Genomic DNA, 110353 nt, shown 5'->3' with positions numbered 1-110353 from the left:
TCGCCGAGAAGTTCACCAACATGCTCTGTCAGCCGTACACCGGGCGCATCTCCGATTCGTACGGCCGGGCGCGGTTCGTCTTCGTCGGCGGCGGCCTCTACGGCCTCATCGCGCTCGCCGTCCCCTTCTCGCCCGCGGTCGGCGAGGCGCTCGCGCTCCCTGCCGCCGTCCCCTTCCTCGGTCCGCTTTCGCCCGCGTTCCTCCCGCTCGTCGGCCTCGCCGGCCTCCTCGGCGTCGCAGACAGCCTCCGCGAACCGGCCAGCATGGCGCTGTTCGCCGACGAGGGCTCCGGCGGCGCGGGGGTCGCCAGTAGCTTCGGCATCCGCGAACTCCTCTGGCGGCCCGGCAGCGTCGTCGCGCCCCTCCTCGGCGGCTACCTCATGGCCGAAGTCGGCATGGAGTGGGTGTTCTTCGTCGGCGGCGCGTCGGCCATCACCGGCGTCCTCGCCTTCCTCGCCGCCCTGACGTGGTCCCACGGGACCGACGCGCTCACGACGTGGTAGGGCTCCGCGTTTAATCTCTCGCGTCCCTTCTTTCTCTCATGTCCGACGACGCGCCGCCCGCGACGACCCGCGACCGCCCGATGACCGAACCGAGTTACGGCATCCCCGAATCGGAAGAGGGGCTCTTGGAGTGGCACCTCGTCGAGACCGCGTTCGCCGACGGCGAGGTGTTCTGGGCCACGACGACCCGCCCCGACGGCCGCCCGCACGCCCGCCCGGTCTGGGGCGTCTGGGTCGACGGCGCGTTCCACTGCGGCGGCGGCGAGCGGACTAGATGGGTCAGAAACCTCGCGCACGACCCGCGCCTCTCGGTTCACACCGAAAGCGGAACCGACGTGGTCATCCTCGAAGGCGCCGCCGAGCGACTGGACGCGGAGACCGCCGACGAGACCACGCTCGCCCGCATCGACGACGCCTACGAGGCGAAGTACGGGATTCGCCACGGGACGCCGGTGTTTCGGATTCGACCCGAGCGCGTGCTGGCGTGGTCCGGCTTTCCCGCCGACGCGACGCGGTGGCGGTTCGAGTCGGCCTGAGCGCCGTCGTCTCGTTCCGCTTCGATTCGTCTGTTTTCCCCGCGAATCGGATTTCATATCGCGCTATTTAATTTATTAGTTCGAGAGGCCGGTCCCGGTACCACTCCGCCCGTTCTCACGCTCCGACACGCGGGCCTAGGGTCATTATCGTGTCACTCGTATCACACGGCATGGACCATCTCGAAACCCCGGCGGTACACCGGTTGCTGACCTCGCCCGCCGGCCGACTGCTGACCTCGCGACCGTTCGAGGCGTTCAAAACTCGCTCGCTCCCCCGCGAGTTCGGCGTCGTCCGCGCTCGCGCCGCGGCCGACGTGGCGCTCTCGGACGGGCCGGAAGCGTACCTCCGCGAGGTCGGTTCGCCGCCGGCACCGCACCTCCACGACCGAATCGAACGCGCCCTCGCGCGGTACGCCCGCCTCCGCGGCGCGTACGACGAGACGATGGAGCGCTGGGACAGCGTCTTCTGGGGCGACGACGAGTCGACGCCCGACGAGCGCGTCGCCGTCGAGCGCGAGCGCCGCGAGGTGTCGGAACGGCGGGCCAAGCCGACCGGCATCTTCGGCTTCCTCCCGAAGGAACACCTCGTGCCGCCGGTGAAGTTCGAGACGCCCTCGCCCGAGGACGCGCGAACCCGCTGGCACCACGAACTCGCCGAACCCGAGCGACTGTACGGCTTCGCCGAGTCCAGCGCGGCCGAGGAGTTCCCTCGAGTCGAGCGTTCTGCGACGGTTCGAGGGCCGGGAACCGTCGAGTATCTGCTTCGCTTCCGGTCGCCCTCGCCGCACCTCAGCGACCGGGCGTCTGCGCGGGTGTACGAACCCGTCGACGCCGCCGACGACCTGCCCACGCTCGTCTTCCACTCCGGCTGGGGGATGTTCGACGACCAACTCACCTACTGGCCCGAAGAGGAGTACGTCGCCCGCGCGCTCGCCCCCGAGGGGTACCGGGTCGTCCTCCCCGACGCGCCGTGGCACGGCCGGCGCGAGCTACTCGGTCGATACAGCGGCGAGCCCTACATCGCCCGCGCGCCCGTCGGCCTGTTCACGCTCTACTCGGCGGCTGCGCTGGAGACCGCCGTCCTCACCGACTGGGCGCGGACCGAGGGCGCGCCGGCCGTCGGCGTCGGCGGCGTCAGCCTCGGCGGAACCGTCGCGCTCCACGTCGGGGGCCGGTGCGGCGACTGGCCCGAGTCGATGCGCCCCGACCTGCTGTTCCCCGCGGGGATGCCCGGCGCAATCGACCAGACGCTCCTCGCGGGGGGACTCACGAAACTGCTCGACATCGACGCCGCCCTCGACGCGGCAGGCTGGGCCGGCGAGGCGCTCCACGAGTTCGCGCCGCTGTTGAACCCGCCCAAAGACCCGTGTCTCGCGCCCGAACGTGTCTTCCCGTTCGTCGGGGCTCGCGACGAGATGGCCCCCGCGTCCACGGCTCGCGCGCTCCTCGACGAGTGGGGCGTCCCGAGGCCGAACCGCCGCGAGTGGGACTGCGGACATTTCGGCGTGCTCGCGAACCTCATCAGAGACGAGTCGTTCCGAACGACGGTCCGGCGAGAGTTGGACGCGGCGGCGCGGAACCGCCGGAACAGAGAATCAGTTACTGCCTGAGTCGGTCGCGTTCCTCACTCCGCGTCGGCGAGGAAGTCGGGTTCGGGGCGCTTTTCGTCGTACTCGCTCCGGAGGTGGTCCCGGAACGCCTCGACGCTCACGTCCTTGGCCTCGCGTTCCTTGCGGTCGCGGACGGAGATGGTCCCGTCTTCTTCCTCGTCGCCGCCGACGATGACCATGTACGGGACGCGGTCGGTCTGGGCCTCGCGAATCTTCCGGCCGAGCGTCCACGAGCGGTCCTCGATGTCGACCCGGAAGTCACCGAGTTCGTACTGGAGCTGCTTCGCGTAGCCCATCTGGTCGTCCGAGATGGGCAGGATGCGGACCTGCTCGGGCGCGAGCCAGAACGGGAACTTGCCGTTGAAGTGCTCGATGAGCACCATGAAGAAGCGCTCGTAGCTGCCGTAGAGCGCGCGGTGAATCATCACCGGCTGGTGGTCCTCGTTGTCCTCGCCCGTGTAGGTGAGGTCGAAGCGGTCGGGCATGTTGAAGTCGAGTTGGACCGTCGGGCCGTCCCACTTGCGACCGAGGGCGTCCTTGAACGCGAAGTCGATTTTCGGGCCGTAGAACGCGCCGTCGCCGGCCTCGATGCCGTAGTCGATGCCGCTGTCGTCTAAGACGGCGCGGAGTTGCGTCTCGGCCTGCTCCCAGATTTCGTCGCTTCCGACGGACTTCTCGGGGCGCGTGGCGAGCGCGACCTCGGCGTCCAGTCCGAACGTGTCGAACACCGACAGGATGTTGTCGATGATGAGGTTGATCTCGTCTTCTATCTGGTCGGGGCGGACGAACAGGTGGCCGTCGTCGATGGTGAACGACCAGACGCGAGAGAGCCCCGATAGCTCGCCGCGCTGTTCTTTGCGGTAGACCTTCCCGTCTTCGAAGTAGCGCACCGGCAGGTCGCGGTAGGACCACGACTGCTGGTCGAAGATGGTCGCGTGGCCGGGGCAGTTCATCGGCTTCAGGCCGTACTCCTCGTCGTTCACGTCGAGGAGGAACATGTCGTCGACGTAGTTCTCGTAGTGGCCCGACTTCTTCCACAGCTCCGTCCGGAACAGGTGGGGCGTCTCGACGGGGTCGTAGCCCGCGTCGAGGTTGAGCTGTTTCGCGTAGTCCGCGAGTTCGTCGAGGATGCGCTTGCCGTTCGGCTGGTACAGCGGCAGGCCCGGCCCCGTCGTCTCGTCGATGGCGAACAGGTTGAGTTCCTGTCCGAGCTTCCGGTGGTCGCGCTCCTTGGCCTCCTCGCGCATGTCGAGGAACGCTTCGAGGTCGGACTCGGACTCGAACGCCGTGCCGTAGACCCGCGTCAGCGTGTCGTTTTCCTCGTCGCCGCGCCAGTAGGCCGCGGAGATGTTCAGGAGCTTGACCGCGCCGATTTCGCCCGTCGATTCGACGTGCGGGCCCTTACAGAGGTCCTCGAACTCGCCCTGCTGGTAGAACGACAGTTCGTCGTCGCCGGCGGCCTCCGTTTCGAGGATGTCGCGCTTGTAGGGGTTGTCGGCGTACTTTTCGAGGGCCTCCTCGCGGTCGACGAGGGCGCGCTCGATGTCGAGGTCCTCCTCGATGATGTCGCGCATCTCGTCTTCGATGGCTTCGAGTTCCTCCTGTTCGAGGTCGACGCTCGTCACGTCGTAGTAGAAGCCGTCGTCCGTCCACGGGCCGATGGTCAGTTTGGCCTCGGGGTGGAGCCGCTGGAGGGCCTGCGCGAAGACGTGGGCCGCCGAGTGGCGGAGCACGTCGAGATACTCGTCGGACTGGTCGGTGACGATGACGAGGTCCGCGCCGTCGTGGAGCGGCGTCTTCTTGTCCACGAGTTCGCCATCGACGACGCCGGCGACGGTGTCCTTGCCGAGGCCGGGGCCGATTGCGAACGCGGCGTCTCGCACCGTCGCACCCTCCTCGACGGAGAGTTCCGTTCCGTCGGGGAGGATGACAGCGATATCACTCATACGCGCACGGAACGGACGGGGGAGAATAAGTGTTGTTGAGACGAGCGCGAGCGACGCCCGCTCGCGACCGATTTCGTGCGGGTTGCTAGCACGACAGAGGGTGGGGTCGACGGTCCGACGTGGCCCCGTCGACGCGCTCGCCGCCTCGCCTTCGGTCCCGCCGTTTCGACCCAAAGTACCAATTGGGTCGCACGCGGACCCTGTGGGTATGCGACTTTCTCGACAGAGCGGGGTGTTCATGCACGTCACCTCGGTCCCGGGGCCCCACGGCATCGGCGACCTTGGCGACGGTGCTCGCGCCTTCGTTGACTTCCTCTCCGACGCCGAACAGTCGATGTGGCAGTTCTGCCCCCTCGGGCCGACCGAGCCAGCCATGGCGAACTCGCCGTATCAATCGTCCTCCTCGTTCGCCGGCAATCCGCTTCTCATCGACCTCACGGACCTCGTAGAGCGCGGATGGCTCACCGACGACGACCTCGAACCCGTTCCCGACTTCGACCCTCACGCCGTCGATTACGAACGCGTCGGCGAGTACAAGCGCTCGCGGCTCCGCACCGCCTTCGACCGCTTCGAGGCCGAGGCCGCCGAGGACGACCGCGCCGCCCTCGACGCCTTCCGCGAGCGCGAGGCCGGCTGGCTCGAAGATTACGCGCTGTTCGCCGCCCTGAAAGACGAGTTCCAACGAGCGTGGATAGACTGGCCGACCGAGTTGAAGACCCGCGATCCCGACGCCCTCGCCGACGCCCGCGAGGAGTACGCCGACGAGATTCGCTACCGCGAGTTCGTCCAGTTCTGCTTCGACGAGCAGTGGCGCGCCCTCGCCGACTACGCCGACGAGAAGGGCGTCACCCTCGTCGGCGACCTCCCCATCTACGTCGCCCTCGACAGCGCCGACGTGTGGGCCGCCCCGGAGGCATTCGACCTCACCGAATCGAACGAACCGGCCGTGGTCGCCGGCGTCCCGCCGAACCCGAACGACTCCGGCCAGCGCTGGGGCAACCCGCTGTACGACTGGGAGACGCTCCGCGAGAACGGCTACGGCTGGTGGCTCGACCGCCTCCGCCGCCTGTTCGACCTCGTGGACGTGACCCGCATCGACCACTTCAAGGGGTTCGACGAGTTCTGGGCCATCGACGCCGACTCCGACGACCCCGGCGACGGCGAGTGGCGCGACGCCCCCGGCCACGACTTCTTCGAGACGGTCGAGCGCGAACTGGGCGACCTCCCCTTCATCGTCGAGGACCTCGGCTTCCTCGACGCCTCGCTGGTCGACCTCCGCGACCGGTTCGCCTTCCCCGGCATGCGCGTCCCGCAGTACGCCGACTGGTGCAGCGAGGGCGACATGTACCAGCCGATGCACTACCCGGAGAACTCGGTCGCCTACACCTCGACCCACGACACCGACACGTTCGTCGGCTACTACCGCGACCTCGACGACCGCACCCGCGACTGCCTCCACTACAACATCGGCGCGGACGGCTCGGAGATTCACTGGTCCATCATCGACGCCGTCTGGAACTCCGCGTCCGTCCTCGCGTTCACGACGACGCAGGACCTCCTCGGTCTCGGCTCCGAGACCCGCTTCAACACCCCCGGCACGCAGACCGGCAACTGGGAGTGGCGCGTCACCCGCAAGGGCCTCGACGACGGCGTCGCCGACCGCCTCGCGAACCTCACGGACCTCCACATCCGCAACTGAGGCCGCCGCCCCTCGCCTCGGTTCGACTACACCTTTTTCAGTCGCCCACCCGACGGCAACGGTATGTCTCGCCGCCTCGGCCTCGGCGCGTTCGCCGCCGGGCTCATCGCCGCGGTTCTCTCGGCGCTCGTCCGCGCGACGACCCCCCTTTCGGACTTCGACGTGCCCAACGCCGACTTGCTCCTCTCGAAGGGGCTGTCTGCCGCCGCGGTCGCACTCGTCGCCTACGGCGTCTACCGGTTTCTCGCCGCGTTCTTCGTCGGGCGCATCGCCGACCGCCGCCGGGCCCACGACGTTCGGAACGTCCTCCGACTCACGCTCGGCGGGGTCGCGCTCGTCGGCGTCCTCGGGGCGTTCACGGAGCAGTGGCTCGGCCTGTTGGTCTCGTTCGGCGTCATCGGCTTCGCCGTCACCTTCGCGCTCCAACAGCCGATTCTCTCCTTCATCGGCTGGTTCTACATCCTCGCGAAGCGACCGTACGCGGTCGGCGACCGCGTCAACATCGGCTCGGTCTCCGGCGACGTGGCCGAGGTTGACTTCCTCGTCACGACGCTCTGGGAGACCGGCGGCACCCTCGCGTCGAACCAGCCGTCCGGTCGGACCGTCACCGTCCCGAACTCGCTCGTCCTCTCGTCCGAGGTCGTCAACTACGGCGCGCTGTTCGACCGCGTCTGGACCGAGGTACCCGTGCAGGTGTCCTACGAGACGGACCTCCCGTTCGTCCGCCAACTCCTCTTGGACGTGGCCGACGAGGAACTCGGCGACGACATGGACGCCGCGATGAAACGCTACCGGGCGAGGCTCGCCGAGTCGCCGCTGGACCTCGACGTGGCCGGCGGCCCGACCGTCAACGTCGCACAGGAGGAGTCGTGGGTCGTCTTCCGACTCCGCGTGCTCGTCCCGCCGACTCGCGCCCAGCGCGTCAAAAACCGGCTCTACGAGCGCATTCTCGACCGACTGGGCGACCACCCGGACCGCGTCAGCTTCCCGGTGAGCCGCAACCGCTGAGCGCGACGTGGGTCGCCGCGACCCGCCTCGCCGCCGCCCCGTCTCGATTTGTCGCCGTCTCGACCCGTCGTCCCGTCTCGTCCGCCGGCATCGAAACCCGCAAATCCCCCGCGCCCAACGTCGAAGCGATGGAGACGGGTGTCATCGACCTCGCGAGCCTCGACGGAGCGTTCGACCTCCAATCGACGCTGGAGAGCGGCCAGTCGTACCTCTGGGACCGCCCCGACGGCCGGATGTACGAGCGCGACGCGGCCCACGGCGGCGACGCGTGGTACCAGACGGTCGTCCCGCCGCTCGACGGCGTCTCCGACGAGTCCGCAGTCGTCAGGGTCCGCCAGACCGACGGCGCGCTGGAGTGGGAGTCGAACCTCGACGCCGTCCCGCTTCTCACCCACCTGCTTCGCCTCGACGACGACCTCGACGCCATCGTCTCGGAGATGCCCGACGAACCGCTCGTCCGGCGGGCCTACGAGGCGTACCCGGGCATGCGACTCGTCCGAGACCCGCCGTTCGGCTGTCTCGTCTCGTTCATCTGCTCGGCGCAGATGCGCGTCTCGCGCATCTTCGGGATGCAGTCGCGGCTCAGAGAGTCCTACGGCGAGCGGGTCGAGTTCGACGGCGAGACGTACTTCGCGTACCCGACGCCCGAGCGTCTGGCCGAGGCCACCGAAGACGAACTCCGCGACCTCAGCCTCGGCTATCGCGCGCCCTACGTCCGGCGGACGGCCGAGATGGTCGCCACGGGCGAGGCGACGCCCGCCGAGGCCCGCGGCCGCGACTACGAGGACGCCCGCGACTTCCTGACGACGTTCGTCGGCGTCGGCGACAAGGTCGCGGACTGCGTCCTGCTGTTTTCGCTCGACTACCTCGAAGCCGTCCCGCTCGACACGTGGATTCGGTCGGCCATCGAGGAGCACTACCCCGACTGCGACCGGGGGAACTACGCCGACACCTCGCGGGCCATTCGCGAGCGCCTCGGCGGTCGCTACGCCGGCTACACCCAGACGTACGTCTTCCACTACCTCCGCTCTGGCGGGGAGTGAGCGGGCGGGAGACGGAGTGGCAAGAAGGTTGATACCCTTCGGCACACAACCTCATCGTAACCATGGACTGCAGAGTCGTCGTCGAGGCCGCGGTCCCGGTGTACGACGTGGAAACCGTCGACGAGGCGGTCCGAATCGCCATCTCGAAGACCGGCGAGATGCTCAATCCCGACCTGAAGTACGTCGAGATTAACATGGGCTCTCGGAGCTCGCCCGGCGGCGAGGAACTCCCCCCCGCGTTCATCGCCGCGGACGAGGCGCTCGTCGCCCTCGAACTGGAGATGACCGTCTTCAACGTCGAACAGGAGGAACACGCCTCGCGCATCGCCCGCAAGGAGATCGGCCAACGCCTCGAAAATATCCCGCTGAAGGTGCTGTCGGTCGAACGAGTCGACGACGATTCGGTCGAGACGGACGGCGAGGGGGACACCCGCGCCGAGACCGGCGCTTCGGACGACGACGACGCGCTCGTCGACTTCGACGACCTCGTCGACGACCGCTGAAGCACGGCTTATCGTCGTCGCGGAGGGGACGTCCCAGCGCCATCGAAAGCCCGTGACGACGCCCCACCTCCGTCAAAACGCTATTTCTGCCCGCGAGCGGAACTCATCCATCGGTTCGGCACGGCGGTCGCTCGGGAGCGTTGTCGCGCGAGAGAGCGGCGCGGTCGCTCTCGGATGTAGGGTCGTAGAGGAGAACGCGTTTCTTTTCTCGGTTCAGTCGGCTTGCGGTGCGAGCGGCTCTGGTTCGGCCTCGTGCATCGCTCCGGTGATTCCCTTCGCCAGTTTAAACACGGCTGCTTTGTGGTCCGTCTTGGACTTGTGGATGGATGTCGGTCGTACGCCGAGTTCGTTGTACTCGACGAGACTGATTTCCTCGTCCTCCCAGGCCTCAATCTGGGTGTGGACTTCTGCGAGCAGACCGTGCAGGTGGATGAGTTCCTGCTTCTTCATGAGCAACCACGGCTTGAGACCGGAGGGATATAGTATTATCTTGAGTCACGTTAGCATCCGACTCCCTTAAACCGCCGATTATGGGGGTCTCAGCGGAAATTTCGTGTTCGAACGTTTTCAATTCGTTTGTTGTTTCGCCCCCTCGATAGCGAGCGTCGGCGGAATCTCACGAGTGGTTTATATAGCTATGTAGGGCGCGCGCCGAGCGCCGGTCGCGCGCGCCGGGGGTCGTGAGAATTTTACCCCGGCGTGCGCGTACTGTCGCGCATGGACTACGACGACCAACTGGACCGCGCGCTCTCGGAGTCGCCGGACGTCGCGGAAGGCGGCGACCGCTTCAGCGTTCCGGAGCCGACGGTCCGCCAGGAGGGGAACGTCACGGTCTACGAGAACTTCGCGGCGACCCACGACCGCCTCGCGCGCGAGGCGACGCACGTCCTGAAGTTCTTCCAGACGGAGTTGGGAACGAGCGCCCAAATCGACGACAGAGGTCGCGCGCGGTTCACCGGCGAGTTCCGCCAGCGCCGCATCGCCGACGCGCTCGACGAGTACGTCGAGTCGTTCGTCCTGTGCAGCGAGTGCGGGTCGCCGGACACGAAGTTCGTCACGCAACAAGGTGCCGACGTGCTGAAGTGCGACGCGTGCGGCGCGCTCTCGTCGATTCCCGACATCTAAAAAACGGACGCCAGCCGGGACCGCCCCGGTCGTGAGGCGACCCTCTCTCGCTCCTCGCTACTCGAACTGTTTGAGCGTCTGGAGGTCGCGCTCCGTCCGCATGAACTCGGCCGTGCGCCGCGTCGCGCCGCATCCCTGACACGAGTAGTTGTCGCGGTGAGCGGGGAGATCGGTCGGATTCGTCTCCCAGTCCTTTCCACATTCGGGGCACAAGAGTCGGACGAACGCTTCAACCATACCCCGTATATGCTTCGGGGGTGCGGATAAATGTTGTTACGGTTTAGCACGACCGAGAAAAGTGCGGGCCACCGAGCCCACCGAGCGGTTACGCGAACAGGGTACCGTCTTGGACTTCGAGCAGCTCCTTGTAGCGGTTGCGGATGGTGACTTCGGAGATGTCTGCGACCGTCGAGACCTCGCTTTGGGTCACCTTCTCGTTGGTGAGGAGGGCGGCGGCGTAGACGGCGGCGGCGGCGAGACCGACCGGCGACTTGCCGGAGTGGATACCCGTCTCCTTCGCGTCGCGGAGGAGCTGGCGGGCCTGCCGCTCGGCCTCGTCGGAGAGGCCGAGTTCGCTGGCGAACCGCGGGACGTACTGCTCGGGGTCTGCGGGCTTGATTTCGAGCTTCAGCTCGCGGACGACGTAGCGGTACGTCCGGGTGAGTTCCATCTTATCGACGCGCGAGACCTTCTCCAGTTCGTCGAGCGAGCGGGGAGTGCCCGCCATCCGGGCCGACGCGTACAGCGCCGCGGTGGCGACGCCCTCGATGGAGCGGCCGGGGAGCAGGTCGTCGTTGAGCGCGCGGCGGTAGATGACCGAGGCGGTCTCGCGGACGTTCTCCGGGAGACCGAGGGCCGAGGCCATGCGGTCGATTTCGCCGAGCGCCTGCTTGAGGTTGCGCTCCTTCGAGTCGCGGGTGCGGAACCGCTCGTTCCACGTGCGGAGCCGCTGCATCTGCTCGCGCTGGCGCGGCGAGAGGGACTTGCCGTAGGCGTCCTTGTTCTGCCAGCCGATGTTGGTCGACAGCCCCTTGTCGTGCATCATCTTCGTCGTCGGCGCGCCGACGCGGGACTTGCTGTCGCGCTCGGCGGAGTCGAACGCGCGCCACTCGGGGCCGCGGTCGACCACGGTTTCCTCGACGACGAGGCCGCACTCCTCGCAAATCGTCTCGCCGTGTTCCTCGTCGGTGACGAGGTGGCCGCTACACTCGGGGCAGACCTGCGCTTCGTCCTGCTGTTTTTCGTCTCGCTCCGACTCGCGGGGACGGACGTCCCTGGCCTTTGCGTCGGTACTGTAGGTTCGGGTGGTTGTGGTGTCGCTCATGGTGGGGGGGAAGGCGCGGATACGTCTCGGCCGGGAAGACCACAGAAGACGAAAGAATAATCCGGCTTGGACTGGCCTTACCATCAGTAAGTCCGAAAAGCATATAAACCTTTCGCCGAGGTTATGCGGGTCAATCGCACGATGTGGGGGGATTTGTCGCCATCTCGCCGACGCGAACCGAGCGCCAGACGTGAGCAATCGGGTAGTATATCTCTTTCGTCGCTTAGAGCCAGCTCTCCCGTCGGAAGTAGACGAGCAGGACGGCGGAGACGAGCGCCATGCCGAGCATCGTCGCCGGGTAGCCGTAGGCCCAGCCGAGTTCGGGCATGTTGAACGCCGACGCGCCGGGGTCGAAGTTCATACCGTAGATGCCGACGACGAGCGTGAGCGGGAGGATGATGGTGGCGACGACGGTGAGCGTCTTCATCACCTCGTTCGTCGACTGCGAGAGCGTGTTGAGGTAGATGTCCCGCGCGCCGCGCGCGAGGTCGCGGTACGTCTCCGTGAGGTCGACCAACTCGACGAGGTGGTCGTACACGTCGCGGTAGTACTTCTCCGTCGACTCGCGGACGTAGTCGGGGTCGCCGCGCGCGAGCACGCCGACGGCCTCCCGCGTCGGCCACACGGTTTTCCGGAACGACAGCAGGTCGCGCCGGACCGCGTTCAGCCCCTCGAGCACCTCCGGGTCGGGACCCTCGAGGATGATGTCCTCGATGAGTTCTATCTCCTCGCCGACCTCGTCCAACAGCCCGAAGTACTCGTCGACGATGCGGTCGATGACGCGGTAGGCCACGAAGTCCGGCCCGAACCGGAGCATCCGGGGCTCCTCCCGCTCGATGGCGTTCCATACGTAGTTTATCGGTTCCAGTTCCCGGCGCGTCAGCGTCACGAGCCAGTCGTCGCCGAAGCAGAGCCCCACGGGTCTGGTCTGGACCTCCTCTTCGAACACCTGTTCGCCGGCGCGGAGCGTCGCCACCCGGACGACGACGAACGTGTACTCGTCGTACTCCTCGGCCTTCGGGCGGGCGTCGTTCCGAACGTCCTCGACCGAAAGCGGGTGGACGCCGAACGCCTCGGCGACGCGCTCGAACTCCTCCGCGGCGGTCGTGCGAACCCACGTGGTCCCGTCGGCGTCGCGCGCGGCGTCCAACGCGGTCTCCTCGTAGGCCGACACGCCGTCGTCGCCGTAGACGAGCGCCGAAATCACCGCACGTCACCCCCGATGGCCCAGAGCGTGATGCCGACCATGACGGCCGTCACCGAGAACGCCCGGCCCGGGTAGGCAACGAGCGACCCGACGCCGTAGCCGACGACGCCGAGCGCCGTCACCGCGATACCTGCGGTCCGTACGCGAGTCATGAAACCATCGACCCGCGGCGACGAGAAAAAGGCTCGCCCGAGGCGGCTTACGCTTCAGACGGGTGTTCGACCGACCGAATCAGTTCGAGGACGTTCTCCTCCTCGCCGTCGAGCTGTTGGGGGTACAGCCCGATTGCGATGACGAAGTCCTCGTTGTGCTGGACTTTCGTCACGTGGACGTACACGTCGACTTCCTGCCCGCCGAACCGCGCGGTGGCGCTGTACTTCGTGACGTTAGTCGTCTCGCCGAGCATCTGGACGTTCCGCGAACTGACCTGCTGGACGTCGCTGAGGCCCTGATACCGGTTGTCGACGAGGCGGATGAGGTCGTCGTTCGAGTAGTCGCCGATGGGGTTCCGGGGCTGGCCGGCGACCTCGACCGCGGGCGTCGAGATGACGCTGAACGAGCCGAGTTTGGCCTCGCCGAAGAAGCCGAGGTCCAGCGTCTTCTCGTACGTCGTGATGTGGTTGCTGGCGGCGATTTTACGCTCCTGCCCGCCGAACGAGAGCGTGCGATTCACCGCGAACGTCTCGGTCCCGTTCGTCTCGTAGCCGGCGTTCTCGGCGACGGTCGCGTCCGTCGTGGCCGGTTCGGATTCGAACGTCAGCGTCTCCTCGCCCGTCAGAAAGCCGATACAGCCGCTGGTGAGCACGAGCGCGGCGAGCGCGAGCACCGCGACTACGCGTCTGGAAGTCATTGCCCCGCCATTTCCCCTCGCCGGGCATAAGTTCGGTGGCCGGGCCGCCGCACCCTCGGCTCGGCCTCGCGGAGCAGTCCGCGGGTTTCTGCCTCAGTCATCGAGGTTCCGCGACTTGTTTTCGCGGCGAATCACGCGGCCGCTGTAGAGGTAGTAGGCGGGCGCGACGAACGGGAGCGCGAACGCCGCGCCGAACCAGAGGTGCCGCGACGCGCCCCAGTCGATGCCCTGCCCGCGGAGCGACTTGATGTCGGCGCGGACGAGTCCCGCGTAGAAGACGTGGGTGACGAGGTAGACTGCGAACGCCGGCTCCGGCCCGATGTACAGCGAGACGCCGGTGAACATGACGAACCCGATGGCGTAGATGACCGGCAACACCCCGCGGTAGCGGCCGCGCGCCGGGCGCTGTTTCTGCTGACGCTCGCGCTCGACCGCCGTCCCGCGGCGGTACTCGTCGGTGCTCATGTCGCTACGGTGTGCCCCGCGGGGAAAAAGTGGTTCGCTCAGCCGAGGTACTTGACGTCGACCTCGTGGGGACCGTCGTCCGTCGGGAGCGCGACGGCCTCGCGGAGGTGGTCGCGGACGGCAGAGCGCCACGCTCGGACCGCCTCCGTGTGGCGCTCGTGGTGAGCTTCGACCTCGTACGGCTCCGGCCGCGTCTCGTCGGGTTCGGGGTACGCGGGGGCGTCGTCGCCGACGAAGACCCGCGGGTCGAGGTGTATCGGCTCGGGGTCGGCGTAGTCCGAGGCTTCGCCGCCGGTTCGGTGAATTCGCGCCCGCATCCGCCCGTAGAACGGCGGGGTGACGCGGAGGACGACGGGGTCGTCGCCCCGGCGGTTCGCCTCGAGGGAGGTCACGAGGTCGTCGGTCGTGACTGCGAGCGAGCGGACGGCGCTCGGGTCGGACGACCCGCGCGCGTCGTTCAATCTCCGGCGCGTCGGCGGCTCGTCACGGACCTAGGCCGCAGTTCGCCGCTACACTCCGGACAAGTCGAGCGGTACGACGCGGCGCTCACGGTCGTTTGACACTCACGACAGACGTACGAAGCGCGTTCCATCGAGCATTCGTACGAGACATGGTGTGTTAAAACTTACCACGGCGTACCATGAGCGCCGAACCGCGCCCGCGGGTCCGTGTCCTTTTACCCGAACGGGGCGCAATCCGCCAGTATGACAGACGCATGGTTCGCCGGCGCGGACCCCGACGACCCCGAATCCGGGGCGACGCGAGTCCGAACGGGCCGCGCCTCCGCCCCCGCCGACTGGCCGGCCGAGGCCGTCGACGCCGGGTTCGCCGCCGACGAGACCGACTACTACGCCAAACTCCGCTCGGCGACGCTCGCCGCCGCCAGCGAGGCCGTCGCGGAGCGCGAGCGCGCCGACGACGTGCAACTCGCCCACGCCGTGCGCGCGATGGACGACGCCGAACGGACCGCGAACGAACTCGCCGAGCGGGTCGTCGAGTGGGCCGGCACGCTCTACGAGACCGTCCCGCGCGGCCTCGACGGCGTCCGCGACATCGCCGCCCGCGACCCGAAGACCGCCGCCGAAGAGCGCGTCGTCTCCTACGCAACCCGCGCGGTGGACCTGCTCGACGAGCGCGACGACCTCCGGGCGTTCATCGAAGAGCGCGCGCCCACGACCGCGCCGAACCTCGCCGAGATGGCCGGCCCGGTCCTCGCGGCGCGGCTCATCGCGCTTGCGGGCGGCCTCGAAAGCCTCGCCAAGAAACCGAGCGGAACGGTCCAAGTACTCGGGGCCGAAGACGCCCTCTTCGCGCACCTGAAGGGCCGCGCCACGTCGCCCAAACACGGCGTCATCTTCACTCACGAGTACGTCCGCGGGACGCGCCCGCAGGACCGCGGGTCGGCCGCCCGCGCGCTCGCCGGGAAGCTCTCTATCGCCGCGCGCATCGACCACTACTCGGGCGACTACCGGCCGGACCTGCACGCCGAACTCGCCGACCGGATGGCGACGATTCGCGCCCGCGCCGACGAGGAGGCCGACGAATGAGCGACGATTCCGCCGCCAGTTCCAATGCCGACCTCCCCGAAGGCGTCGAGCGCCGGACGTTCGGCGGCCGCGAGCGCCTCTCGACCCGGGGCGCGCAGGTCTACGGCGAACCCGTGGACGCCGACGGCTGGCGCGCGTGGGACGCCGGGCGCTCGAAGCTCGGCGCGATGCTCGAACTCGGGATGGACACGGGTCTCGTCGGCGACGAGTCGGTCCTCTACCTCGGGGCCGCCTCGGGAACGACCGTCTCGCACGTCGCCGACTTCGCCGGGCCGACCTACGCCGTGGAGTTCGCGCCGCGCCCCGTCCGCGACCTCGTCGGCGTCGCCGAGGACCGCACCAATCTCTTCCCGCTCCTGAAGGACGCGCGCGACCCCGAATCCTACGCGCACGTGGTCGAATCCGGCATCGATTGCCTCGTCATGGACGTGGCGACCCGCGGGCAGGCGACCGTCGCCGTCCGCAACCGACAGTTCCTCGCGGACGACGGTCGGCTCCTGATGGCCGTCAAGGCGCGGAGCGAGGACGTGACCGCCGAGCCGGACGACGTGTTCGACGACGTGGTCGCCGAACTGGGATCCGCTTACGAAATCCTCGACACAGCCCGTCTCGACCGCTTCCACGCCGACCACCTCGGAATCGTCGCCCGGCCGAAGTAGACGGGCGGCGGCGTCACCGTCATCGCTCCGTCTGACGACCGTTCCGAGAGACCTGATTTTCGCCCGTCACTATCGTCCGATTCGCTTGCCCGCGGTCGTGCGACGCGTTCGCCGGCTCCCACGGTGTTTTTAATTCGGCGCAACTTACGCCGTTGCGATGGAACTAGGGTCGGCGGACGCCTTCGACCGAATGGGGACGCTCGGCGTCGAAGAGGAATTCTACATCGTCGATGCCGACGGCCGCCCCACCTCGGGTATCGACGACTTAGTCTACGGACCGGAGCCTCCGGAACCGCTCGCCGGACGACTCGACCACGAGCTGTTCAAGTTCACTATCGAGACGCAGACGCCGCTCATCGAGGCCCCCGACGAGGCCGGCGCGGCCGTCGAGACGGTCCGCGAGGCGCTCGTCGACCACGCCGCTGACCACGGCTACCGCATCGCCGCGGCTGGGCTCCACCCCGCCGCCAAGTGGCGCGAACTCGACCACGCGACGAAGCCCCGGTATCAGGCGCAACTCGACCGGATTCAGTACCCGCAACACCGGAATACGACCGCCGGCCTGCACGTCCACGTCGGCGTCGACGACGCCGACAAGGCCGTCTGGGTCGCCAACGAACTCCGCTGGTACCTCGCACCCCTGCTCGCGCTCTCCGCGAACTCCCCCTTCTGGAACGGCTTCGACACCGGCCTCGCCTCCGCCCGCGCCAAGGTGTTCGAGAACCTCCCGAACACCGGCATGCCGACCGCCTTCGACGACTTCGAGGACTTCCTGCGCTTCGAGCGCCGGATGGTCGAGTACGGCTCGATAGACGACCGAGGCGAACTCTGGTACGACGTGCGCCCCCACACGGGCCACGGGACGGTCGAAATTCGCACCCCCGACGCCCAGACCGACCCCGAGCGCGTCGCCGACTTCGTCGAGTACGTCCACGCGCTCGTCTTGGACCTCGCCGACCGCTACGAGTCCGGCGAATCGGGAACGACGGTCCGCCGGGAACTCCTCGACGAGAACAAGTGGCGCGCGACCCGCTACGGGCGAGACACCGACTTCGTCGCCCCGGATTCCGAGGGCGTCGTGAGCCTCGAATCGTTCGTCGAAAGCGAGACCGACCGCCTCGGCGTCGACGGCCTCCGGTCGCTTCTCGACGCCGAATCCGGCACCGCCGTCCAGCGACGGATTCACGGGGAGTCCGGGCTCGACGCCCTGTGCGAACACTTGACGCTGGACTGAGTCGCACGCCGACGACCGACAGGAAACATTTTTTAGCGCCCCAGTTTTGACCTTTGCCGTAGCACAAATGTCTGCGGACCAGAGCACAGAGGGGAGCGCGGAGTCGACGGACGAAGAACACTCGGGCGGCGCGGCCGACTGCGCCGTCTCCGAGTTCGACGATGGGTTGGTGGACCTGCTCGCGTGGATTCTCGACACGGAGACCCGCGCGCGAATCTACGTCTACCTCCGACAGCACCCCCACTCGACGAGCGAGGAAGTCGCGGAGGGAACCGGCCTCTACCCCAGTACGGTTCGGGAGGCGCTGGCCGAACTCACCGACGACGAGACGGTCGAGCGCCGCAAGCGGAAGAGTTCCGGCGCGGGCAACAACCCCTACGAGTACGTCGCAATCGCGCCGAGCGACCTCGTGAAGGGCGTCTCCGGACAGGTGCAAGAGCAGTTGAACGCCGTGTTCAACCTCGACCGACACCTCGGAACCGACCGCACCGACGAGACCGAACCGGTCACGATTACGGTCCGCGAGGAGTAGCTCCGCGGTCTGCCGGCTGCTGCGGTGCCTCGCCCGATTTCGGGAGCCCTTCGCTCGCCGCGGGTGCTGGTCCGTTAGGCTAACCCGACCCGCTTAAGTCGCGCCGCATCCACCGCGAGAGTATGCACGTCGCGCTGGGCGGGACGTTCGACCCTGTCCACGATGGACACCTCGCGCTGTTCGAGCGAGCGTTCGAATTGGGTGATGTCACGGTCGGACTCACGAGCGACGAACTCGCACCGAAGACGCGACACGTCGACCGCTACGTCCGGCCCTTCGACGACCGCAAGGCCGACCTCGAAGCCGAACTCCGACCGCTCGCCGAGGAGTACGACCGCGAGTTCGAGGTCCGCGAACTCGACAAACCGACCGGCATCGCGACCGAGGAGGGCTTCGACGTCCTCATCGTCTCGCCCGAGACGCGGGGCGGCGGCGAGCGCGTCAACGAGATTCGAGAGGAGAAAGGTCTCAAACCCCTCCGTATCGAGGTCGTCGAGCACGTCCCCGCCGAAGACGGCGAGCGCATCTCCTCGACCCGCATCGTCTCCGGGGAGATAGACCGCCACGGCAACCTCACGCCCGACCGCGAGGGTCGCGGTCGGACGCCCCCGAGCGACGAATAGTTTTCACGCTCACGGTCGTATCGTCGCCCATGCGACACCCGCTTTTCGCCAGCTTCGCCGTCGGCGTCGTCGCCGCGGTCCTCGTCGGCATCGCCGTCACCGAGCTGGCCGCTCGGTGGATTTTCTTCTCGCTCTTCGTCGGTATCCCGGCCGGCCTCGTCGCCGGGATCCTCGCCGTCGCGGTGACCTACGCGGTCTTGACCCGGCGGATGGCACCGACGCGCTCCTCGGAGTGACCGGCTACCAACTCGGAGGTCGGAAGCCGGCCTCCCGCAGGAGGTCCTTCCAGCGCTGTTGGATGCTGAGCCGCGACACATCCATGGCCTCGGCGACGGCGGTCTGCGAGCGCTCCTCGCCGGCGATGAGCGCGCCGGCGTAGAGGCTGGCGGCGGCGACGGCCTTCTTCGAGCGGTCCTCGTCGGGCAACTGCGTGAGAAACATGTCCGAGGCGTACGAGCGGGCCTCGCTACCGAGTTCGAGGCCGTCGGCGGCGGCGTCGATGCGGGCCAGCCACTCCTGATTGTCTCGCTGGTCTCGGGCGCTGTACATGGTCGTCGTTGCGGCCGCGGGAGCATAATCCCCGCGGCGAGCCCTCGTGACGTTTATATATCGGTGCGGGAAATGTGCGGTCGAAGGGCGAGCGTCGTCCGACTGCGCGCGGGTAGCCAAGTGGCCAAAGGCGCAGCGCTTAGGGCGCTGTGGTGTAGACCTTCGCAGGTTCGAACCCTGTCCCGCGCATACCGTCTCGAACACCGTGAGAGACGTGTATGCAAGCAGAAGGGTTCGACCCCTACGAGACGAGCGCGGCGAGTCTCGGTCCGGTTCGAACCCTGTCCCGCGCGCTTTCTGTTGAAACTCGTCGTCGCTGATAGCGTTGAGACCGTGGCGAGTGGGGGGAGTGGGGAGTTCGAAAACAGCAGATAGACCGCCACTCCGGGGCCCGAGCCTTCGTCATCGAATTGTGTGCTCGCGGACCTCGATACTCCCGTTTTCAAGGACGGTGAGTTCGAACGACTCCGTGGTACCGACCGGCCGTTCCCACTGCACCGTTCCGTTCACCGCGACGGAGACCGTCTGGCGGGTCGGCTGCAACTGGTCGGTCAGGTCGAGGCCGCCGTTTCCACCGTCGTCGGAGAGCGTCTCATTGAACACCTCTTCACCGCCGACTGCGACAGCAACGCGCCCTGTAAACCCGGCCTCTGGATAGAGTGACAGTCGGGTCTTGGGTGTCCGGTCGGTGAGCGCCCCCGTCCGCTCGGGCGTCGAGGTCGACTCAGTCGGAGACTGTGTGGTCGCCGCGGACGGAGACGTCGTTTCGGCTGTCGTCGTGTCGCGGGCTCCGATTCCCGAGCACCCCGCGAGAATAATCAGAAGAGCCGTTAGCACGACAGAGGTCGAGTTACGCATCTCTCTAATCACCAACATCACAACAGGCTGTCAAACCTCTTGTGGGGCCACCCAGACGCGGGGGATTCAAACAGAACGCCCTCTCATCCCGCCGCAGTCCCGTACTCCACGCTTAAACACCCCGAATACGTTCGGAGGAAATATTACCACCGAGCCGTCCAACTCCCCGACGAATGCCTACGCAGTCACTCTACGCTCGCCTCGGCGGCCACGAGGCCGTCGAAGCAGTCGTCTCGGACTTCTACGACCGCGTCCTCGCCGACGACTCGGTCGCGCACTACTTCGACGACATCGACATGGTCGAACAGCGCGCCCATCAGGTCAAGTTCATCAGCGCCGTCGCGGGCGGTCCCGTCGAGTACGACGGGGCCGACATGCGGGCGGCCCACGACCACCTCGACCTCTCGGGCGAGGACTTCGACGCCATCGCCGAACACCTCGCGGCCGCGCTCGACGAAAACGGCGTCGCCCCGGAAGACGCCGATGCGATTCTCGACGAAGTCGCCGCGCTCAGAGCCCCGATTCTGGGGCAGTAAGCTCCGTTCGGCTCCATTCGGGGAGAATCAGTCGCCGGTTTCGACCGGCCGAATCGCGCACGCCACGCGTCAGACGCGACACAACCCTTTTTCTCACCCGGTGTGTCTCTCCACCAATGGCGGCGTTATCCGAGTTATTGGGCGACCTCGTGGCGGACGTCGATGGGCTGTTTCTGTTCACGCCGAGTCACTCCCACTACGAGCAGTTCGCTGAGACGGACGTTCCGACGGTGGTCATCGCGCCGGAGAACACGGTCGAAGCCGAGACGTTCGTGGAGCTGCCCCTCCAGTTCCAGAACGTCAAGGACCGCATCCGCTTCGGCGTCGAGGGCGCGATGGAACAGAGTATCGTCGAAGCGGGAGATACCATCGCCTGCAACGTCGGTGTCTTCGGCGGCGACCTCGACTCGCTCGTCCGGGTTCGCGTCGAGGAGAACATGCGGTCGGGAATCTACGACCTCTTTGCGAACTCCCGGGCGGACCCCGGCGTCATCCGCGACGTGTTCGAGGTAGCCATCGAACTGGGTAAGAAGGGGCAGAAGGGCGAACCCGTCGGCGCGTTGTTCATCGTCGGCGACGCGGGGAAGGTGATGAACAAGTCGCGGCCGCTTTCGTACAACCCCTTCGAGAAGTCCCACGTCTACGTCGGCGACCCCATCGTCAACGTGATGCTCAAGGAGTTCTCGCGGCTCGACGGCGCGTTCGTCATCTCCGACTCGGGGAAAATCGTCTCGGCGTACCGCTACCTCGAACCCTCGGCGGAGGGCGTCGACATCCCGAAGGGGCTGGGCGCGCGGCACATGGCCGGCGGCGCCATCACCCGCGACACCAACGCCACCGCCATCGTTCTCTCGGAGTCCGACGGACTCGTCCGGGCGTTCAAAGGCGGCAAGATGATTCTCGAAATCGACCCGGAGGCGTACTGAGATGCCGGGGCCCGTTTCGGCGTCCCTCGTCCACTCGTCGGCCGGTCCCGAGCCAGCGTCCACAGCAGCATCCGCGTCCGCGCCCGTATTCACGTTCGAGTCTGCCGCCCCGCTTCAGACGGTCGGCGGCGCCGTCGACGACATCGTCCGGATAGTCGGGCTCCGGTTTCTCGGCGTGCTCGCTATCCTGTTTCTCGGGTTGGTGCTCGCGTACGTCGCGGGGACGCTCGTCCGTCGACTCCTCATCAGCGTCGGCGTCCCCGAGGCCATCGAGGGAACCGCCTTCGAGCGGACCGCCCGCGACTTCGAGACATCGACGGTCGAAATCCTGTCGTGGCTGACGCGGTATTTCGTCCTCGGCATCAGCGTCTTCGCCGCTCTCTCGTTCGCCGGGGTCAACTACGCAGACCGCTTCTGGGGGCTCGTTATCGCCATCCTGCCGCAACTGTTCATCGCCATCTTGGTCCTCATCATCGGCGTCGTCGTCGGCGACAAGGTCGAACTCCTCGTCGCCGAGCGGTTCCGCGCGGTCAAACTCCCGCAGGTGAACGTCCTCCCGTCGCTCGCCAAATACACCGTCTTCTTTCTCGCCACGCTGGTCGCGCTCTCGCAGGTCGGCGTCGCCACGCTCGCGCTCATCGTCCTCCTCGCGTCGTACATGCTGGGGCTCATCGTGCTCAGTGCCGTCGCGTTCCGCGACCTACTCCGCTCGGGCGCGGCGGGGACGTACCTCCTTTTCACCCAACCGTACAGCATCGGCGATGAAATCGTCGTCGGCGAGGTCAGCGGCGTCGTTCAGGAACTCGATATGTTCGTCACCCACGTCGAATCCGAGGACACTGAGTTCGTCATCCCGAATGCCCGTGTCCTCGACAAGGGCGTCGGCCGTGTTCGATAGGTAAACAATCTCGACGACTGATGTTTTCGGAAATTTTGTCATACCGTTACCATAACAGTTTAGAAGTGGTCCGAAGATTGTCTCATATCGGCTCCCCCTGAAGACGATGACGGAGAACCTCCCCACCCTCGACGTTACTGCCCCCTCAACCCGAGCGTTTGAGGTTGCAGAGACGCTACTTCGAGGGTTTCACTTTCAGGATATGCGGGAGACACATCTTCTCAGCTGCGACTTCGACGCCGCGATGACCGCCGCGGAGCGTGCGGTACATCATATGTCCGAGGCGTTCGTCGCCGAGTTTCCCGACGTTCCCGCCGAGCGCGCCGAGCGCGCCGGCGAACTGTTCATGCGCGCGCTCTTCCTCCAGGACGAAATCGAAAACCGAGACGCCTTCGAGGCCTGCTTCGAACACGACGTCCCACCCGGAGCGTTCGTCTCGTCCGTTCCCGACGACTCCGAGCCGGACGCGATAAACGACGACCCGCGGTGGCGGGACGTTCGAGAACTCCTCGGTACCGTCTGTGACGAACTCGACATAAACCCGGAATACGCGACGCTCCACACCCGATTTTGGCGACTCCACGGACAGGAGGTCGACGGCTGGGAGACCGTCGCTCGGCGGGCCCACCGCATCAAAGTCGCACGGATGGCCCCCTCGGCCGACGGCGAAACCGTCGATAACCTCGCACAGTATTTCGTCGTCGGCGTCACCCGTCACGACGAGTGGGTCCGAGAGAGCCCCGAGCGCGATGTTTCTTCCGCAATCGACATCGTCGCACACTATTACCAACGGCTGTTCGACCTCAGAGACGAGTCATAAAGGGGTCATAAACCAGGCATAAACGAACACCGTTAGTGAAATACAACTGATACATTTTCGGTGGTGAAACGACCGCCGAAAATAAGTATTGGTGGTAGAATTATCTCTGCAGACCGAACATGGAGGATACCGACCCGGAACTGTATCGCGAGGCTTTCCGAAGTGCGGATATCCCCATGTTGATTGCGGATACGAATTTCGCTTTTCGTGACATTAACGACGCCGGATTGGAGTTCCTCGGCTACGACTACGACGACATCGTCGGCGAGTCGGTCGGACTCATCGCCGCCGACGAGGAGATATACTACGAAATCGTCGAGCAGATGATCGCCGGCGAGACGTGGTCCGGGGAGTTCATGGCGCGGCGGAAAGACCAGCAGGTCGTCTACGGACAGGGGTTCGCCAGCCCGATGGTCGTCGACGGCGACGTGGAGGGGTTTCTCGCCTTCTTCGTCGACACGACCAAACAGCGCCGCTACGAGAACGCCTCGGAGGTGCTCAACCGCCTCCTCCGGCACGACCTCCGGAACGAACTCAACGTCGTCTACGGCTACACCCAGCAGGTCGCCAGCCGAATCGACGACGAGCAGGCGCTGGAGGAACTCGACCTCGTCCAGGAGAAGGTCCTCGAAATCGTCCACAAGTCCGAGCGCGCCCGCGACCTCCGCGAGCACCTCGAACGCTCCCACGACGTGTCCAACCACCCGGTCCGCCTCGACGTGGTGTTGAACAACAAAATCGTCGACGCCATGATAGAGTTCCCGGACGCCGAGTTCGAGTTCGGGTCGTTCCCCGAGGTCGAGGTCATCGGCGACGACCTCCTCGGCGAGGCCATCGAGTGTCTGCTCGAAAACGCGGTCATGCACAACGACAAGGAGACGCCGCGGGTCGAAGTCTCGGCCGACCGCGACGGCGGCTTCGTCATCGTCCGCGTCGCCGACAACGGCCCGGGGGTCCCCGAGGAGCACCGGGACCTCATCTTCGGCCGCGAGGAGTACGACCAACTGCACCACGGCACGGGTATCAGCCTCTTTTTCGCCGACAACGTCATCTCGTCGTACAACGGCACCATCTGGGTCGAAGACCGCGAGGACGGCGAGGGCGCGGTCTTCTGCGTCCGTCTGCAGGAACAGTCCACGGTGGACGACTGACCGCGGGCCGCGGGCCGCGACGACGACCGATTACGCTCCGTCAGTCTCGTCGCCGGACATGGGTCTCGCGGGCACGCCGGCGACCGTCTCTCCCGCGGGCACGTCACGCGTGACGAGCGAGTTCGCCGCGACCTGCGCGCCTTCGCCGATGCGGACGCCCGGCAGGATGGTCGCCTTCGCGCCTATCATGGCGCGCTCGCCGACGACGACCTCGCCGGTCCGGTACTCGTCCTGCAGGAACTCGTGACAGAGGATGACCGAGTCGTAGCCGATGATTGCGTCGTCTTCGATGGTGATGAGTTCCGGCCAGAACACGTCGGGGGTCGCTTCGAGGCCCCACGAGACGCCCGCCCCGACGGTGACGCCGATGCGCCGGAGCGCCCAGTTTCTGACCCAGAGCGACGGCGCGATGCGGGCGACGAGGACGAACACGTAGTTGAGCATCACGCGCCAGACGGGCTTGGCGTCGGTCCAGTACTGCAGCGAGTTCCGCGGGCCGGGCGTCGGGTGGTGCTGGATTCGGTCGTGTCGGCGGGCGTCGCTGTCCGCCGGTGCGGCATCGTCGTCGGTCACGTCCGTCGATTGGGCCGCGGAGGTAAAAGCGCCCTCGCCGCGGCGGCGACGAGAGAACTAGAACATCGGTCTCGCCGGGTCGGTTGCCGCTTACTCGCCGCGGAGTTCGGCCATGTGGTCGATGCGGCGCTGGACGAGCGCCGCCGTGCCGATGTCGTGGCGGATGTGGAAGCCCTCGCCGGCGTCGGCGAGCGCATCCTCCGCGAGCTCCTCCGCTTCGGCGATGCTGTCGGCGACGCCGACCACGGCGAACGACCGGGAGGTCGTCGTGTAGAGGCCGTCCTCGCGGTCGTCGACGCTCGCGTAGAACAGCAGCGCGCCGGCGTCCTCGTCCACCTCGACCGTGATTTCCGCGCCGGCTTCGGGGTCCGTCGGGTAGCCCTCGGGGACGGCGTACTTACAGACCGTCGCGGCCTCGGCGAAGTCGAGTTCGGGTAGTGATTCGCCCTCGCGGGCGGCCGTGAGTACGTCGATGAAGGGCGTTTCGAGGACCGGCAGGGTGTTCATCGCCTCGGGGTCGCCGAAGCGGGCGTTGAACTCGATGACCTTCGGGCCCTCGGTCGTGAGCATGAACTGGCCGTAGAGGATACCCTTGTAGTCGGGGAGCGCCTCGACGACGGCCTCGATGACCTCGACGGCGGCCTCGTAGTCGCCGTCGGCCATGAACGGCAGGGACGGCGTCACGTCGGTGTAGCTTCCCATGCCGCCGGTGTTCGGTCCCTCGTCGCCCTCGTAGGCGCGCTTGTGGTCCTGCACGGCGGGGCTGACGCGGAACTCGCCGTTGGCGACGAACGCCTGAATCGTGAACTCCTCGCCGACGAGGCGCTCTTCGAGGACGACGCGCTCGTAGTCCGAGTCGCGGAGGTACGCCTTCGCCTCCTCGGGCGTCACCTGGTCGCCGATGACCTTCACGCCCTTGCCGCCGGTGAGGCCCGCGGGCTTGACCGCGAGGTCGCCGTCGTAGTCGTCGATGTAGTCGCAGGCGGCCTCCATGTCGTCGAAGGTGGCGAAGTCGGGGTTGCCCGGAATCTCCTCGTCGCGCATGAACTGCCGCTGGAACGCCTTGTCCGTCTCGATGCGCGCTTCGGCCGCCTGCGGGCCGAACGTGTAGACGCCGGCGTCGTCGAGGGCGTCGGAGACGCCCGCCGCAAGGCCGGACTCGGGGCCGACGACCGCGAGCGTCGCGCCGACCGACTCGGCGTAGGCGACGATGTCCTCGGCGGCGGTCTCCGAAATCGTCTCGAAGTCCTCGGCGAGGGCGGCGATGCCGGGGTTTCGGTTGCTGGCGCAGGCGTACAGGTCGCAGTCGGGGGCCAGCGCGCGGGCAATCGCGTGCTCGCGGCCGCCGCCGCCGACGAGAAGGACGGTCTCGCTCATGGTCGCATACCCTGCGCACGGGAGTGTAAAGATTGCTCTTTATCGGCGGCGAAATAGGCACGATTGTGGTTATTCACGGTCGCCAACGAGGGAGACCCGCTGTCCCACCCGCACCCCGAGTCGGCCGCGTCGGCCGTCTCCACGCCGCTTTAGTTCCCGGAGCGCCGACTGCGACGCATGTCCGACCCGGTGGGACGCAACCGACTCGACGAGGAGCAGAGCCCGTACCTCCGCCAGCACGCGGACAATCCGGTCAACTGGCAACCGTGGGACGAGACGGCGCTCGACGCCGCCCGCGAGGCGGACAAGCCCATCTTCCTCTCGGTCGGCTACTCGGCGTGCCACTGGTGTCACGTCATGGCCGACGAGAGCTTCTCGGACCCCGACATCGCCGAGGTGCTCAACGAGCACTTCGTCCCGGTGAAAGTCGACCGCGAGGAGCGCCCCGACCTCGACCGCATCTACCAGACCATCTGTCAGCTCGTCACCGGCGGCGGCGGCTGGCCGCTTTCCGTCTGGCTCACGCCCGAGGGCAAGCCCTTCTTCGTCGGCACGTACTTCCCGCCGGAGCCCCGCCGCGGCGCGCCCGGCTTCCGCGACCTCGTCGAGAGTTTCGCCGAGTCGTGGCGGACCGACCGCGACGAGATAGCAAACCGCGCCGAGCAGTGGACGAGCGCCATCACCGACCGACTGGAGGAGACGCCCGACGTACCCGGCGAAGCCCCCGGCTCGGACGTCCTCGACAGCACTGTGCAGGCGGCTCTCCGCGGTGCGGACCGCGACCACGGCGGCTTCGGTGGCGACGGGCCGAAGTTCCCCCAACCCGGACGTATCGACGCTCTACTCCGCGGCTACGCCGTCTCCGGTCGCCGCGAAGCGCTCGACGTGGCGCGGCAGAGCCTCGACGCGATGGCCAACGGCGGCCTCCGCGACCACCTCGGCGGCGGCTTCCACCGCTACTGCGTCGACCGCGAGTGGACTGTCCCGCACTTCGAGAAGATGTTGTACGACCAGGCCGGCCTCGCCTCGCGGTACCTCGACGCCGCCCGACTCACCGGCAACGAGTCCTATGCGACCGTCGCCGCCGAGACGTTCGAGTTCGTCCGCCGCGAACTCACCCACGACGACGGCGGCTTCTTCGCCACCCTCGACGCCCAGTCCGGCGGCGAGGAGGGCACCTTCTACGTCTGGACGCCCGACGACGTGCGCGACCTCCTCCCCGAACTCGACGCCGACCTCTTTTGCGACCGCTACGGCGTCACGCCCGGCGGCAACTTCGAGAACAAGACGACCGTCCTGAACGTCTCGGCGACGACCGCCGAACTCGCCGACGAGTACGACCTCGACGAATCCGAGGTGGAAGACCGCCTCGAAAAGGCCCGGAAAGCCCTGTTCGCCGCCCGGGAGGGGCGCGAGCGCCCCGCCCGCGACGAGAAGGTGCTCGCCGGCTGGAACGGCCTGATGATTTCGGCGTTCGCGCAGGGGTCGGTCGTCCTCGAAGACGACTCGCTCGCTTCCGACGCCCGCCGCGCCCTCGACTTCGTGCGCGAGCGCCTCTGGGACGACGAGACCGAGACGCTCTCGCGGCGCGTGATGAACGGCGAGGTGAAAGGCGACGGCTACCTCGAAGACTACGCCTTCCTCGCGCGCGGCGCGTTCGACCTCTATCAGGCCACCGGCGACCTCGCCCCGCTCTCGTTCGCGCTCGACCTCGCGCGGGCGACCCGCCGCGAGTTCTACGACGCCGACGCGGGCACGCTCTACTTCACCCCCGAGAGCGGCGAGTCGCTCGTCACCCGGCCGCAGGAGCCGACCGACCAGTCCACGCCGTCGAGCCTCGGCGTCGCCACGTCGCTGTTCTTGGACCTCGAACAGTTCGCGCCGGACGCCGACTTCGGCGACGTCGCGGACGCGGTCCTCGGCTCGTTCGCCAACCGCGTCCGCGGCAGTCCGCTCGAACACGTCTCGCTCGCGCTCGCCGCCGAGAAGGCCGCCAGCGGCGTCCCCGAACTCACCATCGCGGCCGACGAGGTCTCCGACGAGTGGCGCGAGACGCTCGCCTCGCGGTACCTCCCCGGCCTCGTCGTCTCCCGTCGCCCCGGCACCGACGAGGAACTCGACGCGTGGCTGGACGAACTCGGACTTGACGAGGCCCCGCCAATCTGGGCCGGCCGCGAGATGGCCGACGGCGAACCCACCGTCTACGCCTGCGAGAACTTCACCTGCTCCGCGCCGACCCACGACCTCGACGAGGCGCTGGCGTGGTTCACGGCGGGCGAACCCGCAGGTGCGGCCGAAGACGACTGAGACGGCGCTTCCGACTCAGAGCCGCGTTCCGTCGTACCGCCGCCGCAACGACCGAACCGTTTTTGCGACTCGCTCGGCGCGCTCGCGGGTCACGCACGGGACGACTTTCTCACCCGTCGGCGTGTCGAAGACGAGCGTCGTTTCGTCGACGATGTCGAGACGCCGCGCCGAGAGCGCGGAACAGTGGGTCCGACTCCGCCGCCCGTCCAGCGTCGATTGCACGATTGCCGTGGTGTCGAAGCGGTAGGCGTGGTCGTCGGTCTCCCAGCGCTCGTGGACCAGCGACGCCACGAGCACACCGACCCGGTCGGCGAGCAGTTCCTGAATCGACGCCACGACCGCCTCGGGGAGCGGCGGCGACTCGCCCCAGAGCATCGACTCGTGGGGAATCGTCGTGAGCAGGTCGTCGCCGCGGTCGTCGAGGAGCGCGAGGCGAAACACGAAGTGCTCTCCGACCATCGTCGTCGCGGCGTCGAGAAGCGCGAACAGCGCGTCCTCGCCATCGCGGTCGAGAGAGAAGATGCGGGTTCCGCCGTCCGGGCGCTCGGGGTCGAGCGCGTCGACTGCCGCGAGCGCACTGGAGCATCGCTCGATGCCGTCTTCTCCGTACTCCCCGTTGAGGCATCTCTCGTCGAGTTCCGCCCGAACCGCGCTTGCGACGGGGACGGCCTCGGCGAACACCGGGACGAGGTCGCGGCGGTAGTCGTCGCTGTCGAGGTGATAGCGCCGTGATTCTTCCCCGTTGTCCGGGCGCTCACCGCGGTCTCCGCTGCGCTTCTCAGACATCTGTTGACTCCCGAGACAGCTGCGCTCGTCGCATCGCATCGCCGTACCCGCGGGTGTCCTATCACGGTTTCGGCGGGATTCGATTGACTCGGGGGATTCGACTGCGTGGGCGAATTGGGTGGGTTCGAGAAAACGAACAATCGGAGCCGGCGCTCAGTTCGAGAGCTGGTCCGCGAGGTAGACCGCAATCGGAACGTCTTCTTCCTCCACGAAGCGGGCGACCTCTTCGCCGTCGAGTTCGACGACGACCGTCGGGATGAGTTCGATGTCGTACTCCTCGACGAGCGGGCCGACTTTCGAGCCGTCGTCGGCCTTTTCGACGGGGTAGTGGTCGATTCGCTCGGCGGGGACGCCGGCGGCGTCGAGGGCCGCCGCGAAGTCGGGAAGCTGTCCGCGGCAGTCGCCGCACCAGTCGCCGCCCCAGACCTTGAACGTGTACTCTTCGGCCGCGAGGGCGTCGACCACGTCGGGGTAAGAGGCCGCGTCCCACGCGGGGTTCGGTTGCATCGTTTCGAGCGTCTCAGCTTCGGCCATGCGCCGGTGTACCGGGCGAGCGGATTTAACGGGTGCGCTCGCGGCGGGGCTCGCCGCCCGCGCTCGGCGGTGGCGCGACGGTTCGGTGGACGGTCCCGTACGCCCCCGAGACGGTGGCCGTATCGTCCGCCTCCGCCAGTCGTTTAGTGTCGCACCGTCAACGGAGGGTCGATGGACGACAGTATCCTCGACGCTATCGGGTCGCCGCTGGTCCGCGTCGACTCTCCCGAGGGGTCGACAATCGCGGCGAAGATAGAGTCGAAGAATCCGGGCGGGTCGGCGAAGGACCGCCCCGCGCTGGCGATGGTCGAGGCGGCCGAGGAGGCGGGCGACATCTCGCCGGGCGACCACCTCGTCGAACCCACGTCCGGGAACACCGGTATCGGACTCGCCGTCGTCGCGGCGGCGAAGGGCTACGACCTGACTATCGTCATGCCGGACTCGATGTCGCCCGAGCGCCGCGAAATCATGCGCGCCTACGGGGCGACCATCGAACTCGTCGAGGGCGATATCTCCGCCGCGAAGGACCGCGCCGACGAACTCGAAGCCGAGGGCATGTACCAGCTCCGGCAGTTCGAGAACCCGGCGAACCCGGAGGCGCACTACCGAACGACCGCCGAGGAGATTCTCGAACAGGTGGGCGACCGCCGCATCGACGCCCTCGTCGCCGGCATCGGCACCGGCGGCACGATTTCGGGCAACGGCCGCCGCCTCGTCGAGGAGTTCCCCTCGATGCGCGTCGTCGGCGTCGAACCCGCCGAGAGCGCCGTCCTCTCGGGCCACGAGGTCGGAAACAACGACTTCCAGGGGATGGGGCCGGGCTTCGTCAGCCCCAACCTCGACACCGACCTCATCGACGACGTGGAAATCGTCGAACTCGCCGAGGCCGAGGCCGAGTGTCGCCGCCTCGCCCGCGAGGAAGGCATCCTCGCCGGTCAGTCGTCGGGCGCGTCGCTCCTCGCGGCCAAGCGCGTCGCCGAGCGACTCGCCGACCCCGACGCGGACGAGGAAGACCGACCGCTCGTCGTGACGGTCTTCTGGGACTCCGGCGAGCGCTACATGTCGACCGGGATGTTCGACGCCGAGGAATAGCGGTCTCTCGACGGCCGGCTCTCACCGACCGAACTCGTCTTCCGCGACTCTGACGACGAGCGTCCGCTCCACGTCTCTGAGGTCGTAGTCGGGAACCGAGCCGTCGACGCGCGTCACGTACATCGGCTCGACGAGGCGACCGTCTTCGACGCCGTAGATGGCGAGGTGGTCGCCGGTGTCTTCCGGCTGGACCTTCCCGTCTCGAATCTGTCGGGCGAGGTCGCGAGAGAGCCACTCGTCGGCCGAGACGGAGGGCTCGCGGACCAGCGAGAAGTCGGCGAACCGGACGAGATACCAGTTGAGATCGTTGAGAAGCGAGACGGCTGCGCCGAGACTGACCGTATCGACCGAAAGCGAGTTGTCGAACGGTTCTGCGATGTCGTAGGTCGAAAGCGCCGCGCGGGCGGTGTCGCGCGACAGCAGTTCGTACTGGAGGTGGACGTCCTCCGCGCCGACGATACAGACCTGCGTCACGTCGAGAGGGAGGGTCCGGACTCGGTAAAGCGGTTCCGGTACTCAGGCGGTCGATTCCCACTCGGCGGCGCAGGACTCGTCGCAAAAGACGACGCGCTCGCGTTCGAGGGTTATCTTACCGGGCTGATCGATGTCTCGCTCGAGGAGGACCTGGTAGTGGGCTTCGCTCATGTCGACGCGGGCGCGGCAGGCCGCGCACCGTTCGACGGTGTCGCTCCAGTCGGTCCGCGACGCCCGGTGGCTGACGCGCCACTCGGGGCCGGGATGGCCGTGACCGGGATGCGATGTTTTCGACATGAGAGAACCCTAGCGCTCACGGTAAATAAAGCCATTTTTGTGCAATTGTTCATTCGAAACGAATCTAAACGTTTGAAGAATCGTGACTATGTTGGTCGTTTGCACGGTCCGTGTGTGCGTCGGTATCGTGTCTCGGTGAGGCTGGTGACAACCGGGTTCAGAATGTGCGCTCGGCCTCCACTCCGCGCTCCCGCGCTCACTCGCCGTCGGGCGACACGACGACCCGCTCGCGGGCGGCCTCGACCGCGAGGTCGAACAGGTCGTCGGGCTCCGCGGCCTCGACGGCCGACAGCGAGGCGTTCGTCTCGGGGAAACTTGGGGCGACGCGCTCGCAACCGACCGGGAGCGTCGAGTCGTCGTAGGTGCCGAGGTCGCGGGCGGCCGCGACGATATCGGTCTTGTCGCGGGTCAAAAGCGGGCGGTGGACGGGGTAGTCGACCGCGGCCTCGGTGACGGCGAGGTTCTCGCCGGTCTGGCTCGACTTCTGACCGAGCGACTCCCCGGTCACGATTGAGTGGGCGTGCTCGTCGGTGGCGACCTCGGCGGCGACGGCGAGCATCGCGCGCCGAAGCGAGAGCATCCGGGTGTCCTCGACGGTCTCCATCAGTCGCTCGACCACGTCGCCGGCGGGGACGACGTGGACCCGCATGTCCGTGTTCGGGGCGCGGCGGGCGATGGTCCGCACCGTCTCGATGGCTCGCGCGCGGTGGTCCGCACCGCCGTAGTCGCCCAGGTCGACGTAGACGGGGACGATTTCGCAGCCGCGGCGCATCAGCTCCCACGTCGCCACCGGCGAGTCGATGCCGCCGGAGACGAGGGAGACGGCTCGCCCCTGCGTCCCGAGCGGGAGTCCGCCGGGCCCGTCGAACCGCCGCACGGAGAGATAGGCCGTCTCCTCGCGGCACTCGATTCGGTAGGTTCGGTCGGGGTCGTCGAGGTCGACGGGCGCGCCGGTCGCGTCGACGACGGCGCTCCCGGCCTCGCGTTCGAGGTCGGAACTGGTGAACTCGTGTTGGTCGGCGTCGCCGACGCGGTCGGCGTCGACGGCGAAACTCGCCCCGTCGGGGTGGTCGGACGCGAGGGTTCGGCAGACCGTGACGATGTCGTCGAGAGTGGGGTCGCAGGCGACGCAGGGCCGCGCCCAGACGACGCCCGGCACCTCGGCGCAGGCGGCCGCGACGGCGTCGGCGTCGGCCGCGTCGCGGACGAGCAGGCGGGACCACTCCCGCTCGACGCGGCCCGAGAGCGAGCGGTCGTCGAGGACCGCTTGGAGGTTCGTCCGCAGTTTAGCCTCCATCTTCGCCCGGACGCTCGAACTCTTCGTGCCCACCTCGCCGTAGCCGACGAGGACGACGTGCGCCGTCTGATTCACGGTCGACGTTCTCCGCGGGAACCCTTCAGCGTCTCGTTTCGCGGGGCGTCCGCGCCCGACTCGACGCGACTCCCTCCGTCGCTATTAGTGTTATATATCTGTACATAGTACAATTTACTGAACCGTAGACAGACGGCGAAACAATATAAACCGCTTAATAGATTTCACCCCGTTTCCCTCTCGTACAACCGCCGACCGCCCCGCGGCCGCTCTCGACGAACAACTGCCGCCACTTCGATGCCCATTCGATGCCAATGACCGACGAGTCGCCAGCCGATATCGACCTCGCAGCCCCGCAGTACTATCTTAACCGCGAGCTGAGCGAACTGGAGTTCCAGTCCCGCGTGCTCAACGAAGCGCTCGACGAACGGAACCCGCTTCTCGAACGGGTCCGCTTTCTCTCCATCTTCACGAAGAACTTAGACGAGTTCTTCATGAAGCGCGTCGGCGGGCTGAAACAGCAGATAGACGCCGGCGTGACGGAGCGGACGACCGACGGCCGGACGCCCCGCGAGCAGTGGGAGGAGGCCATCGACAAGGCCCGCCCCATGTTCGAGCGACAGGCGGCGTGCTACCGCGAGGAGATTCGGCCGGCGCTCGCCGACGCGGGAATCCGCGTCTGCGACTACGACGAGCTGACGCCCGACCAGCGGGCGGAGATGCGCGACTACTTCGAACTCTCGGTGTTGCCGACGCTCACCCCGCTGTCGTTCGACCCGGCGCACCCCTTCCCGTTCATCTCGAACCTCTCGCTTTCGCTCGCGGTCGTCACCCGCGACGACGACGGCGACCAGACGTTCACGCGCGTGAAGATTCCGCAGAACCGCCCGCGACTCGTCGAAGTCGAGACCGACGGCGACGAGCTTCGGTACGTCCTCTTAGAGGAGGTCATCCGCGCCAACCTCGACCTCCTGTTCCCGAACGTCGAGGTCGTCGACACCGCGGTGTTCAAGCTGACCCGGAACGCCGAGGTTCGCCGGAACGAGGAGGTCGCGGAGGACCTCATCGACATGATAGAGGAGGTGCTCGAACAGCGCCGCTTCGCCACCGTCGTCCGCCTCGAAATCGAGGCCGACGCGCCCGACGCCGCGCGGGACCTCCTCGTCGAGCAGTTGGACCTCGACGACCGCGAGGTGTTCGAACTCCGCGGGCCGCTCGACTACCGCGAGCTGATGGACCTCACGGACCTCGACCGCCCGGACCTCTCGCTGGAGTCGTGGACGCCGCAGCCGCACCCGCGGTTTTCGGACCTCGACGCGACCGACGCGGGCATCGGCTCGGGCGCGTCTCCCCCCGAGACAGCCGCCGAGGACGGCGATACCATCTTCGACGAGATTCGCCGCAAGGACGTGCTGTTGCACCATCCGTACCACTCGTTCGGCGACACCGTCCAAGAGTTCCTCGACGAGGCCGCCAACGACCCCAACGTGCTGGCCATCAAGGCCGCAATCTACCGGACGGCGTCGGACTCGAAAATCATCGAGGCGCTCATCGACGCCGCCGACAACGGCAAGCAGGTCGCGGCGATGGTCGAACTCAAAGCGCGGTTCGACGAGCAGAACAACCTCGAATGGGTCCGCCGCCTCGAAGAGGAAGGCATCCACGTCGCCTACGGCACCATCGGGCTGAAGACGCACACGAAGACGGCGCTCGTCGTCCGCGAGGAGGAAGACGGCGTCCGCCTCTACTCCCACGTCGCCACCGGCAACTACCACTCCGGGACCGCGAAGGGCTACGTCGACCTCGGCGTCCTCACCGCCGACCGCGACATCGGACAGGACCTCGTGAAGGTGTTCAACTTCTTCACCGGCCCCTCGTTGGACGAGGAGTTCCGGAAGCTCCTCATCGCGCCCGTGACGATGCGAAACGAGTTCACGAAGTGCATCCGCCGGGAGGCCGAACACGCCCGCGCCGGCCGCGACGCCCGCATCGTCGCCAAGATGAACGCGCTCGAAGACCCCGGCATCGTCGAGGAACTGTACGAGGCCTCGATGGCGGGCGTCGACATCGACCTGCTCGTCCGCGACATCTGTCGGCTCCGCCCCGGTCTGGAGGGCGTCTCGGAGACCGTCACGGTCCGGAGCGTCGTGGACCGCTTCCTCGAACACTCCCGCATCTTCTACTTCGAGAACGCGGGCGACCCGGACTACTACATCGGCTCCGCCGACTGGATGACCCGCAACCTCGACAAGCGCGTCGAGGCCGTCGCGCCCGTCGAGGACACCGATATCCGCGAGCAGTTGCGATTCATCCTGGAACTCGGCTTCGCCGACAACCGGAAGGCGTGGGAGATGCACGCCGACGGCACCTACGACCAGCGCGACCCGGGCGACGGCCACGAGATTAGCATGCAGAAGATTCTGATGGAGCAGACGCTCGCGGCGTCGAACACGCCCGGCGTCCACCGCGGTATCTCGGCGTCCCACCCCGACGTGCCCGAGACGCTCCTCGTGGAGTCCGACCCGTCGGTGATGGCTCCCCGAGACGGTGCGGCGACTGAGGATGCGGACGAGGATGAGGGCGAGAACACCGAACCCGTCGTCGAGGTGGGCGCGGGCGCGCCGAAGAACGGCGACCCGCAGCACGTCCTCGACGACTTCCCCGAGAAGTGGTACGTGCCGAGCAGTCGGCACTACGAGTACGCGGTTCGGACGCCGGACGGCGACCGCGACTACCGGAAGACGGCCGAGGCGGCCGCGCGACTGGTCGAGAAGTACTACGGCGAGGAGTAATCGCACCGCCCTCGCGGGCGAAGCGGTGTTCTGTTTTCGCGCCCTTGCGAGTCGCGCCGATTAGAACGTGCTGAGTTCGCCTTCGATGGTCCGACGGGTGATGTCGGTCACGTTCGCGAGTTCGCGGTCGACGATGGCGACGACCTCGTCTTCGATGTCGGCGACGGTGACGCCCTCGTCCGTGATGACTTTCGCGTCGGCGACGTGCGGCTCGTCGATGGGGCGGCCGATCTGCGAGAGCAGGCGGACCTGCAGGTCGCGGATGCCGTCGACCTCGGCGACGACCGTCTCGGCGATGTGGGTCGAAAGCAGGTTGTAAATCTTCCCGATGTGGTTGACGGGGTTCTTGCCGGAGGTCGCTTCCATGCTCATCGGGCGGTTCGGCGTGATGAGGCCGTTGGCGCGGTTGCCGCGGCCGACGGAGCCGTCGTCGCCCTGTTCGGCGGACGTGCCGGTCGTGGTGAGGTAGATAGAGCCTTCCTCGTAGTCGTCGGCGGTGTTGACCTCGACGTTGACCTCGCGGTCGGTGTAGTCGGTGGCGAGGTCGGAGACGAACTCGCGGACGCCGTCGACGGCGGCGACGTAGTCGTCGATGTCCTCGATGTGTTTGTCGACCATGGCGGCGGCGACGGTCACGTCGATGACGTCGCCCTCGCGCTTGCCCATGAGCTTGATGTCCTGTCCGAGTTCGGGGTGGTCGTCGCCGTAGGCCGCGCCGTTGAGGGCGCGCTCGGCTTCGAGGACGATCTGTTCCGTCTCGGTCAGGGGGGCGTGGCCGACGCCGAAGCTCGTGTCGTTCGCCATGGGGACCTGTTGGGTCTCCTCGCCGAACACGTCCTGGAGGTCGCCGGAGCCCTCGCCGAGCTTCACGTCGACGATGATGTCCGTGCCCACGTCGAGCCCGGGGATGTTCTCGTTGAGGTACTCGCGGGCGGCCCGGAGCGCCGTCGAATCGACGGGAATCTTCTCGCCGTCGTACTCCTTCGTGGCGCGGCCGACGATGAGGAGATAGATGGGTTCGATGACCTCGCCGCCGCCGAAGGCGGGCGCGGCCGTGCCGGCGACGAGCTGGGTCTCGTCGGTGTTGTAGTGAAGCACCTTACCGACGCGGTCGAGATAGAGGTTCGAGAGGGCGCGGGAGACGCTCTCGGCGATACCGTCGGAGATGGAGTCAGGGTGCCCGATGCCCTTTCGCTCGACGATTTCGACCTCCTGGTCCTCGACCGCGCGCTTGTCGGCGGATTCGAGGCGGATATTTCGGTCGCTCATTGGCGGGACGTACCCGGCGGGCGGTTCTATAACTTGCGGAAACCTTTGGCCACACTCGTATTACCTGAGAGTATGCTCGGGCAGTATCTGCCGAGAGAACGGACGCCTGCGGGAGCCGACGACCCGACTACTCCTCGGGCGCGCCCAGCAGCATCCCGAGGTAGGAGGTCCGAATCTGGTCGTCGGGGTCGAGACCGAGGTCGCGGAGGACGGCGAACGCCCCCTCGCGGGCGTCGTCGAGGCCGGATTCGACCTCGACTTCGACTTCCACGAACTCGCCGAGTCCCGCCACCGAATCGAGCGAGACGGTGTAGCCGTCGAGGGCGAACCGCTCGCGGTCCTTCTCGACGGTCGCGGCGGGGTCGAAGCCGACGGCCTCGCAGATGGCGTCCATCGTCTCGCCGTCCTCGACGCCCGTCTCGTACTCCCGGCGGGTCTTCGACGACTCGTCGACGAGCGGTCCCTTGTAGGTGACGACGGTCTCCTCGTCGGCGAGGTCGCCGCCCTCGTAGCGCGACTCGCGCCGGAGTCGAAGTGCCTCGTCGGTCTCGGCGAAGTCCCTGTGCGGGGCGTCGTAGTAGGTGTCCGTCTGGGCGACGCGGTTGACCTGCTCGGCTTCGGTCGCGTCGAGTCGCTCGCGAACCGCGTCGTGGTCCGCGCGGACCTTGACCTCGACTTCGTACATGCTTCGACCGGCGCGTCCGGGGGGCAAAAACCTCGGTGACTCGCGGCGGCGACCCCTCAGTATCGAGGTATTTGTTACCTTTTATCATGCAAGACCGCGTAGTACGACGGGAGTATGAGCCAAGAGACGCCGAACCCGGCCACCGCAGTAGAACAGCGCGTCGGCGAGGCCGCCGACTACGAAATCACGGGTCGCGTCATCCTCACTGCGATGGCGAGCGGGTTCGTCGGGACGGTGTTGATGCTGCCCGTCCTCGTCGCCATCCCCGAACTGCTCGGTCTCTTCACGACCGAGCCGATTACGCGATTCGCCGGGATGGCGGCGTTCTTCGGCTACGAACCGACGCTCGCTCTCGGGGCCTTCCTCTTCGGCATCGGCGGGGTCATCGTCCTCCCGGTGACGTTCGTCGTCGTCGGGGCGTTCCTCCCGCCGGAGTCGCCGGAGTACCTCCGCGGCGTGTCGTTCGCGACGCTCTACTGGGTCGGGTTCGTCCCGGCGTTTTGGCCGCAGGCCGACGCGTTCGTCATCCTCTCGTTCCTCGTGTTCTCGCTTCTGGCCCACTGGGTGTACGGCCTCTCGCTCGGCTACCTCCTCGACCTGTTCGCGGGAATCCCGCAACACGAGGTCTGAACGGGCGTCACCGGCGGTCGGGGCATCGTGGGCTGTCGTCGCCCGCTGTCGACCGCGCACCGAACTCCACCTGTTTTGTTCTTACTGCCTTTCCCCGTGAGCGACCGGAAACGTCCGCTCGAGGCCGGTCACCACTGACTTCTCCGAAACAATAATCATCACGAACGTTAATTATACTATTTGGGTGGTGTTATCAATGGTCACGGAACTCGTACCGGCGGCCGCGTTCCCGCTCCAGTCGGGGTTAGTCCCGCGAGGGACGCGCACGTTCGTCTTCGAAAGCATCTTCGAGGTGTTCCTGCTCTTGGGGACGCTCGTCGGGGTCGTCGTCGTGGGGTACATGCTCTACAACGCGTACAAGTATCGCTCCGGCTCCGGAAACGGTCACATCGACGACGAGGACCGCCTCGTCCTCGGGGAACTCCCGTCGGGGAGCGGCGGCGGGCGAAAGCTGTTCACTTCGTTTTTCATGAGCATGATAATCGTCGTCTCGCTGGTCTCGTGGACGTACCTGACGCTCCTGTACGTCGAGGAGGGCCCCTCCGACGCCGAGTCGCTCGACGTCGAGGTCGAGGGCTACCAGTTCGGCTGGCGCTTTACCTATCCGAACGGCCACACCACCGACGGCGTGCTCCGGGTCCCCGCTGACCGGCCCGTCCAACTGACGATTACCACCGCGGACGTGTTCCACAACTTCGGCATCACGGAGTTACGCGTCAAGTCCGACGCCATCCCCGGTCAGGAGACCGAGACGTGGTTCACCGCCGACGAGCCCGGAACCTACACCGCCCAGTGTTACGAACTCTGCGGGGCGGGCCACTCCTACATGTCCGCCGAGGTCGTCGTGATGCCACCCGACGAGTACGAGGCGTGGTACGCGAACACGACCGCGGATAACGCGACCGCGAGCGAGTCGAGCACTGATGAATCGGTCGCCGCGAAATCGAGTCTCCGGCCGGCGGTGGTCCCATGACCGACGCGTCTCCCGGAGGGGACGCCGCGGCCGACGGGGGCCACGAGGTCGCCCGCGGCGGCGACGACCACGGTCACGACTTCCCCGGCACGGGGAGCATCAAGCGCTGGTTCGTCACGACGAACCACAAGGACGTCGGCATCCTCTACATCGTCACGTCGCTTTTCTTCCTCGTGCTCGGCGGCGTCCTCGCGTGGCTGATGCGCATCCAACTGCTCGCCCCGCGGGCGCTCGGCGAGGGGATTCTCGCGCCTGTCGCGTACAATCAGGCCGTCTCGGCCCACGGGCTGTTGATGGTGTTCTGGTTCCTCTCGCCGTTCGCGTTCGGCTTCGCCAACTACGTCGTCCCGCTCCAACTCGGCGCGAAGGACCTCGCGTTCCCGCGGCTCAACGCGCTGTCGTACTGGCTCTATCTGTTTTCGGGCATCCTGTTCGGCGTCTCGTTCTTCCAAGGAGGGACGTTCTCCGGCGGGTGGACGATGTACGCCCCGCTGAACGTCCCGACGTTCACGCCGGACGTGGGGGCGTCGACGGCCGTCTTGGCGCTCGTGCTGTTCGTCGCCTCGGTCACCGTCTCGTCGGTCAACTTCCTGACGACGATGCACCGAATGCGCGCCGAGGGGCTGACGCTCCGGAACGTCCCGCTGTTTAGCTGGACGATTCTCCTGACGGCGTGGATGATGCTGTTCGCCTTCGCGGCGCTTCTGGCGGCGCTCTTGGTGCTCTCGTCGGACCGCCTGCTCGGGACGACCTACTTCGCCATGGAGTCGCCGGCGGGGGCGCTCCTGTGGACGCACCTGTTTTGGTTCTTCGGCCACCCCGAGGTGTACATCGTCTTCTTCCCGGCGCTCGGCGTCATGGCGGAGGTGTTCCAGACGTTCACCGGCCGCCGCATCGTCGGCCGCAAGTGGTTCATCCTCGCGATGGTGCTCGTCGCCATCCAGAGCTTCGCCGTCTGGATGCACCACATGTTCCTGACGAGCATCAACCTCCAAGTCAAGACCTTGTTCATGATCACCACCATCGGCATCTCCCTGCCGTTCGACCTGATGGTGTTCGCGCTCATCTACACGATGCTGAAGGGGAAGATACGCTTCACGACGCCGTTCCTGTTCGTCTTCGGGGCGCTCCTGTTGTTCATCATCGGCGGCATCACCGGCGTCTTCCTCGGCGCGGTCGTCCTCGACTACGAGTTCCGCGGCACCTACTGGGTCGTCGCCCACTTCCACTACGTGATGGTCGGCGGGGTGACGGCCCTCGTCGGCGGCCTCTACTACTGGTTCCCGAAGATGACCGGCCGGATGTACGACGAGTTCCTCGGCAAACTCCACTTCGCCGTCTACTTCGTCGGCTTCAACCTGCTGTACTTCCCGCTTTTCGTCGCGTGGGAGACGCCCCGCCGCGTGTTCGACTACGCGCCCGAACTCGCGCCGTGGCACCAGCTCGCCACCGTGGGCGGGTTCGTCCTCGGGCTGTCGTTCCTCATCATGTTCTACAACCTGTTCAAAAGCGCCTTCGTCGGCGACCCCGCGCCCGACAACCCGTGGGAGTACGCGACCACAGCCGAGTGGGCCGTCTCGTCGCCGCCGCCGCTTGAGAACTTCGACGGGACGCCGACCTACCGCGACGGTCACCTCGAATTCCTCGACGCCGGCGAGGTCGCGCCGAGCGAGGAGCGTTCCGGCGGGCCGACCGGTGCGGCCGTCTCCGACGGCGGCGTCACCGCGTCGGCGACGAGAGCGGTCACGGCGGACGCGGAACTGCCGACTGCCGATGCGACCGAAGTCGAGGGTCCGAGTCACGCGAGCATCTGGCCGTTCGTCCTCTCCGCCGGCGCGTTCCTCGTCCTCCTCGGCCTCTCGCCGCTCCAAGACGCCGCGTTCCCCGAGGGGATGGTCGGGGCCGCCTACGCGACCACGACGGTCGCGGGCGGCGTCGTCACCCTCGGGTCGCTCGTCGCCATGGGGCTCGAACCGTTCCGCGGGCCGGTCTTCGAGGAGGGCGAGGCGTGGCCCTTCGCCGGCATCGACAACGGCAAGGTCGGGATGTGGATATTCCTCGCATCCGACGTGGTGCTGTTCGGGGGCTTCCTCGGGGCCTACGTGTTCACCCGGGTCGCCTTCGGCTGGACCGGCTGGGAGCCGATTCCGTCCGACCCGATTCCGGGGCTCGTGAACACCTACATCCTGCTCACGAGCAGTTTCACGGTCGTACTCGCGCTCGTCGCGGCCGAGAAGAAACACAAGTGGGGCCTCGTGACGAGCCTCGGGGCCACGTTCGTCCTCGGCATCGGCTTCCTCGTCAACAAGGGGTTAGAGTGGCAGCACCTGTTCCACGAGGGGCTGTGGCTCTCGACGAACGTCCGCGCCTCGACGTTCTTCCTCACGACCGGCCTGCACGCCGCCCACGTCATCGCGGGCCTCGTCATCGCACTGTACCTGACCGCGCGCGCCTGGCGGGGCGCGTATCTGGAAGACAGCCGCTCGGTGGAGTACTTCGGTCTCTACTGGCACTTCGTCGACATCGTCTGGCTGTTCCTGTTCCCGCTGTTCTACATCCTGTGAGGTGACAGCAATGGTATCAACGAAACTCTATACGGCGATTTACGTGGTGTTGTTCGTTTCGGCGACCGTCCAGGTGCTGGTCGAGTTCGCCGGACTGAGTTACTGGCTGGCCTTCGGCGTCATCATGGTCTTGTCGGCCGCGAAGGCGGTGTTGGTCGCGGCGTACTTCCAGCACCTCCGGTTCGAGCCGCGGTCGCTGACGTATCTGGTCGGCATCGGCCTCGCGGCCGCGCTGGCGCTCACGCTCGCGGCGTCGTACTCGCTCCTGTGACCGTGCGAGCCGACTCCCACCCCCGCTGGCGCTCCCGCGAAACCCTCGTTGCGGTCGGCTACGCGCTTCTGTTTTCGGTCCCCGTCGGCGTCGGCGTGACCGTCATGATGACCCGCGTCGCCCCCGGCAGACTCACCGACCCGCTCGTCGTCGGCCCCGGTCTCGTGCTCGCGGTGGCCGTCTTCGCGCTCGTCGTCGCCGCCGCAACGACCGGCGAGAACGCGGTCTGACTGGACGCTGTTTTTCCCGTCTGTGGCTCTGTCGAACTCGTTAGAAACTGATAGAACCCGTGTGACACAGACAGAGGGTGAGTTCAGCACATCAGCTTCATTTCTTTCACACTGAGGAAAACAAACCAGCGTGTCAGTACGTGTTCAAAGTGAACACGGAGCCCTACTGTGGCCCGAGAATTACTTCGGGAGCGAAGATAGTGAGACTGAGTAACCCAATCAACACGAGAATCGCGACGACACGCAATCCGCCTGCCATGTGTCGGCGCTCCGTTGGGAGGGACTCAGCAAGTCCAGACAGAGCGAATCCAACCGCCATAACAAGCGAACTGATGTCGGGAACACCGCGTAGAATATTATAGTAGATATAGATACTTAACATAACGAGCGAGCTAGCAAACAATACGAACGCCTGTGTCCTTCCAGACGGCTCACTGAACACAGTTTGGTCGATGATGGAGGGCATCGGGCGTGTAGTTTCCCGCGAAGGATAAATACGGACTGCATTCTCCCACCTGCAGCAGGGATTTTCATATCTGTGCCGAACGGTGTCGATGGCTCTGACCGATTCGCGCTCTGTATTCAGCACGGCCGCAGAAAACTATCAGTAACTGAGGACTCCAACAGCGTCTCTTTACCTCCGCCGCCTTGCACGTACCTTCTTTGACTTCGGTGTGGTAGCAGTACACATGAATCGGACTACTGTCGCACTCGTGGCCGCCTTCGGGGCCGTCGTTCTCGGTCTCACGGTCCTCCTCGTCTCCGAGGCCGTCGGCGCGAGCGAATCGTTCGTCGTGGTCGGCGGCGTCGTCGCGCTGGCGGGCGTCGGCGTGCTCACCGGCGTCGTGCTGCGCCTTCCCGACCCCAACGAGGGAGAACACGGCAGCGGCGACCACGCCTGACCCACTCGCGCCCCGTCACAGGCTGAAACCGACGACCGCGAGCAGGAACAGCGCCGTGAAGACCACGCCGAGTGCGCCCGCGACCTTCAGGTGATAGACGAACAGGTCTTCGTCCGCTGCCTCGACCGCGGCCTCGTACGCCGCGGTTTCGTCGTCGCTCAGCCCTTCGTGGGCGTCGCCGACGTGCAGGTCCCGAAGTCGTTTCCGTCGGAACGGGCGGTCGCAGTACGGGCACGTCGCGGCCGCGGTCTCGCCGTCAGGGACGGCCGTCTCGGGGACAACGACCGAGTCTTTGCGACCCACCCCACGACTCGCTTTGCGACTCACCCTGCAACACCCCCGACCGTCGGTTGGGCGACGACCCACAGGCTCGCCATCGTGTAGCCGACCGTGACGGCGACGAAGGGGTACTCGCTCCGGAGCGGTTGTAGGCGACCCGGAAAGAGGTCGAACGCGCGGGCGTGGGCCACCCACACCGAAAGCAGGTGACCGAGGACGACGAACGCCAACTGGAGGCCGCCGAACCACGCCGGAACGGCCAGCACCGAGGGGTTCGCAGGCGGCGACAGCGGCGAGGCCGCGACCGCGACCAGCGCGGGCGCGAGTCCGACGACGTAGCCGAGGAAGTGCGCGAGGTGGTAGCCGGCGGCGATGGGGACCAACGCGGGCGCGAACCAACCGGCGACGAAGCCGACGGTCACGTACGTGTCGGCGGTTCGGCGGGCGGCCCGCGCCGCCAGTCGGTAGCCGCCGAGGAAGACGAGGTAGCCCGCGACGATTCCGACGAGGTTCGCGAGCCACGCGGGGGCCGGGCCCGCGGCGTCGAGGACGCGACCCCACGGGACGGTGACCACGAGGCCGTCGAACGTCGTCACCCAGAGGAGCGCGACGACGAACGCCACGTCGTCGGCTCCCAGTCGCTCGCGAGCGCGCGCCAGCCCCGCGCCGGGAACCGAAACCGAGAGGCCGCCGTCGTCGCCCCGCTGGACCGGAGCGAGCAGGCCGTACAGCCGGAACACCCGAGCGACGGGGTCGGCTCGGCGGAACCACGCGTCGCCGTAGACGACCGCGCCGCCGACAGTAAGCAGGCTGTACGCGACGACTACGGTCGCGAGCGCCTGCGGGTCCGCCGCGAGCGGGCTGACGACCTCCAGCCAGACGAGTCCGAGCAGGCCGGCCACGCTCGGCCACGACCCGAGTCGGTTGGGGTACGACCGCGGCAGCCCCCACGTCTCCCCGAATCGACCTCGAAGCGCCGCGCCGAGCGTCCGCCACGGGTTCACCAGCGGCCACGCGTTCCCGACGAGGTAGGTGACCATCGTGAATCCGGCCCACCAGCCGACCCAGACGAGCAGGACGCCGAGGTTGGCGATGCCGACGGGCGGCCCGAACAGCCCGAAGGCGACGACGAGGACGAGCGCGGCGACGCCGAGTAGTTTGAATGCGACCGCCGCGGTTGGGACGCCCCCGGCGAGTCCTCCGATTCGGACGCCGACCCGCTCGAAGGCGTTGAGCGTCTCGTCGTCGGTGACGAACGCCGACAGCAGAAACGAGACGCAGACGACGCCGCCGCCGGAGACGACGACGAGCCAGAACGGGGCCGGAACCGAGCGGAGCGACCCGGCCAGCGAGCCGGCGTGCGCGAGCGCGGGAGCCGAAAAGATGAGCGACGCGACCGCCAGCGCGACTGTCCAGACGGCACCGCGTCGACCCGCGACACCGACCCCAGGGCCGTCGCGCTCGCTCATCGTCGCGCCCGCTCCGCAAGCGACGGTCCGAACGCGAGCAGGGCCGCGGCGGCGACGAACACCAGCGTCGAGATGTCGACCGAGAGCGCCCGGAGCGCGCTCACGACGCCGGTGCCGCCGGCCGCGCCCGCAACGAGACCGCCGACGAGCGGGAAGGTACAGCCGACGCACGAGACGACCCCGAGCGCCCCGGAGAGCGCGCTCTTCGCCGCGTCGAGGACGGCGGCGTAGACGAGGTACGCGAGCGCGAGGTAGCCGGCGACGCGGTACGGGACGAACGTCGCGGAGACGACCTCGCCGGCGTAGCCGACCCGCGGCCCCCACCCCGGCGCGGCGAGCGAGAACTGCCAGCCGGTCGGGTGGTGCGCGGTCGCGGCGTGTCCGTGGCTCCCGCCGAGGAGCGCGGCGAAGTCAACGGACACCAACCCGGCCAGCGACGCGAGGACGAAGAAGTAGGCGACGGCGACCGCGCCGGCGACGAGCCGCGCCCGGCCGCTCGCCCGCGGTGGGTCGGTCCAGAGAACGGCCGCCGCGTCGACGGTTATCCAGACGAACGGGTAGAACAGGTACCGGAGACTCTCGACGCGTTCCGGCGCGGCGTAGAAGTACGCCCCGAGGGCGAGCGCCTCGGCCCAGCAGAGCGTCGCGAGCCACCACAACCGGGGCACGTGTCGGGGGTCGAGCCGCCCCGCGTACGAGGTCGCCATCTCAGAGGAGGCCCACCAGCCTGAGCGCGACGCCGACGACGAACAGCAGGCCGAGCACCCACGACCCGAGGAGCGTCGCCTGCGACCGCGTCAGTCCGCGCCCCCGCGCGGCGTGGTACGTCCCGTAGAAGAGGTACGCGACGACGACGGTGAGCGTCCCGGCGACGAGGACCGGCCCCGCGGCGCTCGTCACGCTCTCGGGGATGGCGCTTCCGCCGACGAAGAGGACCGCCACCGCGCCGAAGCCGAGCGCCGCGAGGAGAAACACGAGCGACAGGACCGTCGGGTCGTCCGCCCAGCGACGGGCGGTGCTCTCGCTCGTGCCTCCCGACGACCGGCCGCCGGTCGGCACCGGTACGTTCGTGACGGAGTAGTGTCGCCAGCCGCGACCGGTCAGAAACACGGTGAGCGCCAGCAGTACGACGCCGAGGACGAACCCGAGGAACAAGCCAGTCTGTGCCATGTGAACACGCCTCGTTTTCTATAACTATTGACAATGATATAAGCGATTCGACCCCACAGCGGCCCTCGGGGTCGAGTTCCCGGGTGTCGGCCGCCTCGAACGCGTCGCGGCGGCGAAACGTGATTCTTAAGGGTCGCACGAGTCACGTAGCGTGTATGAGCGACGAACAGCAGGCGGAGGCCGAGCAGGTCGATGAAGAGGTCGAGTCCGGTATTCAGGACGGCGACTTCGTCCGCCTCGCGTACACGGTGCGAACGATCGAGGACGGCGACGTCGTCGACACGACGGACAAAGAAGTGGCCGAAGAGGCCGAGATCGACGTCGAGGGCTACGAGTTCGAGCCCCGCGTCGTCATCGTCGGTGCCGGTCACGTCTTCCCCGAGGTTGACGACGCTCTCATCGGTGCCGAGGCAGGCGATGAAGGCACCGTCGAGATTCCGTCGGCCGACGCCTTCGGCGAGTACGACGAGGACGAAGTGCGCACGGTCAGCGCCAACAAGATCGACGAGGACGACCGCTACCCCGGCGCACAGGTCACCATCGACGGCGACCAGGGCCGTCTGGAGACCATCATCGGCGGTCGCGCCCGCGTCAACTTCAACCACCCCCTCGCCGGCGAGGACCTCGAATACGAGTACGAAGTGCTCGAACTCGTCGACGACCGCGAGGAGCAGGCCTCCGGCCTCCTCGGCATGTACCTCCAGCAGGCCCCTGAAGTCTGGATTCAGACGGACGAGGTCGAAGAGGAGCAGGTCGTCGAGTCCGACGACGACGAGGATGAGGACGCCGAGCCCGAGACGGAGACCGTCACCGTCGAGAAGGACACGCTCTACATCGAGGCGACGCCCCAGATGACGATGAACCAGCAGTGGATGTTCTCCAAGCAGCAGATTGCGCAGGACATCATGCAGCGGCTGGACATCGACCGCGTCATCGTTCAGGAGACCATCGAGGGCGGCATGGGCGGCATGGGCGGCCTCGGCGGTATGATGGGCGGCGCGGGCGGCGCCGACATCGAAGAGGCCATCGAGGACGTCGACATCGACGCCGACGAACTCGCCGCAGAACTCGACGCCGACGAAGAGTAAGCGAGTCCGCCGCCCTCGCCGTCTCGGCGAATCGGCGGCTTCTTGATACTCGCCTTCCGACCGCCTCGTAGCTATGGCTTCGTCAGACGACGACGCGACGGCCGAGTTCCGCGACCTCACAGACGTGAAAGTCGCACTTGTCGCCGGGCTCTGTACCGTCGCATTGACGCTCTCGCTCAAGTACGGCGCCGGAATCGAGGTGCCGTTCGTCTACCGTCTCTCCCCGCTCGCACCGTACTTCGCCTACGTCTTTTCCCGTGGCGCGGCGCTGTCCGCCCGGACGTGGATGTCGCTCATCGCGGCCGTCACGCTCGGCACGTTCGGGTTCTTCGCGCTCTGAGCGGCGACTCGAGCTCGCTCAGGCGATGTCGCGGCTGGTGTCGACGGTGACGCGCTCCGCCAGCCGGAGCTTGATGGTCTCGTTGAGCGCGCGGCCGCCGCGGAACTTGGGGACTGCGAGCCGGTTGACGATTTCCGAGCCGTCTATCTTCGTGTCCAGGTCGAACACCACGTCGGCCATGTGTTCGGTCAGGTCGCGGTTGTCCGGGACCGACTCGCCTTTCAGCCCGTGGAGGACGGTCAGTCCGCGGGTGTTGACCATGTGCGTCTGCAGGTCGTTGAGGAACTTCCGGTAGCGAGCGCCCTCGCTTCGTTCGAGTACGTCCACCACGTCGATGACGAGGTTCGCGCCCTCCGGGAGGTCGCGGACCAGGCTGCTCGCCGTGTCGAGCGGCGCGTCGCCGCCCACGTCGCGCACGGTGGGGTTTCCGGTCGGACCGGAGTTCCGTTCGAGCGCGTCGGTGACGGCCTCGGCCGAACGAATCGTCGTCAGCCACAGCGTCCCCCGCGTGGTCGTCAGTTCGTGTAAGAACAGTTCGGACTGGCTGGCCGGGTCGGCGGCGAGGAGAACGATGCTCCCCGCGGGAATGCCCCCGCCGAGTTGGCGGTCGAGCACGTCGATTCCCGTCGCCAGTCGAGACATACCCCAGTGTAAGGAAGTCGCTCATATTACTTCTTCCCCGGTATCCTGTCGGCGATTCGACGGTACGCGGCCCGAACTGTCGGACGGGTGAGAACTGGCGACGACTCCTCCGGAACGGTCCCGAGCACCGGCGCGCCCACGAGGTCGGACACCGCCTCTGGAGCCATTCGTGACCGCGAGATGACACACCCGACGACGGGGGTGCCGAGCGCCCGCGCCATCGCGGCCGTCTTGGCGGCGTCGCGGAGCGCCGGCGCGCACAGCGGCGACACGATGACCACGGCGTCGGCGACGCGGAGCGGGACGGCGGCGTCGGGACCAGCACCCGCTGGGCAGTCGACGACCGCGCGACGTTCGTCGTCCGCGGCGGTCCGAAGCCACCGCTCGAAGGCCTCGTCGTCGGTTCCGGTGGGTGCCGGGAGCACGGAAACGGTCGAGTCGGTCGGATGCGACCGAACCGAGGGTTCGCACACCGATTTGCCCGAGACGGCGTCCACTCGGCGCTCCACGCCGGCCATCGCGTGGAGGTTCGGCATGTCCCTGTCGGCGTCGACGGCGAGCACCGGGCCGTCGAGCGCGCTCGCCAGTCCGAGGGTCGTGGTGGTCTTGCCGCTGCCGCCCTTGCCGCCCGCGATTGCCAACATAGCCGGGGCTGGCCCCGGCTTGGTACTTGAACCTGCGGCGAAAACGAGCCGCGTCGAGTTGGCCTCAGTCGTTACAGCAGCCGCCGGCCTCGCCGCCGAAGTCGACCGCAAGCGGCTCCGAGATGGCCTCGTTAATCTTCTCCAACTCGCCGACGAGTTCGGCCTGCGCGAGGAGGTACTCCTCCATCACGGGCTCGGAGTGGAGTTCTTCTTGGGCCGCTTGGACCTTCCGGAGCCCCTCCTGGGTCGCTTCGCCCATCTGTCGGGCCACGTTGAACTCCTCGCGGAGCTGGTTGAACTCCGTGATGAGTTCCTGCACGTCGTCGTCGGCTTCGACGGCGGCCTTCGCCTCCTCGTAGGCTTCGTACTTCGGATGGTCGGCGATGGCCTCGCCGAGTTCGCGCCCGAGTTCTTCGAGCCGCGTCGTCTGCGTGCTCATAGCCGCGCGTTGGGGTGCGAGCGGTTTCAACCTGCCGAACGGGGAAGGAGAGGTGGCAAGCGGTCGGCCCTGCGGAGGGCTCAGACGTGGGACTCGACGAACGCGACCACGTCCTGCAGTTCGTCCGGGCTGACACCGTGGGGCGCGCCGTAGAGGTTCGCGGTCACGTCCACGCCGAGCTCGCGGAGGCGCTCGGCCGCGCGTTCGACCCGCGAGGACGGGATGATTTGATCCATCGATCCGCCGCCGACGAACACCGGCTTGCCGGCGATGCCGTCGGGTTCGAGGTCGGCGTGGGAATCCGCGAGGTAGCCGTGGAGCGCGACGACCCACGCGTAGTCGTCGGGGTCGTCGAGGAGGAGCGAGAGGCTGGTAATCGCGCCCTGGCTGAACCCGAGGAGGCCGATTCGGTCGGGGTCGATGTCGTACGCCTCGACCGCCCCGGCGATAGCCTCGCGGACGAGGTTTCGCGAGCGCTCGAACTGCTCGGCGTGGGGCTGGCTCTGGTGGAGGCCGCCCTCTGAGAGGTCGAGTTCGTACCACGTGTAGCCGCCCTGCAGGCGGTCGGGCGCGCGGAGACTCACGACGTGGACGTGGTCGGGGAACTCCTGTGCGATAGAGAGGAGGTCCTGTTCGTTCGAGCCGCGGCCGTGGAGCAGGACGACGGCGGGAGCCGGGCCGTCGCCCGGTTCCGACGGTTCGACGTGGACGTGTTCGAGGGGGATGTCGGACATGGACGGCGGTAGGCCGCGGCGAGTCTTGAATCCCCGAGTGACAACGGGGTAACCGGGTGACGCCGCCGTCGACGCCGCGGTTCGCTTCGGCGTGCGTGCGGGTGTGTGACGCTCATTCGTGGGGAAGCGCGGTGGTTAAACGGCTCCGTCCGCAACGATGGGGCAATGAGTCAGGACGCCACCTCGGAGGGAGACCTTCGAAACACCGGGATGTCGCTCAAGCACGACCGGGAGTGGGACTACGAGCTCGAACAGATCGTCGAAGCCATCGAGGAGCGCGACGCCAAGCGCGTCGGCCTCCAGTTCCCCGAGGGACTGAAGCGCCGCGGCCCGGCGGTCGCCGACGACCTCCGACAGCTCTGCGACGACGACGTGACGTTCATGCTCTCCGGCCAGCCGTGTTACGGCGCGTGCGACCTCGACACCTACCTCATGCGGCGGACCGACGTGTTCGTCCACTTCGGCCACTCGCCGATGAAGGAGTCGGACAAAATCATCTACGTCCCGCTGTTCTCCAACGTCGACCCCTTCCCCATCATGGAGGACGCGCTCGACGACATCGAGGGCGACGAGGTCGGTCTCGTCACCACCGCCCAGCACATGAACCGCTTCGAGGACATGTGCGACTGGCTCGAAGAGCGCGGCTACACCGTCCAGACCCGCAAGGGCGACGACCGCCTCACCTACGAGGGACAGGTCCTCGGCTGCAACTACGCCTCCGCGGACATCCCGGCGGACGACGTGCTCTACGTCGGCGGCGGCAAGTTCCACCCGCTCGGCCTCGCGATGGAACACCCCGACAAGAATGTCGTCATCGCCGACCCCGTGAACAACGTCGTCACCATCGCCGACACGCGGAAGTTCATGAAACAGCGGTACGCCTCGGTCCACAAGGCGATGGACGCCGAGAAGTGGGGCGTCATCTTCTGTACGAAAATCGGCCAGGGTCGCATGGAAATCGCCGAGAAGATTCTGGAGGACAACGAGAACGCCTACCTCATCACGATGGACGAGGTGACGCCCGACAGGCTCCGGAACTTCGACATGGACGCGTTCGTCAACACCGGCTGTCCGCGCATCACAACCGACGACGGCCCGCGGTTCCACAAGCCGATGCTGACGCCGCAGGAGTACCGCATCGCCGTCGGCGACGAACCGCTCGACTCTCTGGAGTTCGACACGTTCCACGGCACCTGGTAGCCCGAGACTCCCGGTGAGCGCCCCGCCCCCGCGTGGCTCTCGCGACGCCGCCGAGACGAGCGTCCTGTTTCGACTCTTCCACCTCGCTTCGGACGTATCTGATCTCCTGACAGTCCGTCCAGAATACCTATACGGGTCGCCATTCCACGGATACGTATGGTCCCTCCACGAACGTCACGAACCGCCCTCCTGAGCCTGCTCGGCGTCCTCGCGCTCGCGGGAACCGCCGCCGCGCAGAACCTCGAGTCCGCACAGCAGCTTTCGCCGGTGTTCCGTGCTGGCGTGAGCTTCCTCATCGACCTCGTCGTCGGCGGCATCCTCGTCGCCGCGGCCCCGGCGTACACCAGAGACGCCATCGCCGAGATTCGGGACGACCCCGGCGGGTCGTTCCTCTGGGGCCTCGGCATCGGCATCGGCGGCCTCATCGTCCTCGTCCTCCTCGCAATCACCATCATCGGCCTCCTCGTGGCGATTCCGGGGTTCCTCGCGTTCATCCTCCTCGGCATCGTCGGCGGTGCGCTCGCGACCGTCCTCCTCGGCTCGCTCGTGACTGGCACCGCCTCCGGCGGGTCGCCCCCGCTCGGCGTCTCGGTCGCGGTCGGCGCGCTCATCGCGGCGGTCCTGTCGCTCGTCCCCATCATCGGCGGCGTCATCCTGTTCGTCGTCGACACGCTCGGGCTCGGCGTCGTCGGGCGCAACCTCATCCGCTCGTGGGTCTGACGCCGCGCCGGCGCTTCTGATTCTGACAGGCGGCTCTCAGGAGCCACCACAACATTGAGGGTACCGGTAGCGAATGGGTCAGACAGATGCCGACGACCCACCTCTCCGTCCTCGGACTCGACGTGCAGCGGGTCGTCACCCCGCTCGAAGCAGGCGACGTCGACGCCGACCGGGTTCGTCTGGTCCGCGACGAGGCCGACCCCGAGCAGGGTCGCGACCCGGACGACTGCGCGCCCGGCGCGCCGCGAGCGAGCGCACACGCCGCGAAAGTCGTCAGCGAACGGCTCGCCGGTCGGGGAACGCTCGACGAAGCACGGCTCCCCTTCACCGGCTCTTTCGCGGAGCTGTACGCCGCGACGACCGACCTGCTCCGCGAGGCCGCCGTGGACGGCGACGTGCGGGTGAACCTCGCCGGCGCGCCCCCGCAGGTCGCCGCCGCCTTCTACGCCGCGCGAACCGCCCTCGTCGACGGCGGCGAGCTCGAACGCGGGACCGTCTCGCTTCTGACCGTCCCCGCGACCGACCGTCCCGATCTCGCCGCCATCGACGACCTCCGGACTCTCGTTTCCGACGTCGAGGCCGCGTCCGACGCGTTCGACGAGTTCCGCCGCGTCGCCGACGGCCCCGCGGCCGCCGCCGTCGCCCGACAGCTCCGAATCGCCCTGTCGGACCTGCGGGACGCGCTCGCCGAGGCCAGCGGCGAGTCCCGACGGTCACGTCCGAACTCCCGCGCCGGCCGAACCGCGGGCGCTCGCGGGGCGCGCTCCAACGGTGACTCGCCGCTCGGCGCGATGAGTTCCTACGTCGGGCGCGCTCGCGAGCAGCTCGCGGACCTCGTCGAGTCCGAGGCACCCCGTCCGGACCCCGAGGACACGCGCGACCCGAACGCAGTGCTCGATGCGCTCGACGCGTGGCTCGACGACGAGAGCCGCCTGCTCGCGGCGGTCGAGGAGAATCCCAGCGAACTGGTCGCCCGCTTCCGAACGAGCTGTGAGGCGCGCTTCGGGAAGTTCGAAGACCGGGCGACCATCGAGCTGTTCGCGTCGCTCGACCGCTTCGAGGCGCACCTCGACGCCTATCTGGACGCCCGGGCGCAGCTCTCGGCCGCCGCCGGCCCGGTCGCCGAGCGGACGACGGCCCTCACCGAACGGGCCGCCGAGGCCGCGACGAGCCTCTCGGAACTCGACGAGGCGGGCCACGCGACGGGCGAGTCAACCCTCGAACTCGACGGCCACGCGCTCTCGCCGCTGGGCGACCTCGAAGCCACAATTCTGTCTGTCCTCGCCGGCGGACCGCCGCGCTCCCGCCAGCGGACGCGTCGCGCGGTCGCCGCCGAACTCCGCGAGCGCGCCGAACACCACGGTATCGTCGCCGGCGCGCGCGACGAGGAGACGTGGTCGGCCTTCGATTCGTTCTGCGTGGGCGTCGCTCGGGATAGCGTGACCGGCGACCGATTCGAAAAGCGGCTCTCGAACGCGCTCGCCCCGCGCCTCGACGTGGCCGTCGAGGGACTCACCGCGAACGGGTTCGTCACGACGCGCGAGCGCGAACGCGGCCGCGACGCGCTTGAACCCACGGACGCGGGTCGGCTCTGGACGTCGACGACCGACTGGGAGTCGTTCCGAGAGAGCGTCGTCGACGACCTGCTCCGTGATTGCGTCGAACGCGACGAGGGCGTCGCGGACGCGTAGCGCGGCGCGACCGGGCTCTCAGACCGCGTCTTCGATGAACGCCACGGCATCCTCCGGCGAGTCGCACGGTTCGAACCCGCCGAGCGAGCCGACCTGCTGGGTTCTGAGCCCGGCCGTGGGGCGGTCGAAGACGTTGGCGTAGCCGATTTCCGAGAGGGTTCCGCCGCCGCCGTCGATGGCGATGACGGCGTCTCCGTTCATGGCGACGAGCGCGTTTCTCGCGTGGCCGAGACCGGTCGCGACGGCGATATCGACGTAGGGGTTTGCCTCGTCACGGTCCTCGCCCGGGAGGACGCCGATGGTCGTGCCGCCGGCGTCTTTTGCGCCGCGGCAAGCTGCCTCCATGACGCCGCCGAGACCGCCGCAGACGACCGTGTGGCCGCGCTGGGCGAGCAGGCGGCCCACGTCTTCGGCGATAGTTTCGACCGGGTCGGGGACGACGCTGCCGCCGACGACGCTCACGCGCACGGCGAACCCTCCGCTCCGCGCTCTGCGGTGTTCGCTCGGCGCCCGTCGTGGTGACTGATTGCTGTGGGCATGGGGTATCGGACCGCGTCGAAGAAGATAAGTGCGGGGCCGCGTCGCCCGACCGGGCCGAACGCGGAGTGTTCGGTCGCGTCAGAACTCGTCTGTTCGCCGTGCGTCGTCGTCCAGCGGGGAAACCGCTTCCCACGCACCGCACGCGCGCATCGTCCGAGCCATCGACGAGAAATCCGCCGTTTGTTTGTGAGTTCTTGACATGGTAATTGATGCCATGTGTGCCTACACTAAATATCTTGTCGGGGTACTACCTTATACACCACATACATCACCCGATTCTATTGCGTTCTACGGTATTTTCACACATATTGCGGAAATTGCGCCGAATTCCGGGACGCGACGGCGGCGGTGTCACGGAACGCGAGGCGGCTCTCGCGGCGCGCCGAACGCGAGAGAGCGCAACGCTTAGTCCCCCCGCGCGAGGACACGTGTCTATGACAGTCAGCGACTGGAGCGACTGGCTCCCACGCGCGGTCGAGTCGGCCGACCCCGAGACGGTGGCCATCTGGTATCTGGGATGCAACGGGTTCGTCATCAAGGGCAGCGAGGGCACGACGCTGTTCGTCGACCCGTACGTCGGCATCGGCGACCCGCCGCGAACGGTCCGCATGATTCCCGTCCCGTTCGACCCCGAGGACGTGGCCGAGGCCGACGCGGTCCTCGCAACGCACGAGCACACGGACCACGTCCACGGCCCGAGTCAGGCCCCCATCCTCGAGAACACGGGCGCGACGTTCGTCGCCCCCGACGACTCGCTCGCCGTCGCCTACGACGACGAGGCGTGGTTCGACGACTACGACCTCTCCGACGACCAATTCGAGGAGGTCACCGAGGGCGACAGCGTCGAAATCGGCGAGTTCACGGTCCACGTCGAGCCCGCCTACGACCCCGACGCGAGCCACCCGGTCGCCTACGTCTTCGAACACGAGTCCGGCACGTTCATCCACGGGGGCGACACCAAGCCCGCCGAGGAGTTCGCCGACATCGGCGAGCGCTACGACCTCGACCTCGGCATCCTCGCGTTCGGGACCATCGGCAACATCCCCGACAAGGAGACGGGCGAGCCGATTCGAACGAAGTGGTACAACGACGAGAACCAGATTATCGAGGCCGCCAGCGACCTCGACCTCGACCGCCTCGTGCCGACCCACTGGGACATGTGGAAGGGCATGACCGCCGACCCGAAGGTGCTGCACCACCACGCAAAGAGCTTCGAGGCCCCGCGCTCGCTCGACCTCGTCGAAATCGGCGACCGCGTCGACCTCTGAGGCCGCGTCCAGAACCGCGTTTCCCGCGACGGCCCTTTTAGCGACGGTCGACACAGACGGACAGTCACCGCGTCGAAACGGTCGAATCGAGAGACTGCGGCGGGGCAGCTCCACGGCCCCCGGTTGTTTTATAATGGATGTCGGGAAAGTGGCGGCCATGAGCCGCGAGTCCGAAGGGGTTACATCGGTTTCCGACGGCGAGGTTACGGTCGAAAAGACCTTCGCCGCCGACGAGTTTCCCGTTCCTGCCATCAAGTTCGTCATCAGTTCGACGCGAGACGAGGCGACCCGAATCCGGGTCATCGACCGCATTCCGGAGTCGTTTCCGATGGAGAGCGTCGGGTTCCACCCCGAGTTCGAGAGCGACAACTGGACGGCCTACAAGGACCACCGCGTCGAGTACGAGCGGACGCTCGAGCCCGGCGAGGAACTCGTGACGGTCTACGGTATCCGCATCACCGACGGCCACGACCAGACGGATTTCCTCGAAGAGCCGACGCTCGAACGCATCCCCGTCGACGGCGGTATCGACCCCGACGACATCGACGACATCCTCGGCGAGGACCGCAGTCAGCTCGTTCGAGACGTGCTCGCGGGGAACCGCGAACCGCTCCACGACGACGAGGTGGCCGACGCGGACGGTGAGGACGAAAGGGAAGTCGTCCTCGAAGAACCCGCCGCCGACGCCGCCGACGCCGTAGAGGCCGAAGCCGCCGTCGAAGCCGAGGCGGCCCCTGAGGCGTCCGACGGCGCGGAAGTCTTCGACGACGAGCCGACCGACGACGACCTCGCGGCCGCCTTCGAGGGCGGAGACGGCGAGGGAGACGTGGCCGACGAGACCGACGTGGCCGACGAGGTCAGCCAAGCCGACGCCGACGTTCTCGACGCCGACGCGGAAGCCGACGACCCCGCCGAGCCGACCGGCCCGCGCGCGGTCGCCACCGATACCGCGCCGGCCGTGACCGCGCACCTCGAACAGCCCGATGTCGATACCGAGGTCGAGGTTGAGGCCGCCGAAGACGTCGATACCGACGCCGAACCGCCGGTCGGCGAGCCGGGTGAGGTCGACGACGTGGACGCGGCCGGAAGCGCGCCAGCGACCGACGCGGACACCCTCGTCGGCGCGCTCGCCGCCGAGATTCGGTCGGGGTCGGCCGACGAGGAGGACATCGAAGTCCTGCGCGAGGCGGTCGACGCCGAGACGCGCCGGAGCACCGACGTTCGCATCCGCCGCCTCCAGTCGCAGATGGAGGACCTCGCGGCGTACTCCGACGCGCTCGCGGAGTTCATCGACGAGGAGGGAACCGGAAGCGAACTCGTCTCCGAGTTCCGCACCGAGATGACCGCGTTCCGCGAGGACCTCGACGCCCTCGACTCGATGGTCGACGGCGCGGTCGAGTCGGTCGACGACGCGACCTCTCGGCTCGACGCGGCCGAGGAGACCATCGCCGCGGTCGACGACCGCTCCGACCGCGTCGCCACGCGAGTCGCGGACGCCGAAGGTCGCCTCGACGACCACGACGGCCGGCTCGAAGGCCTCGCGTCCGACCTCGAAACCGCGGACGACACGCTCGACGACCACCACGGCTGGCTCGAATCCCACAACGAGCAGTTCGAGGCCGTCGAGGGTCGACTGGACGACCACGACGGTCGGTTCGAGGACCACGACGAGCGGCTCGAAACCGCCTCGCGGAACATCGACGCCGGCTCCGCACGCCTCGACAGCGTCGAGGAGACGCTCGCCAAGCGCGAGGAGGAACTCGTGACGGTCCGCGAGCGCCTCGACGACATCGCCGGTCGGTTAGACGAGACCGTCGAGCGGCTCGAAGGGGCCGAAAACAGCGCCGCGGAAGCGACCGAACAGGCCTCGACGCTCCACGCCGAGGTCGGCGACATCCGCGAGGACATCGCCGAACTCGACGGGGACATCGTGGAGACGCGCGGGGCCCTCGACGACCGCCTCGCGGACGTTCAATCGCGGGTCGAAGACGCCGCGGCCGACGAGGAAATCGAGGCCCTGCGCGACGACATCCAAGAGTTGAACGACACCGTCGCCGAACTCGAAACCTTCCGCGAGCGCCTCGCGGGAGCCTTCGGGACCGGCATGGGCGGCGGTCCGGCCGCCGGCGACGACGACGCCGGCGACGAATCGGAGTAGCCCCGCCGAGCTCTCTCCCGAGAGACGTTTTCCCGAAGCGCAACCTGTTTAGCGGGCCGTCCCGACGTTCCGATGATGACAGAGACGGTGCGCGTCGCTGTTCCGCGAAAGGGTCGCCCCCTCGAAGCGGTGCTCGAGCGGTTCGCCACGACCGAGAGCATCGCCGAGGTGGCGGACGAAATCACCTCGACGCTCCGATACGAGAAGTCGGTCACGAAGGGCCATACCCAGCCGGAACACGACGTGTACGAGCGACTCGCGGACTACAGCGACCTCTCGGACCCGGCCGCGCCGGAGTACACGCTCCTGCGCGACGACCGAGACGGGATGCCGCGGCGCATCGTCTTCGACAGCGTCGTCCTCGAAATCGACGGAGTCGACATTCACCTCGTCGGGCGCGAGGAGCCGTTCCGCGCCCTGCGGACCCACGAGTTCGGCCTCGGCTTCGACAGCGCCGACCTCGTCCTCGAAGAGGTCGTCAAACTCCGCCCCGACGGTCTCGGGAGCATCGAGGACGTGAACGCCCGCATCGACCCGATGGACACCGACGTTCGGGTCGTCTCCGGCCTCGGCGACACGGTTTACCACACGCTCATGGCCGACCCCGAACTCCTCCCGCCGGGCTCCGAACTCGACCGCGACTTCGTCGCGGATTACGCGGGCGACCTGTGTATCTCGCCGCGCTACGAGCGCCTCGTGGAGGCGGTCCTCGGCACGCGGTGTCTCGACGACGTGACGTTCGCGTATCCGAACGGCGCGCCCGAAGAAGAGGCCGCCATCGCGGAGACCGGTATCGGCGTCTACCTCACGATGACCGGGTCGACCGCGCGCGAACACGGTCTCGTCCTCGGCGAACACCTGTTCCCGAGCGAGACGGTCCTGATGGAGAACGTCGCGGAGGCGACGCCGGCCGCCGAAACCGTCAAGCGGGCCATCGCGTCGCCCGGGTTAGAGACCGAACTGAAGGTCTAACTGCCGAGTGACGCCGACGACTCGTTTTTCGCGTCCGCGTCGCCGCAGAACATCAGCGTCGAGAGCGTCCGCACCTCGAAGCCGCCGTCGTCGGTAAGCGAGACGGTCGTGTTCGACGCGTTGCAGTCGAACTGCGATTCTTCGATGGTGACCGTCTCGGTCGTCTCTTCGCCCGACTCGTTCCGCCGAGCGACGCGGAGCGTGACCTCGCGGGCTTCGGTCAGCGACGCGCCGACCCGCGCGCCGGGTTCGAGGCGGTACGCGCCGCCGAAGGCCACCGCGCCCGCGGGCGTCTCGTAGGCGAACTCGACGACTTCGGCCGAGTCGGTCGGGTTCGTGACGGCGAGGCCGTGGGGTTTGGTCGCGTCGGTGGGAAGCGACCCGTCACCGAGCGCGACTGTGACCGCGTCGTCGGCCGCGAGCACGTGGGGTCCGCAGGCCATCCGGGTGGACGCCCCGGAGACCGAGACACCGCCGTCGCCGGGCGAAAACGCCGTCCACGAGCGGTTACAGTCGAAGTCCTCGGGACCGACCGACTCGGCCGACACGGCGTCCGAGGTGATGTCGGTGACCGTCAGTTCGTAGTCGGCAGGGATGCGAAGCGCGACGTTCACCGTCGCGTCGGTGTCGAGTTCGTAGGTCTCTCTGTGGCCTGCGCCGAGCGGGCGCGACACGTCGATACGGGCGGTCCACGGCTCGTCGGTCGGGTTTTCGAGGCGGACGTGGTGGGGTTTCAGCGCCCCGTCGTCGCTGGCGGGACCGTCGCCGACGACCGTCGTGAGGCGCTCGCCGGTCGCGACCGAGACGGCGTCCACCGGTTCGGGCGTCGGCGTCGGGTCGGGGGTCGATTCGGTCGTCGAGTTCCCGTCGTCCGAGTCGTCTGCACCGTCGCCGGCACTTGCGATACAGCCTGTCAGCGCCGCCGCGAGGCCGGTTCCGGCCGCGGCGAGGAGGGTTCGTCGTTGCACACCTCTCCCAACGCGTCGGGGTCACTTCCCCCTGTGTGTGGCTCAAACGCGCCTTTGAGTCCAGACCGCGCCGAGGCTCACGAGGACGGCGAGGACGACGCCGACGAGGAGAACGAGCGCGCCGGGTCCGGCGAGGTAGGAGGCGACGAACTCCGCGACGCTCGGTTCGGGGGCGGTCGGAGCCGGCGCGGCGTACCGGACCTGCGGTCGCCGCGCGGTCCACAGCGCCTGCACGGCGACGCTTCCGACCAGCGTGACGCCCACGCCGGCGACTAGCGTCCGGAGGCCAGAGGAGAGCTTCGATTCGGTCCGTTCCGCGCCCGCGAAGAGGACGACGGCCGAGCGGGTCGGGCCGTAGACGGCCATCTCGCGGCCCTGCGCGGAGACCCACGTCGTCACGGGTTCTATCAACTCGGCGTCGACCAGTCGCTCGATGTGGTAGCCGACGGTCTGGAGCGTCGTGTCGAGTTCGTCGGCCAGTTCCGAGGCGGGGCGCGGGTCGTCGTAGACGGCGGCCAGGAGTCGCCTCGCGGTGGTCGACGAGAGCGCCGACAGAACCTCGTCCGCGTCGTCGTCGTCGAGCTCGACGAGAAGCGGCGTCAGGGCTCGGTCTCGAATCGATGCGGCGGCGGGTTTCAACGGGAGCAACGAACTCACGGTCTCGGCCGTCGTTCTCGCTCCGCGGATAAAGAGACCGGCATGAGTCAAGCATCCGTTTGACCCTCTGATTCACCGCGTGAGAATCTCTCTCCCGAAGTTAGTACATGCTAGCGATACGTCGATGGCCGCTCGCGGGGTAGTACGACCGTGAACCAGATTCGAACGAATCCCGCGGAGGTGCGGATATGAACGGCGATGCGGCCCGATACGAGGGCGACCACTTCAAGGCGACTGCCGGCTACGGCGCTCGAAAGCGGAACCTGCAACTCGTCTTCTTCGACGCGCAGTACCCCGACCCGGAGCAGACGGCGGACGGTCACCAGTCGGTCGAGAGTCAGACGGTAAACGCGCTCGAACGCGTAGAAGCGGCCGTCGGACGCTCTGATCTCGACTTAGACGACGTGCTCCGGACCACGGTCTACACGACCGACCTCGACCGAATCGACGCCATCGAGTCGGCCTACGACGCCTACTTCGACGACCGGAGACCGGCGATGACCGTCGTCGGCGTCTCCGAACTCCCGAACGACGTCGCCGTCCAAATCGAGGCGACGGGCGTCAAACGATAAACTTCGACCACCGGATTCAGTATAGCGATATACAGTTTACAAGTAGCGCTTCGAACAGCTCGCAAGCCGCTCAGCAAAGCGAGTAGATCTTCGATTCGTACGTCTCACGCACTCTATCGCCCCAGTTGTGGGTGTACGTGTCGATGATGTCGCCGGCAACGTCGCCGCGGAGGTACTTGACGATGCCGCGGTCGCCGGTCCGGTCCCGGAGGTGGGTGGTGAAGAAGTGCCTGAAGTAGTGCGGCGTGACGTTCTCCTCGCGGTCGCCGCCCGCCCGGTACCACCCGGCGTCGGCGGCGTGAGCGGTGACGACGTGGTGGACGGCGTCGGGTTCCAGTCGTTGGCCCCAGCCCGATGCAGTGCCGACGAAAAGCGGCTCCGCCGGCGACGGCGAATCTGGTCGAATCGCCAGCCAGCGCAGGAGGACGCCTTCCAACTCCTCGTCGACCGGGACCACCGTCGACCGCTTTCGCTTGTTCGAGGCGGTCCGCGATTCGCCGTTGGTGACGCTTCCGACGCTCGGGTCGGCGGCGACGTATATCGACGGCCCGCGTCCGTCGAGGGCGGCGCGGGTCGATACACCGGAAAGCGGTGTATCCGCCGCCAGCGACACGTCTCGAAGGTCGAGATTGCACAGTTCGCCGACGCGCATCCCGGTCTTGAGGAGGGTGACCACCAGCGCGTGGTCCAGCGGATGGGCGATTTCGCGGACGAACCCCCGCATCTGCGGGACCGAAAGCTCCCGGCGAGCGGGGTTGGTGTCGATGCGCTCGTCCATCTCCTCCATCACGAGACTCATCGGATTGGAGTCGAACGCGCCGACCTGCGCCATGTAGGCGTAAAATCGGTGGAGGTAGGAGGCGTACGTCGCCACCGTGCTCGGTGCGACGTCGCGGTTTCGCAGGGTGTGTATCCACGCCATGCAGTCGCGGTGGGTCGCGTCGTCGACCGACCGAGCGGTCCCGGAGGGGTTCCGCGAGGGGTCACCGAGGAACGATTCGAACGCTCGGAGGACCCGTTCGTAGGCGTCGCGGGTCCGGTCGGTCTTCCCGTGGTAAGTCATATCCTGCAGGAAGTACCCGACCGGGTCCTCCGCGTCGGCGGGGCGCTCAGCGGCCATCGCGCTCCGCCAGCGTGTAGCCGCCGTGTCGCCCGCTGTACACGACTCGGCCGCTCGATTGCAGTTCCTGCAGCGTCGATTCGAGGCGGTCTTCGATGTCGTCGGTCAGCGCCGAAACGAGGTCGTCCCACGACCGGTGAGAATCGACCGCGAGCGCCTCGACGATTCGGGCCTCGAACTGGTCGTTATTTTCGTCCTCCTCGTCTTGATTTGAACCGCCGTTCTGGAGCCCCGTTTCTCCCCCGTCAACCCCGGGGGTTGTGGCCGTCTCATCGCCTCTCGTCGGAACGTCGAAATCGCGCCGACCGGCCTGTACCATCGTTCTGACAAATTCGCTCTGGCTCATCCCGAGTCGGTCCGCGTGGTCCTTCCAGATGGCCTTCTGGTGGGCCGGGAGGTAGGTTTGCACCGTCGCGCGGTCGGCCTCGTCGCTCATGGACGGATCGACACGGGGGTCGATATTCAATCTACCGGCACAGTCCAGAATAAGAGATGTTATCCTGAGATGCACATGTGGATTTCCCGCGGTGGAGTTGAATTATCCTGAATTATGCAACCGTATTTTCGGCGGTTTGCATGTAGTATTCAGGATATTTAGTTACTCTGGAGAGTCCCGATTTCAGGCGTTTCGAGCGGATCTGAGACTCGGCCAAAATTTGTTGCTTCTGAGAGGTCATAGAACTGCCGATAATATCTCATTTATGCTAAGGCACCCAAATATTAGATGGCATTTCTCGGATTGTTTACCCCCGGAGTGACGTTTCGAGGATGCGGTTCCACGCCGTTCGTTATTTCAATCCAAAACTAACTGAATTATTATAAATCTCCCGAATGACGATGATTCGTCTCCGTTTTATTCTTCAAATTTAGGGACGAATTATTCAAAGAATTTTTCTTTATATTATAGTGTGGAATTTACTCGCTCACCGACGCGTCAGACTCGTTCTCTCGAACAAATATATTGCAACATAGATTCATTTGATATTTTCATAGATTATCTCATCTTTCTTCTCCCGAATATATGTCGTCTGTCGCCGATTAATTTCAGAATGGATATTTTGTTATTATACTGGGGTCGCCACGCAGAGCCTCTTCGAATGTTGTTCGATTTGGACACGCAACCCACCGTCGACGATGATTGTTGAACCATCCGAGAGCGACCCGGACCGATGTCTCCGACGGCCCGATTCGTTCGCGTTTGACGCCGCTACAGCCCTCCATCTTCGAGGCGAGAACGGGAACCCTACTTTCCTTCCACCTCACGCCGAAGCGGCTCTCAAGCGCGCTGTGCCGTTCTCCGGGATCGCTCGAATCGCAGTCTCGGTGACTCGTCAATACGCTCGAATTCGACGGGGGCTGCTCTCTCGACGGCGACGACCCGGTCGAGTGAGCTGTCTCGGATTTCGACTGTGACTCATCGGTTCGTCCGCACGACCCATGCGACCGGCGCAAACCGAACCCCTGGCTGCGATACGAACGCTCGAGCCGCGGGCACGACTTGCCTCTCGCTCTGCGTCGCTGACGGTCAGTACTGTCGACCGTCGGTCTTCCCGATTCTCTCCGTCAGCGTGGCTCGTTCGTTAGCTCGTAGGTTACGGTCTCTCTACGGGTTGCCGATTGTCCGATTCGAGACCTGTATATCTCATATCGCTATATGCAATCCAGATTCTCGGGTTCGACCGATTCCGGAACATTCGGGATTCCATCGAACCCAGCCGATTCGCGTCGGAGGTGTCGGGACAGCCGTACGCTGGCGGCTTTCCCCCAGCGTGCTACGCCTCGACTCGCTCTATCAGTTCGGGGCCGTCGTTAGCGGGGCTGTTCACCCGCGTCGAGACGGGGTACGCCCCGAGTTCGTCGTCGGGGTAGGTGTCGAGGAGCGCCGCCGCCTCGCCGGGGTCGCCGTGGAGCCACGTCTCTTCTTCCTCGGGGTCGAGGACGACGGCCATCCGGTGATGGAGCTCGGAGATGAGGTCGTTCGGCTCGGTCGTGACGACGGTGAACGTCTCAAGCGGCCCCTGCTCGCGCGAGGGGCCGCCGCTTCCGAAGTCGCCGAGGCCGGTCTGTTTCGTCGGCGGCGTCCACCGCTCCCAGAGGCCGGCCATGGCGAACGGGCGGTCGTCCTCGAAGGCGACGCGGTAGGGCTGTTTTCGCCCGCCGCGGTCGACCCACTCGTAGAAGCCGTCGGACGGGACGAGACACCGGCGGGCCTCGTAGGCGTCGGCGAAGCTCCGCTTCTCGCGGACGGTCTCCGCGCGGGCGTTGATTCGGTCGTTGCCGACGCTGGCGCTGTCGGCCCACGAGGGGACGAGTCCCCACTTGAGAAAGCGGAACTCGTCGTCCGCTTCGTTGGTCACGACCGGGAGTTCCTGGCCGGGCGCGCAGTTGTACCGCGCCGAAAGCGGGCGCGTCGGCGTCGCGTCGAACCGCACTTCGAGTTCCTCGGGCGGGGTGAACAGCGTGTAGCGGCCGCACATACCCTCGGCTTCGCGCCCTGCGGGTAAAACGCCCGCGGCGGGGACGTCCCGGGAGCGCGGCCGCCGACCCACGACGACGCATTTAGGGTCGCCGACGCCCCCCTGTCGGACATGCGAATCGAGAACAGCTTCATCCCCGTCCGCGGCGTGGGCGAGCGGACGGAGCGAAACCTCTGGCGGGCCGGGTCGACCCACTGGGACGAGTTCGACGCCTCGCTCGTCGGCGCGAAGACGGGCGACCGAATCGAGACGTTCATCGCGGACGCGTACGCCCACCTCGACGACGGCAACTCGTGGTTCTTCGACGACTGCTTCCCCTCGGGCGAGCGCTGGCGACTGTACGAGAACTTCCGCGACGAGACGTGCTTTTTCGACATCGAGACGACCGGCCTCTCGCCCGAGCGCGACTCGGTGACGACCGTCTCGTTCTATCAGGACGGCGAGACGACGACGCTCGTCAGCGGGGAGGACCTGACCGCCGACGCCCTCCGCGAGCAGTTCGCCGACGCGAAACTCATCGCGACGTTCAACGGCGCGCGTTTCGACGTGCCGTTCCTCGAGACCTCGTTCGACGTCTCCATCGACGTGCCGCACGTCGACTTGATGTATCCGTGCCGGACGCTCGACCTCACCGGCGGGCTGAAACAAATCGAGAAAGACGTCGGCATCGATCGCGACCGCCCGGACATCTCCGGCCGCGACGCCGTCCGCCTCTGGCGCGAGTACGAGCGCGGCGACCAGTCGTCGCTCGATACGCTCGTGTCGTACAACCGCGAGGACGCGGTCAACCTCGAACGCCTCATGGAGACGGTCACCGGTCGCCTCCACGACCGCGCCTGCGAGGGACTCGACGCGGACCTCGCCTGAATCGGTCGCAGAGGCGTGTTTGCGACCGTATTCGGTGAGGGTCGGCGACCCGCGAGCGCGTGCCGGAACCCCGCGCTTTTTTCATCCCCCGAAGCGACGCGCCGCACATGACCGACGACCCCGACGCCGACCCCGAGGCGGACGACCCCGCCGATTCGACCCCGCCGTCCGACGATGCGACCGAATCGACAGACGGCGACGAGCCGGTCGACGCCGACGCGACCGTCGAAGCGGCGGACGGCGGCACAGACGAGCGCGACAACGGCAACGGCGACGAGACCGTCCCCCACGTCGAACTCGACCTCTACGAACTCTCCGTCCGCGTCAGCGGGCAGTCGAACGACGAACTCGACGACGTGGAAGCGTCGGCGACCCGCCTCATGGACTACCTCGTCGACCACGCGAAAGAACTGGAAGACCAGCCCGATAGCCGCGGACTGAGCTAACACCGGCCCTCGCACGCCACGGTTTTGGCAAACCTAAAAGTTCAAGAGCGACCGTCAATAACCCCGTCCAATGACCGAGTACACCTTCGACGACCTCGCGGTCGTGATGGGGACGTACAACGAAGAACAGGCCATCGGGTCGGTTCTGGCGGACATCGACCGAATCACCGACGGGCGCGCCGAAGTCGTCTGCGTGGATGGTTCCGACGACCGAACGCCCGAAATCGCCCGCAAGATGGGCGCGCGCGTCATCGAACAGGAACCGCAGGGGTACGGCGTCGCGGTCGAGGCCGCGGTGCTCGCGCCCGACCGGCCGGTCGTCGTCACCACCGACTGCGACGACACCTATCCGATGGAGTATCTCCCGAAGTTCCTCGACCTCATCAACGACGGCTACGACGTGGTCTCCGGGGACCGAATCACGAAGGGCGCGGAGACGATGCCCCGACTCAACCGCGCGGGGAACATCGCGTTCGCCCGCGTCGCTAGCTTCCTCATGGGCGCGACCGTCCACGACACGACCACCGGAATGCGTGCGTACCGCCGGGAACTCCTCCACGACATCGAGTGGACCGAGAACACGGGGCTGTCGGCCGAACTCCTCATCCGCCCCGCGATGCGCGGCTACAACATCGCCGAGGTGCCCATCCCCTACCGCGAGCGCGCAGGCGAGACGAAACTTGACCCCTTCGCCGGCGGCGCGGCCATCGGGAAGTCCATCGTCAAAGTCTGTCTGGAAGAGCGACTTCGGTTCTGAGCGGCCGCTTCGCTCGTTTTCTCCCTTCAGGCCCGACTCCGAACTGACGACCCCGCGACGGTCGTGCGCATCGATACCTAACCGCACATTTCTCATAGGCGACTCGGTCGAATATCGGGCATGGATTCGACAACGAACCGACGCCGGGTTCTCGCCGCACTCGGTGCCGGTGTCGCTCTGTCAGGCTGTCTCGGAAGTGACCCGCCGGTCGCGGGCGACGACGCGGGAGCCGATGACGCGTCCGAGCCCGCCGAAACAACCGATTCCACCGCGGGCGAGTACTCGGGCCCGTTCGAGCTTCCGGTCCCCGAGGACGAACTCCGCCGGGGCGCGTCGAAAGACGCCATCCCGGCCATCACCGCCCCCGTCTTCGCGGCCGACTGGAGCGGGTTCGGCGAGGTGGACGCGACGCTCGACGACGGCGACGAGGTGGTCGGCGTCGAACTCGACGGGATCGCCCGCGCTTACCCGCTCGCTGTCCTGAACTGGCACGAAATCGTCAACGACGACTTCGACGGCCGGCCCGTGGTCGTGACCTACTGTCCGCTGTGCGGGAGCGCCGTCGTCGCCGACAGACTCGCCGGCGGCGAGCCGACGTACTTCGGCGTCTCGGGCCTGCTCTGGATGTCCGACCTCGTGATGTACGACGACCGGACGAACTCGCTGTGGAGCCAGGTGCTCGCGACCGCGATTCGCGGGGAACTGACCGGCGAGACGCTGTCGCTCCTCCCCTCGACCAGCTCCACGTGGGGCGAGTGGCGGGCGGCCCACCCCGAGACCGAGGTGTTGGTTCCGCCGCCCGTCTCGGGGACGATTCGCGGGCGGCAGACCCGCCAGTACGACGTGAACCCCTACGCGAGCTATCAGCAGTCGAGCGCCATCGGCATCGGCTTCAACGACGCGGCGGACGACCGATTGCACCCGAAAACGTCGGTCGTCGGCGTCGCCGCCGATGGTGTCGCCCGCGCTTACCCGCTCGACGCGGTGGAGCGCGCGGGCGTCGTCAACGACACCGTCGGCGACCTCCCGGTCGTCGTGGCGGCCTCCGCCGAGGGGAGTCTCGTCGCCTACGTCCGCCGGGTCGACGGCGAGGCCGTCGCGTTCGAACGCGACGGGTCGGTTCTCGTCGCCGCCGGGTCGCGGTGGAACCTCCTCACCGGCCGGGCGCTCGACGGTCCCCACGAGGGGTCGGTCCTGACGCGGGCCAACGACCGCTCGCCGATGTTCTGGTTCGCGTGGGCAGACTTCAACCCGGAGACGGAGATTTACGGGGTGAAGAACGCGACCGGCGAGGAGGAGTAGTCGTTCGCGCGGCGAGCGCGCGTGATTCGAGGGCGATACGCGGAGAATCGGAGTTTCGGCCGTTCGGGCGGCGGCTACGACGAGTTCAGGATGTCGCGGACGCGCCGGGGCTCGCCGGAGAGGGAGGGCTCCTTCTCGACGATTTTCAGCACCTCGTGGTCGGTCACGTCGGGGTAGGACTTCCCGATGGCCTCCTCGATGAGGGCCTTTTCGAGGCGGAACTCCGTTCCCTCGTAGACCACGTCTACGCCGTCGTCGTCGAAAGAGAGAATCGTCATACCTGTCTTTGTTTTCCGCGAGTAGTTAAATACGCGTCGTCGTCGCGAAACCGGCGGCCCCCGTCGTGTCTGACGGTCGTCTTGCGGACGGTTTATTATGGCACGGGTGTTGGTTCGGAGCGTGTCACTGGGTACGGACCCGCTCGATGCGCTCGAAATTCCCGACGGGACGACGGTCGAGGAACACGACCTCGTCACCGACGGCGACGTGGTCGTCGGCGGGCAGAGCACCGTCGAGTTCGGCGTCCGCGGACAGAACGTCCTCGCGGGCGAGCGCGTCACCTTCGGCGGCGACATCGAGGCCGAGGCCGACTGCCGACTCGACATGCTCGACGACGTGGCCGGAAACGTCCTCGTCGGCAACGACGCCTACCTCGGCGAGCGCGTCCACATCGCCGGCCGCCTGATGGTCTCGGGCGACCTCGACATCGGCGACGACGTCGACATCGAAGAGGGGTTCGAGGCCAACGGCTGGATCGTCATCCGCAACCCAATCCCGACGCTCGTATTCTACTTCATCGTCCTCTCGCAACTTCTCCGACTCGGCGAGGACGAGGCGGCCGACGAACTCGCCGAAACCCTCTCGGGCGAGTCGCCGCACGACCCGCTCGTGATTCCCCGGAACGCCACCGTCTCAGACGACGCGTGGCGCGTCTCGACGCCCGCACACGTCGGGTCAGACTGCCGAATCCACGGCAACATCCGCGCGAAGTCCATCGACCTCGCCGAGGACAACAACGTCTTCGGGAGCCTCCGCGCCCGCGACGACATCGTCGTCGGGAGCGGAACGCGCATCCACGGCGACGTGACCACCCGAAACGGCGAGGTCCGCATCCACGAGGACGCGCGCGTCCTCGGCGACGTGTCCTGTAACGACCTCGTGCTCGAAGCCGGCGCGCACGTCGACGGCACGATGCGCGCCCGCGGCGAGATGCGCATTCACCGCGATAACCTCCCCCGCGAGGCCGAGTAACCGAATTCGAGACCGACCGAGCGACCGCGGCTCCCCGTGCGCCGCGATAGCAACAGTCGTCGTTTGTGCTTACCCAACGATTAATCCCTCAGGTGGAGAGTGTCGTCTATGGACAATCGACTGAAACTTCTCTCGGTCGCCCTCCTCGTCCTCCTCGCCGGGTGTACCGGCGGCGCGGCGGACGGTGGCGCTGGCGGCGCGGAGAGCGTCTCGCTCGCCGCCGACACGGCCGCCTCCACCGACGCCGAACAGACGGGCGGCGACGACCTCCCGCAGGCCCAGCGGCGGGCGGTCATCAAGAACGGCCGGATAGAACTAACCGTCGACGAGTTCAACGAGTCGCGCGACGCGGTCGAAGCGACCGCCGAGTCCTACGGCGGTTACATCAGCGACTCCAACGAGTACGTCAACCGCCGGAGCGGCGGCACCTACCGCTCGGGTCAACTCGTCGTGCGCGTCCCCTCCGAGGACTTCTCGGCGTTCATGGCCGACATGAAGGACCTCGGCGAAGTCGAGCGCGTCGAGACGAACTCGCAGGACGTGACCGACCAACTGGTCGATATCGAAGCGCGGTTGAGCAACCTCCGCGCGCAGCGTGACCGCCTCCGCGAACTCTACGAGTCGGCTAACACGACCGAAGACGTGCTCGCGGTCGAAGAGCGCCTGACCGAGGTCCAGACCGAAATCGAGCGGCTCGAAGCCCAGAAGCAGTCGCTCGAAGACCGGGTCGCCCTCTCGACCGTCCGCGTCTCGCTGTCCGAGCGGCCGCCCGGCCCGGCGCAGTGGTACGACACGCCGGTCTTACAGGCGTTCTCCGAGTCGGTCAACGGCGCGTTCGTCGCCCTTCGGGCGCTCGTCGTCGCCGTCGCCTACGCGGTCCCGTACCTCGTCGTCTTCGGCGGCCTCCTCGCGATTCTCGGGAGCGGGGTGGTGCTCGCCGGCCGCGCCGCCTACAGGCGACTGACGGACTGACCGCTCGCCGGTCTCTGTTCGTCGCTCGCGCGTCCTCGCACGCGAGCGTTTTTCCGCGTCCGCGACCATCGTCGAGCCATGCTCTCTCTCGCGTTAGCCGGCAAGCCGAACGCCGGCAAATCGACGTTCTACACGGCCTCGACGCTCGCCGAGGTCGACGTGGCGAACTACCCCTTCACGACTATCGACGCGAACCGCGGCGTCACGCACGCTCGCACCCGCTGTCCTTGTCTCGACCGCGACGAGCGCTGTGGCAACTGCGAGGACGGTATCCGCTACGTCGCCGTCGAACTCGTCGACGTGGCCGGGCTCGTTCCCGGCGCGCACGAGGGCCGCGGCCTCGGTAACCAGTTCCTCGACGAGCTGACGAACGCGGACGCCATCGTCAACGTCGTCGACGCCTCCGGCGGGACGAACGCCGAGGGTGAACCCGTCGAGGTGGGGAGCTTCGACCCCGTCGAGGAGGTCGACTTCATCGAGGAGGAACTCGAACAGTGGCTCGCCGGCATCGTCCACAAGAACTGGGAGTCCGTGGTCCGCAAGTCGCGGTCGCCCGACTTCGACATGGACGACGCCCTCTCGGACCTCCTGACGGGCGTCGGCGCGAGCGAGTACGATATCGCCGCCGTCCTGCGCGACCTCGACTACTCGCCGAATCCCCAAGATTGGGACGACGAGGACCGCGTGGAACTCGCCCGCGCGATTCGCCGGCGGACCAAGCCCATCGTCCTCGTGGCCAACAAGGTCGACATCGCGCCCCCGGAGAACCTCGAACGACTCGCCGAGACCGGGAAGCCCGTCATCGCGGCCACCGCGGACGGCGAACTCGCGCTCCGGCGGGCCCGCGAGGCGGGCATCATCGACTACCACCCCGGCGACGACGACTTCGAACTCGTCGGCGACGTGAGCGGCGCACAGGAGAAGGGCCTCGAACGAATCCGCGACCTGATGGGCGAACACGGCGGCACCGGCACGCAGGAGGCCATCGACACCGCGGTCTACGACGTGCTCGACCGAATCACGGTCTACCCGGTCCAAAACGAGTCGAAGTGGACCGACGGCACGGGTAACGTCCTCCCCGACGCCTTCCTCCTTCCGCGGGGGTCGACGCCGCGGGACCTCGCGTACGCGGTCCACTCCGACATCGGCGACGGCTATCTCCACGCGGTCGACGCGCGAGCGAAACGCCGCATCGCCGAAGACCAAGAACTCGAAGAGGGTGACGTCATCAAAATCGTCTCGACGGCGAAGTAACTGTCGTCGATTCGTCTTTTCTGCGGATTTTGTCGCTCTTCTTGGGTCAGTACTCCGTCCGCCACGCCACAGATAAATCAAATGGCGCTATATGGAATTGGAGTTCAGCAGCTCACCGACGTACGACAGAGGAACGGGTCGAGAGTATCGTTCACCGGGGCGTGGCGGTCGCTCGTCCGGGTTTACGCGATAAAAATGGAATCATCGGTTCCTAACCGACTGCGGCTTAGAGGTCTTTGGCGACGCGAAGTTCCGTATCGGTGACCGTCTCCACCGACGCGGCGGGTACTTCGATGTCGTCGCCGTCGGCGTCGCCGAAGCCGAGGCCCTGTACGACTGCCTCGGCGATGTCTGGGTCGGGTTCGACGTACGCGATTTGGGCGTCCGTGTCGACTTCGGTCACGATTCCGATCTGTTCGGCTTCCTCGTCCATGAGGAACTTCCCTTCGTCGGCGGTCGAGAGAACTGACATCCGCCCAATCGTTACTTCTGAATGACATAATAACCTACGGCCCGTACGAACGCTGATACTTCTCGCCCGCGTACGGAACGCATGACAATCGGTTCACAGGTCTCCGAGGCCGACGCTCGTCGGCTCCCGCTGTCCGAGACGCGGGTGCTTCTCGGCGTCGGACTGGCGATTGCCCTCGTCGCCGGCCTCGTCTTCCGCGTCGTCGGCCAGCTCGTGTTAGTTCCCTCCCGTCCGTTGGTCACGGCTGCGGTGTTCGCGTTGACGGTGCCCGCGATGTGGGCGCTCGCGGTCGGGGTCTTCCGGTGGCGCGGGCTCTCCGGCGGCGCGAAACGGGAGGCCGCGGCGCTGCTCGTCGTCCCGGGCATGCTCGTCGACGCGGTCTCGACGGCGCTGTTCTCGCTCGTCTACCCGAACATGGGGCTCGAAGCTGCGGGGCTCTTCGGCGGGCTGTTGCTCCTGGCGTACGCGACGGTTTTGGTCTCGGGGTTCGTCGGTCGGTGACCCGATTCGGGCCGACGCTTCCATCGTCGAGCCGCCGCTCGGCGACAGTGCGACTCTCCTCTCTTCTGCTCAGTCACGCGCGACGACGCGAAAAATAGGGCGCGAAGCGGCGGTCCGAGTCGGACTCGTCAGTCCGACTCCGACGAGGAGCCGAAGGCGGTCGGGACGCTCACGTCGGCGTGTTGCGAGAGGTAGTACGCGAGCGCGAACAGCGCGACGACGCCGATGCCGAGGAGCGCCAGCGAGCCCACGCCGTAGCCGCTCGCGAGGAACAGCCCCGTCGCGACGGCTCCGCAGAGGACGGCGTACGGAATCTGCGTGTTCACGTGGTCGACGTGGTCCGCGCCGGCGAACATCGACGAGAGGACCGTCGTGTCGCTGATGGGCGAACAGTGGTCACCGAACAGCGAGCCGGTGAGGATAGCGCCGATTGCGCCCGGCAGCGGCGCGCCGAGCTGGTAGGCAAGCGGCACCGCGACGGGGAACATGATACTCATCGTTCCCCACGACGTACCTATCGAGAACGAAATGATGGCCGCGGCGAGGAAGACGACCGCGGGCAGGATTTCTGGCGTGATGACGCCCTCGGCGATGCTGACGACGAACGCACCGACGCCGAGCGCCTGGCTGACGCCGCCGATGGTCCACGCCAGCGAGAGGACGGCCACGGGGAACATGACCATCTTGAACCCCTCGAAGATGGCGTCGCTGACGGCTTCGAGTTCGACGCGGGCGTGGCCGACGAGGATAGCGAGCAGTAGCGCGCACGCCGAGAAGACGCCCCAGAGGATGGCGTCGGCGGTGGCCGCCTCCTTCAGCGCCTCGACGGGTGCAAGCCCGGGCCAGCCGCCGGAGTACAGCAGACCGAAGCCGGTGACGGCGACGAGCGTGACGATGGGCGCGGCGAAGTACCACCAGCGCGAATCGACGTGGTCGGGCGTGACGATGTCCTCCTCGCGCGTCTCGATGAGGGGGTCGGCGTCGTCGCCGAGGAGCTTCCCCTCTTCTTTCGCGCGGCGTTCGGCGCGCTTCATCGGCCCGAAGTCCCAGTCCATCACGACGAGGATGAACACGAGCGCGACCGCGAGCAGGCTGTAGAAGCGGAACGGAATGCTCTGGAGGAACACCACGAAGGCGCTCTGGTCGATGCCGAGCGAGGCGAACTGCTCGCGGATGAGTCCGACCTCGAAGCCGACCCACGTCGAGACGACGGCGACGCTCACCACGGGCGAGGTGGTCGAATCGAGCAGGTACGCCAGCTTCTCGCGGCTGATGTCGAACTTGTCGGTGATGGGCCGCATCACCGAGCCCGTGATCATCGTGCTCGCGTAGGAGTCGACGAAGATGAGCATCCCGAGGACGCTCGTCCCCAACGCGGCCTGTTTCCGGGTCTTGATGCGGGCGATGATGCGCTGTGCGAGCGCGTTCATCCCGCCCGAGAGGAATATCATCCCGAGCATCGCACCCGAGAGGAAGGTAAACAGGAGGAGTTTGCTGTTGAACGACTCGGTCACGTTGTTGATGACCAACTGGAGGGAGTACGCCGCCCCGCCGATTGGGTTCCATCCCACCAGGATGGTCGCACCGATCCAGATGCCGGTGAAAAGCGAGAGGAGCACCTGCCGACTGACCAGCGTCAGCACGATTGCGAAGAGCGCCGGTAGCAGGCTGATGACTCCGTGCGTCTCTGCGGGCATGACAAACGTTTCGTCACCAGCTCCCGAAGTTAAGGGTTTTCACTTCAAACGCCGAGAATAAGACGTATCGGATGCCGTCCGTTGCCGTGGTGCGGTCGACGAATCGGGCGGTTACGGACGTGCGAGATTCTCAGACGACCGCGTCGTACGCCTCGCCCATTATCTCGATGGCCTCGCGGAGCGACTCGGTGTCGGTCGCGTACGACAGGCGGGCGTAGCCGTGGCCGTGCTCGCCGAACGCCTCGCCGGGGACGATAATCACGCCGCGGTCGATGCACTCGTCGACGAAGCCCTCGGGAACCTCGGGCATGACGTAGAACGCGCCGCCCGGCGACGGGACGGTGAGGCCGATGTCCTCCAGCCCCTCGACGACGAGGTCGCGGCGCTCGCGGAACGTCTCGGTCATCTCCTCGATTCGGTCCTGCGGGCCGCTGAGCGCGGCTTCGGCCGCAAACTGCGCCGGCGCGGAGGCGCACGCCTGCACGTACTGGTGGACGCGGAGCATGCGCTCGACCCGGCGGGGAGAGCCGTACACCCAACCCAGCCGCCAGCCGGTCATCGAAAAGAGCTTCGAGGCCGAGTTGACAACGACGACGTTGTCGGTCTCGGCGAACTCGATGGGCGAGCGGTGTTCGCCCTCGAAGACGGTGTACTCGTACACCTCGTCGGAGATGCAGAGCACGTCGTGCTCGTCGGCGATGCGGGCGAACTCGGCGATGTCGTCGGGCGGCGACACCGCGCCCGTCGGGTTGCCGGGGCTGTTGACGACGAACGCCGCGGTGTCGTCGGTGATGGCCTCTTCGACCGCCTCGGGGTCGAGCGTCAGGTCGTCGCGGAGGGGGACCGGCACCGGTTCGCCGCCGGCGAGTTTGGTGAGCGCGTCGTAGGAGACGAAGCCCGGGTCGGGGATGATGACCTCGTCGCCTTCGTTCACGTGCGCCTCGATGGCGATGTGGAGCGCCTCGCTTCCACCGGCCGTGGCGATGACGTCGCCGGGGTCGAGGTCGACGCCCTGGTCGCGGCGGTGCTTCTCGGCGATAGCCTCGCGCAGGCTCGGGAGTCCCTTGTTCCCCGTGTAGCCGTCCGCCTCGCCGGCCTCGATGGCCTCGACGGCCGCCCGTCGCGCGTGGTCCGGGGCCGGGAAGTCTGGTTGGCCCAGCCCGAGGTTGATAGCGTCTTCGCCAGCCGCCTCGAACACCTTGCGAATGCCGCTGATGGAGATTCGCTCCACTCGGTCGGAGAAGTGCGTCATATCCTATCCCGCGTCGCGGTTCGGGATAGTTCTTCCCACGCACGGTCGCGGTCGACCCGTCGGCCCCGTGACGTGACCGACGGACAGTAACGGATTTTACTGCCGCTATCTTGGAGGAGGCAATTCAGGAGGACAGACTGTTTCAACCCCGGATACGGTCGTGAACCGGATTTCCATCGGTTCTCGCGCGTCATCTACCGCGTCTATCGTTACCGCGTACGCGCCCGGAATAAGGCGCTGATTCGTAACGATGGCAATGACAGAGGCACCACGCTCGACTTCACTCAGCCGTAGACGATTCCTGCAGGGCTCCGGCCTCGCCGCGACCGCCGGCCTCGCGGGCTGTCTCGGCGGGTCCGGCGGGAGCGGGCTGAACGAACTCAACGTCGCCTACATGCCCATCTACCCGGACATGCAGTACTTCGTGATGGAAGAAGAGGGGCTGTTCGACCAGCTTTCGGTCCCGGTGGCTGGCAAGAAATTCTCCGACGGCCCGAGCATCGTGCAGGCGTCGGCGACGGGCGACTTCGACGTGATGATGTTCGGTATCGTCCCGGCGATGATTGTCATGGACAAGGGCATCCCCGCGAAGATCACCGCGGCGAACATCAAGAACGCGATGCAGATTCTCGCCACCGACGACTTCGCCGCCCTCTGGGAGGAACACGGCAAGGACGCCTTCGCCGAGTTCGAAGCCCGAGAGGGCCGGAAGTTCACCTTCGGCACCTTTCCGCCGGGGTCGGTTCCGGACATCCTGCTCCGCTACTGGATTCAGAACACGCTCGGGCTCGACCCCGAGGAGGACGTGAACATCAAGGGCCTCGGCGGCGCGGCCGCGGTCCAGCAGGCGCTCCTCTCGAACAACATCGACGGCACGAGCATCATGGAGCCCGTGCCGACGGTCATCGAGGCCAACGACGCGCCGTTCCAGCCCATCGCGTGGGCGGGCGACTTCATGCCCGGCCAGCCCGCGGCGGTCACGCTCATGCACGACCGCCTCCGGCAGGACAACCGCGACCTCGCCACGGAGTTCGTCGAACTCCACCAGCAGGCGACGAACTTCGTCGCCGACAACCCCGACACGGCCGCCCAGCACGCGAGTTCGGTCATCGGAGAGAGCGCGCTCCCGGTCGAGACCGCTCGCGCGGCGCTCGACTCCCCCGCGTCGGACTTCATCACCGACCCCCACGATATCGAAGGCGGCGCTGAAATCTTCGCGGACTACGCCCAGACGCTCGGGAAGACGGAAGCCCAGTTGACCGTCGACGAGATGTTCGACTACGGCATCTACGACTCGCTATGAGCAACGACGAAGTCGGCAGCGGCGTCGCCCTCTCGGAGACCGACGCGGACGAGCGACTGCTCGACCGGCTCGCGGGGTTCTCCTCGGAACAGACGGGGCTCGCGGTCGCCGGCTTCGCGGGCTTTCTCGCCGTCTGGTACGTCGCCGCGCTGTTCCAGCCCACGTATCTCCTCCCCTCGCCCGTCGAGGTGCTAGCGGCGTTCGTCGTCGAACTCACCGCGCCGGCGTCGCTGTCGATTCCCTTTACGGGCGCGGAACTCCCGGCGACTCGACTGGTGGTCAAACTGATTCAGAGCCTCTACCACTACGTGCCGGGCCTGCTCATCGGGACTTCGCTCGGCGTCTTCGCGGGCGTCGCCATGGGTTGGAACACTCGCGTCGACAGCGTCTTCACGCCCGTCACGCGTCTCCTCCGGCCGATTCCGCCCCTGGCGTGGATCGGCTTCGCCGTCATCTGGCTCGGCGTCAACCACCAGGGCGCGACGTTCATCGTCGCCATCGGCTCCTTCTGGATTAACTTCTACAGCGCCTACGGCGGCGTCGAGGGGGTCTCGGAGGACCTCAAGGAGGTCGCCGCGACCCTCGGCGTCGACGACGACTGGACGATGATTCGGAAGGTCGTCCTCCCGGCGGCCAGCCCCTCCATCATGACCGGTATCCGGACGAGCATCGGCCAGTGTTGGATGATCGTCGTCGCGGCCGAACTCATCGTCGGCGTCGGCGTCGGCTACGAGATTCTCAACACGGCGCAGAACCTCGCCATGGACGTGTCGGTCGCCTACATGCTCGTCATCAGTATCGTCTTCCTCGTGAGCGACGGCCTGTTCCGCCGGGTCGAACGGCGGGCGCTGGAGTGGAGAGCATGAGCGGAGACGCGAACGCGGGAGCCGACACGACCGCGACCGGCCCCGACGAGACCGCGACGGTCCGGGTCGACTCGCTCGGCAAGACCTACGCCTCCGACCGCCGGACGGTCGAGGCGCTGTCGGACGTTGAGTTCGCGGTCGAGGACGGCGAGTTCGTCTGTATCGTCGGTCCCTCGGGATGCGGCAAGACGACGCTGTTCCGCATCATCGCCGGCCTCGAAGACGCCACGTCGGGCGCGGTCACCCTCGACGGCTCGCCCGTCACCGGCCCCGGCACCGACCGCGGCATGGTGTTTCAGGAGTACGGGCTGTTTCCGTGGCGGACCGTCGCCGAGAACGTCGCCTTCGGGCTCGAGGAACAGGGCGTCGAGGAGCCGGCGCGCTCGGAACGCGTGACGGAGATGCTCGAACTCGTCGGACTCGACGGCTTCGCCGACGCCTATCCCAAAGAGCTGTCCGGCGGGATGAAACAGCGCGTGGGCATCGCCCGCGCGCTCGCGGTCGACCCCGAACTGCTCCTCATGGACGAGCCGTTCGGCGCGGTCGACGCCCAGACCCGCGACATGCTCCACGGCGAACTGCTCGACATCTGGGCGGAGACGGACAAGACGGTGCTGTTCGTCACCCACGACGTAGAGGAGGCCGTCACGCTCGCCGACCGCGTGGTCGTCATGGCCGCCAACCCGGGTCGCGTCCGCGAAATCGTCTCGGTCGATATCGACCGCCCGCGCGAGCGGACCGAAAGCGAGTTCGCGGAATACGTCGAGCGGATTCGCGGACTCATCGGGGAGTAATCCGGGCCTCTACGTCCCGGTTCTCGCGTCTCTACTTCCGCGCCTCGCGCAACTCGTCGATGTGCGCGTCGATGACCGACAGCGTCGCGTCGGCGTCGACGTAGCCCTTCTCGTACTCCTTCATCGCGCTGTTGTAGTCGCTGAGGAACTGTGCGACCGCGTCGTCGAGGTCGTCGCTCATACACGTCCGTAGCCCCGCCATCGGATTTGAACCTTCGGCCCGCGGACGGCGGGACCGGAAGCGCACGGGACTCCGGTCCGACGGCCGCACCGCGGGACCGTCGGTTTATCACCGCGCCCCGCCAACGCGCCGGTAGTGACGACCCTCCGCTTCGAGGACGGAACCGTTCACGTCGGCACCGACCTCGATATCTCAATTCCCGGCGTCGAGTCCGACCCCCGAAGCGGCGGCTATCGTGCCCCAGCGATGCGGTACGCCGCGATTCGGGATGCGCTCGACGCGGCCGGCGTCGACTACGACGACCGGGTCACGGCCGCTCTCGACGCCCCCCTCTCGCTTTCGACGACCTACGACCTCCGCGACTACCAGCGGGCCGCTCTCGACGCGTGGCTCGACGCGGGCGGTCGCGGCGTCGTGGAACTGCCGACCGGCGCGGGTAAGACGGTGCTCGCGGTCGCCGCGATGGTCGCCCGCTCGGTACCGACGCTCGTCGTCGTTCCGACCATCGATTTACAGGACCAGTGGATACGAGAACTCGAAACCGAATTCGACGTGCCAGTCGGTCGGTTCGGCGGCGGCGAGCAGACCCAAGAGGCCATCACGGTCTCGACGTACGACTCGGCGTACCTCCGCGCCGACGACGTGGGCGGCGACTTCGGCCTCGTCGTCTTCGACGAGGTCCACCACCTCGGGGGCGAGGGCTATCAGGACATTCCGCGCTTTCTCGCCGCACCTTCCCGCCTCGGCCTGACGGCGACGTTCGAGCGCCCCGACGGCGCACACGAGCGCGTGGAGGAACTCGTCGGCCCGCGGGTGTACCGCCTCGACGTGGACGACTTGGCGGGCGACCACCTCGCCGACTACGAGGTCCGCCGAATCGAGGTGGAACTCACCGCCGACGAGCGCGAGACGTACGACGAGGCACAGGAGACGTTCGTGAACTACCTGCGCACCTCGGGGCTGTCGATGCAGTCGGGCAGCGACTACCAGAAACTCGTGATGCGCTCCGGGAACGACCCGAGAGCGCGGGAGGCGCTCCTCGCCAAGCAGCACGCCCGCGACGTGATGATGAACTCCGAGGCGAAGGTGGACAAACTGGCCCGGTTGCTCGCGCGACACCGCGAGGACCGCGTCATCGTCTTCACCGCCTCGACCGACCTCGTCTACCGCATCTCGCGGCGCTTTCTCGTCCCGCCGATAACCAACGAGACCGGCACGAAAGAGCGCCGCGAAATCCTCGCCCGCTTCCGCGACGGCACCTACGACACCGTCGTCGCGGCCAACGTGCTCGACGAGGGCGTGGACGTGCCCGACGCGAACGTCGGCATCCTCCTCTCGGGGTCGGGGTCGGAACGCGAGTTCACCCAGCGCCTCGGTCGCATCCTCCGACCGAAGGCCGACGGTTCGACCGCGACGCTCTACGAACTCGTGAGCGTCGAGACGGCGGAAGAACGGGTCGCGGCCCGGCGTCGGTGACGCGGACGCGGGTCGGCGCGGGTCGGCACCGGCGGGAAAGCGGTCGCCTTCGGAGTCAGGCCAGCGAGACGTTCAAATCGCCGTTGTTGCGGAAGACGTCGAACTCGAACTCGAACTCGATTGCGAAGTCGGCGCTCCCGGCGGCCGGGACGGCGAGCTCCTGCGACCGAGTCGACTCCTCGTCGCGGACGCTGACACGGGCTTCGACCGTGGCGATTCGCTCCGCTCCGCTGTCGTTGACGACCGTCCCGAAGACGCGGAGGCGGCCGTCGTCGGTCGCCTCGAAGTCGACCTCGGAGATGCGAACCGGCGGTACCTCCGGGGTGTCTCGGGGCTCCCCTGCCGGTGCATCGGGCGGGTTTCGCGGGCCCGTCGCGCCCGGAAGCGACCCGAGACAGCCGGACGACAGGCCGACCGCGACCAGTCCGAGGAGGCGTCGTCGCTCCATACGATGGCGTCCGCCGCGGGCGCAATGAACCTTGTCGTCCGCGTTGTCGTCGTCCGCATCGTCGCTCACTTCTCGCCCCGCCGCCCGAGTCGTTTTTGTCCCGCGGTCCCGTCGTGGCGAGCGTGCTGACGAAGGACCTGCTTCGCGTGTCGCGGGCGGGCGGCGGCTACCACCCGCAGTTCGCTGACCGGGGAGACCGCCCGCTGGCTGCGAAGGCCATCGGCGTCTTCCGGCGACACGTCGGCGACGCGCGGGCCGACCTCGACGACGCCCTCGCGGATCTCGAAGCCGAGGCCGACGACTTCAAACTCGCCCGCGGCTTCGCGTCGCTGCTCGACCGCGAGGCGGTGTTCGAGACGGCGGCTCCCCTGCCTCCCGTTCGCACCCGCCGCGCCGCGTTCGAGGCCGCGATGGCGGTCGGCGGCGTGACGACGTCCGAGGAGCGAGCCGCGGCGCTCGACCGCGCGGCGTCCTCGCTCGGGTCGTCGCCCGAGGCGGTCGACGAGTCGCTCACGGCCGACCGCGAGGTCGAACAGGTGCTTTCCGAGTTCGACCCGCGGTGGACGCCCGACGAACTGCTCGCGCAGTACAACCTTTCGCTCGCCCAGACCGCCCTGTTCGACGCGACCGAGGTTCGGGTCCGAAGCTCCGACCCGAAGGCCGTCGTCTCGGCGGTCAAGCGCCTCCGTCTCATGTACGAGGTCCGGAAGACCGACGCCGGGCGCGAGGTCGTCGTCACCGGCCCCGACGCGCTCTTTCAGCGAACCAGACGCTACGGAACCGCCTTCGCTCGCCTGCTTCGGTCGGTCGCAACCGCCGGCGACTGGCGACTCGTAGCGACCATCGACGACCGCGGGACGGAACGCGAACTGACGCTCACGAGCGACGACGTGTCGGTCCCCGGCGTCGAGCCGATGGCCGAACCCGGCTTCGACAGCGGCGTGGAGGCCGACTTCGCCGCCCGCTTCCGCGGCCTCGACTTCGACTGGTCGCTCGTCCGGGAGCCGGAACCCCTCGACACAGGGACGAGCGTGATGATTCCGGACTTCGCGTTCGACTACGCGCACGCCGACTTCCGCGTCTTCTTCGAGATTATGGGCTTTTGGACGCCCGAGTACGTCGAAAAGAAGCTGGGCCAACTCGCCGACGTGGAGGACGTGGAACTCGTCGTCGCCGTGGACGAGTCGCTCGGCGTCGGCGAGGACATCGCCGCCCGCGACCACCGTGCCGTCCCCTACTCCGGCTCCGTGCGCGTGAAGGACGTGGTGGACGTGCTGCGCGACTACGAGTCCGACCTCGTCGCCGACGCGGCCTCGTCGCTCCCCGCCGAACTCGCGCCGGACGACGACGTGGTCACCCTGTCCGACCTCGCGGCCGCCTGCGGCGTCTCCGTTGACGCGCTCGACGACGTGGCCTTCCCGGAACACGAACTCGTCGGGCGGACCCTAGTCCGGCCCGCCGTCCTCGACGCGCTCGCCGGGGAAGTCGAGGCGGGGATGTCGCTGTCGACGGTCGAGTCCGTCCTCGACGACCGCGGCCTCGACGACGCGAGCGCGGTCCTCTCGCGACTCGGCTACCGGGTCGAGTGGGCGGGGCTGACCGGCGGGACAGTCAAAGAGAAGTAGCGGTGCGCCGCACCGCGCCCCGGTCGCTGCTGGCTATTTCGGTTTGACGAGCTCTTCTTGCCGACCCTTCGGGACCGTCGAGCGGAGTTCCCCGTGGAGGTAGAGCCCGACGCCGAGGGGTTCGAGCTCGCCGGCGATTTCGTGGGCGGCGGTGAGGTAGCCCCAGTCGCCCTCCCACCGGTCGAGCTGTTGGTCGTGGCCGTCGACGAACGCCTTCGCCTCGCCGGGGCTCAGTTCGATGACGTTCTTCGTCGCGTCGCCGCAGAACCGCTGGACCGCGTTGGTCGAGGGCTTCCAGTGGCGCTGACGGGTCCGCAGGATGCGCATTCCGAGCCCTTCGACTTTGATGGGGTCGACGACCTCTCCGTGGAACGCCCAAATCTTGCCCGCGCCCTTCTCCCAGAACGTGTAGCCGTCGAAGACTGCCGGGGCGACGCCGAACCGCTCTTCCCACCAGTCGACGACCTCCTCGCGGGAGGGCCGCCCCTCGACGACGCGGTCGTCGGCCGTCGGCGGCAGGCGGTCGAACTGCTGGCCCCAGTTCTCGTCGGGGGCGGTGTCGTCGCTCATGCGTTCACCTCCAGTTTGGCAGTGAAGAAGCCGCCCGTGTCGTTGTGGTGCGGGTAGACGCGGCGGGCCTTGGTCACCGACGGGTCGTACTCGTCGCCCTCCCACTCGGTGATGCCGGGCGCGGTCTCGAAGCCGTCGGGGACGTCCCACTCGACGACCTCGCAGTCCTCCCGTTCGAGGACGAAGTCGAGGATGGCCTCGTTCTCCTCGGGCGCGAAGGTACACGTGGAGTAGACGACGGTGCCGCCGGCTTTCGTCACCTGCACGGCGCGCCGGAGAATGCCCTTCTGGATGCCGGCGACGCTTTTGACGTGGTTCATCGTCCACTCGTCGAGCACGTCGGGGTTCTTCCGGCAGGTGCCCTCGCAGGAACACGGGGCGTCGACGAGGACGCGGTCGAACTGCTCGAACGACCCGGACTTCTCCGGGGTCCGCTCGCCGAAGGGCTTCATCGAGAAGTTGCGGGCGTCCTGATTCGACACGACGAGGTTGGTCACGCCGAGGCGTTCGGCGTTGTGGCGGAGCGCCGACAGCCGCCCGAGGTTGTTGTCGTTGCCGACGAGGACGCCCTCGTCGTCCATCATGGCGGCAATCTGGGTCGTCTTCGACCCCGGTGCGGCGCAGGTGTCCCAGACGCGCTCGCCCGGTTGCGGGTCGAGGGCGATAGCCGGGAGCGCCGACACCTCCTCTTGGCCGTGGAGCCAGCCGTGGAAGTACGGCCAGTTCGTCCCCGGGCTGCTGTCTTCGAGCTTCAGGATGCCGGGGTGCCAGTCGGTCGGTTCGTAGGCGACGCCCTCGTCGTCGAGCGCCTCGCGGGCGCGCGTCACCGTCGTCTTGATGGTGTTGACGCGGACGACGGAGGGAAGCGGCCGCTCGCAGGCCGCGAAAAAGGCCTCCTCGTCGTCCACGAGCGGCGCGTACCGCTGGAGCGGGTTCATGACACTCGATTCCGCGGGGGCGCGCTTGTCGGTTTCGGAGTCGTCGGGTGACGGGTCCGGGGCCGACGGGAGGCGACGCCGGACGGTTCACGGACGCGGGCCAGTCGGCCGATGACGACGCAGTCACCCGTCGGATTTACCTCGCCCCGGCGACCATGTTCACGTATGGCACGCATTCGCGTCCTCGCGGAGGAACTCACCGACGAACTGGAGTCGCCGACGCTGGTCGAAGGACTGCCGGGCGTCGGGTTGGTCGGCAAAATTGCGGCCGACCACTTGGTGGAGGCGTTCGACATGACCCACTACGCGGACGTGTTCTGCGAGGGCGTCCCGAAGGTTGCGGTCTACATGAAGGACGACCCGACACTCCACCCGCCGGTCAGGCTCTACGCCGACGCGGAGCGGAACCTGCTCGTCCTCCAGAGCGACATCCCCATCCGACCCGACGCGGCGACCGGACTCGCCAGCTGTCTCGGCCCGTGGTTCGAAGAACTCGGCGTGCTCCCCGTGTTCCTCTCGGGCATCGCCCACGAGAAGTCCGAGGACGTGCCCGCGCTCTACGGCGTCGGCACCGACGGCGCGACGTCGCGGCTCGAAGACGCCGGCATCGACCGTCCGACGGAGACCGGCCTCGTCTCGGGACCGACGGGCGCGCTCCTGAGCAACGCCGTCTCGGTCGGCCGCCCGGCGCTCGCGTTGGTCGTCGAGTCGGACCCGCAGTTCCCTGACCCCGAGGCGGCCCGGGTCATCATCAAACAGGGCATCGAACCGCTCGTCGGCGTCGAGGTCCCCGTGGACGACCTCGTGGACAGCGCCACCGAGATACGGCAGGCGAAAGAGCAGTTGGCCCGTCGGATGCAGCAGTCCGACGAAGAGAGCACGCAGGCCCGGCCGCTCGGGATGTACCAGTAAGTCGCTGTCGGTCGATGACGGCGGGTATCGACCCGCGCAGCCGCCCCACGGTGAGAAACGTTTCGGCCGGCCCGCAGTCTACACGTTTAAGCCGCGCCGGCCACTTCTCCCGCCCATGAGCGACGACCCTGCCGAGTCGGCCACGGACGCGAACGCAGAATCCGAGCCCGACGCGGCACCCGACGCAGCGGCGCAGGCGGCCGAAGACGCGGCGACGGACGCCGAGGGCGAGGCGTCGAGCGGCGAGTCGGCGGCCGCGGACCCCGACGCGACGGGTGACGGGCCGGCCGTCTCCGACCGCGTCGCCGAGTACGACGACGACCTCGCGGCCGAGGTCGCGACGCTCGAAGCCCGCGTCGCCGACCTCGAAGCCGAGCGCGACGAGGCCGAAGCGACGGCCGAGGAACTCCAGTCTCGCCTCAAGCGCACGCAGGCGGACTTCCAGAACTACAAGAAGCGCGCGAAGAAGCGACAGGACCAGATAAAAGAGCGCGCCACCGAGGACTTCGTCGAGCGCGTCGTCACCGTCCGCGACAACCTCGTCCGCGCGCTCGACCAGGACGAGGACGCCGACATCCGCGGCGGCCTCGAATCGACGCTCAAGGAGTTCGACCGCATCCTCGAAGACGAGAACGTCGAAATCATCGACCCCGAACCGGGGACGGACGTGGACCCCAACCGCCACGAGGTGATGATGCGCGTCGACAGCAACGAGCCGGCGGACACCGTCGCCGACGTGTTCCAGCCCGGTTACGAGATGGCCGACAAGGTCATCCGCGCCGCGCAGATCACGGTCAGTAAGGGCGAGTAGTCGCGAGCGACACAGCTGTCTCCCCGCGACCGGCCACGGTGACCTGACGCGCCGCCGACCCGGGGAGGACTTTTGTTCTCACCTCGCAATCACTACGGCATGCGACTTCGTTCCCGTCGGCGGCGGCCGACCGTGCGCGTCACCCAACACGGTGACCCCGGCGACGACGACCTGCTTTTCGTCCTCGGATGGGGCAACAAGCCGGGTCACCGGAGCGTCGAGTGGCTCCTCGACCGCCTCACTTACGAGGGCTACCACGTCCACGCCGTCGAACTCCCGACGAACAGCTGGGAGTTCGAGGGCCAGTACGTGAGCCCGGTGCGGGCGTACGCGGTCGACCGCGACATCGACCTCGTCCTCAGCCACAGCACCGGCGGCCTCGTCGCCGCCCACCTCGACCTCGCGGTCCGGAACGTCTTTTTGAGCCCGTGGTGGGGGACCGCGACAGCCGGCCTCGATGGCCTGCTGCTCCCCGTCGTCAGGCGGTTGCCGACGACGCGCCCGCTCGTCCCCGCGGGCATCTCTCGTACGGACCTCGGCGAACTGAAACTCGCCGCCGAACTGGCCGACGGCCCGGACAACGCCTCGCCCGCCTTCCTCCGCATGATTCACGGCGCGCAGGAGTCGCTGCCGCCGTTCCGTCCCGACGACGTGGTCTTCGTCTCGCTGTCGGACCGGGTCGTCGACGTCCGCGCAATCGGTGACCGGACCCCCGCGTCGAACCTCGTCCCGTACGACGGCGGCCACGAGTTCTTCGCCAGTGAGGGCAGGGAGCGGACGCTCTCGGTGGTGCTCGACGCCCTCGACGGGGTGGACCCGTCGTCGCTCCGACTCGGCGGTGCGGGCGCGCCCGGCTCCGACGACTCGACCGACGGGACGGAGCGACCGCAGTCGATGGACTGAGACGCCGCCGCCCCCGACGGCGACTCTGCCGGACGCGACGCTGGCGACGCGGTCGGCGGTTCTACATAAATCGACCGACCTGTTTCGACGCGAGAACGCAAAATCGCAAGACAGCGTCGGCCTCGGTGCGCGCCGTGTGTCGCAGTATCTAGTAACCTTTAACCGGCAAAAGACGGTATTTGCGGGCAAGATGGCGAGCAACAAGATTCTGGGTATCGACCTCGGCACCACGAACAGCGCGTTCGCGGTGATGGAGGGCGGCGACCCGGAGATTATCGTGAACGCAGAAGGCGACCGAACTACCCCCTCCGTCGTCGCGTTCACCGACGACGGTGAGCGGTTGGTCGGCAAGCCGGCGAAGAACCAGGCCATCCAGAACCCCGAGCGCACGATTCGGTCCATCAAGCGCCACATGGGCGAGGACGGCTACACCGTCGACATCGAGGGCGAGGAGTACACGCCGGAGCAGATTTCGGCGATGATTCTCCAGAAAATCAAGCGCGACGCCGAGGACTACCTCGGCGACGAACTGAAGAAGGCCGTCATCACCGTCCCCGCGTACTTCAACGACAAGCAGCGTCAGGCGACGAAGGACGCCGGCGAAATCGCGGGTCTCGAGGTCGAGCGCATCGTCAACGAGCCGACCGCGGCTTCCATGGCCTACGGCCTCGACGACGAGTCGAACCAGACCGTGCTCGTCTACGACCTCGGGGGCGGCACCTTCGACGTGTCCGTCCTCGACCTCGGCGGCGGCGTCTACGAAGTGGTCGCCACGAACGGGGACAACGACCTCGGCGGCGACGACTGGGACGAGGCCATCATCGACTGGCTCGCCACCGAGTTCAAGAACGACCACGGTATCGACCTGCGCGAGGACCGACAGGCCCTCCAGCGCCTCAAGGACGCGGCCGAGGAAGCCAAAATCGAGCTCTCCTCGCGCAAGGAGACGACCATCAACCTCCCGTTCATCACGGCGACCGACTCCGGGCCGGTCCACCTCGAATACGACCTGACCCGCGCGAAGTTCGAGTCGCTCACGTCGGACCTCATCGACCGGACGGTCGAGCCGACCGAGCAGGCGCTCGAAGACGCCGGCTACGACAAGGGAGACATCGACGACGTCATCCTCGTCGGCGGCTCCACCCGGATGCCGCAGGTCCTCGCCAAGGTCGAAGAACTGCTCGGCTCCGAGCCGAAGAAGTCCGTCAACCCCGACGAGGCCGTCGCGCTCGGCGCGGCTATTCAGGGCGGCGTCCTCGGCGGCGAGGTCGACGACATCGTCCTCCTCGACGTGACGCCGCTGTCGCTCGGTATCGAGGTCAAAGGCGGCCTCTTCGAGCGCCTCATCGAGAAGAACACGACGATTCCGACCGAGGAGTCGAAGATATTCACCACCGCGGCCGACAACCAGACGACGGTGCAGGTCCGCGTCTTCCAGGGCGAACGCGAGATGGCCGAGGACAACGAACTCCTCGGGGAGTTCACGCTCTCCGGCATCCCGCCGGCCCCCGCGGGCACCCCGCAGATCGAAGTCGGCTTCAACATCGACGAGAACGGCATCGTCAACGTCTCCGCCGAGGACAAGGGCTCCGGCAACGCCGAGTCCATCACCATCGAGGGCGGTGCGGGCCTCTCCGACGACGAGATCGACCGCATGCAGCAGGAGGCCGAACAGCACGCCGAAGAGGACAAAGAGCGTCGCCGCGCCGTCGAGGCCCGCAACGAGGCCGAGGGCGCGGTCCAGCGCGCCGAGACCCTCCTCGAAGAGAACGAAGAGAACGTCGACGACGAGCTCCGCGCCGACATCGAGGCGGCCATCGAGGACGTCGAAGCGGTCCTCGAAGACGACGACGCCTCCACGGACGAACTCGAAGACGTGACCGAGGACCTCTCGAAGGAACTGCAGGAAATCGGCAAGCGCATGTACCAACAGCAGGCGCAGGCCGGCGGTGCCGGCGGCGCTGGCGCTGGTGCGGGCGCGGCCGGCGGTCCCGGCGGTGCGGACCCCGAGGACTTCGTCGACGCCGACGCGGACTTCGACGAGGAAGACGAGGACAAGTAATCGACTGACCGACTCTCGGGTCGCCGAGAGACCCGATGCCGGCGGTCGAATCCGGTCGAAACCCCGGGTTTGACGGCGCTCGCACTCGCCGCGATACGAGAGACGGACTTTTCAAATACCTTCACCGGCTACAAGAGAGCAACTGATGAGCGAGGACTTCTACGACGTACTCGGGGTCTCGCGGGACGCCTCGAAAGACGAGATCAAGAACGCGTACCGCAAGAAGGCCGCGAAGTACCACCCCGACGTTTCCGACGAGGACGACGCCGAGGAGAAGTTCAAGAAGGTCCAGAAGGCAAAGGAGGTGCTCACGGACGACGAGAAGCGGCAGATGTACGACCAAGTCGGCCACGAGCGCTTCCAGCAGTCCCAGAAACGCGGCGGCGGTGGCGGCGGCCGCGGGGGAGGCAATCCCTTCGGCGGCGGCGGCAACCCGTTCGGCGGGATGGGCGGCGGCGGTGGCGGCTTCGAGGACATCTTCAACAACCTCTTCAACGGCGGCGCGGGCGGCCAACAGCGAAACCGGCCCCAGCAAGGCCGCGACGTGGCCCAGCGCATCTCCATCGACCTCGAAGACGCCTACCACGGCGTCGAGCGCGACGTGACGATTCGCCGCCGCGAGGTCTGTCCCGAGTGCGACGGCGAGGGCCACCCCGAGGACGCCGACGTGAACACGTGTTCGGAGTGTAACGGCTCGGGCCAGCAGACGACGGTCCAGCAGACGCCCTTCGGCCGCGTCCAGCAGACGACGACCTGCCGCGCCTGCGGCGGCGAGGGCGAGACCTACAGCGAGGACTGCTCGGAGTGTCGCGGCAGCGGGCGCGTCCGCCGCACTCGCGACGTGACCATCACCATCCCCGCCGGCTTCCGCGACGGCCAGCGCCTCCGCTACCGCGGCGAGGGCGAACCCGGCGAGAACGGCGGCCCCAACGGCGACCTGTTCGTCGAGGTCAACGTCCGCGACCACGAGGAGTTCGAGCGCGACGGCGACGACCTCCGCTACACCCACCCCATCTCCTTCCCGCAGGCCGTCTTCGGCGCGACCGTCGAGGTGCCGACGCTCGACGGCGAGGAGGAACTGAAAGTGCCCGCGGGCACCCAAAGCGGGTCGACGTTCACCGTCTCCGGCGCGGGGATGCCGCACCTCGACCGCCGGGGTAACGGCGACCTGCACGTCGAGGTCCACGTCGTCACGCCCGAGGACCTCAACAAGGAACAGCGCGAGGCGCTCAAAGAGTTCGCCGAGGCCGGCGGCGAGGAGGTCAAAGAGGGCCTCTTCCAGAAGCTGAAGAACTCGCTGTAACGGATTTCCGGCACCACCACGCTCTCTTGTCCGGCGGCCGTCAGTTCAGGCGATGTCATACACGAAAGCGAACTACGAGGACGTAGACGCGGTCGGCGGCGGCCTCCATTTCTTGCGAGACGAACTCGACTGCGTCGAACTCGGCTTCAGCGTGTTAGAGACCGACCCCGACTGGTCCGGCAAGCCGCACGACCACGCCGAACAGGGCCACGAGGAAGTGTACTACCTCGTCTCCGGCGAGGCGACGCTCGTCGTCGAAGACAAGAAAGTCGACCTCGAACCCGGTGATGCCGTGCGCGTCTCGCCCGAGGACACCCGCGAACTCCGAAACGGTCCCGAAGAGAGCACGTTCGTCATCGCGGGCGCGCCCTGACCCGTCGCGCTGGCGTCGTCTCGGCGTCGCTCGCCCAGACACCCGCCGCGTTCTCGGACCGCGAGAGCGCCTCGGGGCCTTTTTTCGCGCCGACTCCCTACGACCGGTCATGGACGTTATCGGCGACCTCATGGCCCGCGACCGGCGGAGCGACCGACTCGCCCTCCGGGTCGACGGCCCCGGCCGGACCTACACGTACCACGACCTCATCACGACCTCGTACAAGGCCGGGAACGTCCTCCGCTACCTCGGCGTCCGCAAGGGCGCTCGCGTCGCGGTCGACCCGGTCTCGCTCCCCGAACCGCTGTTGACGTTCCTCGGGGCGGCCCAACTCGGCGCGGTGACCGCGTTCGACCCGGCGGTCGAGGCGCGAGCGACCGTCGTCGCCGTCGACCGCGAGACGGAGTTCGCCGACCTGCCGCCGGGACAGAAACTCGCCGTGTTCGGTGGTCCGCCGAGTTCGCCCGCGACGACGCACTGGGAACAGGAGGTCTGGAGCGAGAACCCGGCAGTTCACCCGGAAGTCGTCGCGCCCGACGACCCGGCGCTCGTCGCCGACGACCGCGAGTTCACACACGGCGACCTGCTCGACGCGGCCCGCGAGGTCGTCGCCGACTTCGACCTCGGCGTGGACGACACGGTCGCGGTCCGGTCGTCACTCAGCCACCCGGGAACCGTCGTCGCCGGCGTGCTCGCCCCGCTTCTCGCCGGTGGGACGATTCGAATCCCCGCGGGCGACGAGGCCGTCGAAGCCGCGCTCGCAGTCGGCGACGGGGTTCCCGAGTCGGTCGCGCTCGCCCCCGACGACGCGTGCTGACGACGGCGTCTGGGATGGAAAGTACTCATCGAATACTCCAACTATTGTCTCATATTTGAGCTTGAATTCTCCCTCAGTGTTATATTCAGAATTCTCACCGCTATATTTATATTCTGGCTGTATAGTTAGTGCAAACACGTTACATGTCACAGTCTGGCATCGTGTCACTCTGGAACCGGTATCGTTCGGTTGGCATCGTCTACCGAATCGGGGTCGCGTTCGTCCTCGGGTCGCTCGTCGGCCTCGTCGTCGGCGAGCCGGCGACGGCCCTGAAACCGGTCGGCGACCTGTTCGTCCGACTGCTGAAGATGCTCATCGTCCCTATCGTGGTGTTCACGCTCCTGATGGGCGTTCGACAGCTCTCGCCGTCGTCGCTCGGTCGCGTCGGTGCGCAGGTAGTCGGGCTGTACGCGCTCACGTCCGCGTTTGCGGTCGCCATCGGACTCGGCGTGAGCAACCTTGTCTCCCCCGGCTCCCGCGGGCTCGAAGAGCTGCTCACCGGTGCTGAAGCCCAGAGTGCGGAGGCCCCGGACGCCATCGAGGTCATCCTCAACATCGTTCCGACGAACCCCGTCGGCGCGATGGCCGAGGGCAGCGTGCTCCCGACCATCTTCTTCGTCGTCGTGTTCGGTCTCGGCCTCACGCTGGCGTGGGAAGAGACGGACGACGAGGAGGTCAAACGGGGAATCGAGACGTTCTTCGACCTCGCCGACGCGGGCGCAGAAGCGATGTACAAGGTCGTCTGGGGGGCGATGGAGTTCGGCGTCCTCGGCGTCTTCGCGCTCATGGCGAACGTCTTTGGCACCGCCGGCGTCAACGCTATTCTGCCCTTCGCGCTCCTCATCGGAACGATGCTCCTCGCGGCCGTCGTCCACATCGGGGTCGTCTACCTCGGCGCGTTCGTCGTCGGGGTCGCGGGGCGGTCGCCGGTCGCGTTCCTCTCCGGTGCGCGCGACGCGATGGTGACCGCGCTGAGCATCCGGTCGTCGTCCGGAACGCTCCCGGTGACGATGTCCGACGCGGACGACAACCTCGGCATCGAAGAACGCATCTACGGCTTCACCCTCCCGCTCGGTGCGACCATCAACATGGACGGCACGGCGATGTATCAGGGCGTCGCGGCCATCTTCGCGGCGAACATCGTCGGCGTGAACCTCTCTCTGGCCGACCAGTTCGCGGTCGTCGCGGTCGCCGTGCTGGCGAGCATCGGGACCGCCGGCGTGCCCGGGTCGGGTCTCATCATGCTCACGCTCGTCTTGACCCAACTCGGCCTGCCGCTCGAAATCGTCGGTCTCGTCGCCGGCGTCGACCCTATCCTCGACCGCATCCGGACGATGGTGAACGTGACTGGCGACCTCGCGGTGACGACCGTCGTCGCCACGTGGAACGACGCGGTCGACTTCACCGCCGACGCGTGGAACGACGGCGTCGGCGCGGCGCTGTCCGACTGAACGAAGGCGAAGAAACCCGTCTCAGGACGCCTGCTCTATCTTTTCGAGCGCCTCGGGGTTCTCGATACTGCTCATGTCGCCGAGGTCCTCGCCCGCGTAAATCGAGGCGATGGCGCGGCGGATAATCTTCCCCGACTGCGTCTTCGGGAACTCGTCGACGAACAGGATTTCGCGCGGGCGGAACGGCTTGCCCAACTCGTCGCCGACGACGCCGCGAAGCGCCTCGCGGAGGTCGTCGCTCTCCTCGACGCCGTCTTCGAGGACGACGTAGGCGACGACGGCGGTCCCGGTGGTGTCGTCGGGGACGCCGACGGCGGCGGCCTGATTCACCGCGTCGTGTTCGATGAGTGCGCCTTCGACCTCGGCGGGGCCGACCTTGCGGCCGGCCACGTTGAGGGCGTCGTCGGCGCGGCCGTGGAGGAACCAGAAGCCGTCTTCGTCTTTCTGCGCCCAGTCGCCGTGGTCCCAGAGGCCGTCCCACGACGACCAGTAGGTGTCGAGGTAGCGCTCGTCGCCCTCCCAGAGGCTCTTTGTCATCGACGGGCAGGAGTCGCGGGCGACGAGGAAGCCCCGTTCGTGGGTGTCGGCGATGGACTCGCCCGAGGAATCCACGATGTCGATGTCCATCCCGAGGCCGGGGCCGCCGAGCGAGCAGGGCTTGAGCGGTTGGGTCGGCATCGGCATGAGGAAACAGCCGCAGATTTCGGTGCCGCCGGAGATGTTGATGATGGGTGCCTCGCCGCCGCCGACGCGCTCGTAGAACCACATCCACGACTCGGGGTCCCACGGCTCGCCGGTCGACCCGAGCAGGCGGAGGCTCGACAGGTCGTGTCTCTCGACCTCCTCGTCGCCGTACTTCCGCAGGGCGCGGATGGCCGTCGGCGAGATGCCGAAGGTGGTGATTCGGTGGCGCTCTATCATGTCCCAGAAGCGGTCCGGGTTCGGGTAGTCGGGCGCGCCCTCGTACATGAAGATGGTGCCGGCGAACGTGTGGTTCCCGATGAGCGTCCACGGTCCCATCATCCAGCCGATGTCGGAGACCCAGAAAAAGCGGTCTTCGGGCTTCTGGTCGAAGCCGAAGTGAATCTCCTTCGCGGTCTGCATCTGGACGCCCGCGTGGGTGTGGACGATGCCTTTCGGCTTGCCGGTCGTCCCCGAGGAGTACAGGAGCATCGACTCGGCGTCCGACGGCAGGCGCTTCGTCTCGTACTCCGGTTCGGCCTCGCCGACGGTGTCTTCCCACCACTCGTCACGGCCCTCGGTCCACGGCACGTCGTCGCTATCCCCGCTTTCGTCACCGAACCGCCGGTAGACGACGACGTTCTCGACACAGTCCGCTTCGTCCATCGCCTCGTCGGCGGTCGGCTTCAGTCGGACCTCCGAGCCGCGACGGTAGAAGCCGTCGGCGGTGAAAAGCACCGAGCACTCGGGGTCTTCGAGGCGGGTCGCGGTGGCGTCGACGCCGAACCCGGAGAAGATGGGGACGGCTATCGCGCCGACCTTGAAACAGCCGTAGAGGATGGAGATGACTTCGGGGACCATCGGCATGTAGAGGCCGACGGTGTCGCCGGTTTCGACGCCGTACGATTCGAGGACGTTGGCGACGCGGTTGGCCTCGCGGTAGAGGTCGTGGTAGGTCCGCTGGACGACCTCGCCGTCTTCGCCCTCCCAGATGCAGGCGACGCGGTTCCGGTTCCCGGAGTCGACCGCGGCGTGGCGGTCGAGGGTGTTGTGGGCGACGTTGATTTCGCCGCCGGGATACCAGCGGGAGAACTGCGGCCCCTCCGAGTCGTCGCGAACCGCGTCGTATGCCTCGTAGAAGTCGATGTCGAGGTAGTCGACGAGCTCGTCCCAGAACCACTCGACGCCCGAGGCACCGACGCCCGGAACCTCGGTCGTCGTCCGCTCGATGAGTTCGTCGTAGTCCTCGATGTCGTGTTCCCGCATGAATCGGGTGACGTTGGCGTCCTCGACGAACGCCGGGTCCGGTTCGTGCACCACGGTGTCGGTGTCGGGTACGTCCATGAATCGAGGTACCGCGACCGCGACTATGAATCTTTAGTGTTCTTTCGTTGAGTTCGCCGGACGCGGCGGGAATCGTCGTATCGGCCCGAGTCGTTTTTGTCGGCCGGTGTGCTACGAGTACGCATGTACGTCCGAGACGCGAAGAACCGAGACGAGGTCTGGCTGCTCGACTCGCTGGAGGAACTCGGACTCGACGACGGCTCCTTCCGCTCCCGCGACTACGTCATCGCGCTCGACGAGGAGTCCGGCGAGAAGGCGGGGTTCGGACGAATCCGGGTCCACAAGACCGACGAGCCGTTCTGCGAGGTCACCTGCGTCGGCGTCTCGGAGCGGTGGCGCGGACAGGGCGTCGGCGCACACGTCGTCGAGCGACTGGTCGACCGCGCCGCGGCCGAGGAGTTCGAGACAGTTTACGGCTTCACCTCGGACCACGGCTACTGCGCGCAGTTCGGCTTCGAGGCGGTCGACGCCGAGGACCTGCCGGCGGGACCGCGTCGGCGACTCGACCGGGTTAGAGAAGTCGACGGCGACGCCATCGCGCTCCGACTCGACCGCGAGGCGTTCTCGATGCCCGAGCGCTTCCGCGAGCGGTTCAAAGTCGCCGCGCCCGCGAGCGCCGGGGACGCCGAACCGGAGCTGACCGCCGAGGACTTCGGCTACGACGAGGAGACGCCGACCAAGTACTCCACGAACCTGCGGCGCTGAGCCGGGACCGAGTCAGGTCCGGTCGTCGAGGAAGTCGGTGCTGAAGACGATCCAGGTCAGCACGCTACAGAACAGAATCGGCGGGAGGATGGCGAACCCCCAGAGCGGTTCGAGCCCCTGCAGGAGGATGAGCACCACGTCGGCCAGCCCGAGCGCGAGGAACGGCGCGGTCGCCAGCGCGGCGCGCTTTCGGTTCTTGCCGCCCGTGTCCTCCGGGAGCGGGCCGGGCGAGGCGTCGCCGGCCGAGGCGTCCGAGGTCGAGGTCGACGAGGGCGCGTCCATGCGGGTTCGTCGGGGCCGGACGAGCAAAAACGGTCCGCCTTTCGGTCGGAGTTCCCCGGCCGATACGCCTTCGCCGCCCGATCCGAGAGCCGCCGTCTTATCGGGCGTTCTCGACGCGCGAGACGTACTCGACGAGCGCGAACAGCGCCCCGAGGATGACGGCCGAGAACACCATCCCGTAGAGGCTGAACGCGAGCGGGGTGGTCGGAAGCGAGAGGAAGCCGAACAGCGATATCTCGGCGGCGACTTGGCCGCCGTTCTCGCCGATAAAGACGCCGAGGATGCCCGAGATGGCCACGACGCTCGCGCCGACGAGGAGCAGGATTCGTCGTCCGCCGGATGTGTCGTTCACGACGCCGCGTTAGGGCCGAGCCGTATAGTCGCTTGCGGGACGACGCGACGGGCGAGCGGCCCCGTAATCTCGCCCGTGTCCGTCGGCCGACACGACAGTCTCGGGGAGCCGAACGAACTAAGCCACCCCACGCGAATGAGCGCCCAATGCCCGAAGCACTCGTCGAACGCGCCCGCGAAGCGCTCGACAACGCCTACGTTCCCTACTCGGAGTACACCGTCGGAGCGGCGCTCAGGACCGCCGACGGCGAGGTTTACGTCGGCTGCAACATCGAGAACGCGAACTACTCGAACAGCCTCCACGCCGAGGAGGTCGCCGTCGCGGAGGCGGTAAAGAACGGCCACACGGAGTTCGACCGCCTCGTCGTCACCTCGGGTGCGCGCGACGGCGTGACGCCCTGCGGGATGTGCCGCCAGACGCTCGCGGAGTTCTGCGACGAGGACCTCCCGGTCGTCTGCGACCTCGGCGGCGACGACGTCGCCGAGTACACGCTCGGCGAACTCCTCCCGAACACCATCTCGCTGGACACGCTGGAGGCCGCCGCGGCGAAGCGCGACGCCGAGCCCGACGAGTAACGTGTCCCTCGCCGTCGGCCGCGGAACCGCCGCCCTCGCGCTCGCCTTTCTCGTGGTACTCTCTGGGTGCACGTCTCTGTCACCCGCCCCGCCGGTCGTAGACGCGGCCCTCGGAGCCCCGTCGGCCGACGCGACCGACGGCGACGACGGAGTCGTCTCGGCCGCCCGCGGCGGAACCGGCTCGTCGGCGGTGCCGGAGACGCGACCCGCGGACAACCCGTGGCGTCGCGCGCCCATCGTCGTCGGCATCGACGCGCCCGCGGACGGCCGCGACTACGCCTCGTTCGTCGAATCGGCGGTCGACTACTGGCGAGCGAACGCGTCGGCGACCGCCTACGACCCGGCGTTCGTCGTGGTGCCGAACGCCTCGACTCCGGACGTGACCGTCTCGATCGTCGAGCGAATCGACGCCTGCGGCGACTACGACGGCACCGACGCGGTCGGCTGTGCGCCCCTCTTGGACGGCGACGACCCGACCGCGCCCAGCGAACCGGTGTCGGTGGTCGTCGCCGCCGGCTACGACGACCAGACGACCCAGACGGTCCTGCGCCACGAGTTCGGCCACCTCCTCGGGCTGACCCACGACGACGCCGGCGACTTCGCCGTGCTGTCGGAGCGCATCGAGACGACGCGACTGCCCGAACCGGACGCCGCCGACCGGGAGACGCCCTTCCGCGAGCGGACCGTCGCGGTCCACGTCGACCTCTCGAACGTCTCGCCCGACGACCGAGCGACCTACGAGGCGGAAATCGACCACGCGCTGTCGTACTACGAGGCCGGGGCCGACGGCGTCGCCCCCGCCAACCTCTCGTTCGAGCGCGTTTCCGACCCCACGATGGCGGACGTGACGCTCTCGGTGTCGGCGTTCGGCGACGGCGACTCGGGCGTGCGCTGGCGTCGGACCGGTGTCGACGCCGACGACGACGAGGCGCTGGAGTGGTACACCGGCGGCGACCTCGTCGTCGACGCCGGCCTCGACCCGTCGCTCGTCGACTGGTACGTCGGCGCGGGACTCGGCTACCTGCTGGCGGCCGACGAGCGCGCCGACCTCCCGCCGCCGTTCCGCGACGGCGACCGCTCCGACGACCCGGCGTGGCGCGGAGTCGCGGGCGAGGCGACGGTCGAGAGACCGATAGGGAACGTGACGACGCCTCCGGAGAACGCAAGAATTTCCACCGCTGGCCCGCGAGTAGAGCCATGAACGATAGCGAGGACCCGAACGACGAGGTTCAGTACCACCTCGAAGTCGGTCCCGAGGACCTCGCCGACGCGGTGTTGCTCCCCGGGAACCCCGAGCGCGTGGACAAGGTGACGGCGCTGTGGGACGACCACGAGGAGAAGGCCTACCACCGCGAGTACCGGACCGCGACCGGGAGCTACGACGGAACGCCGATTTCGGTCACCTCGACGGGTATCGGTAGTCCCTCGGCGGCCATCGCGGTCGAGGAACTCGCCCGCGTCGGCGCGGACACCTTCATCCGCGTCGGTTCCTGCGGCGCGATTCAACCCGAGATGGACGTGGGCGACCTCGTCATCACCTCGGGCGCGGTCCGACAGGAGGGCACTTCCAAGGAGTACGTCCGCGAGGACTACCCTGCTGTCGCCGACCACGAGGTCGTCTCGGCGCTCGTTGCGGCCGCGGAACGCCTCGGCTACGACTACCACGTCGGCCTCACGATGAGCGCCGACTCCTTCTACGCGGGGCAGGGACGCCCCGGCTTCGAGGGCTTCCGCGCCGCCGGCTCCGACTCGCTGGTCGAGGAACTCCGCGAGGCGAACGTGAAGAACATCGAGATGGAGGCCGCGGCGCTCCTGACCATCGCCAACGTCTACGGCCTCCGCGCGGGGGCCGTCTGCTCGGTCTACGCGAACCGGGTCACGGGCGAGTTCCGCACCGAAGGCGAGTCGCGCGCGGCGGAGACCGCCAGTCTCGCGGTCCACCTCCTCGCCAAGATGGACGCGGCCAAGCGAGACGCGGGCGTCGACCGCTGGCACGCGGGTCTCAGCCTCGATTAATCCGACAACCGTCGAACCCGGATTTCGACGCTCTGGGGCCGTGGAGGCCAAAATTACCACAGTCGTGGAGACGGTTTCAAAGCCCCTTTATCGGATGACTGCACAGACGACGACATGAGCACGCAGGTCGTCGTTCTCGGCTCGGGGTACGCCGGGGCCGGCGCGGTCAAAACCCTCGAAGAAGAGCTCGGTCACGACGCACAACTCACGTGGGTCGCCGAACACGACTACCACCTCGTCCTCCACGAGGTCCACCGCTGTATCCGCGACCCGAGCGTCGAGTCCAGCATCGCCATCCCCGTCGACGATGTCAAGGAGGACTCGACCGACTTCGTCAAGGGCCGTGCGTCCGACGTGAACGTCGACGACCGGGTCGTCGAACTCGAAGGCGGCGACACCGTCGACTACGACTATCTGCTGGTCGCCATCGGCTCTTCGACCGCCTTCTTCGGCATCGAGGGCCTCGAGGAGTTCGCCCACCAGCTCAAGGGTCTCGACGACGCCCGCGAGATTCACCAGGACATCAAGGAGGCGGCCGCCGACGCCTCCCGCGACGACCCCGCGCAGGTCGTCATCGGCGGCGCGGGCCTCTCGGGTATCCAGACGGCCGCCGAGGTCGCCGAGTACCGCGACACGAACCGCGCGCCCATCGACATCAAACTGGTCGAGGGGATGGACGAAATCTTCCCCGGCAACGACCCCGAACTGCAGGGCGCGCTCCGGCGTCGCGTCGAAGACCTCGACATCGACATCCTCACCGGCGACTTCATCTCGAAGGTCGACGAGGAGACCGTCTTCATCGGCGGCGGCGAGGACGAAGCGCCCGAGGAGCTCGCCTACGACGTGCTCGTCTGGACCGGCGGCATCACCGGCCAGCCCGAGGCGTCCGACGTCGAACTCGAACAGGACGAGCGTTCCCACCGCTTCTTCGCCGAGGAGGACTTCCAGACCAGTAACGACCGCGTCTTCGCGGTCGGCGACTGCGCCCTCGTCGAGCAGGGTCCCGACAGCGTCGCGCCGCCGACGGCGCAGGCCGCCTGGGACGCCGCGGACGTGGCTGGCGAGAACATCGCCCGCGCCATCGCCGGCAAGCCGCTCAAGCGCTGGACGTTCACCGACAAGGGGACGGTCATCTCCATCGGTCACGACGCCGTCGCCCACGGCGTGAAGTTCCCCGTCTTCGGCGAGTTCCCCGTCAACGTCTTCGGCGGCCCGCTCGCGCGGACGCTGAAGAAGGGTATCGCCGCGAACTGGATTGCGGACGTGACGTCGCCGAAGCGCGCGCTCTCCGCCTGGAACGACCTGTAACTCGGTCGCCGCGCCCGGCCGCCGGGTGACGCGACGCCCGACGCTCGCCGACTCGGTTTCGATTTCTCCGACGCCGCAATCCCCGAGTGTCGATGGCGCTCACGGAGTAAGGAACTCAACAGCGACCCCTCGTTCTGATTCGTGTGAGAAAATACGTGCTGCCGCGCAGCGGTGGTCTCTCGATGCCTCGGTGTCCTCAGAAGGGGGACGACTCAGCGGTTCGGAGATTCTCGGAGAGCCGAACCAGGGCCGTTCCAAGGAGAACGACTGCGACTCCGGTCAGTGCGACCACTGCCATCGTTTCGGGGTCTCCACCGGCCATCAAAGCGAGCGACGCCGCCCCGATAAGCAGGGTTACGGTGAAGAGAAACGCTGTCACGTCGGCGTTCAGCTCCTCCCACGTTGATGGGATGCCGAACGCGCTCTGCTGATTGTACGCCATGGGGGTACTGGTTCCTCGATTCAGATAAAACTGTTCCCAATTCTACATTAAAACTTGACATTATTGCGGTCCGAGCCCCACTGTTCGGGTTGGCCGGCGTCCGAACGCCGGACCCGTCGGTCGGAGCGCGCGGAGAGTGTCCGGAAAAAGACGAAGAGAGGAGCGTGGTTAGTGCTGGGGTTCGCCGACGGGTGCCTTCATGTCGTCGATGCGGAGGATGAGGATGTTGCTCGTGTCGTCCTTGCCGTCGAGCGTGCCGTCGATGACGAGCTTCGAGAGTGGCGTCGGGCCGACGCGAATCTTGTCACCCTCGTGGAACTCGCGGACCGAGCCCTGGACGTGAATCTCGGCGCGGCACAGCTCGGGGTGGTGGACGCTGGAGAGGTCGATTTCGTCCACGTTGACGCCTTCGACTTCCTCGTCGTTGTGGAACAGGGGGACGAACGCGGGCTCGTCCATCTTGTCCACGTCGAGCGCCTCGTAGGCGTTCGCGGTCGGCTTGTAGCCGCCCTTCGGACCGGGGACGCCCTCGACCAACTGGAGCGCCTTCAGGCTCTGCATCTGGTTTCGGATGGTGCCGGGGTTTCGGTTGACTTCGGTCGCGATATCCTCGCCCTTGACGGCGTCCTCGGAGTCCCGATAGAGGTTGATGAGGGCGGTCAAGATAGTTTTCTGACTCGAAGTGAGCTCGATTGATGACATGGAGAGTGGTTCGCTACATACGTCCTTAAATCCGATGGATGACGCCTCGAATCTGCCGTTCGTCTACTTTGTAACCACGACACGCTCATGAATGTTCATTTTGAACCCTAATTCGGCCTCGATGCTGTCGATAGCACTATACGCCTCACGAGAGTTCGGTAGCACATGCATGGGAAACGAGTCCTCGTCACCGGCGGTGCCGGCTTCATCGGCTCGAACCTCGCGAACCATCTCGCGGCGGAAAACGAGGTCGTCGCGGTCGACGACCTCTACCTCGGAACGCCCGATAATCTCGACGACGCGGTCGAATTCCACGACGCGAGCGTCCTCGACGACGACCTCCCGACCGAGGGCGTCGACGTGGTGTTCCACCTGGCGGCGCTGTCGTCGTACAAGATGCACGAAGAGAACCCGACGAAAGGCGCGCGCGTCAACGTCGAAGGCTTCGTGAACACGGTCGAACAGGCCCGGAAGGACGGCTGCGACACCGTCGTCTACGCCTCCACCTCCTCGATTTACGGCTCTCGGACGGAGCCCTCGCCGGAGGACATGCCGGTCGAAGCGCGCACGGGCTACGAGGCGTCGAAACTCGCCCGCGAGCGCTACGCGGAGTACTTCCACCACCACTACGACATGCGGACGGCCGGGCTCCGGTTCTTCTCGGTGTATCAGGGCTTCGGCGGCGCGGAAGCACACAAAGGCGAGTTCGCGAATACGGTCGCGCAGTTCGCCGACCAGATTGCCAACGGCGAGTCGCCGGAGCTGTTCGGCGACGGCACTCAGACGCGTGACTTCACGCACGTCGACGACATCGTCCGCGGCATCGAACTCGCCGCCGACCACCGGCTTCAGGGTATCTACAACCTCGGGACTGCCGAGAGCTACTCGTTCAACGAGATGGTCGGGATGATAAACGAGGCCCTCGGAACCGACGTCGACCCGGTCTACATCGAAAACCCCCTCGACGTGTACGTCCACGACACGATGGCCGACTGCACGAAGATACGCGAGGCGACCGGCTGGGAGCCCCAGATCTCCTTCGAGGAGGGTGTCCGACGCGTCTGCGAACCGTATCTCGACGAGTAGCTCTTCGTTCGGTCTCCGGACGCTCGTCTCCGCTTTCAGTCGGTCACGACGGCCCCGACCGACTCCGCTGTTCGAAGTTCACAGTCACGACGACGTCCCTCCCCGTCGCCTCGCGTATTCGGTCCCCGATTCGCGACGACAACTGCGGGTACTGACGACCGACCGGGTGTTGGACCGCGACCGTCACCCGTCGCGGGCCGTCGTCGAGTCCGGCGGTTCCGAACTCGACGCCGACCGACAGCAGTTCGAGCGAGTCGTACTCCGAGTCGTCGAGAACGGTTTGCACGGCCCCGGTCGCACGGTTCTCGAACGCGATTTGCGAGGTGAGAAGCGACCCCGGTCCGAGCACGGTGAGCCCGAGGAGGGCGAGCGCCACCCACGTCGCTCTGGTCCCGAAGAACGAGCGAAGCCGCCGTCGCGTCGACCCCGGTGAGTCCCAGTAACTCGGTCGGTATCCGAGGTACCAGAGCGCGAGCGTCCCCGCGAGGACGATGCTCGCCACGTTGACCGCGAGGAGCGTGAGCGCGCCGACGGCGACCGCCGGAATCGCCCACGCGACGCCGATACCGACGGCCGCGGCCGCGGGGACGGTCGCGGCCGCGACCGCGACGCCGACGATTGAGACGGGGAGTTCAGTCGCCAAGCCGACGCCCCCGGCCGCGCCCGCACAGAGTGCGACGACGAGCGTCAACAGCCCCGGCGACGACCGACTCGCAATCTGCTGGACCGTGGTCACGTTCAGTCCCGACGGGACGAACTGCGCCGTCTTAAGCCACCACCCCAGCGCCGCGGCGGCGACGATGGCCACGGCGAGGCCGACGACCGTCGAGCGAACCCCGTCGGTGAACATCGCGTCCTCGCCGAGCGCCGCGCCGACGCTGGCCATGAGCGCCGCGCCGATCTGCGGGGCGATGACCATCGACCCGACGACGAGGGCGGGCGAGTCGAGCAACAGCCCCGCCGTGGCGACGAGCGCGCTCAGCACCGTCATCCCGTAGTACGCCGTCGGCTGGGGGTTGAGGTCGTGCGCCTTCGTCAGAATCTCCTCGTTCGAGACGCGCTCTTCTTCCTCGTCGCCCTCGACGTACCGCTCGACGAGTCGGTCGTAGTGCGGCGTCGTCGCCGACTCGATGTTACCGATGACGAGGTAGCGTTCCTCGAACCCCGCCTCGGAGAGCGTCTCTCTGATTCTGTCGACCGCCTCCGTCGGCAGCGGGAACTCGATGAGGTACGACCGAGCGTCGGCGTCGGACTCGCCGACCGGGAGGACGACCGGGTCGACGTCCTCGCCTCGGAGCGCATCGACGACCGCGTCGAGTTCCCCCGCCTCGACGCGAATCTGTAAGTGCCGCATGGCACTCGATACGACGCGGCCGTGGAAAAGCGAGACGGCCTTGCGACAGGCCGGAGTCCACGTCGCCACACGGCGGCCTCCCGGGAGGCGACGGAGGGCATTATCAATAAGGGTATTTTTCCGATGCCACTAAACACCCCGGCCGAGTTGGTTCACTATGGAACGGAACGTCAGGATTCTCGGTGCACCGACGGACTACGGTGCCAATCGACGCGGGGTGGACATGGGTCCCTCCGCGATTCGATACGCCGGACTCGCGGGGCAACTCGAGTCCGCCGGCGTCTCGCCGACGGACGCGGGCGACCTCGCGGTCCCGCACCACGCGACACGGGACGCGGACGCCGGGCCGGCGAACGCGAAACACGTCCAGGAGGTCGAAGAGGTGACGACGAGCCTCGCCGACGCCGTCTCGACCGCGCTCGCCGAGGGGACGACCCCGCTCGCGCTCGGCGGCGACCACTCCATCGCCATCGGCTCGCTGGTCGGGAGCGCCCGCGACGCCGACATCGGCGTCATCTGGTTCGACGCCCACGGCGACTTCAACACGCCGAGCACCTCGCCGTCCGGAAACGTCCACGGCATGCCGCTGGCGGCCGCGCTCGGTATCGGCGACTTCGAGGGCGTCGAGTGGGCGAATGCCGCCGGTCTCGAAGCGGAGAACGTCGCCATCGTCGGCCTGCGCTCCGTCGACGGCCCGGAGGCCGAGGCGATTCGCGACACCGACGTCACAGTCTACACGATGTCGGACATCGACGAGCGCGGCATCACCGACGTGACGAACGACGCCCTCGACGTGGCGACCGACGGGACCGACGGCGTCCACATCAGCCTCGACCTCGACTGGCTCGACCCCCGCGAGGCCCCCGGGGTCGGGACGCCCGTCCGCGGCGGCGTGACCTACCGCGAAGCCCACGCGGCGATGGAACTCGTCGCCCGCTCGGAGGCCATGCGTTCGTTCGAACTCGTGGAGGTCAACCCCATCCTCGACGAGCACAACGAGACCGCGACGCTCGCGACCGAACTCGCCGCAAGCGCCTTCGGCAAGCGCATCCTCTGATGTCGACGCCGAGAGAAGCCCCCGCTCCGCACGACCTGGCCGCCGGCGTCGTCGTCCTGCGGGAGAACTCGGTGCTCGCGGTCTACGAGAAGGACCGCTGGGGACTGCCGAAAGGCGGCTCCGAACCCGGCGAGTTCTTCTTCGAGACCGCCGCCCGCGAGGCCGCAGAGGAGACCGGCGTCGAGGTCGAAATCCAGTCGCTGGCCTTCACGAGCGAGATTCGCGCGCCCGACCACCGCATCTATCTCCAGCGGTTCTATCACGCGACGCCCGTCGCCGACGACCCGACCCCGTCGCCGAGCGACCCCGACGACGAAATCGAGGCGGCGAAGTTCCTCCCGCTCACCGCGCTCGGGTCGACGCTCACCTACCGGCCGCGGGTCGAACCGCTCCGCGACTGGCTCCGGGACCGCAAGCCGCGACACTACACCTACGACCTGACGAGAGAGCCGTCGGACGTAGAGAAATAGGAGCTACGTCGCGCTGTCGCTGGTTTTTGTCGCTCTCAGGACTCGAACGACGTACCCGACACCCGCCCCGAGACCGCCGAGCCCGAGTGAAAGCACCGCGCCGGCGACGAACGGATACCCGAGCCACAGCGGCGACTCCATCGTCGATACCGGGGCGAACAGGTTGACCGCGAACGCGAAACACGGACCGAAGGCGAGCACGATACCCTCGCCGGCCCGTTCACCGACGCGCTCGCCTCGGGCGACGTGAGACGCGACGCCGGCGACGACGAGCACCGCGCCCGCGTCGACGACGAGCGACTGCACGTGTGTCGGCGGTTCGAGGTTCCACGCCCGAAGCGCGGTCAAGCCGCCGAGAACGACGACGAATGCGAGCGCCGAGACACCGACGACTCTCGAACGCGACGCGTCTCTCATACCGGGAGGACCCGTCGGCCGGGGTAAATGCCTTCGGGGAGTGACGGTCGGAACCGCGGCTCCCCGGTGGGGTCCGCAAAAAGAAATCCGTCGTCGGGGAGAGCCGACTTATTCGTCGTCCGCGTCAGTTTCCGCGTCGGTTTCCGCGTCGGTTTCCGCGTTCCCTTCCACGTCGTCCAGTTCCTCGTCTTCGGTCGTCATCGCGGCCGGAATCACGTCGACGGAGGCCACGTCGTCGCCGTCGTCGAGGTCCATCACGATGACACCCATCGTGTTGCGGCCGACCGTCGAGATGTCCTCGACGGGCGTCCGGAGAATCTGTCCCTCGTCGGACATGACGACGAGGTGGTCTCCCTCGCCGACGGTGTTGATGGCGCAGACCGGACCGTTCCGCTCGTTGGTCTTGATGTCGATGAGCCCCTTGCCGTTTCTGGACTGCTTGCGGTAGGCGTCGAGGTCCGTGCGCTTCCCGTAGCCGTTCTCGGTGACGGTGAGAATCCAGCTGTGGTGGGCCTCGTCGATGGCGGCCACGCCGGCGACGACGTCGTCGCCGGTCAGTTTGACGCCGCGGACGCCGCGGGCCGAGCGTCCCATCGCGCGCACCTCGTCCTCGTCGAAGCGGATGGACATGCCCTGTTCGGTGCCGATGACGAGGTCGCTTTCGCCGTCTGTGACCTCCACGTCGACGAGTTCGTCGCCCTCGTTGAGTTTGGTGGCGATGATGCCCGTCGAGAGGATGTTCTGGAACCGGTCGGTGCCGGTCCGCTTGATGTAGCCGTTCTGGGTCACCATCGTCAGGTAGCCCTCGATATCTTCGAGGTTGTCGCAGTTGACGACGGCCGTAATCTCCTCGCCGTCGTCGAAGTCGAGCAGGTTGACCGCCGACTTCCCGCGAGCGGTCCGCGACATCTCTGGCACCTGGTAGGCCTTGAGTTGGTAGACCTGTCCGTGGTTGGTGAAACAGAGCAGGTCGTCGTGGGTGTTCGTGACGAACACCGACGAGACGTTGTCGCCCTCCTTGAGGTCAGTCCCGATGATGCCCTTGCCGCCGCGGTGCTGGGCGCGGAACCGGGAGACCGGCATCCGCTTGATGTAGTCGTCCTCGCTGACGACGACGACCACGTCTTCCTCGGGAATGAGGTCGGCGCGGGTGACCTCGCCGGTGTTGGCGACGAACGAGGTCCGCCGGTCGTCGGCGTACTCGTCTTTGATGTCGAGCAGCTCGGACTCGATGACCGCGTCGAGTTCCGACCGGTCGCCGAGGATGGTTTCGAGGCGCTCGATGGTCGCCTGTACGTCCTCGTACTCGTCTTCGATTTCGGCCGCCTCCATCGAGGTGAGCGAGCCGAGTTGCATCGAGACGATGTGGTTGGCCTGTTCTTCGGAGAAGTCGAACGTCGGCAGCGGTTCGCCGTCGACTTCGACTTCGACCTCGCCGCGGAGCGCGGCTTTCGCGTCGTCGCGGCTCTCGGAGTTCCGGATGGTCTCGACCACGTCGTCGATGTTGTCGAGGGCCTTCAGGCGGCCTTCGAGGATGTGCGCGCGGTCTTCGGCCTCTGCGAGTTCGTACTCGGAGCGCCGGCGGACCACGTCGCGGCGGTGGTCGAGGTAGTGTTCGAGCGTCTCCTTGAGCGTCAGCACCTGCGGCTGGCCGTCGACGAGCGCGAGGTTGATGACGCCGAACGTGGATTCGAGGTGGTTGTCGAGCAGCTGGTTCTTGACGACCTCGGCCATCGCGCCGCGCTTGAGTTCGATGACGACGCGAATGCCGTCGCGGTCGGACTCGTCGCGGATGTCGCGGATGCCCTCGATTTTCCCCTCGTTCACGTCGTCGGCGATGCGCTCGATGAGGCGGGCCTTGTTCTCCTGATACGGGAGTTCGTTGATGACGATGCGGCCTTCCTCTTCGAACACGTCGTAGTCGGCGCGGACGCGGACGCGACCGCGACCGGTCTTGTACGCCTTGTGGACCGCGTTTCGGCCGACGATGTTCGCGCCGGTCGGGAAGTCCGGGCCCTTGATGTGTTCCATCAGGTCCGGGATGGTCGCCTCGGGGTTCTCGATGAGTTCGACCGTGGCGTCGATGACCTCGCCGAGGTTGTGCGGCGGGATGTTCGTGGACATCCCGACCGCGATGCCGGACGAGCCGTTGACGAGCAGGTTCGGGAACGACGACGGGAGGACCGTCGGCTCCTGCTTGCGGTCGTCGTAGTTCGACTGGAAGTCGACGGTGTCCTTGTCGATGTCGTCGAGGAGTTCCTCGGCGATGGGGGACATCCGCGCCTCCGTGTAGCGCATCGCGGCCGGCGGGTCGCCGTCGACGGAGCCGAAGTTACCCTGGCCGTCGACGAGCGGGTAGCGCATGGAGAAGTCCTGCGCCATGCGCGCGAGGGTGTCGTAGATGGCGGAGTCGCCGTGGGGGTGGTAGTCACCCATCGTCTCGCCCACGATGGACGAGGACTTGCGGTGCGACGAGTTGGAGGTCACGCCGGCCTGGTGCATCGCGTAGAGGATGCGCCGGTGGACCGGCTTGAGGCCGTCGCGCACGTCGGGCAGCGCCCGCCCCGCGATGACCGACATCGCGTAGTCGATGTACGACTGCTCCATCTCGTCTTCGATGCGCGCGTTCTTGACTTCGGCCGCGATACCCGCGCCCGGTTCGAAGGAATCTGGTGCGTCAGAACTCATGTTAGATGTCCACCCACTCGGCGTCGTTCGCGTGGTCCTTGATGAACTGCTTTCGCGGCCCGACGGCGTCGCCCATCAGGATGTTGAACATCCGGTCGGCGGCGGCGGCGTCCTCCACGGTGATGCGCTTGAGGACGCGGTTCTCGGGGTTCATCGTCGTGTCCCACAGCTGGTCGGGGTTCATCTCGCCGAGTCCCTTGAACCGCTGGACCTGCGTGGGGTTGCCATTGCACTCTTCTTCGATGATGCGGTCCCGTTCGGCCTCGTCCATCGCGTCGTAGGTGTTGCCGCGGTAGCGAACGCGGTACAGCGGCGGTTGGGCCGCATACACGTAGCCGGCCTCGATGAGCGGGCGCATGTGGCGGTACAGGAGCGTGAGAAGCAGCGTCCGGATGTGCGCGCCGTCGACGTCGGCGTCGGTCATCAGGATGAGCCGCTGGTAGCGCGCCTTCTCGATGTCGAACTCGTCGCCGACGCCGCCGCCGATGGCGGTGATGAGCGCCCGTATCTCGTCGTTTTCGAGGATGCGGTCGAGACGGTGTTTCTCGACGTTCAGAATCTTCCCCTTGAGGGGTAAAATCGCCTGGAATTTGCGGTCGCGGCCCTGCTTGGCCGAGCCGCCCGCGGAGTCGCCCTCCACGATGAACAGCTCGGACTCGGCGGGGTCGCGGCTCTGACAGTCCGCGAGCTTCCCCGGCAGCGAGGTGGATTCGAGCGCGGACTTGCGGCGGGTGAGCTCCTCGGCCTGCTTCGCGGCCTTGCGGGCGCGGGCGGCCTCGACGGCTTTCGAGATGATGGCCGTCGTCGTGTCCGGGTTCTCCTCGAAGAACGTCCCGAGCTGCTGGTGGGTGACGCTCTCGACGATGCCGCGGACCTCGGAGTTACCGAGTTTGGTCTTCGTCTGGCCCTCGAACTGCGGGTCGGGGGGTTTGATGGAGATGACGGCGGTGAGCCCCTCGCGCACGTCCTCGCCGCGGAGGTTGTCGCCGTCGAGGTCGTCCAGCATGTCGTGGGTGTTCGCGTAGTCGTTGACGACGCGGGTGAGCGCCGTCTTGAACCCGGTCAGGTGCGTGCCGCCCTCGCGGGTGTTGATGTTGTTGGCGAAGGCGTGAATCGAACCCTGCAGTTCGTCGGTCGCCTGCATGGCGATTTCGACCTCGATGCCCTCCGACTCGTCGTCGTAGTAGATGATGTCGTCGTGGAGGGCCGTCTTGGTCTCGTTGAGGTACTCGACGAACTCGCGGATGCCGCCCTCGAAGAGGAACGTGCTCGACTCGCCGGTCCGCTCGTCGCCGAGCGAAATCTCGACGCCGGAGTTGAGGAACGCGAGTTCGCGCAGGCGGTTTTCGAGCGTCTTGAAGTCGAACTCGGTCGTCTCGAAGATACCGTCGTCCGGCCAAAACCGGATGGTCGTCCCGGTGTCCTCGTCGGGTTCGAGGTCGCGCACGCGCTCGAACTCGTCGACCTGCGGTTCGCCGAACTCGAAGCGGTGTGTCCACACCGCGCCGTCGCGTTTGACCTCGACTTCGAGCTTGCCCGATAGCGCGTTGACGACGGAGACGCCGACGCCGTGGAGGCCGCCAGAGACCTGGTAGGACTTGTTGTCGAACTTCCCGCCGGCGTGGAGGACGGTCATGATGACCTCCAGCGCGGGTCGGTCGTACTGTTCGTGCGTATCTACCGGAATCCCGCGGCCGTTGTCGGTGACGCTGACAGAGCCGTCCTCGTGGAGGGCGACCTCGATGGCGTCGCAGTGGCCCGCGAGCGCCTCGTCGATGGAGTTGTCGACGACTTCGTAGACGAGGTGGTGGAGTCCGCGAGAATCGGTGGACCCGATGTACATCGCCGGACGCTTTCGAACGGCTTCGAGCCCTTCGAGGACCTGAATCTGTCCGGCCCCGTACTCGTTATCCTGTGACATCTGAACTGGCCTAGGATAGCCCGTCCCTTAAAGCCTCGCACGCGCGGGCGCGTACTACTTACTGGAGTCCCGCGTAGCGGTTTCCGGGCCGGCGATTTCGATTGATTGACCGAAGTTCGTGGGTGACTCTGTGTAACACGACTCGCGGTTCCGGCGCGAATCGGCCTCGAAGCGCGTCAACCTCCCGTGTTCACTTTCACTCCGTTGCCGGTGAGTACTTAACGCGGGACTGGGTAGATGCGCATCAGGAAATGACCTCGTTCCAGTCGACACTCGGTGACGAGCCGGGGATCGCAGAGGAGCTGGCGAAGGGCCAGCGGGAGATCTCCATCGCCGAGTTCTTCGAGAAGAACAAGCACATGTTGGGCTTCGACAGCGGAGCCCGCGGGTTGGTCACCGCCGTCAAGGAGGCGGTGGACAACGCGCTCGACGCCACGGAGGAGGCGGGCATCCAGCCCGACATCTACGTGGAAATCGCCGAGGCGGGCGACTACTACCGCCTCGTCATCGAGGACAACGGGCCGGGCATCACGAAAGAGCAGGTGCCCAAAGTGTTCGGGAAGCTCCTCTACGGCTCTCGCTTCCACGCGCGCGAACAGTCCCGCGGTCAGCAGGGTATCGGTATCTCCGCGGCGGTCCTCTACTCGCAGCTGACGAGCGGGAAGCCCGCCAAGGTGACGAGCCGGACGCAGGGCTCGGAGGACGCCGAGTACTTCGAACTCGTCATCAACACGGACCAGAACGAACCCGAGATTCGCACCGAGAAGACGACTTCGTGGGACCGCCCCCACGGCACGCGCATCGAGTTGGAGATGGAAGCCAACATGCGCGCCCGCCAGCAGCTCCACGACTACATCCTCCACACGGCGGTCGTCAACCCCCACGCACGCATCGAACTCCGGGAACCCGGCCTCGACGAGCCGATGAAGTTCGAGCGGGCGACCGACCAGCTTCCGAAACAGACGAAGGAGATCCGTCCCC

119 protein-coding genes and 1 tRNA gene (1 of these 120 cut by a window edge) are annotated in these 110353 nt (G+C 67.1%); 68 read left to right on the top strand and 52 right to left on the bottom strand.

The window, feature by feature from the left end:
* The 3 genes from C457_RS08515 to C457_RS08505 all read left to right on the top strand — a co-directional run.
* Positions 1-503 carry the end of an MFS transporter gene (locus tag C457_RS08515; protein WP_008093668.1) on the top strand. Its footprint begins 805 nt before the window's first position, so only the last 503 of its 1308 coding nucleotides appear in the window; its start codon lies off the left edge, out of view; it ends in the stop codon at positions 501-503.
* 38 nt (positions 504-541) lie between these two features.
* On the top strand, positions 542-1039 hold the full coding sequence (locus C457_RS08510) for a pyridoxamine 5'-phosphate oxidase family protein (protein WP_008093667.1): 498 nt from the start codon (positions 542-544) through the stop codon (positions 1037-1039).
* Between the two features lie 170 nt (positions 1040-1209).
* Complete coding sequence (locus C457_RS08505) at positions 1210-2649, top strand: alpha/beta hydrolase family protein (protein WP_008093666.1); 1440 nt, start codon at positions 1210-1212, stop codon at positions 2647-2649.
* A gap of 14 nt (positions 2650-2663) precedes the next feature.
* On the opposite strand, the gene thrS is transcribed toward C457_RS08505, so the two are convergent.
* On the bottom strand, positions 2664-4595 hold the full coding sequence (thrS, locus tag C457_RS08500; RefSeq protein WP_008093665.1) for a threonine--tRNA ligase: 1932 nt from the start codon (positions 4593-4595) through the stop codon (positions 2664-2666).
* A 208-nt stretch (positions 4596-4803) separates the two neighbouring features.
* On the opposite strand from thrS, the gene malQ reads away from it, so the two are divergent.
* The 4 genes from malQ to C457_RS08480 all read left to right on the top strand — a co-directional run bounded on the left by malQ (position 4804) and on the right by C457_RS08480 (position 8848).
* Entirely contained in the window at positions 4804-6294 is a 1491-nt protein-coding gene (gene malQ, locus C457_RS08495; RefSeq protein ID WP_049913455.1) for a 4-alpha-glucanotransferase, read from the top strand.
* Positions 6295-6357: 63 nt separating this feature from the next.
* On the top strand, positions 6358-7302 hold the full coding sequence (locus C457_RS08490) for a mechanosensitive ion channel family protein (RefSeq protein ID WP_008093663.1): 945 nt from the start codon (positions 6358-6360) through the stop codon (positions 7300-7302).
* A gap of 128 nt (positions 7303-7430) precedes the next feature.
* Entirely contained in the window at positions 7431-8345 is a 915-nt protein-coding gene (locus C457_RS08485; RefSeq protein WP_008093662.1) for a DNA-3-methyladenine glycosylase family protein, read from the top strand.
* Between the two features lie 62 nt (positions 8346-8407).
* Positions 8408-8848, top strand: coding sequence for a DUF555 domain-containing protein (locus C457_RS08480; protein ID WP_008093661.1), 441 nt, complete (start codon positions 8408-8410; stop codon positions 8846-8848).
* Between the two features lie 213 nt (positions 8849-9061).
* Here C457_RS08480 and C457_RS08475 read toward each other — a convergent pair whose 3' ends face one another.
* Positions 9062-9298, bottom strand: a complete 237-nt coding sequence (locus tag C457_RS08475; protein ID WP_008093660.1) for a UPF0058 family protein — start codon at positions 9296-9298, stop codon at positions 9062-9064.
* A gap of 267 nt (positions 9299-9565) precedes the next feature.
* On the opposite strand from C457_RS08475, the gene C457_RS08470 reads away from it, so the two are divergent.
* On the top strand, positions 9566-9973 hold the full coding sequence (locus tag C457_RS08470) for a translation initiation factor IF-2 subunit beta (protein WP_008093659.1): 408 nt from the start codon (positions 9566-9568) through the stop codon (positions 9971-9973).
* Positions 9974-10030: 57 nt separating this feature from the next.
* Here C457_RS08470 and C457_RS08465 read toward each other — a convergent pair whose 3' ends face one another.
* From C457_RS08465 to C457_RS21145, 8 genes are all read right to left on the bottom strand, one after another.
* Positions 10031-10210 (bottom strand): DUF7836 family putative zinc-binding protein, encoded by a 180-nt coding sequence (locus C457_RS08465; protein WP_004976607.1) that lies wholly within the window; start codon positions 10208-10210, stop codon positions 10031-10033.
* A gap of 88 nt (positions 10211-10298) precedes the next feature.
* Positions 10299-11297, bottom strand: a complete 999-nt coding sequence (locus C457_RS08460; RefSeq protein ID WP_008093657.1) for a transcription initiation factor IIB — start codon at positions 11295-11297, stop codon at positions 10299-10301.
* A 223-nt stretch (positions 11298-11520) separates the two neighbouring features.
* Positions 11521-12504: a magnesium/cobalt transporter CorA gene (corA, locus tag C457_RS08455; RefSeq protein ID WP_008093655.1), complete on the bottom strand. Its 984-nt coding sequence runs from the start codon at positions 12502-12504 to the stop codon at positions 11521-11523.
* Positions 12501-12656, bottom strand: a complete 156-nt coding sequence (locus C457_RS20610; RefSeq protein WP_004976613.1) for a hypothetical protein — start codon at positions 12654-12656, stop codon at positions 12501-12503. The genes corA and C457_RS20610 overlap by 4 nt, the downstream gene beginning before the upstream one ends.
* Positions 12657-12703: 47 nt before the next feature.
* Entirely contained in the window at positions 12704-13330 is a 627-nt protein-coding gene (locus C457_RS08450) for a DUF6517 family protein (RefSeq protein WP_008093654.1), read from the bottom strand.
* A gap of 117 nt (positions 13331-13447) precedes the next feature.
* A complete protein-coding gene (locus C457_RS08445) occupies positions 13448-13819 on the bottom strand; it encodes a hypothetical protein (protein ID WP_008093653.1) in 372 nt (123 codons plus the stop codon).
* 38 nt (positions 13820-13857) lie between these two features.
* The gene (locus tag C457_RS08440) at positions 13858-14280 is read right to left on the bottom strand and encodes a hypothetical protein (RefSeq protein WP_008093652.1); all 423 of its coding nucleotides are present in this window, start codon (positions 14278-14280) and stop codon (positions 13858-13860) included.
* Positions 14277-14411 carry a rubrerythrin-like domain-containing protein gene (locus C457_RS21145; protein WP_115819275.1) on the bottom strand — a complete coding sequence of 45 codons (135 nt, stop codon included), beginning with the start codon at positions 14409-14411 and terminating at the stop codon, positions 14277-14279. The genes C457_RS08440 and C457_RS21145 overlap by 4 nt, the downstream gene beginning before the upstream one ends.
* Positions 14412-14523: 112 nt before the next feature.
* Here C457_RS21145 and C457_RS08435 point away from each other — a divergent pair, with 112 nt between their 5' ends.
* The 6 genes from C457_RS08435 to C457_RS08410 all read left to right on the top strand — a co-directional run bounded on the left by C457_RS08435 (position 14524) and on the right by C457_RS08410 (position 18650).
* The gene (locus C457_RS08435) at positions 14524-15366 is read left to right on the top strand and encodes an NOP5/NOP56 family protein (protein WP_008093651.1); all 843 of its coding nucleotides are present in this window, start codon (positions 14524-14526) and stop codon (positions 15364-15366) included.
* Positions 15363-16025, top strand: coding sequence for a fibrillarin-like rRNA/tRNA 2'-O-methyltransferase (locus tag C457_RS08430; RefSeq protein ID WP_008093650.1), 663 nt, complete (start codon positions 15363-15365; stop codon positions 16023-16025). The genes C457_RS08435 and C457_RS08430 overlap by 4 nt, the downstream gene beginning before the upstream one ends.
* Positions 16026-16182: 157 nt before the next feature.
* Entirely contained in the window at positions 16183-17259 is a 1077-nt protein-coding gene (locus tag C457_RS08425; RefSeq protein ID WP_008093649.1) for a glutamate--cysteine ligase, read from the top strand.
* 67 nt (positions 17260-17326) lie between these two features.
* On the top strand, positions 17327-17791 hold the full coding sequence (locus tag C457_RS08420) for a winged helix-turn-helix domain-containing protein (RefSeq protein ID WP_004976627.1): 465 nt from the start codon (positions 17327-17329) through the stop codon (positions 17789-17791).
* A 122-nt stretch (positions 17792-17913) separates the two neighbouring features.
* Entirely contained in the window at positions 17914-18414 is a 501-nt protein-coding gene (locus C457_RS08415; RefSeq protein WP_008093648.1) for a phosphopantetheine adenylyltransferase, read from the top strand.
* A gap of 29 nt (positions 18415-18443) precedes the next feature.
* A complete protein-coding gene (locus tag C457_RS08410) occupies positions 18444-18650 on the top strand; it encodes a hypothetical protein (protein ID WP_008093647.1) in 207 nt (68 codons plus the stop codon).
* 4 nt (positions 18651-18654) lie between these two features.
* Here C457_RS08410 and C457_RS08405 read toward each other — a convergent pair whose 3' ends face one another.
* Positions 18655-18963 carry a transcription factor tfiib repeat-containing protein gene (locus C457_RS08405; protein WP_004976640.1) on the bottom strand — a complete coding sequence of 103 codons (309 nt, stop codon included), beginning with the start codon at positions 18961-18963 and terminating at the stop codon, positions 18655-18657.
* A gap of 106 nt (positions 18964-19069) precedes the next feature.
* Between C457_RS08405 and C457_RS08400 the strand changes: the two genes are divergently transcribed.
* Positions 19070-19152, top strand: a tRNA-Leu gene (locus C457_RS08400).
* A 213-nt stretch (positions 19153-19365) separates the two neighbouring features.
* On the opposite strand, the gene C457_RS08395 is transcribed toward C457_RS08400, so the two are convergent.
* Positions 19366-19566, bottom strand: a complete 201-nt coding sequence (locus C457_RS08395) for a hypothetical protein (RefSeq protein ID WP_008093646.1) — start codon at positions 19564-19566, stop codon at positions 19366-19368.
* A gap of 428 nt (positions 19567-19994) precedes the next feature.
* On the opposite strand from C457_RS08395, the gene C457_RS08390 reads away from it, so the two are divergent.
* From C457_RS08390 to C457_RS08370, 5 genes are all read left to right on the top strand, one after another.
* Positions 19995-20357, top strand: a complete 363-nt coding sequence (locus C457_RS08390) for a group I truncated hemoglobin (RefSeq protein WP_008093645.1) — start codon at positions 19995-19997, stop codon at positions 20355-20357.
* A gap of 116 nt (positions 20358-20473) precedes the next feature.
* The gene (dacZ, locus tag C457_RS08385; protein ID WP_008093643.1) at positions 20474-21283 is read left to right on the top strand and encodes a diadenylate cyclase; all 810 of its coding nucleotides are present in this window, start codon (positions 20474-20476) and stop codon (positions 21281-21283) included.
* Position 21284: 1 nt separating this feature from the next.
* On the top strand, positions 21285-22181 hold the full coding sequence (locus C457_RS08380; RefSeq protein WP_008093641.1) for a mechanosensitive ion channel family protein: 897 nt from the start codon (positions 21285-21287) through the stop codon (positions 22179-22181).
* Positions 22182-22455: 274 nt separating this feature from the next.
* A complete protein-coding gene (locus C457_RS08375; protein WP_008093639.1) occupies positions 22456-23001 on the top strand; it encodes a hypothetical protein in 546 nt (181 codons plus the stop codon).
* A gap of 119 nt (positions 23002-23120) precedes the next feature.
* Entirely contained in the window at positions 23121-24152 is a 1032-nt protein-coding gene (locus tag C457_RS08370) for a sensor histidine kinase (protein WP_049913452.1), read from the top strand.
* A gap of 30 nt (positions 24153-24182) precedes the next feature.
* Here the strand turns inward: C457_RS08370 and C457_RS08365 are convergent, their stop codons facing one another.
* On the bottom strand, positions 24183-24725 hold the full coding sequence (locus C457_RS08365) for an acyltransferase (protein ID WP_008093636.1): 543 nt from the start codon (positions 24723-24725) through the stop codon (positions 24183-24185).
* 90 nt (positions 24726-24815) lie between these two features.
* Positions 24816-26102: a phosphoribosylamine--glycine ligase gene (purD, locus tag C457_RS08360; protein ID WP_004976657.1), complete on the bottom strand. Its 1287-nt coding sequence runs from the start codon at positions 26100-26102 to the stop codon at positions 24816-24818.
* A 177-nt stretch (positions 26103-26279) separates the two neighbouring features.
* Here purD and C457_RS08355 point away from each other — a divergent pair, with 177 nt between their 5' ends.
* On the top strand, positions 26280-28409 hold the full coding sequence (locus tag C457_RS08355; RefSeq protein ID WP_008093633.1) for a thioredoxin domain-containing protein: 2130 nt from the start codon (positions 26280-26282) through the stop codon (positions 28407-28409).
* 15 nt (positions 28410-28424) lie between these two features.
* Here C457_RS08355 and C457_RS08350 read toward each other — a convergent pair whose 3' ends face one another.
* Both C457_RS08350 and C457_RS08345 read right to left on the bottom strand, forming a co-directional pair.
* The gene (locus tag C457_RS08350; RefSeq protein ID WP_008093631.1) at positions 28425-29195 is read right to left on the bottom strand and encodes a hypothetical protein; all 771 of its coding nucleotides are present in this window, start codon (positions 29193-29195) and stop codon (positions 28425-28427) included.
* A gap of 153 nt (positions 29196-29348) precedes the next feature.
* Positions 29349-29729 (bottom strand): thioredoxin family protein, encoded by a 381-nt coding sequence (locus C457_RS08345; protein ID WP_008093629.1) that lies wholly within the window; start codon positions 29727-29729, stop codon positions 29349-29351.
* 171 nt (positions 29730-29900) lie between these two features.
* Here C457_RS08345 and C457_RS08340 point away from each other — a divergent pair, with 171 nt between their 5' ends.
* Positions 29901-30821: a PLP-dependent cysteine synthase family protein gene (locus C457_RS08340; protein WP_008093628.1), complete on the top strand. Its 921-nt coding sequence runs from the start codon at positions 29901-29903 to the stop codon at positions 30819-30821.
* Positions 30822-30842: 21 nt separating this feature from the next.
* On the opposite strand, the gene C457_RS08335 is transcribed toward C457_RS08340, so the two are convergent.
* From C457_RS08335 to thiI, 3 genes are all read right to left on the bottom strand, one after another.
* Entirely contained in the window at positions 30843-31295 is a 453-nt protein-coding gene (locus C457_RS08335; protein WP_008093626.1) for a DUF5804 family protein, read from the bottom strand.
* A 42-nt stretch (positions 31296-31337) separates the two neighbouring features.
* Positions 31338-31592 (bottom strand): hypothetical protein, encoded by a 255-nt coding sequence (locus C457_RS08330; protein ID WP_008093625.1) that lies wholly within the window; start codon positions 31590-31592, stop codon positions 31338-31340.
* 196 nt (positions 31593-31788) lie between these two features.
* Positions 31789-32964: a tRNA uracil 4-sulfurtransferase ThiI gene (gene thiI / locus C457_RS08325; protein WP_008093623.1), complete on the bottom strand. Its 1176-nt coding sequence runs from the start codon at positions 32962-32964 to the stop codon at positions 31789-31791.
* A 254-nt stretch (positions 32965-33218) separates the two neighbouring features.
* On the opposite strand from thiI, the gene ppk1 reads away from it, so the two are divergent.
* The gene (gene ppk1 / locus C457_RS08320) at positions 33219-35696 is read left to right on the top strand and encodes a polyphosphate kinase 1 (protein WP_008093620.1); all 2478 of its coding nucleotides are present in this window, start codon (positions 33219-33221) and stop codon (positions 35694-35696) included.
* A gap of 60 nt (positions 35697-35756) precedes the next feature.
* Here the strand turns inward: ppk1 and C457_RS08315 are convergent, their stop codons facing one another.
* Positions 35757-36965, bottom strand: a complete 1209-nt coding sequence (locus C457_RS08315; protein ID WP_008093619.1) for a methionine adenosyltransferase — start codon at positions 36963-36965, stop codon at positions 35757-35759.
* Between the two features lie 127 nt (positions 36966-37092).
* Complete coding sequence (cyaB, locus tag C457_RS08310) at positions 37093-37650, bottom strand: class IV adenylate cyclase (RefSeq protein WP_008093618.1); 558 nt, start codon at positions 37648-37650, stop codon at positions 37093-37095.
* A gap of 114 nt (positions 37651-37764) precedes the next feature.
* Between cyaB and C457_RS08305 the strand changes: the two genes are divergently transcribed.
* The 6 genes from C457_RS08305 to C457_RS08275 all read left to right on the top strand — a co-directional run bounded on the left by C457_RS08305 (position 37765) and on the right by C457_RS08275 (position 43220).
* The gene (locus tag C457_RS08305; RefSeq protein WP_008093617.1) at positions 37765-38280 is read left to right on the top strand and encodes a DUF6789 family protein; all 516 of its coding nucleotides are present in this window, start codon (positions 37765-37767) and stop codon (positions 38278-38280) included.
* A gap of 196 nt (positions 38281-38476) precedes the next feature.
* Entirely contained in the window at positions 38477-39253 is a 777-nt protein-coding gene (coxB, locus tag C457_RS08300; protein WP_008093616.1) for a cytochrome c oxidase subunit II, read from the top strand.
* Complete coding sequence (locus tag C457_RS08295) at positions 39250-41817, top strand: cbb3-type cytochrome c oxidase subunit I (RefSeq protein WP_008093615.1); 2568 nt, start codon at positions 39250-39252, stop codon at positions 41815-41817. The genes coxB and C457_RS08295 overlap by 4 nt, the downstream gene beginning before the upstream one ends.
* Before the next feature lie 10 nt (positions 41818-41827).
* Complete coding sequence (locus C457_RS08290) at positions 41828-42088, top strand: cytochrome C oxidase subunit IV family protein (RefSeq protein WP_049913451.1); 261 nt, start codon at positions 41828-41830, stop codon at positions 42086-42088.
* The gene (locus tag C457_RS08285) at positions 42085-42318 is read left to right on the top strand and encodes a hypothetical protein (RefSeq protein WP_008093610.1); all 234 of its coding nucleotides are present in this window, start codon (positions 42085-42087) and stop codon (positions 42316-42318) included. Before C457_RS08290 ends, C457_RS08285 begins: the two co-directional genes overlap by 4 nt.
* 689 nt (positions 42319-43007) lie before the next feature.
* Positions 43008-43220 (top strand): hypothetical protein, encoded by a 213-nt coding sequence (locus C457_RS08275; RefSeq protein WP_049913450.1) that lies wholly within the window; start codon positions 43008-43010, stop codon positions 43218-43220.
* Positions 43221-43235: 15 nt separating this feature from the next.
* On the opposite strand, the gene C457_RS08270 is transcribed toward C457_RS08275, so the two are convergent.
* Genes C457_RS08270 through C457_RS08255 form a run of 4 tightly spaced genes read right to left on the bottom strand, consistent with a single transcriptional unit; the run spans position 43236 to position 46138 of the window.
* A complete protein-coding gene (locus C457_RS08270; RefSeq protein ID WP_008093604.1) occupies positions 43236-43523 on the bottom strand; it encodes a DUF7410 domain-containing protein in 288 nt (95 codons plus the stop codon).
* A gap of 20 nt (positions 43524-43543) precedes the next feature.
* Positions 43544-44968, bottom strand: coding sequence for a hypothetical protein (locus C457_RS08265; RefSeq protein ID WP_008093602.1), 1425 nt, complete (start codon positions 44966-44968; stop codon positions 43544-43546).
* A complete protein-coding gene (locus C457_RS08260; protein ID WP_008093601.1) occupies positions 44965-45675 on the bottom strand; it encodes a DUF7546 family protein in 711 nt (236 codons plus the stop codon). Before C457_RS08260 ends, C457_RS08265 begins: the two co-directional genes overlap by 4 nt.
* Before the next feature lies 1 nt (position 45676).
* On the bottom strand, positions 45677-46138 hold the full coding sequence (locus tag C457_RS08255) for a hypothetical protein (RefSeq protein WP_008093600.1): 462 nt from the start codon (positions 46136-46138) through the stop codon (positions 45677-45679).
* Positions 46139-46293: 155 nt separating this feature from the next.
* Here C457_RS08255 and C457_RS08250 point away from each other — a divergent pair, with 155 nt between their 5' ends.
* Positions 46294-47226: an FKBP-type peptidyl-prolyl cis-trans isomerase gene (locus C457_RS08250; RefSeq protein ID WP_008093599.1), complete on the top strand. Its 933-nt coding sequence runs from the start codon at positions 46294-46296 to the stop codon at positions 47224-47226.
* Positions 47227-47299: 73 nt separating this feature from the next.
* Positions 47300-47566, top strand: a complete 267-nt coding sequence (locus C457_RS08245) for a hypothetical protein (protein ID WP_008093598.1) — start codon at positions 47300-47302, stop codon at positions 47564-47566.
* Positions 47567-47584: 18 nt separating this feature from the next.
* Here C457_RS08245 and C457_RS08240 read toward each other — a convergent pair whose 3' ends face one another.
* The 4 genes from C457_RS08240 to C457_RS08225 form a co-directional block, all read right to left on the bottom strand.
* On the bottom strand, positions 47585-48208 hold the full coding sequence (locus tag C457_RS08240; RefSeq protein WP_008093597.1) for an RAD55 family ATPase: 624 nt from the start codon (positions 48206-48208) through the stop codon (positions 47585-47587).
* Positions 48209-48234: 26 nt separating this feature from the next.
* A complete protein-coding gene (locus C457_RS08235) occupies positions 48235-48852 on the bottom strand; it encodes a MinD/ParA family ATP-binding protein (protein ID WP_008093595.1) in 618 nt (205 codons plus the stop codon).
* A gap of 64 nt (positions 48853-48916) precedes the next feature.
* On the bottom strand, positions 48917-49291 hold the full coding sequence (locus tag C457_RS08230) for a YlbF family regulator (RefSeq protein WP_004976728.1): 375 nt from the start codon (positions 49289-49291) through the stop codon (positions 48917-48919).
* An 80-nt stretch (positions 49292-49371) separates the two neighbouring features.
* Entirely contained in the window at positions 49372-50025 is a 654-nt protein-coding gene (locus C457_RS08225; RefSeq protein ID WP_008093591.1) for an alpha/beta hydrolase, read from the bottom strand.
* Between the two features lie 165 nt (positions 50026-50190).
* On the opposite strand from C457_RS08225, the gene dph2 reads away from it, so the two are divergent.
* From dph2 to C457_RS08210, 3 genes are all read left to right on the top strand, one after another.
* Complete coding sequence (dph2, locus tag C457_RS08220; protein WP_004976731.1) at positions 50191-51225, top strand: diphthamide biosynthesis enzyme Dph2; 1035 nt, start codon at positions 50191-50193, stop codon at positions 51223-51225.
* 156 nt (positions 51226-51381) lie between these two features.
* Positions 51382-51945, top strand: a complete 564-nt coding sequence (locus C457_RS08215; protein ID WP_008093588.1) for a hypothetical protein — start codon at positions 51382-51384, stop codon at positions 51943-51945.
* An 86-nt stretch (positions 51946-52031) separates the two neighbouring features.
* Entirely contained in the window at positions 52032-53636 is a 1605-nt protein-coding gene (locus C457_RS08210; protein ID WP_008093586.1) for a hypothetical protein, read from the top strand.
* A gap of 18 nt (positions 53637-53654) precedes the next feature.
* Here the strand turns inward: C457_RS08210 and C457_RS08205 are convergent, their stop codons facing one another.
* The gene (locus C457_RS08205) at positions 53655-54104 is read right to left on the bottom strand and encodes a TIGR00725 family protein (protein ID WP_008093584.1); all 450 of its coding nucleotides are present in this window, start codon (positions 54102-54104) and stop codon (positions 53655-53657) included.
* 506 nt (positions 54105-54610) lie between these two features.
* On the opposite strand from C457_RS08205, the gene C457_RS08195 reads away from it, so the two are divergent.
* The 3 genes from C457_RS08195 (at position 54611) to C457_RS08185 (ending at position 58574) form a co-directional block, all read left to right on the top strand.
* Entirely contained in the window at positions 54611-55444 is an 834-nt protein-coding gene (locus tag C457_RS08195; protein ID WP_008093582.1) for an MBL fold metallo-hydrolase, read from the top strand.
* A 157-nt stretch (positions 55445-55601) separates the two neighbouring features.
* Positions 55602-57602 carry a hypothetical protein gene (locus tag C457_RS08190; protein WP_049913449.1) on the top strand — a complete coding sequence of 667 codons (2001 nt, stop codon included), beginning with the start codon at positions 55602-55604 and terminating at the stop codon, positions 57600-57602.
* Positions 57603-57677: 75 nt separating this feature from the next.
* On the top strand, positions 57678-58574 hold the full coding sequence (locus C457_RS08185; protein WP_008093580.1) for a hypothetical protein: 897 nt from the start codon (positions 57678-57680) through the stop codon (positions 58572-58574).
* Here the strand turns inward: C457_RS08185 and C457_RS08180 are convergent.
* Both C457_RS08180 and C457_RS08175 read right to left on the bottom strand, forming a co-directional pair.
* Complete coding sequence (locus C457_RS08180) at positions 58571-59542, bottom strand: hypothetical protein (RefSeq protein ID WP_008093579.1); 972 nt, start codon at positions 59540-59542, stop codon at positions 58571-58573. The genes C457_RS08185 and C457_RS08180 overlap by 4 nt on opposite strands.
* 42 nt (positions 59543-59584) lie before the next feature.
* On the bottom strand, positions 59585-60199 hold the full coding sequence (locus C457_RS08175; protein WP_008093578.1) for an ArsR/SmtB family transcription factor: 615 nt from the start codon (positions 60197-60199) through the stop codon (positions 59585-59587).
* A gap of 188 nt (positions 60200-60387) precedes the next feature.
* Between C457_RS08175 and C457_RS08170 the strand changes: the two genes are divergently transcribed.
* On the top strand, positions 60388-60771 hold the full coding sequence (locus C457_RS08170; protein WP_008093576.1) for a RidA family protein: 384 nt from the start codon (positions 60388-60390) through the stop codon (positions 60769-60771).
* A 70-nt stretch (positions 60772-60841) separates the two neighbouring features.
* Here C457_RS08170 and C457_RS08165 read toward each other — a convergent pair whose 3' ends face one another.
* The 3 genes from C457_RS08165 to C457_RS08155 form a co-directional block, all read right to left on the bottom strand.
* Positions 60842-61891: a tyrosine-type recombinase/integrase gene (locus C457_RS08165; RefSeq protein WP_008093575.1), complete on the bottom strand. Its 1050-nt coding sequence runs from the start codon at positions 61889-61891 to the stop codon at positions 60842-60844.
* Positions 61881-62327, bottom strand: coding sequence for a DUF5805 domain-containing protein (locus C457_RS08160; RefSeq protein WP_008093573.1), 447 nt, complete (start codon positions 62325-62327; stop codon positions 61881-61883). The genes C457_RS08165 and C457_RS08160 overlap by 11 nt, the downstream gene beginning before the upstream one ends.
* 1336 nt (positions 62328-63663) lie before the next feature.
* Positions 63664-64368, bottom strand: coding sequence for an SOS response-associated peptidase (locus C457_RS08155; protein WP_008093571.1), 705 nt, complete (start codon positions 64366-64368; stop codon positions 63664-63666).
* Between the two features lie 111 nt (positions 64369-64479).
* Here C457_RS08155 and C457_RS08150 point away from each other — a divergent pair, with 111 nt between their 5' ends.
* The 4 genes from C457_RS08150 (at position 64480) to C457_RS08135 (ending at position 67740) form a co-directional block, all read left to right on the top strand.
* Positions 64480-65235 (top strand): ribonuclease H-like domain-containing protein, encoded by a 756-nt coding sequence (locus C457_RS08150; protein ID WP_008093569.1) that lies wholly within the window; start codon positions 64480-64482, stop codon positions 65233-65235.
* Positions 65236-65342: 107 nt separating this feature from the next.
* Entirely contained in the window at positions 65343-65681 is a 339-nt protein-coding gene (locus C457_RS08145; RefSeq protein WP_008093567.1) for a hypothetical protein, read from the top strand.
* 70 nt (positions 65682-65751) lie between these two features.
* Entirely contained in the window at positions 65752-66438 is a 687-nt protein-coding gene (locus C457_RS08140) for a dolichyl-phosphate hexose transferase (RefSeq protein WP_008093566.1), read from the top strand.
* A gap of 120 nt (positions 66439-66558) precedes the next feature.
* On the top strand, positions 66559-67740 hold the full coding sequence (locus C457_RS08135) for a DUF3179 domain-containing protein (RefSeq protein ID WP_008093564.1): 1182 nt from the start codon (positions 66559-66561) through the stop codon (positions 67738-67740).
* A gap of 74 nt (positions 67741-67814) precedes the next feature.
* On the opposite strand, the gene C457_RS08130 is transcribed toward C457_RS08135, so the two are convergent.
* Positions 67815-68018, bottom strand: a complete 204-nt coding sequence (locus tag C457_RS08130; protein WP_004976775.1) for a DUF5800 family protein — start codon at positions 68016-68018, stop codon at positions 67815-67817.
* A 121-nt stretch (positions 68019-68139) separates the two neighbouring features.
* Here C457_RS08130 and C457_RS08125 point away from each other — a divergent pair, with 121 nt between their 5' ends.
* The 3 genes from C457_RS08125 (at position 68140) to C457_RS08115 (ending at position 71217) form a co-directional block, all read left to right on the top strand.
* The gene (locus C457_RS08125) at positions 68140-68991 is read left to right on the top strand and encodes a polymer-forming cytoskeletal protein (protein WP_049913448.1); all 852 of its coding nucleotides are present in this window, start codon (positions 68140-68142) and stop codon (positions 68989-68991) included.
* Positions 68992-69099: 108 nt separating this feature from the next.
* Positions 69100-69963, top strand: a complete 864-nt coding sequence (locus C457_RS08120; RefSeq protein ID WP_008093560.1) for a DUF4349 domain-containing protein — start codon at positions 69100-69102, stop codon at positions 69961-69963.
* Positions 69964-70041: 78 nt separating this feature from the next.
* A complete protein-coding gene (locus C457_RS08115; RefSeq protein ID WP_008093559.1) occupies positions 70042-71217 on the top strand; it encodes a redox-regulated ATPase YchF in 1176 nt (391 codons plus the stop codon).
* A 226-nt stretch (positions 71218-71443) separates the two neighbouring features.
* Here C457_RS08115 and C457_RS08110 read toward each other — a convergent pair whose 3' ends face one another.
* Positions 71444-71689, bottom strand: coding sequence for a hypothetical protein (locus C457_RS08110; protein ID WP_008093558.1), 246 nt, complete (start codon positions 71687-71689; stop codon positions 71444-71446).
* Positions 71690-71770: 81 nt separating this feature from the next.
* On the opposite strand from C457_RS08110, the gene C457_RS08105 reads away from it, so the two are divergent.
* The gene (locus C457_RS08105) at positions 71771-72190 is read left to right on the top strand and encodes a DUF5367 family protein (protein ID WP_008093557.1); all 420 of its coding nucleotides are present in this window, start codon (positions 71771-71773) and stop codon (positions 72188-72190) included.
* A 128-nt stretch (positions 72191-72318) separates the two neighbouring features.
* Here C457_RS08105 and C457_RS08100 read toward each other — a convergent pair whose 3' ends face one another.
* Both C457_RS08100 and C457_RS08095 read right to left on the bottom strand, forming a co-directional pair.
* A complete protein-coding gene (locus C457_RS08100) occupies positions 72319-73887 on the bottom strand; it encodes a Na+/H+ antiporter NhaC family protein (RefSeq protein ID WP_008093556.1) in 1569 nt (522 codons plus the stop codon).
* A 130-nt stretch (positions 73888-74017) separates the two neighbouring features.
* Positions 74018-75139: a pyridoxal phosphate-dependent aminotransferase gene (locus C457_RS08095; protein WP_008093555.1), complete on the bottom strand. Its 1122-nt coding sequence runs from the start codon at positions 75137-75139 to the stop codon at positions 74018-74020.
* 256 nt (positions 75140-75395) lie between these two features.
* Here C457_RS08095 and C457_RS08090 point away from each other — a divergent pair, with 256 nt between their 5' ends.
* The 3 genes from C457_RS08090 to C457_RS08080 are packed head-to-tail and all read left to right on the top strand — an operon-like array spanning position 75396 to position 78102.
* Positions 75396-76442: an ABC transporter substrate-binding protein gene (locus C457_RS08090; RefSeq protein WP_008093554.1), complete on the top strand. Its 1047-nt coding sequence runs from the start codon at positions 75396-75398 to the stop codon at positions 76440-76442.
* Positions 76439-77308 (top strand): ABC transporter permease, encoded by an 870-nt coding sequence (locus C457_RS08085; protein WP_008093552.1) that lies wholly within the window; start codon positions 76439-76441, stop codon positions 77306-77308. The genes C457_RS08090 and C457_RS08085 overlap by 4 nt, the downstream gene beginning before the upstream one ends.
* Complete coding sequence (locus C457_RS08080) at positions 77296-78102, top strand: ABC transporter ATP-binding protein (protein ID WP_008093550.1); 807 nt, start codon at positions 77296-77298, stop codon at positions 78100-78102. The genes C457_RS08085 and C457_RS08080 overlap by 13 nt, the downstream gene beginning before the upstream one ends.
* 31 nt (positions 78103-78133) lie before the next feature.
* On the opposite strand, the gene C457_RS20605 is transcribed toward C457_RS08080, so the two are convergent.
* Entirely contained in the window at positions 78134-78283 is a 150-nt protein-coding gene (locus tag C457_RS20605; RefSeq protein WP_008093548.1) for a hypothetical protein, read from the bottom strand.
* Between the two features lie 135 nt (positions 78284-78418).
* Here C457_RS20605 and C457_RS08075 point away from each other — a divergent pair, with 135 nt between their 5' ends.
* Positions 78419-79759, top strand: coding sequence for a DEAD/DEAH box helicase family protein (locus tag C457_RS08075; RefSeq protein ID WP_008093546.1), 1341 nt, complete (start codon positions 78419-78421; stop codon positions 79757-79759).
* Positions 79760-79814: 55 nt separating this feature from the next.
* Here the strand turns inward: C457_RS08075 and C457_RS08070 are convergent, their stop codons facing one another.
* The gene (locus C457_RS08070; RefSeq protein ID WP_049913447.1) at positions 79815-80207 is read right to left on the bottom strand and encodes a hypothetical protein; all 393 of its coding nucleotides are present in this window, start codon (positions 80205-80207) and stop codon (positions 79815-79817) included.
* 122 nt (positions 80208-80329) lie between these two features.
* On the opposite strand from C457_RS08070, the gene C457_RS08065 reads away from it, so the two are divergent.
* The gene (locus C457_RS08065) at positions 80330-81832 is read left to right on the top strand and encodes a DUF790 family protein (protein ID WP_008093543.1); all 1503 of its coding nucleotides are present in this window, start codon (positions 80330-80332) and stop codon (positions 81830-81832) included.
* Between the two features lie 33 nt (positions 81833-81865).
* Here C457_RS08065 and C457_RS08060 read toward each other — a convergent pair whose 3' ends face one another.
* Positions 81866-82402, bottom strand: coding sequence for a DUF7122 family protein (locus C457_RS08060; RefSeq protein ID WP_008093541.1), 537 nt, complete (start codon positions 82400-82402; stop codon positions 81866-81868).
* On the bottom strand, positions 82399-83340 hold the full coding sequence (locus C457_RS08055; protein WP_008093540.1) for an RsmB/NOP family class I SAM-dependent RNA methyltransferase: 942 nt from the start codon (positions 83338-83340) through the stop codon (positions 82399-82401). The genes C457_RS08060 and C457_RS08055 overlap by 4 nt, the downstream gene beginning before the upstream one ends.
* Positions 83341-83505: 165 nt before the next feature.
* Between C457_RS08055 and C457_RS08050 the strand changes: the two genes are divergently transcribed.
* The 8 genes from C457_RS08050 to C457_RS08015 all read left to right on the top strand — a co-directional run bounded on the left by C457_RS08050 (position 83506) and on the right by C457_RS08015 (position 91972).
* Positions 83506-84252, top strand: a complete 747-nt coding sequence (locus C457_RS08050; protein WP_008093537.1) for a proteasome assembly chaperone family protein — start codon at positions 83506-83508, stop codon at positions 84250-84252.
* A gap of 115 nt (positions 84253-84367) precedes the next feature.
* Positions 84368-85063, top strand: a complete 696-nt coding sequence (gene grpE / locus C457_RS08045; RefSeq protein WP_008093535.1) for a nucleotide exchange factor GrpE — start codon at positions 84368-84370, stop codon at positions 85061-85063.
* 132 nt (positions 85064-85195) lie between these two features.
* Positions 85196-85966: an alpha/beta hydrolase gene (locus C457_RS08040; protein WP_008093533.1), complete on the top strand. Its 771-nt coding sequence runs from the start codon at positions 85196-85198 to the stop codon at positions 85964-85966.
* A 190-nt stretch (positions 85967-86156) separates the two neighbouring features.
* A complete protein-coding gene (dnaK, locus tag C457_RS08035) occupies positions 86157-88028 on the top strand; it encodes a molecular chaperone DnaK (protein ID WP_008093531.1) in 1872 nt (623 codons plus the stop codon).
* Between the two features lie 145 nt (positions 88029-88173).
* On the top strand, positions 88174-89331 hold the full coding sequence (dnaJ, locus tag C457_RS08030) for a molecular chaperone DnaJ (protein ID WP_008093529.1): 1158 nt from the start codon (positions 88174-88176) through the stop codon (positions 89329-89331).
* A 52-nt stretch (positions 89332-89383) separates the two neighbouring features.
* On the top strand, positions 89384-89704 hold the full coding sequence (locus C457_RS08025) for a cupin domain-containing protein (RefSeq protein ID WP_008093527.1): 321 nt from the start codon (positions 89384-89386) through the stop codon (positions 89702-89704).
* A gap of 109 nt (positions 89705-89813) precedes the next feature.
* The gene (locus C457_RS08020; protein WP_008093524.1) at positions 89814-90521 is read left to right on the top strand and encodes an AMP-binding protein; all 708 of its coding nucleotides are present in this window, start codon (positions 89814-89816) and stop codon (positions 90519-90521) included.
* Positions 90522-90664: 143 nt separating this feature from the next.
* Positions 90665-91972 carry a dicarboxylate/amino acid:cation symporter gene (locus tag C457_RS08015; RefSeq protein ID WP_008093522.1) on the top strand — a complete coding sequence of 436 codons (1308 nt, stop codon included), beginning with the start codon at positions 90665-90667 and terminating at the stop codon, positions 91970-91972.
* 21 nt (positions 91973-91993) lie between these two features.
* On the opposite strand, the gene C457_RS08010 is transcribed toward C457_RS08015, so the two are convergent.
* On the bottom strand, positions 91994-93997 hold the full coding sequence (locus C457_RS08010) for an AMP-binding protein (protein WP_008093520.1): 2004 nt from the start codon (positions 93995-93997) through the stop codon (positions 91994-91996).
* Between the two features lie 123 nt (positions 93998-94120).
* Here C457_RS08010 and C457_RS08005 point away from each other — a divergent pair, with 123 nt between their 5' ends.
* Complete coding sequence (locus C457_RS08005; protein ID WP_008093518.1) at positions 94121-94702, top strand: GNAT family N-acetyltransferase; 582 nt, start codon at positions 94121-94123, stop codon at positions 94700-94702.
* A 12-nt stretch (positions 94703-94714) separates the two neighbouring features.
* Here the strand turns inward: C457_RS08005 and C457_RS08000 are convergent, their stop codons facing one another.
* Together C457_RS08000 and C457_RS07995 are read right to left on the bottom strand one after the other, a co-directional pair.
* Positions 94715-94984, bottom strand: coding sequence for a hypothetical protein (locus C457_RS08000; protein WP_004976836.1), 270 nt, complete (start codon positions 94982-94984; stop codon positions 94715-94717).
* Between the two features lie 97 nt (positions 94985-95081).
* Positions 95082-95336 carry a DUF7520 family protein gene (locus tag C457_RS07995; protein ID WP_008093515.1) on the bottom strand — a complete coding sequence of 85 codons (255 nt, stop codon included), beginning with the start codon at positions 95334-95336 and terminating at the stop codon, positions 95082-95084.
* Between the two features lie 146 nt (positions 95337-95482).
* Here C457_RS07995 and cdd point away from each other — a divergent pair, with 146 nt between their 5' ends.
* The 4 genes from cdd (at position 95483) to C457_RS07975 (ending at position 99235) form a co-directional block, all read left to right on the top strand.
* Positions 95483-95911, top strand: a complete 429-nt coding sequence (gene cdd / locus C457_RS07990; RefSeq protein WP_008093514.1) for a cytidine deaminase — start codon at positions 95483-95485, stop codon at positions 95909-95911.
* Between the two features lies 1 nt (position 95912).
* Positions 95913-97112, top strand: a complete 1200-nt coding sequence (locus tag C457_RS07985) for a hypothetical protein (protein WP_008093513.1) — start codon at positions 95913-95915, stop codon at positions 97110-97112.
* On the top strand, positions 97109-97927 hold the full coding sequence (locus C457_RS07980) for a nucleoside phosphorylase (protein WP_008093512.1): 819 nt from the start codon (positions 97109-97111) through the stop codon (positions 97925-97927). The genes C457_RS07985 and C457_RS07980 overlap by 4 nt, the downstream gene beginning before the upstream one ends.
* Before the next feature lie 114 nt (positions 97928-98041).
* Entirely contained in the window at positions 98042-99235 is a 1194-nt protein-coding gene (locus C457_RS07975; protein WP_008093511.1) for an NAD(P)/FAD-dependent oxidoreductase, read from the top strand.
* 196 nt (positions 99236-99431) lie between these two features.
* On the opposite strand, the gene C457_RS07970 is transcribed toward C457_RS07975, so the two are convergent.
* Both C457_RS07970 and C457_RS07965 read right to left on the bottom strand, forming a co-directional pair.
* A complete protein-coding gene (locus C457_RS07970) occupies positions 99432-99677 on the bottom strand; it encodes a hypothetical protein (RefSeq protein ID WP_004976847.1) in 246 nt (81 codons plus the stop codon).
* 168 nt (positions 99678-99845) lie between these two features.
* The gene (locus C457_RS07965) at positions 99846-100379 is read right to left on the bottom strand and encodes an Rrf2 family transcriptional regulator (protein WP_004976849.1); all 534 of its coding nucleotides are present in this window, start codon (positions 100377-100379) and stop codon (positions 99846-99848) included.
* Between the two features lie 165 nt (positions 100380-100544).
* Here C457_RS07965 and C457_RS07960 point away from each other — a divergent pair, with 165 nt between their 5' ends.
* Complete coding sequence (locus tag C457_RS07960) at positions 100545-101465, top strand: NAD-dependent epimerase/dehydratase family protein (protein WP_008093510.1); 921 nt, start codon at positions 100545-100547, stop codon at positions 101463-101465.
* A 43-nt stretch (positions 101466-101508) separates the two neighbouring features.
* On the opposite strand, the gene C457_RS07955 is transcribed toward C457_RS07960, so the two are convergent.
* Positions 101509-102888 (bottom strand): TIGR00341 family protein, encoded by a 1380-nt coding sequence (locus C457_RS07955; protein ID WP_152419977.1) that lies wholly within the window; start codon positions 102886-102888, stop codon positions 101509-101511.
* Between the two features lie 88 nt (positions 102889-102976).
* On the opposite strand from C457_RS07955, the gene rocF reads away from it, so the two are divergent.
* Together rocF and C457_RS07945 are read left to right on the top strand one after the other, a co-directional pair.
* Entirely contained in the window at positions 102977-103876 is a 900-nt protein-coding gene (gene rocF / locus C457_RS07950; RefSeq protein ID WP_049913445.1) for an arginase, read from the top strand.
* Entirely contained in the window at positions 103876-104346 is a 471-nt protein-coding gene (locus tag C457_RS07945; protein WP_004041454.1) for an NUDIX domain-containing protein, read from the top strand. The genes rocF and C457_RS07945 overlap by 1 nt, the downstream gene beginning before the upstream one ends.
* Positions 104347-104349: 3 nt before the next feature.
* On the opposite strand, the gene C457_RS07940 is transcribed toward C457_RS07945, so the two are convergent.
* The 3 genes from C457_RS07940 to gyrB form a co-directional block, all read right to left on the bottom strand.
* Entirely contained in the window at positions 104350-104763 is a 414-nt protein-coding gene (locus C457_RS07940) for a hypothetical protein (RefSeq protein ID WP_008093499.1), read from the bottom strand.
* Between the two features lie 108 nt (positions 104764-104871).
* Positions 104872-107451, bottom strand: a complete 2580-nt coding sequence (gene gyrA / locus C457_RS07935; protein WP_008093496.1) for a DNA gyrase subunit A — start codon at positions 107449-107451, stop codon at positions 104872-104874.
* Position 107452: 1 nt separating this feature from the next.
* Complete coding sequence (gene gyrB, locus C457_RS07930; protein WP_008093493.1) at positions 107453-109372, bottom strand: DNA topoisomerase (ATP-hydrolyzing) subunit B; 1920 nt, start codon at positions 109370-109372, stop codon at positions 107453-107455.
* 251 nt (positions 109373-109623) lie between these two features.
* Between gyrB and C457_RS07925 the strand changes: the two genes are divergently transcribed.
* Positions 109624-110353: DNA topoisomerase VI subunit B (locus C457_RS07925; RefSeq protein ID WP_008093490.1), on the top strand; the 730-nt coding region annotated here is incomplete at its 3' end.

This window comes from Haloferax prahovense DSM 18310 (genome assembly GCF_000336815.1).
Taxonomy (GTDB): Archaea; Halobacteriota; Halobacteria; order Halobacteriales; family Haloferacaceae; genus Haloferax; species Haloferax prahovense.
Note: the sequence above shows the minus strand (reverse complement) of the source record. Positions and strands in the feature narration are given on the sequence as shown.

What these genes read in the sequence shown, in the direction of transcription:
- C457_RS08000 (WP_004976836.1), bottom strand. Translation starts at nt 94,984, where the DNA reads ATGGACGCGCCCTCGTCGACCTCGACCTCGGACGCCTCGGCCGGCGAC.
- C457_RS08170 (WP_008093576.1), top strand. Translation starts at nt 60,388, where the DNA reads ATGAACGGCGATGCGGCCCGATACGAGGGCGACCACTTCAAGGCGACT.
- C457_RS08265 (WP_008093602.1), bottom strand. Translation starts at nt 44,968, where the DNA reads ATGAGCGAGCGCGACGGCCCTGGGGTCGGTGTCGCGGGTCGACGCGGT.
- C457_RS08510 (WP_008093667.1), top strand. Translation starts at nt 542, where the DNA reads ATGTCCGACGACGCGCCGCCCGCGACGACCCGCGACCGCCCGATGACC.
- C457_RS08085 (WP_008093552.1), top strand. Translation starts at nt 76,439, where the DNA reads ATGAGCAACGACGAAGTCGGCAGCGGCGTCGCCCTCTCGGAGACCGAC.
- C457_RS08130 (WP_004976775.1), bottom strand. Translation starts at nt 68,018, where the DNA reads ATGACGATTCTCTCTTTCGACGACGACGGCGTAGACGTGGTCTACGAG.
- C457_RS08060 (WP_008093541.1), bottom strand. Translation starts at nt 82,402, where the DNA reads ATGAGCGACGACACCGCCCCCGACGAGAACTGGGGCCAGCAGTTCGAC.
- C457_RS08340 (WP_008093628.1), top strand. Translation starts at nt 29,901, where the DNA reads ATGGACGACAGTATCCTCGACGCTATCGGGTCGCCGCTGGTCCGCGTC.
- C457_RS08250 (WP_008093599.1), top strand. Translation starts at nt 46,294, where the DNA reads ATGAGCGACGAACAGCAGGCGGAGGCCGAGCAGGTCGATGAAGAGGTC.
- C457_RS08015 (WP_008093522.1), top strand. Translation starts at nt 90,665, where the DNA reads ATGTCACAGTCTGGCATCGTGTCACTCTGGAACCGGTATCGTTCGGTT.
- C457_RS08370 (WP_049913452.1), top strand. Translation starts at nt 23,121, where the DNA reads ATGGAGGATACCGACCCGGAACTGTATCGCGAGGCTTTCCGAAGTGCG.
- C457_RS08185 (WP_008093580.1), top strand. Translation starts at nt 57,678, where the DNA reads ATGACAGAGACGGTGCGCGTCGCTGTTCCGCGAAAGGGTCGCCCCCTC.
- rocF (WP_049913445.1), top strand. Translation starts at nt 102,977, where the DNA reads ATGGAACGGAACGTCAGGATTCTCGGTGCACCGACGGACTACGGTGCC.
- C457_RS08245 (WP_008093598.1), top strand. Translation starts at nt 47,300, where the DNA reads ATGGCTTCGTCAGACGACGACGCGACGGCCGAGTTCCGCGACCTCACA.
- C457_RS08465 (WP_004976607.1), bottom strand. Translation starts at nt 10,210, where the DNA reads ATGGTTGAAGCGTTCGTCCGACTCTTGTGCCCCGAATGTGGAAAGGAC.
- C457_RS08210 (WP_008093586.1), top strand. Translation starts at nt 52,032, where the DNA reads ATGCCGACGACCCACCTCTCCGTCCTCGGACTCGACGTGCAGCGGGTC.
- C457_RS08380 (WP_008093641.1), top strand. Translation starts at nt 21,285, where the DNA reads ATGCCGGGGCCCGTTTCGGCGTCCCTCGTCCACTCGTCGGCCGGTCCC.
- C457_RS08480 (WP_008093661.1), top strand. Translation starts at nt 8,408, where the DNA reads ATGGACTGCAGAGTCGTCGTCGAGGCCGCGGTCCCGGTGTACGACGTG.
- ppk1 (WP_008093620.1), top strand. Translation starts at nt 33,219, where the DNA reads ATGACCGACGAGTCGCCAGCCGATATCGACCTCGCAGCCCCGCAGTAC.
- C457_RS08475 (WP_008093660.1), bottom strand. Translation starts at nt 9,298, where the DNA reads ATGAAGAAGCAGGAACTCATCCACCTGCACGGTCTGCTCGCAGAAGTC.
- C457_RS08445 (WP_008093653.1), bottom strand. Translation starts at nt 13,819, where the DNA reads ATGAGCACCGACGAGTACCGCCGCGGGACGGCGGTCGAGCGCGAGCGT.
- C457_RS08330 (WP_008093625.1), bottom strand. Translation starts at nt 31,592, where the DNA reads ATGTCGAAAACATCGCATCCCGGTCACGGCCATCCCGGCCCCGAGTGG.
- C457_RS08255 (WP_008093600.1), bottom strand. Translation starts at nt 46,138, where the DNA reads ATGGCACAGACTGGCTTGTTCCTCGGGTTCGTCCTCGGCGTCGTACTG.
- C457_RS08190 (WP_049913449.1), top strand. Translation starts at nt 55,602, where the DNA reads ATGAGCCGCGAGTCCGAAGGGGTTACATCGGTTTCCGACGGCGAGGTT.
- C457_RS08405 (WP_004976640.1), bottom strand. Translation starts at nt 18,963, where the DNA reads ATGTACAGCGCCCGAGACCAGCGAGACAATCAGGAGTGGCTGGCCCGC.
- C457_RS08305 (WP_008093617.1), top strand. Translation starts at nt 37,765, where the DNA reads ATGAGCCAAGAGACGCCGAACCCGGCCACCGCAGTAGAACAGCGCGTC.
- C457_RS08430 (WP_008093650.1), top strand. Translation starts at nt 15,363, where the DNA reads ATGAGCGACGATTCCGCCGCCAGTTCCAATGCCGACCTCCCCGAAGGC.
- C457_RS07980 (WP_008093512.1), top strand. Translation starts at nt 97,109, where the DNA reads ATGAACGATAGCGAGGACCCGAACGACGAGGTTCAGTACCACCTCGAA.
- C457_RS08150 (WP_008093569.1), top strand. Translation starts at nt 64,480, where the DNA reads ATGCGAATCGAGAACAGCTTCATCCCCGTCCGCGGCGTGGGCGAGCGG.
- C457_RS07940 (WP_008093499.1), bottom strand. Translation starts at nt 104,763, where the DNA reads ATGAGAGACGCGTCGCGTTCGAGAGTCGTCGGTGTCTCGGCGCTCGCA.
- C457_RS08225 (WP_008093591.1), bottom strand. Translation starts at nt 50,025, where the DNA reads ATGTCCGACATCCCCCTCGAACACGTCCACGTCGAACCGTCGGAACCG.
- C457_RS20610 (WP_004976613.1), bottom strand. Translation starts at nt 12,656, where the DNA reads ATGACTCGCGTACGGACCGCAGGTATCGCGGTGACGGCGCTCGGCGTC.
- C457_RS08160 (WP_008093573.1), bottom strand. Translation starts at nt 62,327, where the DNA reads ATGAGCGACGAGGCCGACCGCGCGACGGTGCAAACCTACCTCCCGGCC.
- C457_RS08010 (WP_008093520.1), bottom strand. Translation starts at nt 93,997, where the DNA reads ATGGACGTACCCGACACCGACACCGTGGTGCACGAACCGGACCCGGCG.
- C457_RS08390 (WP_008093645.1), top strand. Translation starts at nt 19,995, where the DNA reads ATGCCTACGCAGTCACTCTACGCTCGCCTCGGCGGCCACGAGGCCGTC.
- dacZ (WP_008093643.1), top strand. Translation starts at nt 20,474, where the DNA reads ATGGCGGCGTTATCCGAGTTATTGGGCGACCTCGTGGCGGACGTCGAT.
- C457_RS08240 (WP_008093597.1), bottom strand. Translation starts at nt 48,208, where the DNA reads ATGTCTCGACTGGCGACGGGAATCGACGTGCTCGACCGCCAACTCGGC.
- C457_RS08235 (WP_008093595.1), bottom strand. Translation starts at nt 48,852, where the DNA reads ATGTTGGCAATCGCGGGCGGCAAGGGCGGCAGCGGCAAGACCACCACG.
- C457_RS08420 (WP_004976627.1), top strand. Translation starts at nt 17,327, where the DNA reads ATGTCTGCGGACCAGAGCACAGAGGGGAGCGCGGAGTCGACGGACGAA.
- C457_RS08105 (WP_008093557.1), top strand. Translation starts at nt 71,771, where the DNA reads ATGACAATCGGTTCACAGGTCTCCGAGGCCGACGCTCGTCGGCTCCCG.
- C457_RS08435 (WP_008093651.1), top strand. Translation starts at nt 14,524, where the DNA reads ATGACAGACGCATGGTTCGCCGGCGCGGACCCCGACGACCCCGAATCC.
- C457_RS08165 (WP_008093575.1), bottom strand. Translation starts at nt 61,891, where the DNA reads ATGGCCGCTGAGCGCCCCGCCGACGCGGAGGACCCGGTCGGGTACTTC.
- C457_RS08155 (WP_008093571.1), bottom strand. Translation starts at nt 64,368, where the DNA reads ATGTGCGGCCGCTACACGCTGTTCACCCCGCCCGAGGAACTCGAAGTG.
- C457_RS07965 (WP_004976849.1), bottom strand. Translation starts at nt 100,379, where the DNA reads ATGTCATCAATCGAGCTCACTTCGAGTCAGAAAACTATCTTGACCGCC.
- dnaJ (WP_008093529.1), top strand. Translation starts at nt 88,174, where the DNA reads ATGAGCGAGGACTTCTACGACGTACTCGGGGTCTCGCGGGACGCCTCG.
- C457_RS08345 (WP_008093629.1), bottom strand. Translation starts at nt 29,729, where the DNA reads ATGGCCGAAGCTGAGACGCTCGAAACGATGCAACCGAACCCCGCGTGG.
- C457_RS08290 (WP_049913451.1), top strand. Translation starts at nt 41,828, where the DNA reads ATGGTATCAACGAAACTCTATACGGCGATTTACGTGGTGTTGTTCGTT.
- C457_RS08070 (WP_049913447.1), bottom strand. Translation starts at nt 80,207, where the DNA reads ATGGAGCGACGACGCCTCCTCGGACTGGTCGCGGTCGGCCTGTCGTCC.
- C457_RS08350 (WP_008093631.1), bottom strand. Translation starts at nt 29,195, where the DNA reads ATGTCTGAGAAGCGCAGCGGAGACCGCGGTGAGCGCCCGGACAACGGG.
- C457_RS08275 (WP_049913450.1), top strand. Translation starts at nt 43,008, where the DNA reads ATGAATCGGACTACTGTCGCACTCGTGGCCGCCTTCGGGGCCGTCGTT.
- C457_RS08140 (WP_008093566.1), top strand. Translation starts at nt 65,752, where the DNA reads ATGACCGAGTACACCTTCGACGACCTCGCGGTCGTGATGGGGACGTAC.
- C457_RS08490 (WP_008093663.1), top strand. Translation starts at nt 6,358, where the DNA reads ATGTCTCGCCGCCTCGGCCTCGGCGCGTTCGCCGCCGGGCTCATCGCC.
- C457_RS21145 (WP_115819275.1), bottom strand. Translation starts at nt 14,411, where the DNA reads ATGGAACGCGCTTCGTACGTCTGTCGTGAGTGTCAAACGACCGTGAGC.
- C457_RS08005 (WP_008093518.1), top strand. Translation starts at nt 94,121, where the DNA reads ATGTACGTCCGAGACGCGAAGAACCGAGACGAGGTCTGGCTGCTCGAC.
- C457_RS08195 (WP_008093582.1), top strand. Translation starts at nt 54,611, where the DNA reads ATGACAGTCAGCGACTGGAGCGACTGGCTCCCACGCGCGGTCGAGTCG.
- C457_RS08100 (WP_008093556.1), bottom strand. Translation starts at nt 73,887, where the DNA reads ATGCCCGCAGAGACGCACGGAGTCATCAGCCTGCTACCGGCGCTCTTC.
- C457_RS08115 (WP_008093559.1), top strand. Translation starts at nt 70,042, where the DNA reads ATGCTCTCTCTCGCGTTAGCCGGCAAGCCGAACGCCGGCAAATCGACG.
- C457_RS08020 (WP_008093524.1), top strand. Translation starts at nt 89,814, where the DNA reads ATGGACGTTATCGGCGACCTCATGGCCCGCGACCGGCGGAGCGACCGA.
- C457_RS07945 (WP_004041454.1), top strand. Translation starts at nt 103,876, where the DNA reads ATGTCGACGCCGAGAGAAGCCCCCGCTCCGCACGACCTGGCCGCCGGC.
- C457_RS08110 (WP_008093558.1), bottom strand. Translation starts at nt 71,689, where the DNA reads ATGTCAGTTCTCTCGACCGCCGACGAAGGGAAGTTCCTCATGGACGAG.
- C457_RS08215 (WP_008093588.1), top strand. Translation starts at nt 51,382, where the DNA reads ATGGTCCCTCCACGAACGTCACGAACCGCCCTCCTGAGCCTGCTCGGC.
- C457_RS08120 (WP_008093560.1), top strand. Translation starts at nt 69,100, where the DNA reads ATGGACAATCGACTGAAACTTCTCTCGGTCGCCCTCCTCGTCCTCCTC.
- thrS (WP_008093665.1), bottom strand. Translation starts at nt 4,595, where the DNA reads ATGAGTGATATCGCTGTCATCCTCCCCGACGGAACGGAACTCTCCGTC.
- C457_RS08355 (WP_008093633.1), top strand. Translation starts at nt 26,280, where the DNA reads ATGTCCGACCCGGTGGGACGCAACCGACTCGACGAGGAGCAGAGCCCG.
- C457_RS08470 (WP_008093659.1), top strand. Translation starts at nt 9,566, where the DNA reads ATGGACTACGACGACCAACTGGACCGCGCGCTCTCGGAGTCGCCGGAC.
- cdd (WP_008093514.1), top strand. Translation starts at nt 95,483, where the DNA reads ATGCCCGAAGCACTCGTCGAACGCGCCCGCGAAGCGCTCGACAACGCC.
- C457_RS08055 (WP_008093540.1), bottom strand. Translation starts at nt 83,340, where the DNA reads ATGAACCCGCTCCAGCGGTACGCGCCGCTCGTGGACGACGAGGAGGCC.
- C457_RS08145 (WP_008093567.1), top strand. Translation starts at nt 65,343, where the DNA reads ATGACCGACGACCCCGACGCCGACCCCGAGGCGGACGACCCCGCCGAT.
- C457_RS08425 (WP_008093649.1), top strand. Translation starts at nt 16,183, where the DNA reads ATGGAACTAGGGTCGGCGGACGCCTTCGACCGAATGGGGACGCTCGGC.
- C457_RS08460 (WP_008093657.1), bottom strand. Translation starts at nt 11,297, where the DNA reads ATGAGCGACACCACAACCACCCGAACCTACAGTACCGACGCAAAGGCC.
- C457_RS08135 (WP_008093564.1), top strand. Translation starts at nt 66,559, where the DNA reads ATGGATTCGACAACGAACCGACGCCGGGTTCTCGCCGCACTCGGTGCC.
- grpE (WP_008093535.1), top strand. Translation starts at nt 84,368, where the DNA reads ATGAGCGACGACCCTGCCGAGTCGGCCACGGACGCGAACGCAGAATCC.
- malQ (WP_049913455.1), top strand. Translation starts at nt 4,804, where the DNA reads ATGCGACTTTCTCGACAGAGCGGGGTGTTCATGCACGTCACCTCGGTC.
- dnaK (WP_008093531.1), top strand. Translation starts at nt 86,157, where the DNA reads ATGGCGAGCAACAAGATTCTGGGTATCGACCTCGGCACCACGAACAGC.
- C457_RS08505 (WP_008093666.1), top strand. Translation starts at nt 1,210, where the DNA reads ATGGACCATCTCGAAACCCCGGCGGTACACCGGTTGCTGACCTCGCCC.
- C457_RS07960 (WP_008093510.1), top strand. Translation starts at nt 100,545, where the DNA reads ATGCATGGGAAACGAGTCCTCGTCACCGGCGGTGCCGGCTTCATCGGC.
- C457_RS08095 (WP_008093555.1), bottom strand. Translation starts at nt 75,139, where the DNA reads ATGACGCACTTCTCCGACCGAGTGGAGCGAATCTCCATCAGCGGCATT.
- C457_RS08050 (WP_008093537.1), top strand. Translation starts at nt 83,506, where the DNA reads ATGGCACGCATTCGCGTCCTCGCGGAGGAACTCACCGACGAACTGGAG.
- C457_RS08315 (WP_008093619.1), bottom strand. Translation starts at nt 36,965, where the DNA reads ATGAGCGACCGAAATATCCGCCTCGAATCCGCCGACAAGCGCGCGGTC.
- C457_RS08410 (WP_008093647.1), top strand. Translation starts at nt 18,444, where the DNA reads ATGCGACACCCGCTTTTCGCCAGCTTCGCCGTCGGCGTCGTCGCCGCG.
- C457_RS08260 (WP_008093601.1), bottom strand. Translation starts at nt 45,675, where the DNA reads ATGGCGACCTCGTACGCGGGGCGGCTCGACCCCCGACACGTGCCCCGG.
- C457_RS08295 (WP_008093615.1), top strand. Translation starts at nt 39,250, where the DNA reads ATGACCGACGCGTCTCCCGGAGGGGACGCCGCGGCCGACGGGGGCCAC.
- gyrA (WP_008093496.1), bottom strand. Translation starts at nt 107,451, where the DNA reads ATGAGTTCTGACGCACCAGATTCCTTCGAACCGGGCGCGGGTATCGCG.
- purD (WP_004976657.1), bottom strand. Translation starts at nt 26,102, where the DNA reads ATGAGCGAGACCGTCCTTCTCGTCGGCGGCGGCGGCCGCGAGCACGCG.
- C457_RS08090 (WP_008093554.1), top strand. Translation starts at nt 75,396, where the DNA reads ATGACAGAGGCACCACGCTCGACTTCACTCAGCCGTAGACGATTCCTG.
- C457_RS08375 (WP_008093639.1), top strand. Translation starts at nt 22,456, where the DNA reads ATGTCCGAGGCGTTCGTCGCCGAGTTTCCCGACGTTCCCGCCGAGCGC.
- coxB (WP_008093616.1), top strand. Translation starts at nt 38,477, where the DNA reads ATGGTCACGGAACTCGTACCGGCGGCCGCGTTCCCGCTCCAGTCGGGG.
- C457_RS08230 (WP_004976728.1), bottom strand. Translation starts at nt 49,291, where the DNA reads ATGAGCACGCAGACGACGCGGCTCGAAGAACTCGGGCGCGAACTCGGC.
- C457_RS07970 (WP_004976847.1), bottom strand. Translation starts at nt 99,677, where the DNA reads ATGGCGTACAATCAGCAGAGCGCGTTCGGCATCCCATCAACGTGGGAG.
- C457_RS08485 (WP_008093662.1), top strand. Translation starts at nt 7,431, where the DNA reads ATGGAGACGGGTGTCATCGACCTCGCGAGCCTCGACGGAGCGTTCGAC.
- C457_RS08025 (WP_008093527.1), top strand. Translation starts at nt 89,384, where the DNA reads ATGTCATACACGAAAGCGAACTACGAGGACGTAGACGCGGTCGGCGGC.
- cyaB (WP_008093618.1), bottom strand. Translation starts at nt 37,650, where the DNA reads ATGTACGAAGTCGAGGTCAAGGTCCGCGCGGACCACGACGCGGTTCGC.
- C457_RS20605 (WP_008093548.1), bottom strand. Translation starts at nt 78,283, where the DNA reads ATGAGCGACGACCTCGACGACGCGGTCGCACAGTTCCTCAGCGACTAC.
- dph2 (WP_004976731.1), top strand. Translation starts at nt 50,191, where the DNA reads ATGAGTCAGGACGCCACCTCGGAGGGAGACCTTCGAAACACCGGGATG.
- gyrB (WP_008093493.1), bottom strand. Translation starts at nt 109,372, where the DNA reads ATGTCACAGGATAACGAGTACGGGGCCGGACAGATTCAGGTCCTCGAA.
- C457_RS07975 (WP_008093511.1), top strand. Translation starts at nt 98,042, where the DNA reads ATGAGCACGCAGGTCGTCGTTCTCGGCTCGGGGTACGCCGGGGCCGGC.
- C457_RS08415 (WP_008093648.1), top strand. Translation starts at nt 17,914, where the DNA reads ATGCACGTCGCGCTGGGCGGGACGTTCGACCCTGTCCACGATGGACAC.